Raw genomic sequence first — 112,352 nt, forward strand, 5'->3', positions numbered from 1 at the left:
TCCCGGCCGGTCCAGGCGGCGCAGCGTGTCGCGCCCGATCGCGGGCGGCACCTGGCCGAATCCGCGCACCATGTCTTCCACCCGCTGCCACGCGGCGCCGTGTGCCGCGCTACGCTCCCGCCACCGGTCGAAAGCGGTCCGGTCGGACGCGGACAGGGTTTCGGATTGGAAGCGCACCAGCCAACCGGCTGCCTCTTCGAGGATCGCGGGGTCGATCGCCGCGCTCATGCCGCGTGGGCCTGATAGGCGATCAGGCAGGCTGTCAGCGCTTTCTGCATGTGCCGCTTGACGGTCGCCAGCGACACCCGCTGCCTTGCGGCGATGTCGGCGTACGCCATGCCGTCGAACTGCGACATCAGGAAGACCTCGCGTGTTTTCGCGGGCAGCGTGCGCAACGTGGCATCGATGGCGTGCAGGGTTTCAAGGATCAGCGCCCGCACTTCCAGCGACGGCACCTCCGGCGCGGGCAACTGCGCAACCACGGCCAAGTAGGCGTCTTCCAATGCGCGCCGGCGCCAGTGGTCCACCACCAGCCCCTTTGCGATATGCGTCAGCAGCGCGCGCGGCTCGGCGCCCATGCCGTCCTTGCGTCGGCCGCTCATCACACGCACGAAGGTGTCGTGGGCCAGGTCCGCGGCATCGAACGAGTTGCCCAGCTTCTTGCGCAACCATATGGACAGCCAGCCGTGATGGTCACGATATAGCTTCGTGACGGTATCGGCGGGCAGCAAGTCGGACGGAGGCAAGGCGCACCTCTTGGTGGCGTGTAAATGGGAACGATTTCTATTTTATCTTATCCCGCCTTTCGTCCTTCCGTCCTGCCGGTCAGCCCTCTTGGTCAGCCCAATTACAGCTTGGGCGCGTAGCGCACCGTCAACATCACATTGCGCGGCTCGCCGTAGTAGTTGTTGCCCGACAGCGTGTTGTAGGACGGCACGTAGTACTTCTTGTCGAACACGTTGTTCAGGTTCAAGGCGAAGCTCAGCTCCGACGTGGCCTGATACCCCACGCGCGCATTCCAGACCGTGAACCCGGCCAGCTTGAACTCGCGGTCCGAACTGATCGTGTCGGTCTGCGTGTTGACGCCGGCGCCCACGCTGATGCGGTTCATCATGCCCGGCAGCTTGTAGTTGGCCCACAGGCGCAGCATGTGTTTGGGCGTCCAGGTGTTGAAGACCGCGCCCTGGTTGTCGGGGTCCGACAGATATTTGGTGGTGTTGTAGGTGTAGCCGGCGTACAGCTCCAGACCCTTGACCACTTCACCCGAGATCTCGGCCTCGACGCCCTGGCTGCGCACCTTGCCCGACGCGCGCGAGCAATACCAGCCGTCGCAGGCGAAGCCGGCGTCATAGTCGTTGACCGCGCGGTTCTTGTGGTCGTAGCGGAACACCGCCAGCGACGTATTGACGCGGCCGTCCATCAGCTCGCCCTTCACCCCCACTTCATAGTTGTTGCCCTCGATCGGCTTGAGCAGGCTGCCGTCCAGACTGCGCGCCGTTTGGGGTTCGAACACCGTGGTGTAGCTGGTGTAGGCGGACCAGTTGTCGGTCAGCGAATAGACTACGCCGACGTAGGGGATGAACTTGCCGGAAGTGGTCGAGGTGGTGGTGCTGCCTGCGCTGGAATAGCCGTAGTCGAACCAGCCCACGCGGCCGCCGCCGATCAGCGCCAGCGACTCGGTGGGTTTGACGCGCCACGTGCCGTAAATGCCTTTCTGGCGGATGTCGTAGCTGCTGCGCGCGTCATAGCCGCTTGCCGCGGCGATGCTGTCGATGTCCTGCCACGGGCGATGGTGATCGATGTCGAACACATTGCCGCCGGACTCCCAGGCGCGCGTGAAACGATCGGCCGTCGTCAGCTTGGAGTAGGCGGCGCCCACCACCACCTCCTGCTCCATGCCCAGCGCGGTGAAGTTGCCGCTGACCGACATGTCCAGCCCGCGTTGCTTGCTCTTGAAGTCCACGCCGAAATTGCCGTAGTCCAGCCCGCTTCCGTCCGGCAGGATCGGGCCCACCACACGTTGGTGCACCGTGGTGTTCTTCTCGTTCATGGCAACACCCGCCAGCCGGAATCGCCACGCGTCATTAAAGCGGTGGGTCACGTCGGCATTGAAGATGGTCTGGTCGTTCTTCGCCCGATTCCACGTGGACCCGGTAAACGTCGAGCGCGGCAGATCGATGTCGCCGCCGTCCTCGTAGCGGGGATAGCCCACGAACATCGGCCGCGAACGGCTGTAGCGGTTGCTGATGCCGATGCCCACCGTGGTGTTCTCCGTGACGTCGTAGTCCAGGGCGGCATACAAATTGCGCGTCTTGTCCCACACGTAGTCGATGGCGGAATGGCTCTGGTCTTCATCCACCACCACGCGGCCGCGCAAGGTGCCCGCCGCGTTCAAGGGGCCGCCCGCATCCAGCTGCAGGCCATAGTGGTCCCACGACCCGGCCTTACCGGTGATGACCACCGACGGCTCCGCCCCGCCGCGCTTGCGCACCAGGTTGATCGCGCCGCCCGGGCTGCCCGCCCCTTGCAGCAGCCCGGCCGCCCCGCGCAGGATTTCCACGCGGTCGTAGAACACCAGCGAATCCTGCTCCCAGTTGCCCAGGCTGTAGCTGTTGCGCAGCAGGGCCACGCCGTCGTATTGCAGCAGGTCCACGGGGAACCCGCGGGCATTGATCGCCACGCCCGCCCCCACGCCCTGCACGCCCACCATGCCGGCCGTGTTGTTGATGGCGTCGGGCAAGCTGGTCATGTCCTGGTCATCCATGCGCTGGCGGGTCAGCACGGTAATGGACTGCGGAATGTCTTTCAGGGCTTGGGTGGTCTTGCCGATGGTGACGGCGGAAGACGTGTACGACGCCGTGCCATCCGTGGTGGCGTTGTAGCTGCCCGTCACGGTCACCGGCGCAAGCGTGGTGGCCTGTCCCGGTGCGGCGGCCTGGCGCAAGCGGAAACCGCCCTCGGGCCGTGCCACCGCCTGCAAGCCGGTGCCCGCCAGCAAGCGCTCAAGCGCGGCATCCACCGGATACGTGCCCGCCACGCCATCGGTGCGAGCGCTGGCCGTCAACGCGGGATCGGATGCCACCATGACGCCGGCCTGCCCCCCAAACGCCCCCAGCGCCGCGCTCAGCGGGCCTGCCGGAATGCTGAACGCCACCGCCCGCTGGCCGGTCGTCGCCTGGGCATATACGGCCGAGGGCCACGGCGCGGCAAGCAGGACGGCGGGCAGCGCAAGGCGCAGCGCGGCGCTCAACCGGGTACGAGGCAAAGTGACGCGGGCAAGGACGGCGGCGCGGGCAGGACGAGAAGACATGAAGGGATTCCCTGGCTCTTGAAGGATGGCGCAGCCCGGGGGGGATCTTCCGGGCTGCTTTCCTTACATGAAGCGCGAGGTCGGGATTTACGCCGTTGCAGTTACAAATTAAATGAGGAGCGTTCCGGCGCCCCGCTCAGGCCAGTCCCACCGTGACCCAATAACGGGTGTAGTGGCGCACCCGAACGGGCAGCACTTCCTGCAGCATGGCCAGTACCTTGTCGCTATCGGCCAGCGGGAACGCGCCCACTACCCGCAGGGCGCCCGCCGCATCGGAACAGCTCAAGTGGCCGGGACGATAGCGTCCCAGTTCGTGCAGGAACTTCGACAGGGACAGTTCATCGGCGATCAGCATCCCGGTCAGCCAGGCGGACGTCGCAGGTTCCAGCGGACCGGCAACAAAGCCGCCCCCGACCGAATAGTCGGCCTGTTCGCCGGCCGCCACGCGGCGGGGCGCATCGGCGGGGTCCAGGCCCCGCACATCCACCGCGCCCTCCAGGACGGCCACCCGCAAGCTCCTGCCCTCATCCAGGTCGCGCACCAGAAAGCGCGTGCCCACCGGCGTCAGCACGCCGCTGCGCGTGCGCACCGTGAAGGGCCGGCCTTGCTGGTCCTGCGCGGTGGTCACCAGGATCTCGCCTTCCCGCAGCACCACTTCCCGCTGGCTGGCGGTATAGCGCAAGTCGACGGCGCTGCCGGTGTTCAGTTCCAGCAGCGTGCCGTCCGGCAGCGTCAGCGCCCGCCGTTCGCCGGTGCCAGTGCGCAGGTCGGCGGTCAGGCGGCGGATCGCGCCGCGTTCGCCCACCGCCCACGCCCCCAGGCCCAGCCCCGCGGCCGACACCATCCAGCGGATCGCGTTGCGCCGCGACTGGATCAGCGGCGCCTGGCGCAAGGTGCGCCCGGCCACGCCGTTGCCGGCCTCGGCCACGCCCAGGGCGACGTCTCGCGTCAGCGCGCTCATGCGCTGCCAGGCCAGTTCATGCGCAGGCTGCGCCTGACGCCAGCGTTCGAAGCCCGCGCGGTCGGCATCCGTCGCGTCCTCGCGCAGGCGCGCCCACCAGTCGGCGGCCTGGCGAATGACCTTGGGGTCGATCCGCCCGGCGTCCGGCGCATGCGGGCGCAGCAGTTTGGCGCTATCCATCAGGCCGCGGCTCACCCGTAGACAGCCGTATAGCAATGCACCAGCGCGCGGGCCAACGACTTCTGCACCGCGTTGGGCGTCAGGCCCAGTTGCTGGCCGATCTCGGCGTAGGACAGGCCGTCGATCTGCGCCATCAGGAAGATGCGTCGGCTGGCCATGGGCAGGCTGTCCAGCAATTCGCAAACCTGTTCCAGCGCTTCCAGGATCAAGGCGCGCGCCTCCACCGACGGCTCCATCGCCACCGGCTGCAACGCCAACGATTCCGCGTAGGCCGTCTCCAGCGCCGCCCGCCGCGCTCGGCCGATCAGCAGCCGCGTGGCGATCGTGCGCAGGTAAGCGCGCGGTTCGCTCAGCGGCTCGCGCACATTGGCCCGGATCAGTCGTTCAAAGGTGTCGTGCGCCACGTCGGCCGCATCGGACGCATTGCCCAGCTTGCGCTGCAGCATGCCCCGCAACCATTGGTGGTGGGCCAGATAGACGGTTTGCACCTCGGCGCGAGGGGCGAATGAAGAGGAAGGCATGACGTTGCGCCCCGGCGTCGCCGCCAGATGCCCATACAAAATGAAAATGATTCGCAATTATAATTATCTTCGAATCCTTTACAAGGCGGAAAACTCCTCCCCCGGTGACGCATGCCGGGGAACCCGGCCCGAACGCCGTTTGCGCGGGCCGGCGGCGCGGGATGCGCCGGGCACACGCAGGCATGACGCCTTAGAACTTCGCAGTCAGGTTCACGAACACGCTTCTGGGTTCGCCGTAATACACCTGGTTGGCGACACCGCCCAGGTAGTACTTCTTGTCGAACAGGTTGTTCAGGTTCAACTGCGCGGACAAGTTCGAATTGAAGTCGTAACGCGCCATCAGGTTGTAGATGGCGTAGGCCTTTTGCTTGGCGGTGACGGTGTCGTTGCCGGCGCTGACCTCGCTATAGGTCGAGATCTGCCAATTGACGCCGCCGCCCACGGTCAGCTTGCTGAAGTCGCCCGGCAAGCGGTACGTCGTGAACAGCTTGGCCATGGCGCGCGGACGTTCCGGGTTGACGGACACGCCTTGCGCATCGCGGCTGGTGTAGTAGGTGCCCCCGGCATAGGCGTTCCAGCCCGGCGCCAATTGGCCGCTGACTTCAAGTTCGACGCCCTTGGTGGTGACGCCGTCGGCGGTGGTGTAGGCCTGCTCGAAAGACCCCGGCACCCGCGCGTCGCCATCCAGCACGGCGACCTTGCTTTGCTTGACCTTGAACAGCGCGATGGACGTATTCAGCCTGCCGTCCAGGTACTCGCCCTTCACCCCCACTTCGTAGTTCTTGCCCTGCACGGGATCCAGGTAATTGCCGTTGCGGTCGCGGTTGTCTTGCGGCTGGAAGATATCGGTGTAGCTGACGTAGGCCGAATACGTGTCGTTGATGTCATAGACCACCCCCGCGTACGGGATGAACTGGGAATCTTTCTGGTCGCGCGTGTCCGACTTGGATTTCCACGTCGCATAGCGGCCGCCCGTGATGGCGGTCAGGCCGTCGGCCAACGACCAGCGGACGGCGCCGTACGCGCCTTCCTGGTGGGTGACGGTCGCGCGCAGGCTGGCGTCGGTCCAGGTGGGCTGGGCGAACGATCCGTCCCATTGGTAGAAGTTGCCGGTGCTGGCCAGCGAACCGCTGTCAAAACCGTAGCGGTAGAAGTCCTCGCCGTAGCGGCTGCGCATCGCGCCCACCACCACCTCGTGCTTGCGGCCCAGCAGCGTGAACGGCCCCTTCGCCTGCACGTCCAGCGACGTCTGCTGCGCGTAGGAATTCCAGTAGCCCGGCAACGCGCGCAGGCCCGTGCCGGATTCGCGGTCCAGCGCGCCGTACAGGTACAGCAGCTTGGCGTCGTATTTGCTCTTGCGCTGCGACCAGTCCGCGCGGACTTCCCAGTCGTTCGCGAAGTGGTGTTCCAGCGTGGCGAACATCGTCTGGTTGGTCGTGTGCCAATACGTCCAGTCCGCCGCCGTCGTCTTGGACCGGCGCCAATCGGTGGCCGTGCCGTCGCTGAACACCACGGGCAGGCTGCCCCAGGTGGAGCCGCGCGGCCGCTTGTCCTGATAGTCCGCCCCCACGCTCAGCCGCGTATTCGGCGTCAGGTCGGCGTCGATCACGCCGTAGAACACCTTCTTGTTGGCGTGGTAGAGGTCAATGTAGGAATCTCGGCCCTGATACAGCGCCACCATGCGCGCGCGCACGGTGCCTTCCTCGTTCAACGGGGTGGACAGGTCCACGGCGCCACGGTACTGGTTCCACGAACCGAAGCCCGCGCTGACCGATCCCGTGAACGTCTTGCTGTTGGCGTGCTTGCGGACCAGGTTGATCGACGCGCCGGGGTTGCCCGCGCCCGTCATCAGGCCCGTCGCTCCGCGCACCACTTCAATCCGGTCGTAGATGAACGAATCGTTGTCGGATTCGCCATACATGGACAAGCCGATGGTGGTCGGCACGCCGTCGTACTGCAGGCTGTCGATATAGAACCCGCGCGACCAGAAGTCGGTGCGGTCCGTGTCCTCGCTGACCACCTGCACGCCCACGACATTGCCCATCACCTCGTCCAGCGAACGCAGGTTCTGGTCTTCGATGCGCTGCCGCGTCACCACGCTGACGGACTGCGGCGTCTCGCGCAGCGACAAGGTCAGGCCCGTGGCGGCGGACGTGGCCGGCGTCGTGTACGACCCGGTGCCTTCGGTGATGGCCGGATCCGAACTGCCCGTCACCGTCACCGGCGCCAGGCTGGTCACCCCGCCGTCACGCGACAGGATGATGCTGTCGCCCTGCCAGCGGTAGGCCACGCCGGTGCCTTGCAACAGGCTGCGCAACGCTTCTTCCGGCGGCAGGCTGCCCCGCAGGCCGCGGGCATTCAGGCCCGCCACCACGTCAGGCGCATAGAACACGCGCACCTGGGTCTGGGCCGCCCAATGCATCAACGCGTCGCCCAGCGGCTGTGCGGCAATGTCGACCGACACGGCCGCGGCCTGGGCGCACACGGCATCCGGTGCGCCGGCAAGCGCCAGGCCCAGCGCCAGCATCAGGGAGGAAAGCATGAAGCGCGGTGCCGCGCCTGCGCGGCGCGTCGCCGCGATGGATTGACTGCTTGCGGGAATGGTCACGAATACCTGCTGTTTCGGTTCGACGGAGGGGATTTCGCGCCCGGCGACGGGCGTGCGGCGCATGCGCCTTCCTTCGTAGAACGCCTCAACCGCAGATAAACCTGAATCTCATTCCCATTTATTTTGTAACACCGCCAGGCGGCGCTCAGTTCGCGTTGATGTCGATGGGCCCGCCGGGCCGTGGCGTCAAGCGCACCGGGGCCACCGCCGGCAAGGCGTCCACCAGCGCCTCGGGGCGGTCCAGCGAGAACGACGCCGACACCCGCAGGCGACCCGCCTTGTCATCCGCCAACCGCAACGGCGTGGCCAGATAGCGGTTCATTTCGCGCACCACCTCGGAGAGCGGCGCGTTCTTGAACACCACCCGCCCATCGCGCCAGGCGGTGGCCGTCTGCACATCGGCGGGCGCTGGCACGCCGATCGCTCCGCTGCCTGGCACCCGGATGCCGTGGCCCGCGCGCAGCACGGCACGGCCCAGGTTCCACCAGTGCCCGCCCGATACCTGCACCGTGCCGGACTCCACCAGCACGGCCACCTGATCCGCATCGCGGCGCACGTCGAACACCGTGCCCGTCACGCGTATCACGCCGCTACCGGCGTCCACGATGAACGGGCGCGCGGGGTCGGCGCTGACGGTGAAATTGATTTCCCCGCTTTCCAGCTCGACGTCGCGGCGCCCGGCGTACAACTTCACCTGGGCGCGGGTGCCGCCGTTGATTTCAAGGACCGAACCATCCGGCAAGGTCATTTGGCGGCGCTCGCCGCGTTCCGTGTTGACCATCGAGGTGAACGACGGCGCTTCCACGGGCAGGCTCCACCACACGCCCAGGGCCACAGCAGCCACCCCCGCACAGGCCATCGCCACGCGCAGCACGAACCCGCGCTCGCGGCGCAGCCGCGGGCGCGCAGGCACTGCGCCGCCCAACAGGCCCTGCACCTGGTCCCGCGACAATCCGGCGGCCGCCGCCCCCAATTGCTGCATGCGGTCGAATTCGCGCGCGGCATCGGGATGGGCGCGCCGCCAACGGGTGAACTCGCGCCGGTCGCGCCGCGTCAGCTCGCCCGAGTGCCAGCGTGCGAACCACCACGCGGCGGTGGCCGGCTCGCGCTGATCATCGCGGTCGTTCGGAATGGGCAGGGTCATGGATTGTGTTCGCGCAGCCGGTCGCGCACATGTTCAATGGCGCGCATGACATAGCGCTCGATCATATTCTTGGACAGGCCCATATGCGCCGCCACCTCGGCCTGCGTCCAGCCCTCGATGCGGTTCAGCACGAAGGCCTCACGGCACTTGGGGGGCAATTCTGCCAGGACGTTGGCCAGATCGTCCGCCAGCCGCGCCGCGCGCACGGGCGCGTCGGGGTCATCCTGCACCAGCTGGTCGGCCTCGTCCAGGTCGTCCAACGGGATGTGTTCCGCGCGGCCCTGCCTGCGCCACCGGTCGATCAACCGATGCCCCGCCACCTGGAACAGGTAGCCGCGCGCCTTCAGGGCAACACTGGCATCCGCTTTCAGCAGGCGCTCGATGGCGTCATGCGCCGCGTCTTCCGCGTCGTGGCGGTTGCCCGTGCGCCGGCTCCATACCCCCACCAGCTCGTCGTAATAGGCGAGCCAACCGGTGCGGGGCGAGGAAGGGCGGGACATGGACCAATCGGGTGGCGGATGACGGCAAGGCTGCGAATTTTACAAATAATTCTCATTATCGCAACTACATCGTCGCGCGCCCGCCACATCCCGTGGGGTCCGCTAGTAATCCATGGGGATATGGCTTTGCGCCGCCCGGATCTCCTGTATGTGGCGTTCGGCCTCTTCTTTCTCGGCGCCGGGCGGCAAAGGCCGCCATCCCACCATGTTGCCGGGTGTCTTCACCGGCATCCAACCCAGCACGCTGTACGGCGTGATGGCAGTGCGTCCCGTATCGAACCGTGTTTCGTAATAGCCCTGTCGATCCGGCGCGGTATCGCCGGACGTCCAATCCAACTGAGACATCCATGTCTCCTTATTGAAGCTTATTGGCTGGTGCGCCTACGCCGCGAAACGGGCGAGCAACCGCTTGATCGTATAGCGCTCCGTCAAGCCTGTACTGCTACCTTGCGCCCGCTTTGCATTTCTTGACAGAGGGGAATCCCTAGGATTTCGTGGCATATCGATTGCTAAACCGGGAAAACAGCGGCTAGGATGTAGCAAAATATTCTTACAAACACGGAGCCTGGCGCTTGTGCGTCTGCGCGGGCCCCTTGGGCAGACCTCCATGCCGAAATCGATCTTGCCTCGCAATCCAAAAGATCGGCTGGCCTCCCTGGCAAGCGCCAGCGCATTGCGCGCCATACGCGAAGGCCTGCTCTGGACCTTGCCGTGCCTGCTGGTCACCGCCCTGCTTCTTGTCCTGTCGGTCATGGCCCGCCAATTGGGCATGCCCGCTGCGGTGGTCGAGCTCCTGACCGGCGCGCACGACAAGCTGGAGGGCATCATGCCGATCCTGGTTGGCACGTCCATCGGCTACATGCTGTCGTTCCGGCATCGCCTGCCCCATCTGCCCACCGCGTTCCTGTGCCTGTCGTACGTGGTGATGGCCAGCGGCCTGATGGCGCCCTATCCCCAGGCCGCGGCCACACTGGTGCTCTTTGTCGCCATCGTTTCGCCATTGCTGGCCGTGCCGTTGATGGCGTGGCTGCACCAGCGCCCCTGGACACGGCTGGCGCCCGACGGGCTGATCAGCGAAAACGTGCGCGATACGCTGAACATGGTGGTGCCCGGCCTGCTGACCGCAGGCGTGGTCCTGGTGACGTTGTCCGCCGCGCTGCGCATTCCAGGCTTGGCGCAGTTCAACGTCCCGTTGACCTTCGCCTCGCTGGACAATCCATTCACCTCTGGCGCGCTGATCGCCGGCCTGGATTCCCTGCTGTGGTTCTTCGGCATCCATGGCTACCACGCGATGGCGCCCGTCATGGACGTGATGAACCAGGCCGCCATGCTCAACGCGGTGACCCGGGCCGCTGGCTATGAAGGCATGTATGCATTGAACAGCACGCTGCTGGGCGCCTTCGTGTTCATCGGCGGATCGGGCGCGACGATGTCGCTGGTGATCGCCATCCTGGTGTTCTCCCGCAACGAATCGCTGCGGGTGCTGGCTCTGGCCAGCCTGCCGGTGTCGCTATTGAACGTGAACGAGATCCTCCTGTTCGGACTGCCCCTGATCCTGAATCCGCGCCTGCTCATTCCATTCGTGCTGACGCCCGTGAGCAATGCGATCATCGCGCTGGCTGTCGTCCAGTTGGGCTGGTTGCCGATCGCCTCCACCGAACTGCCCCTGACATCGCCCGTGCTGTTCAACGCCTATATCGCCGCAGGCGGCAGCCTGGCCGGCGTGGCGCTGCAGATCATCCTGGTAGGGATCGGCATGTGCCTGTACGCCCCCTTTGTCCTCGCGCAGGAGCGCCAGCGCCAGGAAAGCGCGACGGTCTACTTCAAATCCCTGGATACGACCTTCCCCCGGCTACAGGAGGAATCACTGCTGTATGCGCACGATCCCATTGTGAAGATCTACGCCGACCGCGCGCACCGGGCCACCGAGAACGCCCGCATCCGCGAGATCAGCCAATACGATTTCTATCTGCAGTTCCAGCCGCAGGTGTCCATGCGCAGCGGGTTGTGCACCGGCTGCGAAGCCTTGCTGCGGGCCACCGGCCCGCAAGGCACGCAACAGGCGCCGATTGAATTCCTGCGATGGCTGGCGCAAGCCGACCTGATGCGCGAAGTGGACTTGTGGGTGGCAAGGCAGGCGGTGCTGCAATGCCTGCAATGGCGCAAGCGCGATTTCGTGCTGCCGATGACCATCAACGTCACACCGGGCACGCTGACGTCCGAGGAATACCGGGAGAAACTGATCAAGGTGCTCGCGCAAGCCGGCGGGCAGATCTCGGTAGAGTTGACGGAAGACGCGCTGGTCGAAGACGCGCAGGCGCTGCATGCCGCATTCGACCGCCTGCACGCGATCGGCGCCCGGGTGTACATCGACGATTTCGGCACCGGCTATTCCGCCCTGAGCTACTTGCACCAGTTCCAGATCGACGCGGTCAAGATCGACCGCAGCTTCGTCATCGCGCAAGGCTCCGACCGAGGCGCGCTGGTCATGAGCGGCCTGCTGCGCTTTTGCGAAGCCTTGAACCTGCAGATCATCGTGGAAGGCGTGGAGACGGACCAGCAGCTGATGGCGCTGGATTCCCCTGCCGAGATCATCGTGCAGGGGTGGTACTACAGCAAGGCTTTGTCGGGCGACAACCTTGTGGATTTCGCGCGCAGGCGGCAGGCGACCCCGCCCATGCCCGCGCACCCATGCACGTCGGCGCCTACTTGATGCCGATGAACGGCAAGGCGGCGCCCGGCACTTGCGTGGACGGCAGCACGCCATCCCATTTTTCAACAGCGTTCAGGCTCACCAGGTTGGTGTTGGCGGCCAGCGCCTCGGCCTTGGCGCGGATGGATGCCGCTTCGGCGTCACCACGCATGCGGATGCCGTCGGCTTCGGCGGTGAACTGCTGACGGCGCGCGTCGGCTTCAGCCTTGGCCTTGACCACCTGGATTTCGGCGTTGATCATCGCCGTTTCCTTCTGCTGGCGCGTCGTCTCGATCTGCACCTGGGCCAGCATGCGCTGTTCGATGGAATGCTCATAGGCTTGCGAGAAGCCCACTTCCTCGATCTGCACGCCCACCACCTGCACAGGAGCGCCTTCCATCGTCTTCAGCACGGCGTTGTTCACGTCCAGGCCCAGCTTCTGGCGTTCCTGGATGGCGCGCACCGCGGTGTACTGGCCGAACACGTTTTTCACGGCGTCGGGTGTCTTGCGCTCCAGCACGCGCATCTGCAAATTGCTGATGGTGCCGTATTCGGAATACAGCTCGGCCACATGCTCGGGCGGTACGCGATAGGTGACGGACACACGCAGGTGGGCCGGCTGCTGGTCGTAGCTGTAGGCCTCCAGCTTCTCGAACACGAAGGTGTGGTCGCGCACCGACACCGTCATCACGTTGTCGATAAACGGCGTCTTGAAGTCCAGGCCCGGTTCGGACACCCGCACCAGCTTGCCGTTGCGCAGCACGACGCCGCGTTCACCCTGGTCCACCTGGAACCACGAGCCGAACGCCAGGAACAGGATCAGCAGGAACAGGATCCCCGTGCCGATAGCGACCTTGATGCTGCGCGGCTTGACCGCGCCGATCGTCTTGACCATCTGAATATCTGTCGGCTTCACTTGGAGTCCCTATCTGTTTTTGAACGTTTACGGTCCGAGAGCACGGCCGCGATGCCGCGCGCCAGCAAGTAGGCGACCACTGCTGCGCCAACCAAGATCAGGAAATACCTCATCGAGCGTCCCCCCCGGGAAAGAAGCATCGGATTCTATCCCGAGGCGGGGACGGATGGACCCTCCCGAGCGGCATGAGTGTTGCCAGACTTTGCAGAACGTTGCCGGGCATGCCGCCTCTGCTACCTAAGACAGATTCAAGGCTGAAGGTTCGCCCCGTATACCTGCAACCCCAAGCGGGACAACCGGTCGGGATATTCCCAGAACGCGTGGTCCAGCGCCTCCAGTTCTTCTTGTTCGGCGTCGGTCATCGCGCCGTAGATGTCGTTCAGCTCCACGACCTCGGGCGAGGCCTCGAAGCGGTCGATCAGCCCGCGCATGCGCGACAGCACTGCCAGCATGTGCGTGGCGCCCACCTTGCGCAAGGCCTGCAGGGCCAACTGGCACGTCGGGTCGCCCCAGTTGCACAGGAACTGCATGAAGCCCCCGTTGTTGATGTCGGCTTCCATCCGCCATAGCGCCACCAGTTCCTGATCGACCCGCGACAGGCGGTCCAGCTTCCATTCGGCTGCGGCTAATTTCGCCATGGCCTGCTCGTAGCGTTGGTCCCACAACAGGTCGTGCACGTTCAGCATGCCCTCGGCCGAGGGTTCCAGCAGCGCGGGCCAGACCACGCCAAAGCCGTCGTCTACCAACTGCCACTGTGTGCGCTGCGCGGGCGTTGCGTTCTCCAGCCGGATATAACGCTTGATCGGCTCGGGCAGCTCGTGACCATTAGCCAACGTCAGCAACAGATGCGTATCGGTCAAGGCGATGGATTGGATGCGGTAGGGATTCAATGACATGTCAAAGGCGGAAAATTCAGGACCGGGCAACCTTACCGGGCAGGCGCCCCCATGTCGAGCCGCCATCGCGTAGGCAGCGCTCGCATCAGGCCGCACACTGTTACGTCCGCGCGCCGGGGCCATCTGCTACCGTAGTTCTGCCTGCACCGCGCCATTGGCCCGGCGCCACGACAGAGACCGACTATGCCACGTCCTTCCGAGTCCTCCCCCTTGATCGGCGTGGTCCCGCCCTATGTGCTGGACCGCCTGGCGCAGCATACTGACACCCGCGTCAGCATGCCGGCCGTCAAGACGCTGATCATCGACCAGCAACAACGCAGCTTGCGCGAGATGGCGGAACAGCCGCCACGCGCCACGCTGGCCCCTACCCGCCACGCCGCGCCCGGCGGCACGCCGCAACGTGCCGTGCACGACGCCGACAACACCACCACCCTGCCCGGCACGCTGGCGCGCGCCGAAGGCCGGCCAGCCAGCGGCGATGCCGCCGTGGACGAAGCCTACGCACATCTGGGCGCCACCTACAAACTGTTCTGGGACATCTACAAGCGCCACTCCATCGACGGCCACGGCCTGCCGCTGGTCGGCACCGTGCACTACGGCGAAGACTATGAGAACGCCTTCTGGAACGGCGCGCAGATGGTGTTCGGCGACGGCGACGGCGAAGTCTTCAACCGCTTCACGATCGCGGTGGACATCATCGGCCACGAACTGACGCACGGGGTCATCGACACCGAGGCGAACCTGCTCTACCAGGGCCAGCCCGGTGCGCTGAACGAATCGCTGTGCGACGTCTTCGGCGCGCTGGTCAAGCAGTACGCGCTGGGCCAGACCGCCAGGCAGGCGGACTGGCTGGTGGGCGCCGGACTGTTCACCGAGAAGGTGAACGCCCGCGCGCTGCGCTCCATGGCGGAGCCCGGCAGCGCCTATGACGACCCGCTGCTGGGCAAGGATCCCCAGCCTGCGCACATGCGCGACTACGCCGACACGCCGCGCGACAACGGCGGCGTACACATCAATTCCGGCATCCCCAACCGCGCCTTCTTCCTGGCCGCCACCACCCTGGACGGTCCCGCATGGAAAGGCGCGGGACAAGTCTGGTACGACACCTTGTGCGACAAGCGGCTGCGCCACGATGCGGACTTCAAGACCTTCGCCGCCCTGACGGTGACGGTCGCCGCCGAACGCCAGGGCGCGGCCGTGCAACAAGCCGTCGCGCAGGCGTGGGCGGCCGTGGGAGTCCTGTCATGATCGAATTGCCTCCGCTGGACCTTGTGCTGCTGGTGCGGTTAAGCCGCGAAGGCGGCCTGGCGTACCTGCCCGGCCTGTCGCAGCCCCGCAGCATCAACCTGTCGACTTGCCCGCCCAGCGTGCGCCAGGACGTGGGCGACGCCCTGCAACGCGCCGCGCCGAAAGCCGTGCCCGAATGCGGGCAGGCGGGTGGCGACCAGCGCTACTTCCACATCGAAATGGTGATGGACCGGGACGACCAGACCGCCGTCAGTTTCGACGTGCCGGAAGCGGATGCGCCCGACACGCTGGTGCGCCTGTGGAAAGCCCACGCCGACCCGGCGTGACCGTCCGGCCAGCGCTCATTGCGCAACCGTCGCGACGTGCGCCGCATGCTCGCGGAATCCGCCGATCTGCATCGCGCGGCCGGCATACAGGCCGATGACCGCCATCGCCACGCAGAGCGCGGCGCAGGCGCCCAGCGCCACGCTCCAGCTATCGAGCCTGTCGTGCAGCGCACCCACCACGGCCGGCCCCGTCGCCGCGAACAGATAGCCTACGCACTGCGCCATGCCGGACAACGCCGCGGCCTGCTGCGCATGGCTGGCCCGCAAGCCCACGAACGCCAGGCCCAGGATGATGCCGCCGCCCGTGCCCAGACCCAGCAGCACGATCCACAGCGTGGCCCAGGACGGGGCCGCGATCAGGCCGGCCAGCGCGACGAACGACGCCGCCGCCGAGCAGAACGCCGCGCCGCGCTGGTCCTTCAAGCGGCGCACCACCGGCGCCAGGAACAAGGCGGGCCCGGCCGACATCAGTTGCAACAGCCCGTGCAGCGAACCGGCGCGCTCCGCCGAATAGCCGGCATCTTGCAGGATGGCGGGCAGCCAGCTCACGGCGACGTAGAACACGAAGGAATTGATGCCCAGGTAGAGCGTGACCTGCCACGCCAGGGGCGAACGCCACAGGCGGCCGCCATGCGGCGCATGCGTCGTCGTCGCGGCCGGCGCGATGTGATGGGACAACTGCGGCAGCCACAGCAGCAGACCGAGGGCGGGCACCACCAACAGGCATAGCGTCGAAAAGCGCCAACCGCCCGCCGATAGTCCGGCCAGCGGAATGGCGATGGCGGAGGCCACGCCAGCGGCGATACTCATGGTCAGCACGTAGGCCGACGTCAGACCCGCCACGCGCTGCGGAAAGTCGCGCTTGACCAGGCTCGGCAGCAGCACGTTGCCGATCGCGATGCCCGAGCCGATGATGGCCGTGCCTGCATACAACCCCCACGCCGCGCCCTGCGTGCGTGCGACGATGCCGAACGCGATCAGCAGCAACGCGCCGAACAGCGTGCGCTCCAGCCCAAAGCGGCGCGCCAGCCCTGCCGAGAACAGCGAGACCATCGCGAACGCCAGCAGCGGCAACGTGATCAGCATGCCGGCCGCGGTCGACGACAAGCCCAGTTGTTCGCGGATCATGCCGATCAATGGCGCCACGCCGGTCACCGGCGCACGCAAAGCCATGGCGATGCAAAGCATGCCTGCGATCAACAGCGCCGGACGGCTGCCGGGACGGACAAGGGAAGGAATATGAATCATGACGGCAATCTGTGAAATCCAAAGCCAATGCGGAAATACCGCATTTCAGAGGACCTAGCTTACGCGCGAGGTGCTTTACCGAATTTCGAGACAATGACAAACTATCCTTAAATTCTGCCAATCTGCCCCTCACGGCGTCGCCGCCATGCCTCACGCCCATTCCCCCCCGCCGGCCTTCGATCCCAACACCGCCGCACAGTGGACTTTCGCCATGCGTGTCCATGCGGCGGAGCAGGATAGCGAATCGCCCACCCATGATCACCCCATGGGCCAATTGGTGCTGGCACTGCGCGGGGGGGTGACCTGCTCGGTCCCCCAGGGGCTGTGGATGGTGCCGCCGCAATGCGGCGTGTGGATTCCGGGCGGCGTGCCGCACAGCAATCGCGTCACCGCAAACGGACGCGTCTGCTTTCTGTTCGTTCCGGCCGGCACGCCCGGCCTGCCTTCCACCTGCTGCACCCTGGCGATCTCACCCCTGGTGCGGGAACTGATCGTGCACCTGGCCCACCTGCCGCCCTCGGACACGACAACCGCCGCCAACCGCAAGTTGGCGGCGGTGCTGGTGGAGCAGCTATCGCGCATGCCAACCGAGCATCTGCACCTGCCGCTCTCCGATCACCCCCGCCTGCGCCAGATAGCCAGCGCGCTGGATGCCGATCCCGCCGATCGCAGCACGGTGGCGCAATGGGGCAAGCGGGTCGCCATGAGCGAACGCACGCTGGCCCGCCTGGTGCAGCAGGAAGTCGGCATGAGCTTCGGCCGCTGGCGCCGGCAACTGCATGTCATCCTGGCCTTGCAGCGCTTGTCCTCGGGCGTGTCCGTGCAACGCACCGCTGAAGACCTGGGGTATGAATCGGTCAGCGCGTTCATCACGATGTTCAAGAAAACGCTGGGCAAAACGCCCGCCCGTTACTTCGCGGAAAAATCGGACGCGACGGGCGGGTAGTCCAATTCGCCAGACTTCATCACGCCGCGGGCTCGGGCCTCGTGCAGCTCGGCCTGCACCTGTTCGCGGGTCTTGCCGGTGGAGGCGGGAACGTCGGGCGGGTAGTCCAGTTCGCCGAAGGTCACCATGCCCGCAGCGCGGGCAACCGCCAATTCGTCGCGGACCTGGCTTGCGGTCTTCGTGCGGGTGGCCGGCACGTCGACGGGATACTGCTGTTCGCCGTATGTGACCAGGCCCGCGGCCTTGGCTTCCATCAATTCTGCGCGCACCTGTTCGCGGGTCTTGCCTTCGGCGTGAGCGGCGCCGCCCACGAGGGTCAGGCACAGGGCTAGCGTGGATAGTCGGAACGTATTCATGGAAATCCTTTGCGGTTAACGAGTGCCGCCATGGTCGTCCGAACGCCCGCCACAATAAATCCCCCGCAGCGCAATCCAGCGTTGTCCTGCACGCAAACCCTTGCCCCTGCGGGAGGCCCCAGCCTTGCACGCCGCGCAAGCCTGCATTGCGCCCCGCCCGGTGTTTCGCAAGGACGCATCTCCCTAGACTGAATGGCTCCTGTCATCCAAGGCGCTATTCCCATGCAGTCTCCTTCATCGGCCTTCGGCCCGCGCATCCTGACCGGCCTGTCCGGCGTGCTGCTGGCCGTCATCCTGGCCGGCCTCAACGAGAACGTCACCAAGATGGCGCTTCCCGACATCCGCGGGGCGCTGGGCATCAGCTACGACCAGGGCACCTGGTTCGTCGCGGTGTATGCCGCCGCCTCGGTCTGCGCCATGGCATTTGCGCCGTGGTGTTCGGTCACGTTTTCGCTGCGGCGGTTCACCGTGGCGGCGCTCGCCGCCTTCGCGGTGTTCGGCGCGCTCTGCCCCTTCGCGCCCAACCTGCCCGTGCTGCTGTTGTTGCGCACGTTGCAGGGCCTGGCCGGCGGCGCCTTGCCGCCGATGCTGATGACCGTGGCGCTGCGCTTTCTTCCGGCCAACATCAAACTTTACGGTCTGGGCGGCTATGCCCTGACCGCCACGTTCGCGCCCAGCCTCGGCATTCCGCTGGCGGCCTTCTGCACCGAGGTGCTGGGCTGGCGCTGGGCGTTCTGGCTGGCCGCCGGCCCCGCCTTGCTGGCCATGGCCGCAATCTGGAAAGGCCTGCCGCAAGACCCGCTCAAGCTGGAACGGTTCCGCCTGTTCGACTGGCGCGGCGTATTGCTGGGCGCACCGGCGCTCGCCATGCTGGTCATCGGTCTGCTCCAGGGCGACCGCCTGGACTGGCTGAATTCGCCTTTGATCGCCTGCCTGCTGGGCGCCGGCGGACTGCTGATGGTGCTCTTCATGATCAACGAATGGTCCCACCCGCTGCCGTTCTTCAAGATCCAGCTCTTGCGCAACCGCAACCTGAGCCATGCCCTCGTGACCCTGGGTGGCGTTCTGATCGTGCTATTGGGCGTGATTCTGATACCCGCCAGTTTCCTGGCGCAACTGCGGGGTTATCGACCACTGGAAACCGCGCCCGTCCTGTTGACGATGGGCCTGCCTCAACTGATCGCACTGCCGCTGGTGGCCGCGCTATGCAATCTGCGCGCCGTGGACTGCCGCTGGGTACTGGCAGCCGGGCTTGCGCTGCTGGCCGCATCCTGCGCACTCGGCTCGCAACTGACGCCCGTGTGGTCGCGCGAGCAGTTCTATCTGCTGGAGGCCGTGCAGATCTTCGCGCAGCCCATGGCCGTCATCCCCTTGCTGATGCTGGCGACCGGCGGCCTCGCGCCCTCGGACGGCCCGTACGCGTCCGCCTGGTTCAACACCATCAAGGGGTTTGCCGCCGTCGCCGCGACCGGCCTGCTGGATGCATTGACGACCTGGCGCCGCAACACGCACTCCAGCCAACTGGCCGACCAGTTGGGGAACTTTCCCTTGAGCATCGGCGGCGAAAGCGCGACGGCGCTGTCCCGGCGCGTGCAGGAGCAGGCCGCCGTCATGACCTCCGCCGATCTCTATCTGTGCATGGCCGCCGTGGCTGTGCTGCTGATCCTCCTGATCCCCTTTGTCGCGACCCGGATCTATCCGCCTCGCGCCGCAACCTGACATCGAGTCCCTTATGAAGACACCCTCCTTACGTACTTTCCTTCCCCTTACCGCAGCGCTGGCGGCGCTGGGCCTGCTCGCCTACGGCGGATGGTCGTGGTCCGCCTCGACCGCCACCGAATCGACGGACGACGCCACCATCACCGCCGACCACACCATCGTCGCGCCGCAAGTCTCGGGTTTCATCGAAGCCGTGCTGGTGGACGACAACCAGGACGTCAAGCAAGGCCAGTTGTTGGCCCTCATCGACGACCGCGACTACCAGGCGGCATTGGCCGCCGCGGGCGCCGAGCTGGCCGTGGCCGCCGCGCAACTGTCCAATGCCACCGCCACGCTGGAACGCCAGCAGGCCGTGATCGACCAGGCCCACGCCGTCACCCGCGCCGACCTGGCCGACATCCGTTTCGCCGAAAGCGAACTCCAGCGCCATCGCCGCCTGGCCAGCGAAGGGGCGGGCACGCAACAGGTGTTTGAACAAGCGAAAAGCCGGCTGGAGATGGCGCAGGCGCGGCAGGCCGAGCACCTGGCCACCTTGCAGGCCTCGCGCAAGCAACAAGAAGTACTGGTGGCGCAGCGCGACGCCGCCCGCGCGGGATTGCAACGCGCCCAGGCCCTGAAAGACCGCGCCGACCTGAATCTGTCGTACACGCGGATCACCTCGCCCATCGACGGCACGATCGGCCGCCGCGCGCTGCGCGTGGGTGCCTATGTCAGCCCCGGAACGGCGATCCTTGCCGTCGTGCCATTGCAGCACGCCTATGTGGTGGCAAACTTCCGCGAACGGCAACTGACGCATATGCGCCCCGGCCAGATCGCGACGGTCACTGTCGACGCCTACCCTGATGTGCCGCTGCATGGCCGGGTCCAAAGCATTGCGCCCGGAACCGGGCTGAGCTTTTCCCCCGTGGCGCCCAGCAACGCCACGGGCAATTTCACCAAGGTGGCGCAGCGCCTGCCGGTCAAGATCGTGCTGGACGCCCTGCCCGACAACGCGCCGCGGCTGCGCGCCGGCATGTCGGTGGAGGCCGTGGTCGACACCGCCGCCACGCTGCAGGGGGCCGCGCAATGACACACCGCCTGATCTCGCGTGCGCTGCTCTTGTCCTCGCTGCTGGGCATCGGCGGTTGCGCGGTCGGACCCGACTTCGTCGCGCCACAGGCGCAACTGCCCGCGCAATGGCGTGAATCCACGGGTGCGCCCGCGCCTAGCGCCCCCGTGCAGGAGGCCCTGAACCCATCGTGGTGGGACAGTTTCGGCGATCCAACCCTGACCGCGTTGATCATCGAAGCCACCGCGGCCAATGTGGACATACGCATCGCCCACGAGCACCTGCTGCAAAGCCGGGCCGCCATGGGCATCACGGAAGCGGGCGGCCTGCCCCGGGTTGGCGCCGGCGCCAGCTACCAGCGCGGGCAGAACAGCGAGGCCGGTCTGGCCGATCCAACAGGCCGAAACGGCCGTTCGTCCTTCAATCTTTGGCAGACGGGCGTGGACGCCAGTTGGGAACTGGACCTGTGGGGCCGTGTCCGGCGCGAAGTTGAGCAGTCGGGCGCGCAGTCGCAAGCGGCGTTGGAAGCACAACGCGGCGTGGTCCTGTCGATCCGCGCCGAGACCGCGCGCAACTACATCCTGCTGCGTGGGACGCAGAACCAGCTGGCGGTGTTGAACAAGACGCTGGACAACGCCAATCGCAACCTGGCGCTGACCCGCTTGCGCCAGCGCGAAGGCGTCGCCACCGAGCTGGACGTGTCGCAGGCCGATGCGCAGGCGGCGGCCATCGAAGCGGCGATCCCGCCGCTGGCCCTGCGGGTGGATCAATTGATGAACGCGCTGGCGCGACTCCTCGATCAGCCCCCCCACGCGCTGCACGAACGGCTGGCGGCGGTGGCGCCGATCCCGGGTGGTCCCGTGCGGGTGCCGGCAGGCGTACCCAGTGAACTGGCCGAACGCCGGCCCGACATCCGCCGCGCACAGGCCACGCTGCATGCGGCGGTGGCCGCCATCGGCGTGGCCGAGGGCGACTTCTATCCGCGCATCACGCTGTCGGGAAACCTGGGGTTGCAGGCCCTGCAGCTACATGAGCTGGACACGGACAATGCCGGTATTTTCGGCGTCGGTCCGGCCCTGCGCATTCCGCTATTCGAGGGCGGCCGGCTTCGCGGCCGGCTGCGTCTGCGCGAATCGCAAGCGCAGGAAGCCGCGTTGCTGTTCCAGAAGACCGTGCTTGCCGCGTGGCATGAGGTCGACAACGCGATGACCGCTTATCAGGCCCAGCAGCAGGCGCACGCCAGCCTGGAACGCGCCTCGGCCAGCGCGCGCCGCGCCCTGGCCAACGCGCAGCGCCAATACGCCGCCGGCGCGTCGGACTTCGTCAATGTGCTCAGCGCGCAGAATGCCGTGCTGACCAGCGACCAGGCCCGCGTATCCACGCAGGCCGCGGTGTCGCTGGCGCTGGTGGACCTGTACCGGTCGCTGGGTGGCGGCTGGCAATAGCGGCACGCGTGAAAAAGCCCCGCCTCGCGCCCCTATGCCTGTTTCGGCCCCGCCACGATGAACAGCCGGGGGAACGGCAACAGCACGGTGCCGTCGGCAAGCGCAGGATAGGCCTCGGCGATCAGCGCCTGATAACGTGCCAGGAAACTGGCCTGCTCGGCGGCGTCCAGCTTGTCCAGATAGGGGCGCAAGGCCGTGCCCTTGAACCACTCCACCACCGCGACGGCGCCCGCCAGCGGGTGGTGATAAGTGGTGCGCCACACGTCCAGCACGCCGCAATGCGGCTTCAACAGTTCGTAGTACCAGGCGGCACTGTGGCGCGGCGGATGCTTCACGCCGCCGGTCTTGGCGGCCCACGGCGCTTCACCGGCTACCTGGCGCGCCAGGCGGTGCGCGGGTTCTTCCATATTGTCGGGCGTCTGCACCGCCAGGGTGCCACCCGGGGCCAGCTTGCCGACCAGACGCGGGTACAGCGTGGCGTGGTCGGGCACCCACTGCAGCGCCGCGTTCGCCAGGATCACGTCGTACTGCTGCGGCGGATTCCACGTGGCGATGTCGGCCAGTTCGAAGTCCAGCGAAGGCAGGCGCTTGCGGGCGGCCTGGACCATGTCTTGCGAACTGTCCATGCCGGTGACCTTCGCATCGGGGTAGCGGCTGGCCAGCACCTCCGTGGAATTGCCCGGGCCGCAACCCAAATCCACGGCCAGCCCGACGGACGGGTTCGGCAAGGCCGCCACCAGATCGCGTACCGGCCGTGTGCGTTCATTTTCAAAAGCGGAATACTGCTTGGCGGACCAACTGTTATTGCTCATGACGGCTCCTTGCCGGACGACGGTGTACGGTCGGACTCTACGCTTCGCCTATCCATATTACAAATATAGAAATAATTGTCTAATCATATTCATTGGATATGACTAATTCAGGATGAAAAAAACCCGCCGGGACCAGCCGGCGGGTTTTCCACTGCCATGACGCGGCGGCGCCAACTGCGCCTTCACTCGCCCCAACGTCCTTTACTGCGCCTTCAATTCGCCCGACCGGGTTTTCCACAGCGAGAACAGCACGCCGCCCAGGATCAGGCTGAATGTCACGCCCAGCGAAATCGCGGCGGGCACCTTGCCGATAAAGCCGACCAGGAAGATCTTCGTGCCGATGAACACCAGGACCAGCGCCAACGCGTACTTCAGATAATGAAAGCGGTGGATCATCGCGGCCAGCGCGAAGTACAGCGCACGCAGGCCCAGAATGGCGAAGATGTTGCTGGTGTAGACGATGAACGGGTCGGTCGTGATGGCGAAGATTGCCGGCACAGAGTCCACCGCGAATACCAGGTCCACGAATTCAATCAGCACCAGGGCCAGCAGCAGCGGCGTCGCGAAACGCACTTTCTTCGACGTGGCCGGATCCTTTTCGGTCACCACGAACGCATTGCCGCGCAAGCCTTCCGTGACACGCATGTGGCGCTTCAGGAACTTCAGAATCGGATTGGTGGCGATGTCCGGCGTCTGGTCGGCGATCATCCACATCTTGATACCCGTGAACACCAGGAACGCGCCGAACAAGTACAGCAGCCAACCGAAATTACTGACCAGCGCGGCGCCCAGCCCGATCATGATGGCGCGCAGCACGATCACGCCCAGGATGCCCCAGAACAGCACGCGATGTTGATATTGGCGCGGAATCGCGAAGAAACTGAAAATCAGCGCGATCACGAAGACGTTGTCCATCGACAGCGACTTTTCGATCATGAAGCCGGTGTAGTAGGCCATGCCGCTGGCAGCGCCCAATTGCCACCAGACCCACCCGCCGAACAGCAGTGCGGCGCTGATATAGCCGGCCGACAGCAACAGGCTTTCACGTACGCCAATCTCGCGGTCTTCCTTGTGCAGCACGCCCAAGTCGAAGACCAGCAAGCTGACGACGATGCCGATGAATAGCAGCCAACTCCAGGTCGGTGTCCCCAGAAAATCGGCCATGAAGAAGGTGATCAAAGTGTCCATGAATGCCCCGCTGTGTTCGAAGGTGCCCATCATCCGGATCCCGACCAAATGGAGAAATCAGCCTGAAAGTGAGTTAAGGTTCGAAAAAACCGAAGTGAGCCCGCCATGCTGAACTACCGTCACCTGTACTATTTCTGGATGGTCGCCAAGGAAGGCGGCTTTTCCCGCGCCGCCGAACGGCTGGACATGGCCATTCAGACCATCAGCGCCCAAGTGCGCGAGCTGGAGAAAAACCTGGGCCACCAGCTGCTCAAGCCCGCAGGTCGCGGCGTGACACTGACCGACGCCGGCAAGGCCGCGTTCGCCCGGGCCGAAGAGATCTTCCAGATCGGCCACATGCTGCCCCAGGAAGTGCGCGCCGCCGCCACCAAACCCGTCATCCGGCTGTCCGTGGGCTTGTCCGACGGCATCTCCAAGCTGGCTGCGCACGCCCTGCTTGGCCCTGTGCTGGACACCCCGGACCTGCGCCTGACCTGCCACGAGGGCGAGGTCGAGGAATTGCTTGGCGAATTGGCCCAGCACCACCTTGACCTCGTGCTGGCCGGCCAGGGCGCGCCCGCCAACCCCAACCTGCGGCTGACCAGCGACCGCCTGGTGTCCTCTCCCGTGGACTGGTACGGCCCCGCCCGGCTGGTGCGCAAGTCCGATACGCTGGACTTTCCCCATTGCCTGGAGCGCCTGCCCGTCCTGTTGCCGACGGGCCACTCCGTGCTGCGCCAGACGCTGGACCGCTGGTTCAGCGAACAAGGGTTGTTCCCCAATGTGGTGGGCGAATTCGAAGACAGCGCGCTGATGTCGGTGTTTGCCGCCCGGGGCCTGGGTGTTTTCCCGCTCAGCCGGCTGGGCGGCGACGACATCGGGCTGCTGCGCGGCCTGCGCCCCCTGGCGCGCTGCGACGATGTGCAAGAAGAGATCCATGCCATCCGCAACCGCCGCGGCCAGCACCACCCGCTGGTCCAGGCGGTGCTGGCACACGCCAAGACTTCGGTTTTTTCTTAATGTTTGTCACATCATCGCTGGTTTTTCAGAAATAGAATCGGCTCTATCCTGGCGGTTCTTTTGAAATCGGAGTACCACTGCAATGAAAAAATTCATCTGGCTCGCTTTTGCCGTGCTTGCCGCACTCTGGACCGGGCTGGTGGCGCTGACCTTGCAACTGACCGACTGGGTCCTGGCGACGATCGCCACGGCACAGGTGCCCGGGGCCGCGCTGGACACCTCGCAATGGGTCGCGCCCGCCTGGGCCGCCGGGTGGGTCGATCCTGCCTGGCTGCAGTCGCTGCAAGGCGGCCTGGTCTGGGCCGCCCAGGGCCTGAACCAGATCCTGCCCGTGGCCGGCAGCCTGGGCACGCTGATTTCGGTGCTGGGCTGGATTGTCTGGGGCTTCATCATCGGCTGCCTGCTGGTCGTGGCGCTGATCCTGAGCTGGCTGGCGGGCAAACGCCAGCAGGCGGCCGAGGCTCCGGGACGCCAAGTGGTGTAATAAGGCTGGCAACGCGCCACCCGGCACGCTGCCTCCCTCAAGGAGCGTGCCGTGCCCACCCGATCTGCCCCCGCCCTGATGTTGTCCCTGGCGGCCCTGCTCTGCCCAGGCGCCACGGCCTCTGCACAAGCCTCTCCCAGCCCCTCCGGCGTGGAAGTCTGCACGGTGACGGGCACCTCGGGGCAATACAGCGTGCGGGTGCGCAATACCGGTACGACACCGCTGACGCGCGTGGACGTCACCGGCGTCCGGCTGGATGGCGGCGGCCAGGTCACAGCGCCTCTGACCGTCAGCCTGGCCGACATCCCCCCTGGCAAATACAAGACCGCCATCCTGGCGCGCTACGAAGAATCGGCCGCGCTGGACAGCATCGTCACCTACACGGCCGTGGACGGCGTGGAAGCACCCCAGCAGGAACTGTTCGCGGGCAAGGTCGCGCACGTATCGCCCGGCTCCGCCCTGCAATACACGCTGGCGCCGCTGGCCGTGCGCGGCTGGACGGTGGCCTATGGCTCCGCGACCTCGCCCAGGCTGGAAGCCGGTAGCGCTGTTCTGTTGTCTTATCCCGTGCGCAGCGGCAAAAAGCCCGCGACGCGGCCCGAAGCTGGCCGCACGCCGTCGGCCGTCGTGCCCCTGGCGCCCTGCCGCGACCCCGGCCAGAAATCCTGATCAGGTGCCGCTCAGCAGATCGCGCTCGTTCAGCAGCGCATAGACGATCTCGGGCTTGCTGTCGAAACCGCGCCGGATCGCGGCGGGCAGCGCGGTGCGCGTCTTGCGGCAGAGGCCGGGCGCATCGTCCAGCTGGATCGAAATGCCCCGCGACGTACGCACTTCGTTGTCGCTGGGCGTGATGCGGATCACGATGCCCAACTGCGCCTGGATGCGCCCTTGCATGGCGCGCAGGTCGTCCAGGCTGGCGATGTTCTCCAGCCGCGCCACCAGCCGCTTTTCCTCTTCTTTCGTCAATCGCAGGATGCGGACGTCCGCGGCCGGATCGGCCAGCAGCCTGTCGCGGTCGCACACGCAGGCGCCCGGCGGACATTCTTGGCGGATGGGAAACGGAAGGTTCATGGACGGTGGCGCTACGGCGGCAACGCGCGCAATGCGCATCCGCAATTCTACTCAGGATGACGGGCCGCCCGCGGCCGCGCACTACTCGTTTTCCCGCAATCTACTGGGGTATATTGCCCCACTCGATTCGACGCTTGGGAGACGCGCGTGAAACGGATGCTGCTTGCGGGCGCGATAACGGCACTGACGTTGCAGGGGCAAGGCGTACAGGCGCAAGCCGCCCCGCGCGCCTACCCCTACCCCATCAAGGCCGGGCTGTCGGGCTTAGTGAAGATCAGCGGCGGTGACGCCCAGCGCGTGACCGTGCGCGTGGGCAACGGACCCGAGCAGCAACTAGGCCGCTTCGACGACGAGGAAGTCGACCAGATGGCATCCGTGGACATTGACCACGACGGCTACCGCGACCTGGTGCTGGGGCAAAGCGGCGGCGGCACGCAGCTCATCACCCGCCTGTTCCTGTACCGGCCCGCCAGCGGCGCCTTCCAGGAAATCCAGCACCCCGACAAGACGAGTCCCTGCCGGGCCTTCGTCAATCCGGTGTTCGACGACAAGCAAGCGCGGATCAGCGTGGGCTGCCGCTACGGCGCCGCCAGCAACGGCGCCGAAGAATACGTGCTGCGCCCCGACGGCACCGTGCACGCCACGTCGTGGTCCACGCAGGCGTTGTTCGGCCTGGACGACGCGCCGGCCGAACTAACCTACCACTTCCGCGAAGACGGCTCGACGGCACGCATCGACATCGAAGGCGAAGGATCCCCGCTGGAAGACGGCACCGTGCCGGTCAGCAAGCTGGACCTCTACGACACGCCCGACGTGAACGCCAGGCCGGCAATGACCGCCGCCGAAGGCGAGCACCTGGACGTGGTGGCGATCCGCCCGCAAGATTGGCTGCAGGTGCGCTACGCGAGCAAGACGGCGGGCAACGTCCTCAAATGGGTGCGCTATGGCGATCTGCGCGTGGACAAGCATCACCTGCCGGCGCATCCGCCACAAGGCGGCCTGGAGCTGGAGCTCGCCGACACCCTGGCAGACTGGAGCGGCGAGGACGGCGGCACCTTCCTCCTCAGCGTAGCCAACCGCGGCGAGGCGCCCGTCCAATTGAAGGCGCCGCGCGTCTGGCTGTTGCTGACCAACGCGCAAGGCGACCGCATTGTGCACCCGCTGTACTCGCGCGAGGGCGACACCCTGCACCCGGCCAACCCGCTGGGCTTTGCCCGCGACGCCGTGGTCTGGCGTCCGGACGAAGACGGCAAGCCGGCCTACATGGTGAACGACAACGGCTACGGCAGCGTCCCCTTCCTGCCCGCGCTCGCGCCGGGCAAGTACCGAGCCGCCGCCGTCGTCACCGACCCGGGCAATCTCGCCCAGCCCATCGTCTCGAACGCAATCGGGTTCGACTACCCGCTGCCGAAGCGGCCGCCCGCGCCGCAGTAAGCGCAGTCGCATTCAAAGACCCCCCGCATGCAATCCCCAGCCCGCCCCGTTCGATCCCGCCCCGTCCGCCGCCTGGCCTTCCTGCTCTTTGCGCTGCTGCTCGCTGCCGCCGCATTGGTGGCCACGGGGCTGCTGACCGGCGCCCGCCCCGCCGATGTGGCGGTCGTGCTGGGCAACACCGTGCAAGCCGACGGACGGCCATCGCCCCGGCTGGCCGCGCGCCTCGATCGCGCCCACGATTGCTATGCCGCATCGCAATGCCGCATCCTGTTCGTCAGTGGCGGCGTGGACTCCGCTGGCGCCGACGAGGCCGCCATCATGCGTGATTACCTGCTGGCGCGCGGCGTGCCCGTCGACCGCATCGTGACCGACAGCGCGGGCGTGGACTCCTGGTCCACCGCGCGGCATGCCAGCGCCTATATGCACGAACACGGCTATACCCGCGCGCTGGCCGTCACCCAGTATTTCCATGTGCCGCGCACGATTCTGGCCCTGCGGCGCCAGGGCGTGCCGGACGTCAGCGGCGGCTATCCGCGCTTCTTCGAATGGCGCGACCTGTACTCCGTCTTTCGCGAGCTGCCCGCCGTAGCGTGGTATGCGTTCCGCCCGCTATAGTGGCGCTCTTGCCGTCAATCAGAATGCGTTGAACAACCCAAGGACCCCGACGCCGTGCAGATCTTCCACAATCCCGTCCATGACAAGCATGCAGGCCGCCAGGAAATGTTCCGCGGCAAGCTCGTGCCCTGCCACGAAACGCCGGCGCGGCTGGAATACGTGCTGGACGCGTTGCGCCAACGCGGCATCGGGGATCTGCTCGCCCCGTCCGCGCCCGACCTGGCCCTGATCAAGCGCGTGCACACGCCACGCTATGTGGACTTCCTGGCCAGCGCCTGGCAAGACTGGGTGGCGCTGGATCCGGCGAACGCGGACATCGACATCCTGCCCTCGGTCTGGCCCGTGCGCGGCTTCCGCCACGATATCGAGCCCACCAATTTCGCCGCGCGCGTCGGCCTGTTCTCGTTCGATAGCGGCTGCCCGCTCACGGCCGGCACCTGGGAAGCCGCCACCGCCGGCGCGGCCTGCGCCATCGACGCCGCACGCGCCGTCACGACCCCGGGCGGCCCGCGCGCCGCCATGGCGTTGACGCGTCCGCCCGGCCACCATGCCGGCGCCGACTTCTTCGGCGGCTACTGCTTCCTGAACAACGCCGCGCTGGCGGCGCAAGCGCTGCGCGATGCGGGAGCCGGACGCGTGGCGGTCCTTGACGTGGACTATCACCACGGCAACGGCACGCAAAGCATCTTCTACGAACGCGGCGACGTGCTGACGGTGTCGATCCATGGCGACCCCACCACCGAATACCCCTTCTTCCTGGGCTATGCCGACGAGCATGGCCAAGGCGCGGGCCTGGGCGCCAACCTGAACTTGCCGCTGCCCGCCGGCACCGACTTCGCCACCTGGACGCAAGCACTGCAACAGGGGCTGTCCGCCATTCAGGCATTCAAGGCCGACGCCATCGTGATCGCGCTGGGCGTGGATACCTATGAAGGCGACCCGATCTCCAAGTTCAAGCTGAAAAGCGTCGACTACCTTGAAGTGGGCCGCAAGCTGGCCAGCCTGGGCCTGCCGGCCGTCTTCACGATGGAAGGCGGCTATGCCGTGGCGGATGTAGGCATCAATGTGGCGAACGTACTGGAAGGCTACGGCCGCTGACGCGGCCATCGCTCACGACCTGGCTGCCGTCGATGCTCAGTCGCGCGTTTCCAGCACCTTGTTGATGCGCAGCGCCACCAGGGTGCATGCCGCGCCCGACAGCAGATACACACTGACGGCCACCAGCCCGAAGCGCGCCGACAAACCCAACGCGACCAGCGGCGCGAAAGCAGCGCCAATCAGCCACGCCATGTCGGACGTGAGGGCAGCGCCCGTGTAGCGGAAGCGGCGCGTGAAGTTGGCGGTGACCGTGCCCGATGCCTGCCCATACGACAGGCCCAGCAGCGCGAAGCCCACCAGGATGAACGCGTCCTGTCCCATTGGCCCGCCGCCCAGCAGCCACGGCGTGAACAATGCGAACACGGCGATCAGCACGGCCAGCAAGCCCAATGTGGTGCGCCGGCCGATGCGATCGGCCAGCCAGCCCGACATGACCGTGCCCAGGATGCCGATCACCGCGCCGATGATCTGCACGATCAGCACGTCCGTGATCTGCTGCGTGGCGCTGACGGCGATCCACGACAACGGAAACACCGTGACCAGGTGGAACAGCGCGTAGCTGGCCAACGCCGCGAAGGCGCCGATGAACAGGTTGTAGCCTTGCGAGCGCACCATCTCGGCGATGCTGATGGGTTCAAGCTCTCCCTCTTCGAGCAACTGCGTGTATTCCTCGGTGACCACCAGGCGCAGCCGCGCGAACAGCGCCACCACGTTGATCGCGAAGGCGACGAAGAACGGATAGCGCCAGCCCCACTCAAGAAAGTCCGCCTGGGTCAGCGTGACGTGCAGGTACAGGAACAGCGCGCTGGCCACCATGAAGCCGACCGGCGCGCCCAACTGGCCCATCATCGAATACCAGCCACGGCGGTTGGGCGGCGCATTCAGCGCCAGCAACGACGGCAGCCCGTCCCATGACCCGCCGAACGCCAGCCCTTGCAGGCACCGGAACACCGCCAGCAACGTGATGGCGTGCGCGCCGATGGTGTTGTAGCTGGGCAGGAACGCCATGCCCACCGTGGCCGTGCCCAGCAGGAACAGTGCGACCGTCAGCTTTGTAGCGCGGCCCCAACGCCGCTGGATCGCCATCGACAACGCCGTGCCGATGGGACGCATGATGAACGCGAAGGAGAAGATGACGAAGGCCCAGAGCGTGCCTTCCAACTGTGGTTCGAAGGGGAAGAAGACCTTCGGAAAAACCAGCACGCAGGCAATGCCGAATACGAAGAAATCGAAGTATTCGGAGGCGCGTCCCACGACCACGCCGACGGCGATTTCGCCCGGAGCCACCTTGGCGTGGCTGGCCCCGCCGGCCGTTGGCCCCGGGCCGGGAACAGCGGGGGCATGACCGGGATACTGCGAGGTGGTCGACATGGGTTTGCTCACTGTAGGAGGTCCGAAATACGCCACTGCCCTGCACACTTTTGTTCTTTTTACCCTAGATTTTTCGCGGCTTCCAGCGTAGTGTTGCGTTTACCTCCCACGGTTACGTTTCGAGGTATGGCTATGCCGTCCTTCACAAGGCTCCGCGGATTGATCCTGATTGCCGCCCTGCCATTGCTCGCCGGATGCAATGCGGTGCTGCTGTCGCCATCAGGCGATGTCGCGCTTCAACAGCGTAATCTGATCATCATCTCCACCGGCTTGATGCTGCTGATCATCGTGCCGGTGATCTTCCTGACCTTCCTGTTCGCGTGGCGCTATCGGGCCAGCAACAAAGAGGCCCACTACGACCCGGAATGGAACCACTCCACGATGCTGGAGCTTCTGATCTGGGCAGCGCCCCTGCTCATCATCATTGCCCTGGGCGCGCTGACCTGGGTCAGCACGCACCAGCTCGATCCCTACCGGCCGCTTGCGCGCCTGTCCGAAGGCCGCGAGGTCCCGGCGGGCACCAAACCGCTTGTCGTCGAAGTCGTGGCGCTGGACTGGAAATGGCTGTTCCTTTATCCCGAACAAGGCATCGCCACGGTCAATGAAATGGCCGCCCCGGTCGACCGCCCCATCCAATTCAAGATCACGTCGTCGACGGTGATGAATTCGTTCTTCGTGCCCGCGCTGGCGGGCCAGATCTACGCCATGCCCGGCATGCAGACGACGCTGCACGCGGTGATCAACCACCCCGGCGAATACGAAGGCCTGTCCGCCAACTACAGCGGATCGGGCTTCTCGGGCATGCGCTTCAAGTTCCATGGCCTGGACCAGCAGGGCTTCGACAAGTGGGTGGCCGACGCCCGCGCGTCCACCGGCAAGCTCAGCCGCGACACCTACCTGAAACTTGAACAGCCCAGCGAACGCAACCCGGTGCAGCACTACGCCACCTTCGCGCCAGGCCTGTTCGACGCCATCGTGAATCGCTGCGTCGAAGGCAACCGCATGTGCATGAAGGACGCCATGGCCATCGACTCGCAAGGCGGCATGGGCATCCCGGGCGCGCTCAACGTCACCACGCTGGACAAGGAAACGCGCGAACGCCTGGGCCTGACCGGCACGCCGCCGCGCAAGTATGTAGGCGCCATGTGCACGTCCACCGAAGGGCTCGTGTTGTAGCGGCTTGCCGCGAGTCCGTCGCGACACGGGCCGGCCGATGCAGGGGCTTCATGAAATTGTGGTCTTTACGCTGGAATCGAGATGCCTGATCAACCAGACCTCATCAAGCTGATCTTCGGTCGACTGACCTGGGACGCCATCCCCTTTCACGAACCCATCCTGCTGGCCACCTTCTTCATGGTGGCGGTCGGCGGCATCGTCGTGCTGGGCTCTATCACGTACTACAAGAAATGGGGCTACTTGTGGCACGAATGGTTTACCAGCATCGACCACAAGAAGATCGGGATCATGTACGTGATCCTGGGCATCGTGATGCTGCTGCGGGGTTTCGCCGACGCCATCATGATGCGCTTGCAGCAGGCCGTGGCATTCGGCGACTCGACCGGCTACCTGCCGCCGCACCACTATGACCAGATCTTCACCGCGCATGGCGTGATCATGATCTTCTTCGTGGCCATGCCGCTGGTCACGGGGCTGATGAACTACATCGTGCCGCTGCAGATCGGCGCACGCGACGTGGCCTTCCCCTTCCTGAACAACTTCAGTTTCTGGATGACGACGGGCGGCGTCGTGCTGGTGATGATGTCGCTGTTCGTCGGCGAGTTCGCGCGCACGGGCTGGCTGGCGTATCCCCCCTTATCGGGGATCATGCAGAGTCCGGACGTGGGGGTCGACTACTACATCTGGGCCTTGCAGATAGCGGGGGTGGGAACCCTGCTATCCGGCGTCAATCTGCTGGTCACCATCGTGAAGATGCGCGCGCCCGGCATGACCATGATGCGCATGCCCATCTTCACGTGGACCGCGCTGTGCACCAACGTGCTGATCGTGGCCGCCTTCCCCGTGCTGACCGCCGTGCTGGCCCTGCTGTCCATGGACCGCTACGTCGGCACCAACTTCTTCACGGCGGATTTCGGCGGCAACGCCATGATGTACGTGAACCTGATCTGGATCTGGGGCCACCCCGAGGTCTACATCCTGATCCTGCCCGCCTTCGGCATCTTCTCGGAAGTGGTGTCCACCTTCTGCAGCAAGCGCCTGTTCGGCTATGCGTCCATGGTGTACGCCACCGTCGTGATCACAGTGCTGTCGTACCTGGTCTGGCTGCACCACTTCTTCACCATGGGGTCCGGGGCCAGCGTGAACTCGTTCTTCGGGATCACGACGATGATCATCTCGATCCCGACCGGCGCCAAGATCTTCAACTGGCTGTTCACGATGTACCGCGGCCGCATCCGCTTCGAAGTGCCGATGCTGTGGACGATGGGTTTCATGGTCACGTTCGTGATCGGCGGCATGACCGGCGTGCTGCTGGCCGTGCCCCCCGCCGACTTCGCCCTGCACAACAGCCTGTTCCTGATCGCGCACTTCCACAACGTCATCATCGGCGGCGTGCTGTTCGGGCTGATGGCCGGCATCACGTATTGGTTCCCCAAGGCGTTCGGCTACAAGCTCGACCCGTTCTGGGGCAAGTGCTCGTTCTGGTTCTGGCTGGTGGGCTTCTACGTGGCGTTCATGCCGCTGTACGTGCTGGGGTTGATGGGCGTGACGCGCCGCGTGAACCACTTCGAAGACATGTCGCTGCAGATCTGGTTCCAGGTGGCGGCCTTCGGCGCGCTGCTGATCGCCTGCGGCATCGCCAGCTTCATCATCCAGCTGGTGGTCAGCTATCGCCGTCGCGACCAATTGCGCGACAACACGGGCGATCCCTGGGGCGGCCGCACGCTGGAATGGTCCACGTCGTCGCCCCCGCCCAACTACAACTTCGCGTTCACGCCGCGCGTGCATGACCTGGACGCCTGGTGGCAGATGAAGCAGCACGGCTACCAACGGCCCCAACAGGGCTTCATCCCCATCCACATGCCGAAGAACACGTGGGCCGGCATCGTGTTGGCAGCGATCAGCGTGGTGATGGGCTTTGCGCTGATCTGGCACATGTGGCCGCTGGCGGTGCTGTCGTTCGCGGCGCTGATCCTGGTGTCCATCGTCCATACCTTCAACTACAAGCGCGACTACTACGTGCCGGCCGACGAGGTCGTGCGCGAAGAAGAGACCCGCACACGACTGTTGGCGAAACATGTCTGATACCTTGGCCCCCACCCTGCCCGGCGGCACCACGCCGCCCCCGGAGCCCGTGTTCTACGTCGCGGGCGAACACCATCCCAAGAACGGCACCCTGCTGGGGTTCTGGGTCTACCTGATGAGCGACTGCCTCATCTTCGCCTGCCTGTTCGCGACCTACGGCGTACTGGGCCGCAACTACGCCGCGGGTCCGTCCGGGGCAGACCTGTTCGACTTGCCGCTGGTGGCGGTGAACACGTCCCTGCTGCTGCTGTCGTCCATCACCTACGGCTTTGCGATGCTGGAGATGCGGCGCAACCGCATTGGCGCCACCCAGTTGTGGCTGGCGGTCACCGGCATTCTCGGCCTGGGCTTCCTGTCGCTGGAACTGTACGAGTTCGCGCACCTGATCCACCAGGGCGCGGGCCCGCAGCGCAGCGCCTTCCTGTCATCGTTCTTCACGCTGGTCGGCACGCACGGCCTGCACGTCACGTTCGGCATCGTCTGGCTGGTGACGATGATGATCCAGGTGCAGATGCACGGCCTGATCCCTGAAAACCGGCGCCGCCTGATGTGCCTGTCGATGTTCTGGCACTTCCTGGACCTGATCTGGGTGGGCGTGTTCACCTTCGTGTACCTGATGGGAGTGCTGCCATGAGCTCGCACATGGAAAACCTGGCTGATCACGGGCATGGCGGCCACGGCGGCGGCCACGACCACCACGACGATGATGACGGCGCCGGCCACGGCACGCTCAAGAGCTACTTCACGGGCTTTGTCCTGGCGGCCATCTTGACCGCCATTCCGTTCTGGCTGGTAATGGACCGGGTCTTCGCCAATTCGCGCACGACCGCCCTGGTGATCCTGGCTTTCGCCGTCGTGCAGATCGTGGTGCATATCGTGTACTTCCTGCACATGGACGCCAAGTCTGAAAGCGGGTGGAACATGTTGGCGTTAATATTCACGCTGGTGCTGGTCGTAATCACGCTCAGCGGGTCAATCTGGATCATGTATCACTTGAACTCCAATATGATGCCCATGTCCACACACGACATGCGGAATATGCCCTGATGGCAGCAGTAAAAGACACTCATACCGGCGACACCCCCCGTAATCCGCGCAGCAAAACCACCCTGGTCATCCTGGGGGTGGTTGCTGTCGCGCTGTTCGCGGGCCTATGCGCACTGGGCACCTGGCAGGTGCACCGCCTGGCCTGGAAGCGCGACCTGATCGCGCAGGTTAATCAGCGCGCCCATGCGCCCACCACGCCGGCACCGGGCAAGCACGATTGGCGAGCCTTGTCGTTCAACAATGCCGAATACCGCCACGTGGCCGCTTCGGGCACGTACCAGCACGACCGCCAGACGCTGGTGCAAGCCGCCACCGAACTGGGCAGCGGCTACTGGGTCATGACGCCGCTGCAGTTGGCCGACGGCGACACGGTGCTGGTCAACCGCGGCTTCGTGCTGCCGGAATGGCGCAAAAGCGCGGCCAACGCCGCCCAGCCCCCGGCCGAAGGCAGCGTCACGGGCCTGCTGCGCATGGGCGAACCCGGCAGCGGTTTCCTGCGCAACAACGATCCAGCGGCCAACCTCTGGTATTCGCGCGACCTGCCGGCCATCGCCACGGCGCGTGGCCTGACCGACGTGGCGCCCTACTTCATCGATGCCGACGCGGCGTCCAGCCCCAGCCGGGATCCCGCGAAAGCGCCCGTCGGCGGCCTGACGGTGCTGACCTTCCCGAACAACCACCTGGTCTACGCCATCACCTGGTATGCGCTGGCGCTGATGATCGTGGTGGGCGTGGTGATCTTCGTGCGCGAAGAAAAAAAGGCGCGCGGCAAGGCCTGAAGCCCTGTACGAAAAAAGCTCCCTCGGGAGCTTTTTTTACGGCCGCGTCGTGGAATGGTCCTGGCGCGGCATCACCCGGCCAGGCCGAGCATTCAGCGTCCCGTCCAATCAATGCTGCCCGGCGCCGGGCACACCCACGATCCTTGCAGCCGATCCCGGATCTGGGCCAGGCTCTGCTCGACCAGCAGGCTGCCGTCGCGGAACACCGGCACCAGCGCGCCGCCTTCGGCCTGCTCAGGTGTCTGCTGGTCATGCAGCACATAGCCCGTCGCCGTTTCATCCACGCGCAACAGGCCTTTGGCCGAGCGCTTCACGCCCGAATCCGTGACCGGATCCTTCACCAGTTCTTGGGGCTCGCCGTCGACTTCGGCATACGTCGCCTTCAACGCCCATCCGAAGGTGTCGCGCGTCAGGTACTGATAGGTATAGGACCCGATGCCCAGCACGACGTTGCCGGAGGCGAAGCCCTTCTTTTCCAGCCGAACCAGAATGTCGCGGCCGCGGGCCAGCGTGATGGAATCGCCATAGATCAGGCCCACGTGCGGGTCCAGCAGCTTGTATCCACGGTCCGTCACCACGCCGCCGAAGATGTCCCACAGGCACTGCACCGCGCCCTTGACTTCCGCGTCGCGCAGCGCCTGGCTGGCGCGCGCGTTTTCGTCCAGCAGCCAGTAGGCGCCCGTGGCCACGTCGCGCACGGCCTCAAAACCGTCGCGGCCAGCGTTGGCCAATGCCGCGGCGTCCTCCACCGTTTCCACGTCCGTGCAGAAGTACCCGGTCAGGATCTTCACGGGATCGCCCGAATCGGGGCGGAACACGACCTTGGCATTGCCGAAGGCGTCGGGTTGGCGCGCCAGGATCTCGGGCTTCAAGGCGGCGGCGAAGTCCGTCACCACCTGCCAGAAGTCCCAAGTGTCCGAGACCACCGACACGATGCCTGCGGGGTAGACCTGCGTGACCAGGCGGCGGATGGTCACGATCTCGCCTTCCTTGCTGCCCAGGCACATGACCGAGTGCTCGGTCGCCGGAACCGAGCCGCCGATCAACTCGCGGTCGGAGTCGGCGCCGTAAAGGTCCTCCAGGTAGTCGATGGCCGGGATCGTGTCGGTGCCGGTGAACGACAGCAGGTGCCCCGCGCCGCATTTGCGGGCGTCGTGCAAACCGGCCATGCCGCGCATCGAGAAGTCGTGCCCCTGCCAGTTCACGAAGTCCATCGGGCTGCCCGTCAAGCGGGCGAAGTAGGTCAACAGCTTGCGGTATTCGAAGGCGATGGTCGCAACCGTCGACGCTTTCCAGGACTCGCAGCTGAACAACGTCTCGATATAGGTCACCAGCCATGCGAATGCCGGATGCGTATTGACGAAGGTCACCGGCGGCACGCGGATATCCACGCGTGCGCCCTCGGGCACCGAACGGATCTCCAACGGCAGATAGCCCAGTTCATACAGCGCCTGCAAGTGGTCCACGGTGACCGCGCCCTTGCCCAGCGCGTTGTCCACGCGGCGTTGGTACTGGCGCACGGCCACGCCTGCCGGCTTGCCGAAGAATTCGCGGTCGAACAGGTCTATCAGGATTTCCTTGATGAAGCCTTGCAGGCCGAACCAGACGATCTTGCCGTCGAACAGTTCGGGCAGCACCGGGGCCAGCCGGGCGGAACGCGGCGTGAAGTTGGCCAGAATCTTGTTGGTGCCTTTGGGATACTGGAACGGGTGGCCCGTCTTGTAGAAGTCGGCTTGCAGAAAGGGGTTGATGCCATTCTTGACGGTCAGGTCGTCGCGGGTGTTCATAGCTGGGTTTCCTTCTTAGTTGACAAGCACCGGGGCGCCAGCGCCTTCGGTGCCGGTCCAGTCGTAAGCGGTGAAGATGCCGGCGTAGCGGGCGTTCAGCTCGCTTAAGCCCTTGCTGAAGATGCCGTGCGTGACATACAGGTAGAGCGGCTGCCGGGTCGTGTCGCGCAAGGCGGCCGCCAGCTCCAGAAAGGTGCGGCCGCCGTCGCAGATGTCGTCCACCACCAGCACCGGTTGCGCAGGGATGTCGCCGGGCACGCGGGTTTCGGTGATGCGCCCGGTTTGCGGGTCGCGCACCTTTTCAGCGAACCGCACGTCGGCCACGCCCAGCTTCTTGGCCAGGGCCTGCACGCGCTTTCGGGCGCCGGCGTCCGGCGCCATCAGCGTCACGCCCTGGGCAAAGGCCGATGCGGCCAGCACGCGCGCCAGGAAGGCGGTGGCATCGACGACGCGGACGCGTTGCAGCAGCGCAGGCGTCACGTCGCTGTGGGGTTCGACAACCGTCACCGTGGCGTACTGCTGATCGTTGATCAGCTTGCAGAACACGGCGGCCCCCAGTGCCTCGCCCGGGTTGCACACCCGGTCCTGCCGCGCATAAGGCACGTAAGGCATGTCCAAGTGCACCGGCACGGCAGGGTTCAGGCGGCGCAGTGCGTCCGTCAGCATCAGCAGCTGCATGACGTCGTCGGCCGACTTCAACAGAGCGTGGATCCGGAACTCGCTGGCCGCGTCAGCGTGGGCCTGCAACCCCGCAGGCACCGTGACCTGGCTTTCGCCCCCGGGGAACACGAACGCGGCCGGCATATCGCTCTGGCGTTGTCCTTCTACTACTGCAGTGATGGTGAACATGATCAGCCCTTAGTGGCACTTTAAAACTAAGTGGGGCCAGTATAAGCCCACTTATTGTTGATTTGCAACTATGTGAATTCAAGGACGGCCTGCCCCTTAGCCGACGCTGCGGTCGAACAAGGCAAAGTCCTTCAGGCGGTACAAACGAGCGGGACGCTGGGCGCCCACCGCGTACGCCTCGGTGGCTTCCAGCACCCCCCAGGCTTCCATCTTCCGGCGGAAATTCGATTTCTCCAGCCGGGTTTGCAGGATGGCTTCGTAGGTGTGTTGCAGCTCGGTCAGCGTGAAGCGTTCCGGCAGCAGAAAGAACGGCAAGGTCGAATAGCTGGACTTGCCGCGCAAGCGGGCCACGGCCGCCGCCACAATGTCCGCGTGGTCGAACGCCAGGGGAGGCAGCGCGTCCACGCTGACGAAGCGGAACCCGGCCTGGGTCGCGGCCTCCAGTTCGGCCGCCGGCACCAGCGCCACATAAGACACCGACAGCGACCACTTGCGCGGATCCCGGCCCGGCCCGGAAAACACCTGTAGTTGTTCAAGATAGCGCGGCTCGAACCCGGTCTTGTCCCGCAGCACGCGGCGCACGGCGGCGTCTGTGCTGGCGTCTTCGTCCACATGCACCACCCCGCCCGGCAACGCCATGGCGTCTTTGAAGGGCGCGCGGTCGCGCGGGTGCAGGGCGATTTCCAGGACGCCTGCCCGCAAGGTGAGCAGGACGGCATCGACGGTGACAAGCGGCAGTGGATAGTCCACGAGAGGTTCCGTAAGTAACGTAGGCAGGGCTTCGGGGCAAGATGCCACTATGGCGCCGAACCGTCAAATGCCGCGCGGCCAAACAAGGCATCGAAGCGGGCGGTACTGGGCGACATAATCCAGGCGCGCGCCTTTCGTCATGCCCCCCGGAATTAGACGAAATAGCCGGAAAATTCGATGCAATAGGCAGAAAATAACGCAGATGTTTTACACTGCGGTCTGGGAACACCCGCTGGGCGCTATGCCGAGCGTGCTGTTCCCTTTGTTTTTTCCCACCCTTTCCAACCCGTACCCCAGGAGATCCCCGGATGAAAAAGACGCTGCTCGCCGCTGCGATGCTGACCGCTTTTACAGGCATCGCGCAGGCAGAACCGTCAGTCACCCTCTATGGTGTCATCGACACCGGCATCGGCTACAACAAGATCAAAGGCGACGGCTACAGTGGTAGCAAGCTCGGCATGATTAACGGCATCCAGGCCGGCTCCCGCTGGGGCCTGCGCGGATCCGAAGATCTGGGCGATGGCCTGCGCGCCGTCTTCAAGCTGGAAAGCGGTTTTGATTCCGCCAACGGCCAGCGCGGGCAATCCGGCCGCCTGTTCGGCCGCCAAGCCACCATCGGCCTGGCCAACGACGCCTGGGGCCAGCTGGATTTCGGCCGCCAAGCCACGATCGGCTCGAACTACCTGGCCGACATCGACCCCTTCTACACCAGCTACACCCAATCCAACCTGGGCCTGGGTTTCAGCGCAGCCAACACCATGCGCTGGGACAACATGGTCATGTACCGCACCCCGTCGGTGAACGGCTTTGAATTCGGCATCGGCTACTCGTTCAACGCGGACGACACGACGGCTGACCAGACGGGCTTTCGCACCGCCGACAACACGCGCGGCATCACTGCCGGCCTGCGCTATGTGCAAGGCCCGCTGAACGTCGCGCTGACGTATGACCAGTTGAACGGTTCCAACCGCAGCGCCACCATCGACAGCGACGCCACGCCGCGCCAGTACGCGCTGGGTGTGTCGTATGACCTGGAAGTCGTGAAGCTGGCGGCCGCCTACGGCCGCACCACCGACGGCTGGTTCGTCGGCCAGGACCTGCCGGCCGGCACGCCCTTCAGCGACGAATTCGGCACCAACCGCTTCGTGAATGGCTTCAAGGCCAACTCGTACATGCTGGGCGCGACGCTGCCTGTCGGCGGCGCCAGCAGCGTGTTCGCGTCGTGGCAGCACGTCGCGCCGTCCAACGACAAGTTGACGGGCGGCGACGCCAACATGAACGTCTACAGCGTCGGCTATACCTACGACCTGTCCAAGCGCACCAATCTGTACGCCTACGGTTCGTACGGCACGGATTACGCGTTCATCGACGGGCTGAAGAGCACCGCCGCCGGCGTGGGCATTCGTCACCAGTTCTAAGCCTCGCACCGCGTCCAAAAACGCCGGCCTCTTTTACGGGGCCGGCGTTTTTTTTCGTCGGGGCCATTTGCTCGGCGTGGGGATCATCTCTTTCGCCCTGGCGATTCGCCGTAGATGCGGCGGTACATGGCGATGAACGCGCTGTCACTGCCATACCCGACGGCGTGCGCGACCGCAGTGACCGACATGCCTTCGGCCAACCGCGCCCGGGCGGCCAGCAATCGGGATTGCGTACGCCAACGGGCAAAAGACAGCCCCGTTTCCGCCTGGAACAGCCGTTCCAGGGTGCGGCTGCTTGCCCCCACGCGGCCAGCCCAATCCTCAAGGGATAGCGGGCAAGCCGGGTTGGCCAGCAATTCGCTGGCAATGGGCGCAAGCCGCCGGTCCCGCGGCATGGGCAGATGCATCGGGGCGGCAGGCGCGGCCGCCAGTTCGTCCAGCAAGGTTTCCACGATGCGCGTCTGGGCCAAGCTCAGGACGGCGTCGGCCGACCAGTCCGTCACGCGCAGGATCAACGCTCGCAACAACGGGTTGACGTCCAGGATCAGCGGTTCGGCCGGCAATCCCGGATAAGCCTGCACGTCGAAATACAGGCTGCGGTAGGCAAACTTGCCATGCATGGCCGTACGGTGCGTGCAGCCGGCGGGCAGCCATGCGGCCTGCAGCGGCGCCAGTTGCCCCACGCGGTCCGACAGGAACAGCGTGACGCCGCCTTCCGCCTGATAAAGCAATTGGGTGCGGCGGTGCGCATGCCAGTCCGAGGCGTGGGCGCGGGTATCGATCGCCAGCCCCACGATGGGACAACTGGCGCTATCGGGATCCAGCACGGATTCAGGCGAGTAATGCGGCATGTCGGATATGCGATGTTTTATGGCGAAACATCGTGATTTTGCTGTTTTCGGAATGGGTACGCTAGGCCCTTTTTCACGGACCCATGAAACACCCTTCCCGAGACGGCCTGCCGCCACGCGGCCTGATCCTTGCCCTGCTGGCGCTGCCGCAGATCGCCGAGACCATTCTTGCCCCGGCCCTGCCGGACTTGGCGCGGCATTGGCGGCTGGACGCCGGCGCAGCGCAATCCGTCATGGGGATCTTCTTCCTGGGTTTCGCGCTGGGCGTCCTGCTATGGGGGCATCTTGCGGATGCCTGGGGCCGCCGCCCCGCCTTGCTCGCCGGCCTGGCGACGGGCCTGGCCGGAACCCTGTGTGCGCTGATCGCGCCCAGCTTCGAAGGCTTGCTGCTTGGCCGTTTTATCCAGGCGGCAGGACTGGCGACCTGTTCCGTCACGACGCAGACATTGTTGCGCGACCGCCTCTCGGGCGACACCTTGACACGCTATTTCGTGACCTTGGGCGCGGTGCTGGCATGGTCCCCCGCCGTCGGGCCGCTGGTCGGCCAACTGGTCTCGGATCGCCTGGGCTACCAGGGTGTACTGCTGGCCATTGCACTGGTCATTTTCCTGCTGCTGGCCCAGAGCGGCCGGCAACTGCCTGAAACGCGCGGCGCCGCCACGGCTGCCGTGCCGCTGCGGGCCCTTGCCCATCGCATGCTGGCGGACGCCCCGTTGCGGCGCGCCGCCGTGCTGGTCGCGGGCCTGAACTTCCTGGTGTTCTCTTTCTACTCCGCCGGCCCATTCATGACCGGCCCTCTGTCCGGCCTGGGATTCGGCTGGGTCGGCCTGGCCGTGGCCGCCGCCGGCTGCCTGGGTGCCGCCAGCAACCGGCGCCTGCCGGCGCAAGCCGCCCCCGCGCAACGGGTGCGCTACGGATTACGGTGCATCCTGGCCGGTGTGCTGGCGCAAGGCGCCATCGTCTTGGTGAACCCGCAGCCCGGGCCGATGTGGGCGATTGCGGCGCTGCCGATCTTCGCTGGCTACGGGCTGGCGATTCCGAATCTGCTCGGCCCCGCACTAAGGCAGTACGGCCATAGCCTGGGCCGGGCGGGCGCCTTGTTCGGCCTTGCCTACTACGCCATGCTGGGCACAGGCCTGGCGGCCAGTTCGTGGCTGCCCTTTCATTCCGCCTTGCCGCTGTCGGGCACCTGGCTCGTTGTCTGCGCCCTTCTGCTGCACACACACCGGCGCGATCAACCGCGCGCGCCGGCACGTTCCAGCAATTGAACCGTTTCGCGCTGCCCGCGTTGGCGGGCATGCGCGAGCGGCGTGCGGCCATCGGCGTCGGCCAGGTTCACGTCCGCGCCACCGGCGATCAGCAACGCGACGATCGCCTGGTGGCTCGGGCCGCCGTCGCTCAGGATGATGGCTTCCAGCAAGCCTGTCCAGCCCAGCCGGTTCACGTGATTGGGGTCTACGCCCGCTTGCAGCAGCGTCTTCACCACTTCCACATGGCCCCGTTCGCACGCCGGGATCAACGCGGTGCCGCCGTAACGGTTGGTGCTTTTCAGGTCTGCGCCATGGCGCAGCGTCAGGTCCAGGATGTCGCGATAGCCCTGCGCGCCCGCCAGCAGATACGCGCTGTCCTGCATCTGGTTCTGCGCGTTCACGTCGGCGCCCGCTTCGATCAAGACGCGCGCGGCCGCTAGATGGTTGCCTTGGGTCGCGCGCAGCAAGGGCGTATTGCCCTGCGCATCCCGCGCTTCCAACGGCGCGCCGCGTGCCAGCAGTTCGCGCACGCGCGCCGTCTCGCCTTGCGCAGCGGCCGACAGCAGTTGCGCGGCCGGCGCTTCCGCCGCCGCAGCGCCCGCGCCCACCGCACCCAGAAATGCGACGAAACAAGCCCGCCAGAATTTGATAATCGCCATTGCCGGTATCCTTCTCGTGAATCCAAACTGGATTATGGACAAAGCCACCGGCATTGGGAATTTCCCTTATCCGCCGGCAGTGCAATACACGGGACATACGAGCCAGTCATCATCGGGCACTTTTCGATCGCAGCCTCTGCCGGCCAATGACACAGACCCCTTTCCCCTCGCGCCCCGCCCTTCCCCACCGCCCCCTCCTGCGCCTGCTGGCCGTGGCCTTGCTGCCGCTGGCCCTGGCCGCCTGCAATGGCGGCAGCGATGGCGACGATGACGACGACACGCCCGTCGTCGCGCCCCCGCCCGTGGTCGTCGACCCGACGCCGGAAGTCGAAACGCCCACGCGCAACACCGCCTATCTGAAGGCCAAGGCCGGCGACGTCATCCAGGTCCGTATCGAAGAGCTGAACCCCACTCAAGCCGCCATCGGCTACGACCAGATCTACTACAAGCTGGGACGCTGGCAAGGCGACTTCAATCGGTCTACCTGGGCGGCTGATGCGGCCTTGCAGCTGGACTATCTGGACCGTACTGTCGGCAAAAAATTCGACGACTACTGCGAAGACATAGGCGGCGCCGAACGCGCGCAGAAGTTCGCGGACATTGCCGCGGCCCGCGCCGCGCGGCTGGACCAGCCCGCCACCTTCGCCTGCAAGGACGCACCGGGCACGCATACTGAAAACCTGAAGACCGTGGTCGTCGGCTGGGACGGCAACCTGTACCTGACCGACGGCCACCACACGTTCTCGTCCTTGCGCACGATCTTCGACGGCGGCCCCAAGCTGCCGGTCTGGGTGAAGGTCGACGCCAACTACAGCGACCTGCCCACCGCCGCCGCATTCTGGCAACGCATGGTCGACGAGCGTCGCGCCTGGTTGCGCGACGGCCAGAACCAGCCCATCACCGTGGACCAGTTGCCCACCCGCCTGGGCATGGCCAACGCCGACGAGGCTGGTGGCATGCAGGAGGACCGCTACCGCTCGCTGGTCTATTACACCCGCGACGTGGCCTACAAGAACGGCAGCCTGCCGGAATTCGCGGAATTCCTGTGGGGCGACTGGCTGCGCCGCCAGGCCGCGGCGGGCCAGTTGCCCGCGCTTGACCAGTACAAGATGCAGGCGCCCGCCACGCCTGCGCAGATTCTGGCGGGCAGCTCGTTCAATGCAGCGCTGGCGCCCGGCGGCGCGAACGACAGCTACGCCGCCGCCGTGCGGGACGCGTCCTTGAAGATGGGTGCGCTGGCCGCCACCGACATCGTGTTCGACGATCGTACGGCGGCCAGCCTTGGCGGGATTCCGCTGGTCGCGAACGTCGCAGCCGGTGTTTCCATCAAGGGCTCGCGCGACACGCTGGACGAACTGACCCGCAACGACGTCAAGAGCGACAACACCCCGCGCAACGCCGGCAAGCTGTGGTTCGCCGTCAACTACCGCGCTTGCGGCAAGCCCGCGGCAGGCACCTGCTGGGGCTGGTAAGAGAGATCGCTGCCTTACACGGCGATCTGCATGGCCGGCCGGGCATTGATCCGGTCGCACCATGCCCGCACATGCGGGTGGTTCTGCACCGCCCCCAGGAAGGCGCTGTACCCGACCACCGCTCCGACGATCAGGTCGGCCAGCGAGTACGCCGCGCCCAGGATCCAGGGTTGCCTGGACAGATGGCCGTCCAGCACGGCCAGCAGCGCATTCATGTCCTCCAGGCCGGCCTCGGCCTGCCTGGCATCACGGCGCGACGCTTCTCCGTGGGTCGCGTGGTACACCCGCGAGAGCACCGCGCCATACGACACATAGCTCCACGCGCACCAAGACATGGCCAGCAGGCGCTCCGGCGTGTTCGGCGCCGGCCAGAGTCCCGCGTCAACGCCATAGCGTTCCCCCAGCCACAGTTGGATCGCCAGGGATTCGAACAGCGGCGCGCCGTCCACTGTCAGCGTCGGCACCTTGCCGTTGGGATTGAGCGCCAGGAACTCCGGACGCCGCTGCTCGCCTGCCTCGATGTCGACCACAACGCGCTCGTGGGGCACGCCGAGTTCGGTCAAGGCGCAGGCAATCGGAAGCGCGCTGGACCTGGGGTGCCAGTAAAGGACGATGGACATGGGCAAATCTCCTATTCATCTGCAGGATGCTTCGTCCGGGGCGGAATGCCTCGGTCAGCAGGCGCCACTGTAAAAGCCATTGCGGACAGATTCCGCCCTCGATTCGCGCTATCGTTGAAGGATGCTTACCGCCAGCAATCGCCTGCTACGCCTGCTCTCGCTGCTGCAAACCCGCCGCCATTGGGCTGGCGCCGACCTTGCCGAGACCCTGGACATCCACCCGCGCACCCTGCGACGAGACATCGATCGGTTGCGCGAACTGGGCTACCCCATCCAGGCCAGCAGCGGGGTCGCCGGCGGCTATGCCTTCCGCGCTGGCCACGCATTGCCGCCGCTGTTGCTGGACAACGACGAAGCGCTGGCGGTGGCCATCACGCTGCGCACGGCGGCCACGGGATCGGTGGGAGGCATCGAAGAGTCCGCGCTGCGCGCGCTGGTAAAGCTCGAACAGGTCATGCCGGTGCGCCTGCGGCGCCGGGTAGAGGCATTGAAAGCGGTCATCGTGCCGATAGACCGGGGCGGCCCTACCGTCGATGCGGGCTTGCTCGCCACGCTGGCCGCCGCCTGCCGCGACCAGCTTGTGATCGAGTTCGGCTACACCGACATCCGCGGCAAGGCCAGCCGCCGGCATGTCGAACCCCAAGGCATGGCACACACGGCGCAACGCTGGTATCTGGTGGCATGGGACCCGGCACGCGACGATTGGCGCACGTTCCGCATCGACCGCATTACCGGCACACCGCGCGTCGGCAGCCATTTCACGCCGCGCCCGCCGCCTGAAGGCGGAGATCTGCGGGCGTTCGTCTCCCGGTCGATCCATGTAGCGCCCTATGCGGAACAGGCGCAGATCCTCCTGCACGCGCCGCTGGCCGTCATGGCACAGCAACTGGCCGAATCCGCCAGCCAGCTTCAGCCCGTGGACGACGCGCACTGCCTGCTGCAATGCGGCGCCGATTCGCTGGATTCCCTGGCGTACTGGTTGATGACGCTGGATGTCGATTTCCAGGTGCTCGCGCCAGAAGCGTTGCGGGACCGCCTGAAAGCCGCGGCGCAACGCCTGGCTCGCAGCGTGCAGGCCTAGCCCGTATTCAAAGGACCTTTTCGGTATTGTCGACCTTGGTCAGTTGCTGCATGGCCAGCGAGAGCTTGGCGGCAATCGCCAGCCGCTCGTCGGCAGACATCGCGTCGTACTCCTTCTTTGAGATACCCAGCGAAGCCAGCGCGGCATAGAACATTTTTTCTTCCACCGACATGGACGCGTAGTCCATGAACTCCTGCTCGGCGCTGGACGGCGCCGATACCGTGCTGCCCGACACCCCGCCCGCCATCGCCGATTGGTTGCGTTCGGCGGCGTTCAAGAAGGCGGTGCGGAATGCGCCATCCGCGCCGGCGGAGGACGTGGCGGCGGACGGCGCGCCGGATGCCCTGGCGCCCAAGGCGTTCGCGATGCTCGTGGTGTTCATGTCTGTCATCCAGAAGGCGGGATATCCCGCAGCCTGACACGGTAGCGCCGGCAAGCCGGCAGGGATGGGGCGGTCTGACGCCTGATTCTGCCGTTTTTCCCGCTATTGCCGTTTGTGTATTTTTCGCATGCTTCGGGTATCTTGTGGCTCTTTCCCGCCCTTTCCGAGACCCGAACAATGCGCATCGATTCCCTCCCCGTCCAGGACAAGCACGCCGCACCCGGCGCGGACGCCTTTCTGCAATTCCTGGTCAACCTGGTGAACAACGGAAGCCAGATCGAAAGCATCGGCGTGACGTTGCAGATGGGCGGCATGATGGTGTCCGGCTCGATCGTTTCAGGCGCGGAGTACTTCGATCGCTTCGCCGCCAGCTTCACGAATTCGCTTAGCACGATCGACACGGAAACCCGCGCCAGCGTGCATGCGTCATTGGCAGAATTGGGCGACGTATTCCGCGTGCCGCAGCCCGCCGATCCGCTGCCCAACTACATCCACCTTGCCGATGCCCTGTTCTTCGCGGCCGACGGGTCGCCTGTCGCCGGGCAGCCCACGCTGTGGCGCGGCCGCACCAGTGCGGTGGACGGCTTCATTCTGGGGCGCATGCAGTCCGACACGGCAAGCTGAAGCGCCGCTGGCGACAACGCCATGGCCGCCGGGATCCAGGTCCCGGCGCGCCCCTGCCCTTGCGTCAACCGGCAAAACGCGTGGTACAGGCGAGGAATGACCGCCATGCACCGCTATCGGCTTGCAACCAGGCATCCAGGCATTCGGGGCTGAGCGGCGCCGACATGGCGGCGCCCCGAAACAGCAGGCTGCTATGCAGCCGCATCCAGGCGAAATCGCGAATATCGTCGACACCGCTTGCGACCACTTGCAGGTTGGCGCTCCAGGCGCGCTCCATCAGCGTGAAGAACCGCCCCTGCAGGGGACGGTCTTTGTACAAGCCTGGAGGAATTTGCACTTGCAGCCCTTCGGCGCGCAACAGTCCATACGGGGATGCGACGCCATGGGTGACGCAGGGCACCAGGCGCACGCGCAAGCGGGGAAGAAAGTCCGGATAGCGCGCCAGGACGTCGGCGCGCCTGGACAGCCTGCCGTGAATCGGCACCGCGAACGTGACGCGCGACGCCGCCATCGTCATGGGCGGGATATCGTCATGGCAGGCCTGCTTGTTGACCCATATCCCTTCGTTGACCAGCCCGATGCCTAAGTCGACGCACAGGCGTTCTGCCAGGCATCCGGCGGCATTCACGTTCAGCGCATGTTCGACCGACAGTTCGATCGGGGCATTGAACCTTTTGAAAAACGCCACGCCGGCCCGTAGCTCGGCACCGTCCCCTGAAGACAGCTGGCCGCTCCAGAGAGAGGGCCGGCGGCGTCCCAATACGGCATATTCGTGGACTTGGCCCTGCACCGTGAAGACAGGCTGAAAGCGCAGTAGAACGGATGCTTCCTGTGGCGCCCAGGAACGGGCGTCATCCATCATGGGTAAAAATCATTCTGTTCTCGATTAACGTCTGGCCGCAGCGCAATGGCGACGGCACAGCACGTGAACCGGCCGCGTTGCAGCATCGTGGAGGAATCCGGGGCAGGAGTTCCCTATCCGGCCAATACTGCCCACGCCTGCTCACAAAATGAACAAGAATGTTCTTAAAGCAGGCAGCGAGACGATCCATATCAAACCAAAGCCCGCCTGCGCATGCGCGTCAATTCGCCCCCCTAAAAATCCGATTCACTTTGAGATTCTTCTTATTCCCCTGGTAAGCAGGTGTTTCTATCATGGGAGCAATGCTGGTAGAAGACCGCGGCGCTCTCGCCCTTGAACCTCAGGCCGCGCCCCGCGCGGCTTCCTTGCTGCTGCATTTTCTTGCGGTGGCCTTGCTCATGTGCATCGCGGCGGGCGCCACGCTCTACCTGTACTGGGCCTTCAACAACGTCGTGTCCACCTACCGCCGCCACATGAACGCGGCCGCCTATGCTGCGCAGCAGTTCTTCGACCAGCGCGAAGCGCTGCTCCGGTCCATTTCGGCGTCCGCCGTACGTGACAACGGCACCTCGACCATGGACGAAGCGCTCGACCACGCGGGTGCGGCCCCGCAAGTCGACGTCCTGCCACTGCGTTCGACGCCCGGCGCTTACGATTGGGCGCTGGTGCTGACCCACCGCGATCTGCAACGCGTGGCGCTGGCCGGCACCAAGGTGGTCTACAGTTCGCCTCGCAACGCCAGCGCGCTGCGCCTGTCTACCCGCGATCCGCTTGCGCTGGCCCCCGTCTCCGCCCATATCCAGGAATGGCTGACGCGCACCCTGGCCGATATCGATATCCGCCCGGCTTCCCATGGGCAACCGCGGATCGTCTGGCTGCATCCGCCGCAGGACACGGCCAAACGACTCTTCCTGTTCACGCCACTGGACCCCGTCGACCCCGAGGCAGGCTGGATCGGCCTGGAAGTCCAGGGCGTCGAATCCGCCGTGAATATGCCGCGGGCGGGCGCAGGCAACTATGTGCTGTTCGACGAGCGTAGCCGTCCCGTGCTGCATAGCCCCAACGCCGATGCCGCCGACCGCGCGCTGGCCCACACCTCGCGCGAAGATGCCTTCGGCCTGCAAGGCGAAGGGTGGGTTCCCGACTATCTGGTGCTGAGCAAATCGGTGGGCGAAGACGGCTGGCGGCTGGTGTATTACACGCCGCTCCTGCGCGTGCTGCAGGACAACGCCGTTGCCTTGCAGACGGCGGCCGTCGCGTCCCTGCTGCTGACCCTCGCCGTGGTCCTACAGATGCGCTACATCCGCCGCCAGCTCGTCCTGCCCGCGTTGCGCCAGTACGAAGCGTTGGCCGATAGCGTGTCGCTCAACCAGAAGCTGGTCGAAGTGGCGCCGGTGGGCCTTTGCCTGCTGCGCCGCGCGGACGGCGCCATCGTGCTATCCAACGACATGGCGCGACGCTGGTTCCGGGACGCGCCGGGCTGGCGGGCCGACATCCTGTCCCGCGACGGCAACGAGGTCACCCGCGAACACAAGCTAAGCGACGGCCGCAGCGCTTACCTGACCTTCGCCCCGACCACCTATCGGGGCGAAGCCGTGGTGCTTTGCGGCATCAGCGATATCTCGCCGCTAAAGCGCGTGGAGCAATCGCTGCTGCAGGCCAAGCGCGACGCAGAAGCCGCGAACGAGGCCAAGACCCTCTTTCTCACCACGATGAGCCACGAGATCCGGACGCCGCTCTATGGCATTCTCGGCACGCTCGAGTTGTTCTCGTTGACCCCTGTCAGCGGCCAGCAGGCGCAGTACCTCGAGACCATCCAGCAGTCATCGGCGACCCTGCTTCGCACCATCAACGACACGTTGGACATTTCCCGCATCGAAGCCGGCCATACGGCATTGCAATGCGCCCCATTCTCGCCGGTCGAGCTGTTGAACAACGTCGTCGCCAGTTTTGCCGCGCGCGCACACGCCAAGGGCTTGCGCGCCTATGCCATCGCCGACCCCCAAGCGCCGGCCGCTGTCATCGGCGACGCGACGCGGATCCGCCAGATCCTCGACAATCTTGTCAGCAACGCCATCAAGTTCACGGATTCCGGCCAAATCGTATTGCGCCTGAAGCTTGACGGCAGCGATCACGACGGCGCAGACCTGTGTTTCCAGGTGGCGGACACCGGCCCCGGCATCGCGCCCGCGCACCAAAGCCGATTATTCGACCCCTATTATCAGATTGCGGCGGACACGCCGGTGGCATTGCCCGGGACCGGGTTGGGACTATCGATCTGCCGCCGGCTTGCGGACACCATGGACGGCCAGCTCAACGCCATCAGCGAATCCGGCCTTGGCACGAGCATCACGTTCGAAATCCGGCTGCCGTATGCGACGGACGCGCCCGAAGCCGCCGGCCCGGCCCTGGAGGGCACTGCGGTCTATGTCCAAGGCGCGGTGCCCGAAATCGTCAACAACCTTTGCGAGTGGCTGCGCCGCTGGGGCGCGGTGGCCTTGCCCTATCCCGCAGGCAACCTCGTTCCAGCCTATCCCGCCGTGCTGGTGCAAGCCTGGCCGCACGCGAAACGGCGCGTCCAATGGCGCGAGCCCCAAGTCGTCATTCACCCGCCAGGCCTGCCGACACCGGTCGAAGACAGCCCCAACACCTGGTTCGCCAACGCGTACAGCCTGGCCAGCATCCGGCATGCGGTCCACCTGGCGCAAAGCGGTTCGGCACGCAGCCAGCCGCGGGATGCCAAGACACCGCCAGACACCTTGAATCTGCGGCTGCTGGTCACCGAAGACAACCCCATCAGCCAATTGATCCTGCGCGAACAACTCGAGCACCTGGGCTGCGCCGTCGTCCTGGCGGGCAATGGCGAAGAAGCGCTGAACCTGCCCGACCTGATGCGCTTTGACGCCGTGCTGACCGACCTGAACATGCCCCGGCTGGACGGCTACGAATTCACGCGGCGTTTGCGCCAGCGTGGCTATGCCGGCCCTATCCTGGGCATCACCGCCAACGCCTTTCCCGATGAGCAGCGGCGCGGCTTGGATGCCGGAATGACTGGTCTGCTGGTCAAGCCCTTGGCGCTGGACGCATTGCGCCAAACCCTGCAATCCATCAAGGCCCGTCCGAGCTGACCATGCCTTCTGCTTGCAACGCGACGTGCGGGCGGCGCCACATACGCGGCATCGCCTGCGAGGCCCCCTGTCCATGGTAAAAATGACCGCGCTATCGACGGGCCTTGGGCTTGTTGACCTGGTATATGAACTTCGGAAGTTCCTGGTTCAAGTGTGACTCATGGGGGAGAATGGTTCCGATGTTCCACCCGTCCATTTCACCGAGTCCTCGAATGGAACGACTCAGAATAGTCCTTGCCGATGACCATCCGCTGGTGCTGATGGCCATGCACAATCTGCTCGAAAAGGAACTCGGCTTTGAGATCGCCGCGACGCTGGCCAGCCCCACGGCGCTGATCGAGCATCTACGCCGCGACCTGCCGGACGTGGTCATCACCGACTATTCGATGCCGGGCGACGAGACCTATGGCGACGGCATCCGTCTGGTCAAGTACCTGACCCGGCACTTTCCCCGCGCGCGGATCGTCGTGCTGACGATGGTATCCAACCCCATGATCATTTCGGCGCTGTACGACGCAGGCGTGTCCGCCGTGGTGCTCAAGAGCGACAATCTGGCCGAAATCGTCACGGCCCTGCAGACGCTGCGCGCCAACCGCACATACTATCCGCCAGGCCTGCAACGTGAAGGCGCCGTGGATTCGCACACCCGGTTCATCGGCGAACGCATCAACAGCCTGTCGCCCAAGGAATTCGAGGTGCTGCGCCATTTCATCCAGGGCGAATCCATGATGCAAGTGGCCGAAACGCTCCAGCGCAGCGTCAAGACCGTCAGTGGACAGAAGATATCCGCCATGCGCAAGTTGAACGTCCGGACCGACCAGGAGCTGGTGGCGTTCTGCGTCGAAAGCGGCATTTTCCAATAGCCCTTTCCGCACATGGCATCCCGTCGCGGATGGGATGAAGAAGACTTGCAACGTCGGACGGGCAGACAAGACCGTATCGAAATGGATGACATTCGGCAAGTGACGAAAACAGCCCTCCAGGGCTTGGTATCCTGGAGTCCGATCCGGCGCGCGCGGAGCATTCCGGCCCCGCCCCGGCACATCGAACCGAGACCACAAGCATGACGCAAGACGCAATTGAAACCGTGACCGACCTTGAGTTGGACCGCAAGGCGATGGAGGCCTTGATTGAACGCGCGGCGGGCCGTCCGCTGTCCTTCCAGGACTGTGATTTCCAGGATGCCGACTTTTCGCGGCTGGATCTGCGCGGCGCGCAGTTCACGGCCTGCGCCATCGCAGGCGCCTCGTTCCAAGGCGCCACGCTTGCCGACACGTCCTGGGTGCGCTGCCGTGGCGGTCAGGCCAACTTCGCATCGGCTGACGCCAGCGACGCCGTGTTCCAGAACTGCGACCTGAACAACGCCAACTGGCGCCGGGCCCGGTTGGCGGCCGTCACGTTCCAAGGCTGCAAATTGACCGGTTCCGATTTCGACGGCGTCGCCTGCCTGGGCTGGACCGTGGAGGAATGCCTGCTGGTGGGCGCGCTGCTGCGCGGCGTATCGTTCCGCAAATCGAACATCATGCAGCTGGACTTCTCGGACGCCGATCTGGCGGGCAGCGATTTCCGCGACACCGTGTTTCATGGCGGCAGCCTGCGCAACGCGAATCTGAAGAACGTGCGCTTTGAAGGCGCAGACCTGCGCGAAGTGGACTTGAGCGGCATCGACCTGACCGTTGCCGCGCGCCTGGCCGGCGCCACGATCTCCAAAGCCCAGGCCGCGGTGCTGCTGGCCGAGTTGCGCATCAGCGTGATTTGAGGCGCCCCGACGCGAGCGGCCGCCCGAAGGCGGCCTCGTGCACTGTCCCGGGTTCGATTCGGGGTTCGATTCCTAAGGGGCCCGCCCTCTACACGCCCGCCCCCATCGCCGGATCGCTCACGGTGTGCTTGCCCGTCTCGACCCGTCCCGCGAAGCGGCGGTAATAGGCCGGGTCGCTTGCGCAAGTGACGGCGAAGTCGTACCACTGCCCGCTGCCTTCCAGCGACCAGTGCAACGATGCCGTCGCGCGGCCCGCCACCGCCTGGCGCCAAGGGCCGTCCTGGCGGTAGGCCATGGCGGTCACCGTGAAATCGGCGGTCTTCGCTCCGGCGTTCATAAGCTCGGCGTAGACGTCGCCATTGGCGATGTCGTAGCAGACGCGGATCTCGGGCGCCACGTCCGTATCCGCGATGCGGCTGGTGTCGCCTTTGAAGTGGCGGTGCAAGCCATTGGGGCCCAGCACCCACAGGTCGTAGCGGCCCAGATTGTCCTGGAACACATTCCAGGTGTCCGACAGCGACTTCTCTGCCTCCACGACATAGCGCCGCGGGATGCGCGCCAGATTCAGGCGATCATAGACGTGGAAGACCGCCGCCTGTTTACCCGTGTTCGAGAACAGCAGTTCGACCGTGCCTTCGCCGTTGCAACGCGCGCTGACGTGCAGTTCGTAGGGTAGCGCGCGCGAGGGGCGCGTGCCGCTGGCCTGGATGGGCAGCTGCATGTCGGTCGGCAAGGGCATGGCGGGCAAGGCCTCCTGCGCGCTGCGCAACTGGTCGGCGGCGTTGCGGGTCGTGCGCCCTGCCAGGGTCGGCAGCGCTTCCGTGTTCGGCGTTTGGAAGTTGAAGGCGCTGGTCAAATCACCACAGACCGCGCGGCGGTACGGGCTGATGTTGGGCTCTTTGACCCCGAAACGGGCCTCCAGGAAGCGCAGCACCGACGTGTGGTCGAATACCTGCGAATTGACCCAGCCTCCGCGGCTCCACGGTGAAATCACGAACATGGGCACGCGCGGTCCGGGGCCATAGACACGGCCGTCCGGCGCGGGTTGGCTGCGGCTGCCCGCCGGCGCCGGATGCGAGAAATACTCGAATGCCATGTCGGTGTCGCTCATGGTCGACTTGCCCGCCTTGGCCAGGCCGGAATCGGGCGACGGCGCCGACGGAGACGGCACGTGGTCGAAGTAGCCATCGTTCTCGTCGAAGTTCACCAGCACCACCGTCTTGCTCCAGACTTCGGGCACGGCGGTCAAAGCGTCCAGGACTTCCTGCAGGAACCACGCGCCCTGCACCGGGCTGGACGGGCCGGGGTGCTCGCAATAGATCGAGGGCGCATTCATCCAGCTGACCTGCGGCAGCTTGCCTTCGCGGATGTCGCGCTTGAACGCGTCCAGATAGTTCTCGGGCGCCGTGCCGGGCAAGGTATTGGCGATGCCCTTGTAAAGCGGATGGTGGGCATTGTCGGTCGCCGCGTCGTAAGCATGATAGGGCAGCGCCTGGCCGGTGTTGGCATACGGCACGCCCGGTTCACCGCCGCTGGATACGGGGAAGCCCGACGCGATGTTCGCGCGGCGGAACGCCTGGAACGCGCCGAGCATGTTGTCGCCCCATTCGTCCGGCATGTTCTGGTACGAGATCCAGCTGACGCCCGCCTCTTCCAGCCGTTCGGCGTAGGTCTTCCAGGTGTAGCCCCGGTTCTGTGTCGCGGCCTGCCCGTCGATCCAATCCCATTCGTTGTTGACGAACGACGCGCCACCGGCCGTGGCGCCGTTCGTGCCGGTCAAGTGGAAGGACCGGTTGGCGTCGGTGCCGGTATGCATCGAGCAGTGATAGGCGTCGCACAACGTGAAAGCGTTGGCCAGCGCAAACTGGAACGGGATTTCGCGCTCTTTGAAATAGCCCATCGAAATATCCGTTTTCTGCGCCGGCCACTGCGTCATGCGGCCATGGTCCCAGGCGGCCTGGCTGTCCACCCAGGTATGGTGGGCGCCGTCGGCGCGCTGTGCATTGTTGGCGCTGCCGTCCAGATGATAGGGCGTAAGCACGGCGCCGTTGGCGCGCTCCTGCTGCCAGACGTTGCGCCCGTTGGCCAGCGGGATCGTGAAGCGGTCGCCAAAGCCGCGCACGCCCTTGAGCGTGCCGAAGTAATGGTCGAACGACCGGTTCTCCTGCATCAGGATGATGACGTGCTCGACGTCGTTGATGGTGCCGGTGGCATTGTTGGCCGGGATGGCCAGCGCGCGGCGGATGCTGGGCGGGAACGCGGCCAGCGCGGCCGCGGCAAAGCCTGCGCCCGTGCTGGTCTGTAGGAAGTTGCGGCGGGAAGTCATGGTCGGGAATCAGAGTCGTTGGGAGCGGGGCAGGACGGGTCGGGCCCGGGTGGCGTGGTTCAAGGCGCGCAGCGCAGCAACGGCGCTGGCGGCTTGGGCTGCTCCGTAACGGGAGGGTCGGGATCGACCGTGGACGGCTCATCGCTGTCGTCGCCGCCACAGGCGGACAGGGCGGCGGCCGCAAGCAGCGTGGCCACAAGCATTCTTGCTAGGCGTTTGGAGGGCATGGGGAAATTCGGATCGGATAGGGGGAGCAGGCTTTCACGCCGCTGTCAGCCGGCATGACCCCGGGAGTCTAGGAACGCGACGTGACATCCCCGTGAATAGCCGGCGCGCTTGGCTTCGGCGATGTATCGGCGTGTTTCCGTAACGCCTATTGCCAACCGGCTGGCGTGCCCATGCAGGTCCAATTTCCCCGCACGCCGTCGGGCTCAGCAGTGGCGCAAAAAACGCTGCTCGACGACGACGCTGCCCCACTGGCGGCCTTCCGATTCCTCCGTCAGGACAAACCCCGCCGCCTCGTACAGGTGACGGGCCGCGTCCAGCCCTTTGAACGTCCACAGGTAGGTCTCGTCGTAATGGGCGTCGGCAAACGCCAGCGCGCGTTCAAGCAGCGCGCGGCCTACGCCCATGCCGCGCAGCGACTCGTCCACGATGAACCAGCGCAGATGCGCCTGACGGCTGGCGAGGTCGCCATCGATCACGATGGAGGCCAGCACCCTGCCCCCATCCACGTACAGCCACATGCCTTTGCCCTGCGCGGGCAAGCCTTCGGCGAAGGCGCCCAGTTCACTGGCCACCTTGCGTTCGAAGTACACGCCGAACCCCGAGGCCTGCGCGTAGTAACGCGCATGCAGGCTGGCGACGTCGCCGATGCAGCCCGGCAAATAACCTTCGTGGATCTGATCAGCGATGCCGGCCGCCGTCCCTGGCGACACGTTGGGGTTCTCACGCGCCAGCGCGTCGGCGTACAGCGACATGAAGCGGATCAGCGATTGCTGGTCGTCCGGCGCCAGTTGGCGCAACGCGCGCGACACCTGATCGGTGGCGAACTGGTCGATCCGCGCTCGCAGCGCGAGCCCGGCGTCGGTCAGGGCCAGACGGGAAGACCGCGCGTCATCGGTGTCGGTTTCGCGCGTGACCAGCCCAGCGGATTCCAGTTTGGCCAACTGGCGGCTGGTATTGGATTTGTCCAGCCTGAGGATGGCCGCCAGATCGCGGGCCTGGATACCCGGCTGCAAGCCGATCTCGATGATGGCGTGCACGGCCGACGGTGCCAGATCGCTGCCCGCCAGGGAGGTCCGCATGAAGCCCAGTTCACGCACAAGCTTGCGGGAGAACTCCCGCAGGTCCCGGATGGTCTGTTCGCGGGACTGGGAGGGAAAATCGATGAGATCCATGGCGGCCCCAATAAGTTGCGGTTCGCAACCAATATACTTGCGACACGCAACCAAATCAAGCACCACCGTGCGCGGGCAGCGTTACGCCGGCGCGGGCCGTTTAAAGGCGGCCCGGGCGGCGTCGATAGCCGCCCGGCAAGCGCAACCGTTCATGTGGTCGTTTACCATGCCCACCGCCTGCATGAAGGCATACATCGTCGTGGGTCCCACGAACGTCCAACCGCGCTTTTTCAACGCGCGCGACAGCGCGACGGATGCCGGCGAGGTCGGGTTCCGGTTCCAGTAATCCAGATCCACCACCGTCGGCCGGTCGGTGGCGGGCGGCTCATGGCGCCATAACCAATCGGATAGCGAGCCCGACTCCTCGGCCAGCACCAGCGCCCGGCGCGCGTTGTTGATGGTGGACACGATCTTGGCGCGGTTACGCACGATGGCGGGGTTGCCCATCAGGCGGTCGACGTCCTGGTCCGTATAGCGCGCGACCCGCTCAAAGTCGAAGTCGTCGAAGGCCTCGCGGAACGCCTCGCGCTTGCGCAGGATGGTGATCCACGCCATGCCGGCCTGGAAGCCTTCCAGGCAGATCTTTTCATACAGCCGGCGGTCATCCCCGACCGGCCGGCCCCATTCATGATCGTGATAATCCGGCATGGACGGTTGCCAAAAACAGCGCGACGCGCCTTGCGCATCCACGATCAGGCCGCCCTTGCCGGCGGCGTCCGCAGCGTCCGCCCCGGTCATTGCTTGCCAGGCACGGGGCAACTCATGTCGCCTTCCTCGCATTTGAGGTAGGCGCGCAATTCCTTGGTACGTGTTTGCGTCAGCGTGTCCAGGCATTGGCTCAGGACCATCGGATAGGCGCTGCCGCCGGTGGTGCCGCCAGACGAAAAGGCGCATTCCGCATCACGAAAGAACAGCCACGCCTTCTGTGCCGATTGCAGCTTGGCCAACGTTGCCTGATCGTCTTTCAGGCGTTGGGTCACGGTCTTGTAGGCGGCGTTCAAGTCGGCGTCCGACTTCCGGTAGGCCTGGTCGGCGCACAGGTTCAGATCGGTCTGGGTGCTGGCATTGCCGCATTTGATCAATTGCGGCTGCGTTTGCGATTTCGGCTGCGCGTGCGCGCTGGCCGCCAGAACCAGCGCGGCCGCCAAGGCCGTCACGATGCGCATAAACGTTCCTCCGGGTAGTGAAAGGGGAAAGGCTGATGGGAAAGTGTCGCACGGATAGGGGTTACCGCGCATGTCGCCCTGTCGCCTAAGATATCGGGCATGAAGATCCAATTGCTCTCCGACCTGCATCTAGAATCCGACCCGACTTTCCTGGCGCGGCCCGCGCCGGGCGCCGACCTGCTGGTGCTGGCCGGAGACATCGGCTCGTATCAGCGGGGGTCGAAGCTGAATGGCACCGACTTCGGCCTGGGCAGCTACGCGCCGCGCAACGGCTGGCCCACGCCCGTCGTGTTCGTGCCCGGCAACCACGAATACGACAACCTGGATTTCGACGAGACGCACGACCGCCTGCGCGACCTGTGCCACGCGCTGGACATCCAGTGGCTGGAGCGCGAAACCTGCGTCATCGACGGCGTGCGGCTGGTCGGCACCACGCTATGGACAGACTTCGACGCGCTGGCCGCCGACAGCGACACCCTCGGCGCCGCGCTGACCAAGCGCGCCAAAGCCTTCCGCGCAGCCGACTTCTATCTGGAAAAGGCCGCGATGCACCGCCACGGCGCCCCCTTCATGGCCGAGCAGATGCGCGAGCAGGGCCTGGCCTGTCAGCAATGGCTGGATGCGGCGCTGCGCGTGCCGTTCGACGGCCCGACCTTGGCCATCACCCACTTCGCGCCCACGCTGGCCAGCGCCGATCCGCGCTACGGCGTCACGCCCGGCACCGCGGGTTTCTGCAATGCGCTGGACGCCCTGCTGCCGCTGGCGCACACGTGGATGCACGGCCATCTGCACTGCGCGCAGGATTACATGAAAGACGGCTGCCGCATCGTGGCCAACCCGTTGGGCTATGCCAAAAAGGGCGAACAGGCGGATTTCGCGCCTGATCGCCTGTGGGAAGTGAACGCCTAGAACTTGACGCTGGCGCTCAGGCCGTAGGTTCGCGGGTCGACCGCAGACTGTGCGTGCGCCCCGACCGGAAAAACCATGCCCAACGCCAGGGCAAGAACTGAAGGCGTAACAGCAGACCGTGCAAGCTTGCGCGCACGGCTCTTCCGAGTGGAAGTCGGACGAAAGCCCCGCCTAAGGCTCCAGTCCCGCGACCGGCAGCGCGAAGAGCACCACCGCCGGGTTCGCCACCACAAACCCTGTTCCGGCCAGGAATGTGACCGGCGACAACAGCTTCATCATGTCGGCGCTGCCTTGCGAATCCTGCACCGTCACGCGATACGACTGGTCGAGCGACGCCGATATCGCCCCGGCCGCCTGCGCGGCACTGGGGGTGCCCGGCCGGGCGAGGTAGCGCTTGCCCTTGATGTGATGGGTGTAATAGACCAGCCCTTCCTTCGTGGTCTGGAAGTGCATGGCCAACGCCTCTTGCCGGTCCCGCGGCGAGGCGTCACCCGTCAGTTGCAAGCGCACGAAGCCCCACGTAAAGCCGTCAGCTCCCACGTGAAAATCGCGCAGCACCACGGCAGTCAGCCGCGTCCGGAAGCCGGACGCCATCGCCTGCGACATCGCGGACGGCATGTCGAACAGATAGTGATACCTCGGCCCCAACACCGCAAAGGTCTTGCTGTCCGACGACACCATCAACGTGGAGACGTCTTCGGTATAGACCTTGGTCGATGCGCAGCCTGCCGCCATGAGGACAAGCGCGGACAGCAGCAGGGTCGTCAGGATGCGTCGCATGGACCGTGGCAAGGTGGCGAGATGGCTCGCGGCGGGAGCCGGATCAGGGCGCCGGATTCGGATGCCGCGTGTGGATCGCGTCGATCGCCTTCAGCAGTTCCGGCGACAACGTCACATCAACGCTGTCGATATTCTCCTTCAGCTGGGCAAGCGTCGTGGCACCGATCAGGTTGCTGGTGACGAACGGGCGCTGGTTCACCCAGGCCAGGGCCAGATGGGTGGGCGACATGCCGTGCTCGCGCGCCAGCGCGACGTACTCGGCGGTAGCGGCTTCGGCCTGCGGGTTGCTATAGCGGGTGAAACGCGTATAGCGGGTCAAGCGCGCGCCTTCGGGACGCGCGCCATTCAGGTACTTGCCGCAAAGCATGCCCATCGCCAGCGGCGAATACGCCAGCAAGCCCACCCCTTCATGATGGGTGAATTCGGACAAGCCAATTTCGAACACGCGGTTCAAGAGGCTGTACGCGTTCTGGATCGACACGATGCGCGGCAGCGCCTGGTTGTCGGCGTGGCGCAGGAACTGGCCAACGCCCCAAGGCGTTTCGTTGGAGACGCCCACGTGGCGCACCTTGCCGGCGCGGACGAAGTCCTGCAGGACCGACAACGTTTCCTCGATCGGCACGGTGTGTTCGTCTTGCACCCAGGGATAGTTCAGTTGGCCGAACGTGGCCGTAGTGCGGTCGGGCCAGTGCAACTGATACAGGTCCAGGTAATCCGTCTGCAGCCGCTTCAGGCTGGCGTCCAACGCCGCCGTCAGGTTCTTGCGGTCCAGGAAGGTCTTGCCGTCGCGGATGTGGCCGGGGCGTTTGGGGTCGCGCACCGGACCGGCCACCTTGCTGGCCAGCACGATGTCCTGGCGGCGCTTGGTGCGCGCCAGCCAGGTACCGATATAGGTTTCGGTCAAGCCCTGGGTTTCGGGCTTGGGCGGTACCGGATACATCTCGGCCACGTCGACCAGGTTGACGCCGCGCGACCGCGCGTAGTCCAGTTGTTGATGCGCTTCGGCCTCGGTGTTCTGTTCGCCCCAGGTCATGGTGCCCAATCCAATCAGGCTGACATCCAGGTCGGTACGGCCGAGTTTGCGGGTTTTCAAGTTCTGCTCCGTGCGGGGGTCTTAGTCGGGAATCGACACCTTACTCCAAGATGTTGGCGTTTCGCTGACAAGCCCCCGGAGATCCGGCAGCTTGCCTCCCCGCCCCAATCCGCATACGCTGGCGTGTCCGCGAAGGAGGCGCCATGCTCAGGAATTTCGACGAATCCTATCTTTTCTTCATCGGCGTCATCGTCTTCCTGGGCATCATCGAGCTCTGCTTCCGGCTGGGCCGCCGGCAGCGCAGGCCGGCCGACGAGTCCCACCGCACGCATATCACCGCCCTGCAGACCGCCCTGCTCGGCCTGCTGGCCTTGCTGCTGGGCTTTACCTTCGCCATGTCGGTCACGCGATTCGAAGCGCGCAAGAACCTGGTGCTGGAAGAGGCCAACGCCATCGGCAACGCGTATTGGCGTTCGCAGTTGATCGCCCCGACCGCGCGGGCGCAGGTACCGCGCTTGCTGCTGGAATACACGAAAGCGGGGCTGGAACTGCACGACGCGGAAAACGACATTCCCCGCTTCGACGCCGCCAGCGCCACGTCGCGCCGCATCGAACGCCAGATCCGCACCTTGGCCGCCGACACCGCCGACAACCCGCCGGCAATCTCGACGATCATGTTCATCCAGGCCATCAACGAAATGGCGCAAGTCAACGAGAAGCGCCGCGTGGCGCTGGAGAACCACGTCCCCGAGCCGGTGTTCTACCTGCTGTTCATCGTCAGCGCGGGCGCCGTGGCCTATATCGCCTACGGCACCGGCCTGCACGGGCGCAGGCGGCTGACGTCGACCGGCCTCTTTGCGGCGCTGATCTCGCTGGTGCTGACGTTCATCGTCGACATCGATCAGCCGGGCACCGGCGTGATCCAGGTCAACCAGGAAAGCATGGAGCGGATGCAAAGGACGCTGGAACAAGAGCTGTAGCGCGACGGCACAGCCTTTCCGTGCAGGGACGCGGCTCGACGCACGCGGTTTAAAACAGGTACTCCAGCAATTCGTCGCCCGCCGCGTCGATCGTGCCCGTCGACCGCCATCCCAGATGGCGATAGAACCCGTAAGACCGCACCGCCGGATCGGTGGCGCAGCCCAGGTATAAGCGCGCAAAGCCGCGCTGGCGCAAGAGATCGGCCGTCATGTGCAGCACCGACTTGCCCACGCCCTGGCCTTCGTACTCCGGCAATAGCGCAAGCACGACGATTTCTCCCGTGTCGCGGTGTCCGAAGCAGTAACCAGCCAGCTTGCCGTCGTCGACCGCGACCACGCCCGGATACAAGCCGGATTCGATTCCCGCGCCCCAGGTTTCTTGCGTGATCCCGGCGTCGGCCAGTTCCGCTTCGGTCACGGCATTTTCTCGGGTCAGGCCGCGCAACACGATGCAGGCAGCGGCGTCTTCAGGAAGGGCAGAACGATAGGTAAGGCTCATCGGGATTCTTAAAAAAGTTTTTGGAGAAATGGCGCCGTCACTCCGACGCCCGCCGCGCTGACCGCCTGCGGCGTGCCTTCGGCGACGATGCGGCCGCCCTCTTCGCCCGCGCCCGGGCCGACGTCGATCATCCAATCGCTGCCCGCGACCACGCGCAGGTCGTGCTCGACGACGACGACGGTGTTGCCGGCGTCCACCAGGCCATGCAACTGGGCCATCAGCTTGTCCACATCCGCCGCATGCAGGCCGGTGGTGGGCTCGTCCAGCACGTAGAGCGTGTTGCCGCGCTGGCTGCGCTGCAATTCGGTGGCCAGCTTGATCCGCTGCGCTTCGCCGCCGGACAGTTCCGTGGCGGGTTGGCCCAGCCGCAGGTAGCCCAGGCCGATCTCGTGCAGCAGTGCCAAGGGGCGTTGCACTACCGGTTCATCCTGGAAAAAGTCCCGGGCCTCGTCGACCGTCATCGCCAGAACTTGCGCGATGTTGCGGCCGTTCCATTCGATCTCCAGCGTCTTGGCGTTGTACCGGCTGCCATGGCAGGCCGGACAAGGCGCATAGACGCTGGGCATGAACAGCAACTCGATACTGACAAAGCCCTCGCCCTCGCAGGTTTCGCATCGCCCCTGGGCGACATTGAACGAAAAACGGCCGGCGCCGTAGCGGCGCGACTTGGCCACGCGGGTGCCGGCGAACAGCTTGCGGACGTGGTCGAACAGGCCCGTGTAGGTCGCCAGATTGGAGCGGGGCGTGCGGCCGATGGGTTTCTGGTCCACGTTGACCAGCCGCTTGATGGCGTCGGCGCCGGCGTCGATGCGGCCCGTCGTGCGCGGCAGGCCGCCGGGCGGCGGCAGATCGCCTTCGGGTTCTTCAACCGCAGGCTCGTGGCCCAGATGCTCGCCGATCAATTCCACCAGCGCCTGGCTGACCAGGCTGGATTTCCCCGACCCTGACACCCCGGTCACCGCCGTGAACGCGCCCAAGGGAAAACGGGCACTCAGGCCATGCAGGTTATTGCGGTGGATATCCCGCAACGATAACCACCCCGATGGTTTCCGGGCTGGCCGGCCAGGCGCGGCCGCGCGGTCGAACAGATACCGCGCGGTAAGCGATGCGCGCACTTTTCGCAGCCCCTCCGGCGGGCCGCTGTACAACACCTGTCCGCCATGCTGGCCCGCGCCGGGCCCGACATCCACCAACCAGTCGGCACGCCGCAGCGTGTCCAGGTCGTGCTCCACGACAAACAGCGTGTTGCCGGCTGCCTTCAACTGGTCCAGCGCGCGGTGCAGCGCCTGCCCGTCCGCCGGGTGCAGGCCGGCGGATGGTTCGTCCAGCACATAGACGACGCCGAACAGGTTGGACCGGATCTGGGTCGCCAGCCGCAGCCGCTGCAATTCGCCGGGCGACAGGGTAGGCGTGGACCGGTCCATCGCCAGATAGCCCAGGCCCAGCGCCTGCAAGGTTCCGATGCGCTCGATCAGATCGTGGGCGATGCGCTGGGCCGCGACGTGGCGTGCGCCGTCGGCCGCCGCCCCGTCGGCGTGGCCGCTGGCGGCGGGGGCCAGTATCTGTGCGATGCGGGCAAGCGGCAATCGCGACAGCGTGCCGATGTCCAGCCCCGCGAACGTGACCGACAGCGCTTCGCGCTTGAGCCGCCGGCCGTCGCACACCGGGCATGGCGCCCCGGTCATGAAGCGCGCCACGCGCTTTTTCATCATGGCACTTTGGGTGGTGGCGAACGTATGCATCACGTAGCGCCGCGCGCCCGTGTAGGTGCCCATGTAGCTGGGTTCTTGCTTGCGGCGCAACGCGGCGCGGGTTTCGGCCGGCGTGAAGCCCGCGTAGACCGGCGCTGTCGGCTGCTCGTCGGTGTACAGGATCCAGTCGCGCTCTTTCTTGGGCAGGTCGCGCCAGGGTTTATCCACGTCGTAGCCCAGCGTGACCAGGATGTCGCGCAGGTTCTGCCCATGCCAGGCGGGAGGCCAGGATGCGATGGCGCGTTCCCGTATGGTCAGCGACGGGTCGGGCACCATGGATTGCTCGGTCACGTCGTAGACGTAGCCCAGGCCGTGGCAATTCGGGCAGGCGCCCTGCGGCGTGTTGGGCGAAAAGTCTTCGGCATACAGCATCGGCTGACGCGCGGGGTAGGTGCCGGCCCGCGAATACAGCATGCGCAACATGCTGGACAAGGTGGTGACGCTACCGACCGTGGAACGCACGTTGGGGGTGCCGCGCTGCTGTTGCAGCGCGACCGCCGGCGGCAGGCCGTCAATGGCGTCCACGTCGGGCACGCCGACCTGGTCGATCAGGCGCCGGGCATAGGGCGAAAGCGATTCCAGGTATCGCCGTTGCGCTTCGGCGTACAGGGTGCCGAAGGCCAGCGACGACTTTCCCGAGCCCGACACGCCGGAAAACACCACCAGCGCATCCCGCGGGATATCCACATCCACGTTCTTCAGATTGTGCTCGCGCGCGCCGCGGACGCGGATGCAGGCGTCGGCGCGCGGCTTGGCGGAGTTCTTTCGCTGGCTCATGCCAGGAATAGTAATGGACGCCGCGAACCGCGGCGATTCACCCCTGCTGCAACGCCGCCACCGACCGCGCCAGATCGTGATACCTGCGGCGCAGGATCGCCTCGGCCTGATCGCGAGGCTGCCGGCTATCGGCCTCCTGAACGTCCAGCTGCGCGGCGCGCAGCATTGGCAGCAGGTCGTGCTTGACGGTATCGACGGTGGGGATGACGGTGTACTCGACCCGCTCCCCGCCCACGAACTTGGACACCTGCATGGACAGGTTGCGCGACTGCGTCACCGACGCCGACGCCAACCCGCCGCGCTCATACGCCAGGTCGGTCCGGCTATGGGTGGAATCCTTGACCTGGTAGTAGAGATAATTCTGCGACGACTTGTCCGACGTCAGCATCAGGGACTCGTGCGCCGACAGCGGCTGATGGAAGCTGGCGTCAAGCGCGGACCGCTGCTCCTGCGTCATGGCCAGGTTGGAGCCGGCCCGGCCCGTGACCTTGCTGCTCTGCGACACGCGCAACGAGAAGCCGTCGATTTCCTCCGGACGCCGCGGGTTGACGCGCTTCGATTCCTGCGTGATCGACGCGGAATAGTCCGCCAGGCCAGACAGCAGGGCGCGATGGGACTCGGACGCCGGCACGCGGACGACCGTGCCGGCCGGCTGCGACCGTTCGGTTTGCACGGCGCCATAACTGCTGTGCACCGCGGAGAAGGCGTTCTTGAACATGGCCATCAGCGCTTCATCGCCGTCGCCGCGGCGTCGCGCGCTGTCGAACTGCAGCATGGCCTTGTCGATCGCCGCCGCCTGCTGCTCGGCCGTGCCGAAGGTTGCCGGTTTGCTCAGGTCGGCATTGACGCTGACCTCGCCGGCGGGGCCCGAGTACTTGATCGACCGCTGCCCGCTGTCGGCCTGGAATTCGATGGTCTGCACCGCCACGCCATTAGCCCGCGTCACGGCGCGCAGGTTCACCGACGACAGGATGGACGGGTCCACATCCGCCAAGCCGGCGACATTCAGCCGCGGCGGCACCTGGGCCAGCCCGTCCAGCGCATCCTCGAAGGCGCCAGACAAGGCCGCGATCGCATTGCGCTCGTCCTCGGTCAGCGTGCCCTCGGTCACGTCGATCTGCACCGCCATGCCTTCCTGGCCGCGAGCCAGGGAAATCTCGACCTTGGCGCCGCTGGTGGTGGCGATGCTTAACGACACGGTGTTGTCGCCCTGCAGGCGCAGCCGCGATTGCAGCGCGCTGTCCGAGGACGTCTGCGCCGGCGCGCCGGGCGCCCGCAGCGATTGGACAGCGTTGCCGCCTTCGGTCCGGAAGCGGCCCAGCAGCGCCGCGCCCACGTCCTGGAACGGGTTGGCCGCACGCATGTTGCGGGACATCAGCGCCGACAGGGGATCGGTGAACGCGCCCGCCTGCGTATACACGGTGGCATTGGTGGCCGACGCCGGCTGGCCCAGCGCAACCCGGGTCGAGGCGGACGCGGCGGCCGCCAGCGCGGCGTCGGGCGTACGCACGGCGGCATGGGCGGTGGGAAACGGGATGGCGCTCTGCAGCGCGCCTGACGAACTGATGGCAGTCATTGTGGCGGTGTGATCCCAGCGCGTGGGCAAGGCCTGCCCAGGTTTATCCGGATTTCTCCTTATCCTAACGGCAGGATCTCCGGAAAATTAAGCCGGCGCCGCTGGGCGTCAGATGCCCGGCTGGCCCAGGAATCCGCGTACCGCGTCCAGCACGGTCTCCTCGCGCTCGCGGTGGGGCACATGGCCGCAGCCGGGCATCGGCAGCATCGACGACGGTCCGCCCGCCAGGGCGACCAGCTTTTCGGGATGGCGCATGGATCCGTACTCGTCGTTTTCGCCGTGGATGGCCAGGAGCGGCACCGTCACGCGGGGCAAGACCGCGTCCAGATTCCAATCGGCGAATTCGGCCGATTGCCAGGTCTTGACCCAGGCGTCCAGCACCCATTGCGCCTTCTCGCCGTGATAGCGCTTCAGGCGGTCCAACTGGGCCGGGTCCTTGAATTGCTCTCCCGCCACGCGGATGCCTTCCAGGGTGCGGTCTTCCACGAACGCCTGGGCGGATTCGGTCATGACGCCGACGCAGCGCTGCGGAAACGCCGCAGCGGCCGATACCGCCATTCCCCCCCCGACGCTATGGCCGAAGACGACGAAACGGGCCAGCTTGAAATGGTCCACCAGCGCGGCGAAGGCACCTCGCGCTTCGTCGGCAACGAAGTCCGGCAGAAGACAGCCGGGGTGCGGGTCGGACTGGCCAAAACCCAGCCGGTCGTAGGCGATCACGGCGCGACCCGTGGCCTGGGCCAGTTTGGCAGGAAAGTCGCGCCACAGGTCCACGCATCCCAGCGAGTCGTGCAGCAGGATGACCGGCGCGCCGCCCGCTCCGGCGGCCCCGCCCGGCCACACCCGGGCGTGGATCCGTCCCAGCGTGGTCGGGATCAGGCAACTTGCTGGAACGGGCGCGACGCGGTCAACCATCATTCATCCTCTGTTCAGTCCTCGGGCTGTGCTGATTCTGCGTCCAACCGGGCTGACAGGCAACTGCCGCCCGCTTGTCCTGCAGGCGGCGACGGGACCCGTGGCTGGCTCAATAGGCCGGCGAGGCCTGCGGCAGGGCCAGCATTCGGGACGCCGAATCATGGCTTTGGTCGCGCAGCTTGAAGCGCGCCACCGTGTCGGCCAGCACCCGCGCCTGGTCGCTGAGCATGGCGGATGCGGCGGCCGACTCTTCCACCAGGGCGGCATTCTGCTGCGTCGCCTGATCCATGTCTGCCACGCTGCGGTCGATCTGGCTGATGCCGACGCTTTGCTCTGTCATCGCGCCGTGGATCTCGGTCACCAGCCGCTGCACGCGCGAAATGCCTTCGACGATCTCGCCCATCGTGGAGCCGGCGGCCTGCACGCGTTCGGTGCCGCTCTTGACGTTCTCGACCGACGCCTGGATGAGGGTGCGGATCTCTTGCGCCGACGCCGCGCTGCGTTGCGCCAGGGTACGGACTTCGCCCGCCACCACGGCGAAGCCGCGGCCTTGCTCGCCGGCGCGCGCCGCTTCGACAGCCGCGTTCAGCGCCAGGATGTTGGTCTGGAAGGCGATGCCGTCGATCACGCTGATGATTTCGGTGATGCGCTGCGACGATTGCGAAATCGCGCTCATCGTCGTCACCGCGTCCGTGACGACCTGGCCGCCGCGTTCCGCGGCCGAGCTGGCTTCCGTGGCGAGACGCGTGGCGTGCTGCGCGGCCTCTTCCGTCTGGCGGACGCTGGAGGTCAGCTGCGTCAGCGCCGACGAGGTTTCCTGCAAGGAGCCCGCCGAGGTCTCGGTGCGCTGCGACAGGTCGCGGTTACCCATGTCGATTTCGCTGGTGGCGGCGGACATCGAATGCACGCCCGTACGCACGTCCAGCATCACAGTGCTGATTTTGTCGACAAACGCGTTGAACGACGAGGAGATCTGCGCCACCTCGTCGTGGCCCACGACGTCCAGGCGGTGCGTCATGTCGCCGTCGCCGGACCCGATGGTGTCCATCGCGTCGCGCACGGCCGACAGGCGCTTGAACGCGCGGGACGTCACCACGCTGGCGATCGCGACAGCCACCAGCGTCAGCACCACCAGCGAGATCAGCGTGGCGTTCAGCACCTGCGTCAAGCCGGCGGTGGCCTCGGCGCTGTCCAGCGCGATGACCAGCGACCAATCCGTGCCCGGGATGCGACGGACCTTCAGCAACTTCGGCACGCCGTCCAGATTGACCGTCAGGGGCTCGGCGCCGTCTCGCAACATGGCAGACAGCGCGGCAGCGGTCAATTCCGGCGCCACGTCGGTGGAGGGTTTAAGCGCCAGCTTGTCGTTCACGTGCGCAATGACCTGCCCGTCGGTCGCCACCACGAAGGCCAGGCTGGACGGCGTGGGGCGGATGGCGCGGATGATGTTCTGGATGCCGTCCAACGGGACGGCGCCGCTCAGCACGCCCGTGGTCTGGCCGCCGCGGATCATCGGCGTGGTGAACGCCACATAGAGTTTGCCCGTGCCCGAATCGCCATACGGCTTGGTGACCGTCAGCTTGCCCGCTGCCACTGCGCTCTTGTACCAGGGGCGCGCAGTCGGGTCGTAGTCGGCCGCCACCTGCGTGGTCGAGAAAAAGGTCTTGTCGGACCAGCCGATGGTGGAAATGGGAAAACCGTTGGTTTCGCCCATCAATTTGGTGAGGCCGCGCGGGTCGCCCTTTTCCACCACCGCGGCGGTGGCGACAACGGCCTGGGCCTTGTCCTCGGACCAGCGTTCAATGGCGCTGGCATTGCCGGCGGCAATGGCGTCCAGATTGCCGGAGATCGTCGCCATCATGTTGCTGCGGACGATCTGGTAGGTCGTGATCCCGGACAGGACCAGGGCACCGACAACGGTAAAGCAAGTAATCAACAGGATCCGGTTGCGCAACGAGGTAATTTTCATGCTTGCCTTATTTCAGCCACTGCCCATATCGGAGGACACGGGTCCGCGGCCTGCCGGTGAAAACCGGTAGCCACGATGGACTTACGGCATGCCGGGCCGGGACTTTAGGGTAAACCCTTGAGTTTTCGGCAATTACCTGTTTCCAGGGATAGCCACCGTGCCCACGCCCTCCTCACAATTAGAATCGGGCGATCCTGCCTTTCCTGCCCTCCCCCTTATGTCCGACACCCTGCAAGCCCCCGAACTCACCCTGCCGGCGCCGGTGCTGCTGGTGGAAGACGAACCCCTGGTCTGCCGCCGGCTGGAAGGACTGCTGCTGCAACTTGGGTATCAGCCCGACGCCCTGGTCTACGCCGGGTCGCTGGCCGAGGCGCGGGCCTGCCTGGCCAACCAGCCGGTCGCGCTGGCGCTGGTGGACCTGGGCCTGCCGGACGGCAGCGGCATCGACCTGATCGCCGAGATGCACGCGGCCGACCCCGGCCTGGCCATCCTGGTCATTTCGGCCTGGTGCACGGAAGACGCGATCCTGGCCGCGCTGCGGGCCGGCGCCACGGGCTATGTGCTGAAAGAACGGGACGACATCGAGGTCGCGCTGTCCTTGCGCAGCGTGTTGCGGGGCGGCGCCCCGATCGACCCGTTTGTCGCCCGCCGCATCATCGAAGAACTGCGCCCTCGGCCCACGGAACCCCCCGGCTTGGCAAGCGGTGAGATACTTAGCCCCCGCGAAAGCCAGATCCTTCGCCTGGTGGCCGAAGGGCTTGCCAACCGCGAAATCGCCGAACAGCTGTTCCTGTCGCGCTACACCGTCGAATGCCACATCAAGCACATCTACCGCAAACTGGCAGTCTCCTCGCGCACGCGGGCGGTGCATGCCGCGCGCGCGCGGGGCTTGCTGGACTGAGATGGCTGTCCGCGTGCTGGCTGGCACTGTGCGCCCTTCTGGCCCCGGCCCTTGCCGGAGCCGCGCCCGCCTCGCCTGCGGCCTGCACGGTCCAGGTACTGTCCATCGCCGCCGCCCAGGGCGCGGCCGACGGCAGCCGGCCTGACGCCGCGCCCTGGCTGCCGGTCACGCTGCCCGACGACTGGACGAAGCGGTGGCCGGACTACAGCGGCACGGTCTGGTACCGCATCGACTGGCAGCGCCAATGCCCCGGCGCGCCCGCCGGACCGGTCGGCCTGACGCTCGAATCCGTGGTCATGGCCGGCGAGATCTTCATCAACGATGAACTGATCTGGCGCGATCCGCACCTGACGGAGCCGCTATCGCGCAGCTGGAACATGCCGCGCTACTGGCGCCTGCCCGAAGCCTTGCTGCACGACGGCGTGAACACGCTGTGGGTGCGCGTGGTCGGCCTTTGGCAACAGACGCCGGGCTTGGGCCCGGTCCACCTGGGCGGATCGCGGGCCATGCAGGCCCTGCAGGAAGACCTGTGGTGGACGAACCGCACCCTGTACGTGCTGAACCTGATCGTCTCCGGCGTTCTGGGCGCGCTGTTCTTCTGCATCTGGATCGTCCGCCGCGAACAGACTACCTATGGCTGGTACGCGCTGATGGCGCTGTTCTGGGTGCTGTTCGTCGCCAACGTGCTGGCGACGGACCCCTGGCCGTTCGCCAGCACCCTGGCGGCGGCCCGCGCCAACGCCATGGCCCTGGTGCTGTATGCGGCCTGCTTCTGCCTCTTCATCTGGCGCTTCGGCGAACAATCGCTGCCTCGCGCCGAACGCGCGCTGTGGGTCGCCTCGGCCGCGATGCTGGCCATGTTGGCGTTCACGCCAGATACCGCGCTGCCTCAAGCGTTGACCGCGGGCGTGTTGGGAAGCGCCGCCATTTTCCTGGGCAACTGCCTGCAGTTCTCCTGGCATGCATGGCGCACGCGGCGACCGGAACACCGCATACTGGCGGCCTGCCTGCTGATCATCTTCGCCGTCATCATTCACGACTTGCTGCTGATGATGAAACTGATCAGCCCCGGGCCGACCTACACCTCGGTTTCCAGCATCGTCGTCACCCTCTGCATGTCCGCCATCCTGGGCATGCGTCATGCGCGCAACGTGCGGCGCATCGAACGCTTCAACCACGAACTGGCGGACGGCATCGCGCAGGCGCGCACTGAACTGGCCGACACCCTGGAGCGCGAGCACGCGCTGGCCATGAGCAACACCCGCCTGCAGGAACGGTTGCAAATCGCGCATGACCTGCATGACGGGCTGGGCGGATCGCTGGTCCGCATGATGGCCATGGTGGAACAAGCCAAGGCGCCGCTGCAGGGCCAGCAATTTCTGTCCATGCTGAAACTGCTGCGTGACGACCTGCGCCAAACGATCGACAGCGGCTCCAGCGCCGGCGTAAAGGTCCCTGCGACCCCTCCGGAATGGGCCGCCCCGCTACGGCACCGCTTCGTGCAGTTGTTCGACGAACTGGACCTGGATTCCAGCTGGCAGTTTCCGCCACAATGGACCACGCCGCCCTCCCCCCTGCAATGCCTGGCGCTGACCCGGCTGGTGGAGGAAGCCCTGACCAATGTGGTCAAGCACAGCCGCGCGCGCCGCGTGCAGCTGCAACTGCAACAGCCGGAACCGAACCTGCTGCGCCTGCGGATCGAAGACGACGGCGCTGGCTTCGACGTAGCGGCGGTGCGGCATGCCGGCGTCAGCGTCGGCATGCGCAGCATGCACGCCCGCATCGCCCGCGTGCAAGGGACGCTCGACATCTCGTCCGCGCCGGGCAAGACCGTGTTGACCGCTGTGCTGCAATTGCGCCCTGCCGCAGCGCAATCGGTCTAAAATCCGTCCACGTTCCGAACCGGGGAGTCTCCCCGCCCAGGCCCATCCCGCGCGAAGCCCTCTCAGACCCGTGCAGCCCTCTATCGGCCCGTCTCCCTCCGCTCTCCCGCCCGCCTCACGCCACGCTGCCCGCATCCCCCCAGCGCAGGCATTGCGTGAACGCGTGACAGACATGCTGCCTGAGTCCGCCGCTTCCCCCCCTGACGGAGACGCCAAATGAAGGCCGTACTGCTGGTCGACGATCACGCCATGTTCCGCGAAGCCCTTGCCATGGCGCTGGCGCACGCCATGCCGGCATTGACGGTGCACCCCGCCGCCAGCGGCCGGCAGGCGCTGGACGTGCTGGAGCGCCATAGCGGCATCGGCAACGTCATCATGGATTACTACCTGCCCGACATGGCCGGGACGGAACTTCTCAAGCGCTTGCGCCAGCGGCGCTCGCAATTGCGCGTGCTCGTGCTGTCGGCCTCGCAGGACCCCGAAGACGAGCGCCGCGCGATCGAAGCCGGCGCGCAGGGATTTCTGAATAAATCGGCCAGTTGCCAGGAGCTGGCTGCGGCGCTGGAAGCGGTCAACGCGGCGGCGGCCCCACACGGCGCATCCACGACCGGCGCGCCAGCCGGATCACAGGATGAAGCCGTGCTGCTTCGCACCCTGACACCGCGCCAGAGCGAAGTGCTGCGGCTGATGTGCGACGGCCTGCGCAACAAGGAAATATCCGAACGCCTCAACATGACGGAAAAGACCGTCAAGACGCATGTGTCGGCCATCCTGGGCTCGCTGGGCGTGCTTAATCGTACGCAGGCGACACTTGTGGCTCGGCGCGGCGGCGTGTTCGGGAAGCCCGCTTAGGATCGCCGCTGTCGGCGGCGACCTTGCCGCCCACGAGCGCGATCTCTCGCCCCGCCGCGGCGATGGTGTCCGGCCGATGCGCCACGATCACCCGCGTCATGTCCAGGCGGGCGATGGCCAGGTTGACCACCCTTTCCCGCGTGATGTCCAGATGGCTCGTCGCCTCGTCCAGAAACAGCAGCGCGGGTTGCTTGTACAGCGCGCGCGCCAGCAGCACCCGTTGCTTCTGCCCGCCCGACAATACCGTTCCCATATCGCCGACCAGCGTGTTGTAGCCCATGGGCATCGCGCAGATGTCGTCGTGGATAGCCGCGATCCCGGCGCATTCCGCGGCACGGTCGGGATCGTATTGTGGGTCAAAGAAGCTGATGTTTTCGGCGATGGATCCGGCAAACAGCACATCGTCCTGCAGCACGGTGCCCGCCATCCGGCGCAGGGTGGACGCGCCCATCCCGCGCACCGGCACGCCGTCGACGAGCACTTCGCCTTCGGTGGGCGTCAAGATGCCCAGCAGGATATTGATGAGCGTCGTCTTGCCGCCGCCGGACGGGCCGGTGATGGCAACCGATTCGCCCGGTTCGATGCGGAAGGTGATGTCGTCCAGCACGTAGGGCTCTTGCGGGCTGTAGCGAAAGCGCAGGTTGCGCACCTCGATGGCCGGCGACCGCGCCACGGCGCCATCCGCGCGCGGCATCTCGTCGGCAGGTTCCGGCGTTTCACGGACGATGTCGGCCAGGCGCTCGCCTTGCAGCCGCAGCATCTTCACGTCGACAAACTTGTCCAGCAACGCCGCCACCCGCTTGTCGAACAACGTCTTGTAGACCATGAAGGCCAGCAAGGCGCCGACGGTGAACTGGCCGTCCAGCACCAGCCTTGCGCCCAGCCACAAGATCGCGATCGACGACAGGCCGAACAGCAGTCCGTTGAAGGTGCGAAAGAACAGCGCCCATTTCTGCACGCGCAGGTCCGCATTGATCTCGTTGACCAACAGCGCCAGCCAGCGCGAACGCCGGTCATTCTGATGCTGGAAGAGCTTGATCGCCTTGACCCCGCGCACGGTTTCGAGGAAGTGCGATTGTTCTTTCGCGGCGTGGATGATGTGTTCTTCGGTGGCATACCGCAGCGACGCATAGCCCGACCATCGCGCCAGCCCGTACAGTGTCATCGCGCCCACGGCGATCCACGCCAGCGGCGGGCTGTACAGGAACATCAGCACCAGCGTGATCACCATGACGATGCCGTCCAGCACCGCCTCCAGGAACGACGTGGTGACGGTGCGCTGGATGGTGTCGATGGCGCCGAAGCGCGACACGATGTCGCCCAGATGCCGCTTTTCGAAGTAGCCGACCGGCAGCCGCAACAGGTGCGTGAAGACGTTGCTGCGCCATTGCAGGTTCAACGTCGTGCCCATGAACATCAGCATCCAGCTGCGCGCCACCGACGTCAGCTGCAGCATCACCATCAGCAGGCCGAACGCCAGCGCCAGCGTGGTGAGAAGATCGCGGTCGCCCGTGTTCAGCACATGGTCCACCACCCATTGCAGGAAAAAGGGCTGAACCACCGTCAGCACTTCCAGCGCCAGCGCCAGCAGCATCACCTGCGAAAACGCCGCCCCCAGGCCCGAGACGCGCCCGGTCAGTTCGCGCAGCCGGACCGACTGGTTCTCGTTGGCCGTCTGGAAATCCGGCGTTGGCCAAAGCTCCAGCGCCACGCCCGTGTACGACGCGGACAGCTCGCTGATGCTGCATTTCCGGACGCCCGAGGCGGGATCGATCAACGTGGCCGACCGCGCATTGATGTCGGTCAGCACCACGAAGTGATTGAATTCCCAATGCAGAATGCAGGGCAGCTTCAGTTTGCCGATGGCCCCCAGGCCTGCCTTGACTGGCCGGGACGCCAGCCCCAACTGGCCGGCCACATGGATCAGCGTCGCCAGCGTGGCGCCTTTGAGCGACACCGGAAATCGGCCGCGCAGGCTGGCCAGGCTTTGGTGGTGGCCGTGGAACCCCGCGACCATGCCCACGCAAGCCAGGCCGCATTCGGCGGCCTCGGTCTGCAGGAGCCTGGGCACCCGCCGTTTGACGCCCAGCGTCAGGCGATCAAGCATCGTCACAGTTTCCCCGACAATCGGTAGGCGGGATCGAACGCCCATTGATACAAGCGGCGCGTCTGCTGTAGCAAGTCCGCGTCCAGCCGCATCCCGGGCCGCAACGCCAGCGCCTGCCCCTGGGGCCCGTGCGCCGGCGTGTCCAGCGACACCGTGATCCGGTACATCGATTCCTTATCGCCCTGGCCCGCGGCGCCATCGATCATTTGCCATTCCGGCAGCGCGCTGCGCGTCACGGTCTGGACCACGCCGCGCTGCTGCCCGAAGGTCTGGTACGGGTAGGCCTCCAAACGGATCAGCACCGCATCGCCCGGCGCCACGAAGCCCACGGCGCGGCTGGGCGCGTACAGTTCGGCCAGCAACTTGGCGCCATCGGGCACGATCGTGGCCAGCGGGCGACGAGTATCCACCGCCTGCCCCACCCCCGCCGTCATGGCGGTCAGCACGCCGGCCTGCGGCGCCGTCACGACGATGCGGCGCTTGGCTTCGCTCTGGGTCAGGTCCACCGCCACGCCTGCCAGGTCGCGGTCCAGCAGCGCCAGCTGATTCTGCTGACGCAGGGTCAGGTCGGCCAGCGAAGATTTCCGGTTGGCAAGGTCCATGGCGATGCCGATGCGGTCGCGCAGCAAGGCCTGCAACTGGTTGCGCTGCTCTAACAGTTCGGCGCGCTTCTGGTCGGATTCTTCGGGCGACAGGTAGCCCTTTTCCATCAGGTTGCGATAGCGCTGCGCGCTGTCCTCGGCCAATTTGATGCGGCTGCGCTGGCCCTCGATCTGGCGGTCGATCGCCGCTAACTGCAAGGTCAGGCCCGCCACGCCAGCGGCCAGGTTGCCCTGCTCGCCCTGCTGCAGCAGCACGGTCTTCTGGCGCGCCTGGCGCAGGCTGTCTTCACGCTGCCGGATTTGCCCGCTAATGGCTTGCTGCGTGTCGCCCAGTGCGCTTTGCTGGTCCCCCGACACGACATACAACACGTCGCCTGCATTGACATGCTGGCCCTCGCTGGCCAGACGCTCCAGCACCACGCCCGCCTGCGGCACGTAGAGTTTGAGCAGGCCGGCGTCAGGCGCAAGCTGGCCGCTGACCGTCGCGCGCTTGGTATAGGTGCCGAACGCCAGGAACAGGCAAACCGCCAGCACAAAGCATCCCAACACCGCGGTGACCAACGCAAACGACACCGGCCGGATCAGGACGATGTCGCCCAGTCCGACGGAACGTTGCGCGGCAAGCGCCTGTTTTCGATAAAGCGACATAGGCTAGCCCTGGGACATATTGCCTGGACCTCTACTCCCGGCAGAAGCGCCAGCGCGACCCGCTTGATCGGGCCGCCAGACTACGGAATCGGATTGCGGGTTGGCGCCTTGCCTGCCGGCGCCACCCAATCACTTTTCGAAATAAAACGATCTTCCGTTGGCCAAGGGTCCGCTGGATTTAGGCACGAGCACGCCCGTGCGGCTCTGGCCCTGGCCGCCACTGATTTGCCCGATTTCTTCCTCGGTCAAGGGTTGGACTTCCCATTCCGGCATCTTGTCCGTCGGATTCGGTTGGTGGGCTTTCTGCATGAAGTTCTCCTGCTTGCTGACAAAGGAAGGCCGCGCCAGCGCCGGCCAAGCGGTCGCAGACGCCAAGCCCCCCTGCCCCATTGCGACGCTCAGAGGATAGGAGGGCTAAGCCGCCGGACTGCTCCTGGCGGACGGTATCAGCCCACCGGTGCAGGCGCATCGGTCTTTAGTCGTAGAGATCGGGTCCTGCCATCCGTCACCAAGCACATGGCGCGCGCCCCCCTTGCCCGGGTATATTCCCATTCGACAGAACGTTTCAAAATCTAAAATTTCGTACGAACATGATCGTCGGCATCGACCTGGGCACGACCAACAGCCTCATTGCGTACTGGAAAGATGGCGCCGCCCATCTGGTCCCCAATTCGCTGGGCGACACCCTGACCCCCTCCTGCGTCAGCCTGGACGAGGACGGCACCATCCTGGTCGGCCAGGCCGCCCGGCAACGGCTGCAGAGCCACCCGGGGCAGACCGCCTCGCTGTTCAAACGCCACATGGGCAGCAACAAGGAATTCCGCCTGGGCAAGCAGCGCTTCCGCCCGGAAGAACTGTCGTCGCTGATTCTGCGGGCGTTGAAAGAAGACGCCGAGGCGCACACTGGCGAAGCGGTCACCGAAGCTGTCATTTCGGTTCCGGCGTATTTTTCGGACGGGCAGCGCAAGGCCACCCGGGCCGCCGCCCAGCTGGCTGGCCTGCATGTGGAGCGCCTGATCAACGAACCGACCGCCGCCGCGCTGGCCTACGGCCTGCACCAGCGCGGCGGAGAGTCCCAATTCCTGGTGTTCGACCTGGGCGGCGGCACGTTCGACGTGTCATTGCTGGACATGTTCGACGGCGTCATGGAGGTCCGGTCCACCGCCGGCGACAATTTCCTGGGCGGCGAGGACTTTGCCGAAGCCATCACGCGGTGGTTCTTCGACGCCTCGGGCATTCCATCCAAGGCACGCGACGACGCGCAATTCATGGAACTCGTCGCCGCCCGCGCCGAAGCCGTCAAGCGCCGGCTCAGCGACGAAGCGTCGGCCGAGCTGGCCGTGGAATGGCGCGGCAAGCCCTACGCGCTGACGCTGTCCGACAGCCGCTACCAGGAACTGGTCGAACCCCTGCTGGCGCGCTTGCGGGCCCCGCTTGAACGCACGATGCGCGACGCGGGCGTGCGCGCGGCGGACATCGACGAAGTCGTGCTGGCCGGCGGCGCCACCCGCGCGCCGATGATCCGCACGCTTGTCACCCGCATGTTCGGGCGCTTCCCCTCGGTGGCCTTCAACCCGGACGAAGTCGTGGCGCTGGGGGCCGCGGTCATGGCCGGGCTGAAGGCGCGCGACGAGGATCTGCGCGAAGTCGTCATGACCGACGTCTGCCCGTATTCCCTGGGTGTCGAGGTGGTGCAGCAGCTGGCCGGCGGTGGCATGAGCGAAGGCCATTTTTCCCCCATCATCGAGCGCAACACCGTCATCCCCGCCAGCCGCGTCGCCAGCTATGCCCCCACGCAGGACCGCCAGAAGGCACTGCTGCTCAAGGTCTACCAGGGCGAATCCCGTCTGGTCCGAGACAACATCAAACTGGGCGAACTGCACATTCCACTGGAAGGCGGCACGCGCGAGGACGGCGCATTCGACGTGCGCTTCACCTACGACGTCAACGGCATCCTGGAAGTCGAAGCCACCCGGACCCTGACCCAGCAGATGTACCGGTTGATCATCCGCGGCAACGAAGACGCTCTGGACGACGACCAGATCGCGGCGCGCTTCGCGGCGCTGGCGCAACTGAAGATCCATCCCCGTGACCTGCTGGAGAACCGGACGCTGCTGGCCGAGGCCGAACGCGTCTACACCTTCCTGCGCGACATCGAACGCGAGCAGATGGCCGCGGAAATCAGGGGATTCGAAGCCGCGCTGGAACGTCAGGATGATCGGACGACGGCACAGGCGCGCACGCGCCTGCGTGAAGTCATCACCTACTTCGAACGCGCCAAGGTGTTCTTTCCCGAGACGGATCCCAGCTGAGGGGTGTTCATGTTCGACGTACTGGGCATTGCGCCGACCAGCGACGCGAAGGCGATCCGTCGCGCTTATGCGGCCGCGCTGAAGCAGATAGACCAGCAGACGCAACAGGCGGCGTTCGAGCAACTTCGCACCGCTTACGAGCGCGCGCTGGCTTGGGCGCGCCACCATCACGATCAACGGCCCCCCGGCGGCTCCGTCCAAGACCGGCCCGAGGCCGAAACCGACGCCGCAACGGAAGCGGAGGCCAAGGCTGAAGCCCGAAAAGCCGTAGGATCAGACGCCGGACCGTCCGCGGCCGCGCCCGTCGACTTCCGGATGAACCAGCCCCAGGTGAAGGTCCACGTACAAACGCACGCTGACGGCCCGGAAAACACGCGGCGGATGGCGCGCCAGCGGACCCGCGCGATCGAACGATGGGTGCAGGCGCTGATGCAGGCGGACGCGACGCAGCTGGAGGACGTGTGGCGGCAGATCCAGGCGGATCCCGCGCTGCTGCACCTGGACGCGGCCGACGAGATGTCCGCCGCGCTGCTGCATGCCTTGGCGCAACGTCCTGAGGGACGCATGCAGCTTTATCGGGAGGCCAGTTCCCGCTTTGGTTGGAACGAAGCGACCTTCCAGCTGCCCGGCCGCCCCGGCGTGCCCGCACTGGTGGAACAGGTCGAACATGACCGGGCCTTATGGCGCCGCCATACGCGCGCCTATCGCAAAGCGCACGAACGCGTCATCAAGCTGCTGCAGAACAAGCCCGGCCCATCCTGGCGTCAGGCGCGGCGGGTTGCGGGTCACGTTCACCGCATGCGCAACCAGGTTCCGCTTTGGTTCACGCTGCAAGTTCCGCCGGGCCGGCAAGAGGCCTACCTTGAGGCCGCGATGCGCGTGCCGCGCTACGCGTGGGTACTCGATACGATCATCACGTTTGTGCGCAACTGGTGGTGGCTCGCGCTCATCCTGATGGTGGTGCTCAATGGTATGTCCCAGGATGGCGGACTCAAAGGGCTATACCAGCAAGCCACCCCGGAACAGAAGGCGCAAGCCACCGGCATGAAGCTGTCCGCGACGGCGCCGGATCGAAAGATCGACTCCCGGATCAAGATGTCCCTGGAGACCATCCGGCCCAACGGAGACCATGTCTTCCTGATTTCGGACACCGTGGCGCCGAAGAACCGGAACTTTGCGCCCAAACTGATCGTGCCGCCCGTCAGGTATCCCTTTTCGTCCCGATTCAGAGACACGGAGGGCCAGGTCGTGCTCGGCCTGCAGCTGTCGGCCGCCGGTGTCTCCGACGCCTGGATCGTCCAGTCTTCAGGCGTCGGGGAACTGGATCAGGGTGCGCTCTGGACGCTGCGGGGCGCACGGACCGAAGGCGACTTCCCGCCGGGAGGCTTCATGGCTGAATTCACCGTCACGTTCACGCCGCCGAAGAAGCCGTAGTCGTCGGCTGCGATGCCTGCGCCGGGGCGTGCGATGCCAGCGCTTCCAGCCGTTCCGCCGACGGCACGAAGAACAGGCTGCCCGTCACGGCGCGGCTGTAGTCCAGCAGGCGATCGTAGTTGCCCGCCGGGCGGCCCACGAACATGTTCTCGAGCATTTGCTCGATCGGCGCGGGCGAACGCGCGTAGCCGATGAAATACGTGCCGAACTCGCCCACGCCCGGGCGGCCGAACGGCATGTTGTCACGCAGGATCTTCACTTCCTGGCCGTTCTCTTCCAGTGTCGTCAGGGCACTGTGCGAAGACGCCGGCTTGATGTCGTCGTCCAGTTCCACGTTCGACTGCTTGTGGCGGCCAATGATGCCTTCCTGGTTCTCGACCGTCAGCGCATTCCACCCCGCCATGTCGTGCAGATACTTCTGCACCAGGACGTAGCTGCCGCCTGCGAATTCCGAGTCCTCGTCGCCGATCACGGTGAAATCGACGGCCTCGCGGCCTTCTGGGTTTTCGGTGCCGTCGACAAAGCCGATGATGGCGCGCCGGTCGAAGTAGCGAAAGCCATGCACCTCGTCGACCACGGTCACGGCATCGCCCAGCCCGTTGACCAGCAGCGTCGCAAGTTCAAAGCAAATGTCCATGGCGTCCGCGCGGATGTGCAGCAGCAGATCGCCAGGCGTCGACACCGCGACCCGCGCGCCGTCGCCGAACACGCGGAACGGGTGCAGGGACGCCGGCCGCGGCTGGCCGAACAGCGCGTCCCAGGCGTCAGACCCGAACGCACAGACACAGGACAGGTTCTGCTGGGGCGCACGCGTCCTGACGGTGCGCGTCAAGGTGGCCACGTCGGCGCACCAGCCGCGGACGGTTTCGGCGGCGGCGGCCCCCGGATTCAGCGTGGCGACGATGAATATCGCGTGACGCGTCGTGGGGCTATGGACGGCTTGAGGCTCGGGCGGAAAGTCAGGCATGGAATCGGATGCTCAGGACGGGGGAATGGAGTTTCTGGCAGAAATTGTATCTGTTCGTCCAGGGATACCGTCCCCCTGCCTTGCATCCGCCATGCCGGCCGGTCAGAAGCGGTACGCCACGCCCACCGAGCCGAACACGTTGGTCTTGCGGTCCGTCAGCGGACTGTCGCGGGCGTCGCCCAGCAAAGTATTGACGCCGATCGTGGACACCGTGCTCCAGCTGGGATTGATGCGGTATATCCACGTGGAGTACAGGCCGACGTTCTTGAATCCCGATGACGGCGAGTACGTCGACAGGCCTTCGCGGCTGCGGGCCGATTGCGACGACGTGACGCCGTACCAAGTCTGCATATAGTCGCTGTTGGCCCATTCGGTGCGAATGCCGACCTGCACCGTGTTCTTCTCGGTCATCAGCGCCGCGTAGGACGCGCGCAGCTCCAACGTGCCGCCGTAGCCGCTGCGGGCCGCCTGCTTGTAGCCCGCGCCCAGCGAATACCGGCCTGGGCGCCATTCCACATAGGCACCATACGCGCCATGGAACTTGATATCGTCCAGCCCCTTGGTGAGGTCGGCGTCGTCGGCCTTGCGCCCCAGGGCCATCCCCACAAAGACGCCCGCGTCCAGGTCGGACGCCAATGAAGCCTTCAGTCCCATTGCCGGCAGCCCCATACGCGGCGTGATGAAGAAATTGCCCGATTGATAGTTGATCAGCGGAACCGGCAGCGCCCGATACTCACTGGAACCTTCATAGACGGGAACCGCTCCGACCCCCAAACCGATGAAGTTTGTGCTTTGCGCGTAGACGGCGCCAGCCCCGGTGAACATCACGCCTGCCAGCGCGCCTCTTGCTAATATACCCATCCGCATCAGGGCTTCCTTCAGTGTTATTACAGTGGCCGTGGGCGACCGCCCCCGGGTTTGGCCTGCATTGTCCTGAGCAACTTTTAATAATTCTTTAAGGCTTCGGCGGAACGCGCCGAAGACGGCTCTGGAGCTTGCTTGCGTATCCTGCTGGTAGAAGACGACCCCATGCTGGGCGATGCCTTGCGCGCGGGCCTGATTCAAGACGGCGCCACCGTGGACTGGGTGCGCGACATGCCCGAAGCGCACCTGGCGCTGGTGGACCACGGCTATCAAGCCGTCCTGCTGGATCTGGGGTTGCCGGATGGCAGCGGCTTGACGGTGCTGAAGGCGTTGCGCGCCCGCTTCGACACGACGCCGGTCCTGATCATCACCGCCCGCGACCGCCTGAGCGAGCGCATCCAGGGCCTGGACGCCGGGGCCGACGACTATCTGGTGAAGCCTTTCCAGCTGGATGAACTCCTGGCCCGGATGCGCGCCGTGCTCCGCCGCAGCAGCAACAGCGTGGTGTCCGCCTTGCGCTGCCGCGACGTGGTGCTGGAGCCCGCGCGCCGCACGGTGACGCAGGGCGGCAGCGAAGTCAGCTTGAGCGCGCATGAATATCACACGCTGCTGGCCCTGATGCAACGCATGGGCAACACCGTCAGCCGCGATCAATTGGAAGTGGCCGTCTACGGCAGCAGCGGCACCATCGAAAGCAACACGGTGGCCGTGTACATCCATCAATTGCGCCGCAAGCTGGGCGACGGGCTGATCGAAACCCAGCACGGCCTGGGCTACCGCATCGTGCCGGACGTGTCGCTATGAAGACACTGCGCAAGCAAGTCGCGGTCACGCTGTTCCTGGCGATGGTCGCTACGTGGGTGACCGTCTTTTCCCTGATCTACCTGGAGCAGACCCGCGCCGAAACCGGCATGTCGGACCAGAACCTGCGCGATGGCGCGCAGAAGGCGCTGCTGTCGATGCCCACCAGCCTGCTGCAGGCCACGTCGGCAGGCGAAGACCGGTTCGAACTGCCGGGCGCCGCCCGCTTCGGCGGCGAGTCCATCAACTTCCAGGTCTGGTCGTTGGCCGACAAGCGACTGCTGGTGCAATCGCCCTGGGCGCCCGACGAACCCCTGGTGCAGGACTTCAGCAACGGCTTCCATGACGTTGTGCTGCGCGGCGAGCCCTGGCGCGCCTACGCCGTGTCGGACGCCGATGGCCGCATTCAGGCGCAGTTCGCCAAGTCGAGCGCGCAATTGCGCAAGGAAACGACGCGCCGCATGTGGAGCGGCCTGGCGTTCCTGAGCGTGCTCTTTCTAATACTGACCGGCCTGACTTGGCTGGTCATACGCCGCGCGTTCCGCCCCGTGGACCGCGCGCGCGACGCCATCCTGGGCCGCGCCGGCATGGACCTGACGCCGCTGCCCACCGCTGGCATGCCCGGTGAACTGCAGCCGTTCATCCGGTCCATCAATGACCTGCTTGAACGCCTGTCGGCCTCGCTGGACCGCGAACGCCGCTTCCTGGCCGACGCCGCGCACGAACTGCGCACGCCGCTGGCCGCCCTGAGCGCCTACGCGGAACTGGCGGTCCGCAGCGACACGCCGCAGGCGCGCGCACAAGCGGTCGACAAACTACGCGACGTCGCCACCCGCACCACCCGCCTGGCCGAGCAACTGCTGGACCAGGCCCGCACCGAGGCCCAGAACGAAGGCCCGGCGGAACCCGTGGCGCTAGACCGGTTGGCGGAAATGATCGTGCGCGACAGCGAGGCGCTTGCCAATCGCAAGAACCAGCGAATCAGCCTGGATGCCAAGACCGTGGAAGTCAGCGGCGGCGTCGACGCCCTGGGAGTGTTGCTGCGCAACCTGCTGGACAACGCCTTGCGCTACACGCCCGAGGGCGGCCGCGTGGCGGTATGCTGCGGCCCCTTGCCCGACGGCGGCGCCCAACTGTCAGTCGCGGACAATGGGCCGGGCATCGCCGCTGCGGAGCGCGAACGCGTGTTCGACCGCTTCTACCGCAAGGCCGGCACGGTTGAGCGCGGCAGCGGCATCGGCCTGTCGCTGGTGGCGCAGGTCGCCGCCAGGCACAACGCGCGGATCGAGTGGGGGCCGGGCCTGGACGATTGCGGCGTTGGCATCACCGTCACGTTTCCCCCCGGCGGCGCCTAGTACGGGCACTTGCCCTGCCGCGGCTTCGGCGCGCTGACTCAATCCTCGGCGGCAACGCGTTGCCCCACCGTCGGACAAGCGCTGATTTCCGCGGTAAAACCGGCCCACCCTTCGGGTATAGTCTGAAACTCTTCGCGCCCTCAGGAAACCTGCGCCACCATGACCAGCGCCCGCGACCTTGTCTACGGGGAACTCCGCCGACGGCTGATGTCCGGCGTGTTCCTGCCCGGCGAGCGCCTGCGCGAAGAGCACATCGCGGCCGAGCTTTCCGTCAGCCGCACGCCGGTGCGCAGCGCGATCGAACGGTTGATCACCGATGGCCTGGTCAAGCGCGAAGGCCGCCGCGGCGCGGTGGTGCTGGGCTGGGTGGACCGCGACATCAACGAGGCGTTCGAACTGCGCCTGCTGCTTGAGCCTTACGCCGCGCGTAGCGCCGCGCAACGCGCCACGCCCGAACAGATCGACCACCTTGAGCAGATCAACCAGCGCATGCTGGCCGCCATTCTTTCCGACGACACCGACCGCGTGGCGCGGGTCCAGCACTGCAATAACCTCTTCCACCACGCATTGCTGGATGCGGCGCAATCCGCGCGGGTGCGAACGATGGTGGAGAACCTGCTGGACATGCCGATCATCATCGGCTCGTTCTACTTCTACACGCACGACGACATGCTGCGCAGCGTGGAGCACCATCGCCAAATCATCGCCGCCTTGCGCGCCCGCGATCCGGGATGCGCCGACATCGCCATGCGCTTTCACCTGACCACGACGCACCTGCTTTTCCGCAGCCAGCGCAAGCCGCCGGCCGACACGTCAGCCGCGTGACGCCGGCCGCGCCTTTCCGCCTTCCCCTTTATCCGCTTTCATGTATTCGCCCCAGATCCTTGTCGCCCTTTTCGTCCTGCTGCTGGCCGTTGTCATTCCGCTGGTCACGGTAGCCGTGCACCTGGCTCAGCTGTTGCGCTGGTCATTGCACGCCGACCCGGCGACGCGGGGCGAGCGTCCGCATTTCACGGGGCCCGTGCTGGCGCTGCTGTTCAGCGTGCTGGCCGCCAGCGACTTCACGTCTTATGAGCCGATGCGGACCATCGCGGAACTGAATCCGGTGCCGATGGCCGCGCGCGCCTACTTCACGGTGGCCATGCTGGTGCTGGCGGTGCTGTCATGGGCGTATGGCGGCGCAGTCAAGGACCGGCTCCTGCGCCGCCTGGGAATTGCCAACGGCTGACGGGCGGGCCTTGGCGCCGCTTGCTCAGGGCTTCCAGCCCTGCGCCTTCAGCCGGGCGTCGATCCACGAGGTGTCCAGCGTGCCGGCGGCGATCTGCGCCAGCATCTGCTCTTCGACCGCGTGCTTGGCCGACGCGGCGTCATACAGCGCGGACACCTGGTCGTACGGCAAGGACAGCAGGCCGTCGTCGTCGCCCAGGATCAGGTCACCCGGTTCGATTGTCATGCCGTCCAGCGCGATGACGGCATTGATCTCGCCCGGGCCATCCTTGTAGGGCCCTCGGTGCGTCACGCCGGCCGCATACACCGGGAACGCGCCGCGCCGGATGGTGCCGCTGTCGCGGATCGCGCCGTTGATCACGATGCCGGCCAGGCCGCGCGTCTGCGCATAGGTCGTCATGATCTCGCCGATGATGGCATTGGTGAGGTCGCCACCGGCGTCCACCACCACCACATCGCCCGGCTGCGCCAGTTCCAGCGCCTTGTGCACCAACAGGTTGTCGCCCGGGCGCGTGCGCACCGTCAGCGCGGGGCCGGCCATCGGAGAGCCATCGTGCATGGGCCGCAGGCGCGCGCCGCCAGCCGTCATGCGCGACATGCAGTCGCTGATGTTGGCGACGGGGATGCGGAGAAACTTCTCGACGTACTCGCTCGCGACCGCGCGCTTGCGCGGGTGGATCTCAAAACCGGTCATTAGGGGCCTCCTGGTGCTTTGTCTGTCGGTGTCGCAAGATCATTGTTTCGGGATGCCGGCTTCCTGCACGACCTTGCCGAAGATGTCGTGGTCGGCGCGATGGCGCTTGCCCAGGTCCGCCGGCGTGCCCGCCATGACGCTGTAGCCGGAGTCTTCAAGCTTCTTCACCACGTCCGGCTGCGCCTGCGATTTGTTCAGCGCCTGGTTCAGCGTGGCGATCACGTCGTCCGGCGTCTTTCCGGGCGCCATGAGGCCCCACCAGATCGTCTGGTTGATGGTCTTGAATCCGCTTTCCGAAAAGGTCGGCACATCGGGCAAGGCAGGCGAACGCTCGTCCGCCACCACCGCCAGCGCGCGGACCTTGCCGCCGCGGATCTGCGGCAGCAGCGACGCGACGGATCCCGTGTAGAGGTCGATGCGGCCGCTGGCCAGGTCCGGGAAGGCCTGCGACCAGCCCCGGTACGGCACGTGCATCAGTTCCATGCCCGCCGCCTTGCGCCACAGGTGACCGATCAGGTCGCCGCTGCCGCCAATGCCGGGAATGCCCAGCGACACCTGGCCCGGGCGCGCCTTGGCTGCCTTGACCACGTCGTCCAGCGTCTTGTAGGGGGATTCCGGTACCACCACGAACACGCTTGGCGACGAGGCCACCAGGCCCACCGGCTTGAAGTCCTTGAAGGTGTCGTAGCTGAGCTTGTTGTACAGCCACGGGTTCAGCACGATGTTGTCCGTCTGCGCCATGACCAGCGTATGGCCGTCGGGCTTGGCGCGCGCCGTGGCGTCAAGCGCCAGGTTGCCGCCCGCGCCCGGCTTGTTCTCGACCACGATGTTCCAGCCCGTGTCCTGCGCGATAGCCGACCCGATCATGCGGGTCAAGGTGTCGGTTCCGCCACCCGGCGGAAACGGGGAGATCAGCGTGATGGGGGCCGAGCCCATATCGGCCGCGCCGGCCGCGGCCGAGGTCGCCAGCAGCGTCGCCGCCAGCAGAGTCTTTACGAATGTCATTGTCTTCCTCACTGATGTTTGGGAATGCCGCGGCCCTCTGCGGGGCCGCTTTGCGCGATTCAGGATTGGCGGGCCAGCGGCGTCAGCCATGCCAGCCGCTCGGCGACGGAGTCGGGCACATGGAAAGAACCGTTCTCGCGCGCCGCCTCGATGCCCTTGGCCGTCCGGGCGAAGAGCCGTTCGACGCCGTCCAGCACCAGCGGCTGCAAGCCGGCCTCGACCAATTGCTCGCGCGCTTCGCGCACCTCGGCCAGGCGGCGCGGCGCATGCAGCACGTGCGAACGCACGAACGAATCGACGAATGTCGTCAACGGCGTCCGGTCCATGTCGGACAGGACTTCGTACAGCGACGTTCGCAGACCCATGCTCTCCGCCGCGACCAGACACTCGACGGCCAGGCTTTCCATGCCCTTGGTCAGGATGCTGCGCAAGAGCTTGAGGCGGACGGCATCGCCGGCCTGGCCGTCTATGGCCTGCGCCGGTGCGCCGCAAGCCAGCGTGAATGCCGCCACGCCCGGCGCGCCCGTGCCGGCGCACAACAGCGGGGTGCGCGCACCCAGCAAGGCAATGGCGCCCATGATGGCGACGTCGGTAAAGGGCACGCCGCGTTGCGCAGCGATGTCGGCGGCGGCGCGCATGTCAGCGGCGCTTGCAGTCGTGAAGTCGGCGTAGGACGCGTCGTCGCGCAAGTGCGGCAGCGCCTGCGTGGCGACCTTCAGCGCCGCATGGCCGAAGACGGCCGACACGACGATGTCGGCCTGAGCCAGCCACGGGCCGGGCTCGGCATGCAACGCGCTGCCATAGGAGGCCGCGCGCGCCTGCATCCCGGCGTCCTGGCGCAGCTCGCAGATGCCCACGATCGAATGGCCGCCGGCCACCCACGCCGCCGCATAGCAGTCACCCACTTCACCACAACCAATCAGTGCAATTTTCATGTTCATAAATACAAAAAAAATACAAACATGGTTATAGCCTGACTGAAAGCCCCCTAATCACTAGTAATAACCCGAGTATTTCAGGGGAACGTAGAACATAAAAAGTACATTTTTGGAACATTGGGTGCCTCGACCGCCCGGCGCCGAGCTATCCGCCGGGCGGCGGTGCGTGCCTTATTTCACGCTGGCGACCGCATCCAGGATGACCCGGGCCACGTCGGCGGGGCGCGATTGCTGCGGCACATGGCTGGACGGCAGAGCCGTGACTTTCGCGCCGATCTGCGCCGCCATCGTGCGCTGCAAGGCAGGCAGGATCATGCGGTCGTTCTCGGCCACGACGAACCACGACGGTTTCGTCTTCCAGGACGCGGATGACACCGCTTCGCCGAACGCCGTCGCCTTGATCGGGCCTTGGGTGGCCGCCATCACACGGGCCTGGGCGGCCGGCACGTCTTGCGCGAAGTCACGCGCGATGCCCTGCGGCGGCAGGCTCAGCCAGCCATGGCTGTCGGCGACGATGGCGTCCGTGCCCGGCGCCTTGGGCTGGTCTTTCGTCATCGACGCGACCGACTGGCCCGCATCGGGCGCGAACGCGGCCACATAGACCAGGTTGGCGACCTTGTCGTGCTTGCCGGCTTCGGTGATCACCACGCCGCCCCACGAATGGCCGACCAGCACGACTTTGCCGGGCTGGTTATCGATGGCGCGATTGGCCGCGGCCACATCGCCAGCCAGCGAATCCAGCGGGTTCTGCACCGCTTGCACCTGCACGCCCTTGTCTTGCAACAGCGCGACCACCTTCGCCCAATCCGAGCCGTCGGCGAAGGCGCCGTGCACGATCACGACCGAGGGCTGGGCCGAAAAAGCCTGTGAAACCGGGCCGGCGAAGAGGCCGGCTGCCAACAACGAGGCTGCGATAATATGGCGTTTCATGCTGAATTTCCTTTAGGTTGGGTGCCAAGCGACGGTGTCGTGCTTGCTGGGTTCCAGTGTCGTCATCCGCCCGCCAGGCCGGTATCGGTTGATTAACCGATAAGGCCGCGATCAGCCCCCCAATCAGCCCTTCCCGCCCCCTTTGACCGCCCGCCCCCGATGACCACCGCCAGTACGATGGAACTCACCGATGCCGTGCTGGCCATGGCCTTCGTCGGCGATCTGAGCATGGGACGCGCCACCGACCACTCGCGCCGCACGGCGTGCCTGGCCGGCAAGCTTGCCGAGGCCCATGGTGCGAGCGAGGCCGCCCAGAACCACGCCCGTGCGGTGGCGCTGCTGCGCTGGTCGGGCTGCACGGCCAACGCCAGCGGCTTCGCGGACCTGCTGGGCGACGACGTCGCCTCGCGCGAGGCCATGATGGCGCAGACGCTGCCCCCGCTTGATCCGCGCACGCAATCGCTGATCGTGCCGCTGGCGCTGATCCACTGCGAAATCTCGGGCGATGTGGCCGTCAACCTGGGCATGCCTGACGATGTGGTGGCCGGCCTGCGCCACGCCTTCGAACGGCATGACGGCAAGGGCATGCCGCAGGGCGTGCCGGGGGACGCCGTCCCCGGCGTGGTGTTCTACGTGAACGTGGCAAGCGACCTGGAAATCCTCAGCCGCGCGCACGGCCGCGACAGCGCGATGGACTACCTGCGCGCGCAGGCCGACGCCAAGTATCCCGCCCCCGTCGCGCAACTGGCGGTCCGGCATGGCCAGGCCTGGCTTGACGATATCGACGCCCATCCGCCCACCGGCGCCGAATGGGCGTTGGCCGGAACGCGCGCCGATGCGCCCCCTGCCGGCTTGACGCTGCTGGCCGACGTCGCCGAACTCAAGCTGCCCTGGCTGGCGGGCTATTCCCGCCGCGTCGCCCAACTGGCCACCCGTTGCGGCGCGCTGCTGGGCATGGGCCCGGCGGCGCTGGAATCGTTGCAGGCCGCCGCGCTGGTGCACGGCATCGGCCGCGCCGCATTGCCGAACCGCTTATGGAATACGGCAGGCAAGCTGTCCGCCGACCAATGGGAACAGGTCCGGCTCATGCCCTATTGGACCGCCCGCGCCGCCCGTCAGATACCGGGCTTGAGCGACGCGGCGGAGCTGGCCTCGTACGCCTACGAACGCCTGGACGGCAGCGGCTATTTCCGCGGCGCGTCCGGGCCTGCGCTGGGCCTGGCGGCGCGCGTGCTGTCCACGGCGGTCGCGCTGCAAGCGCTGCAGGAAGACCGCCCCTGGCGCCCCGCCTATCCCTTGCACGACGCCGCCCGCATCTTGCGTGAGGAAGCCGCCGCCGGCCGCTTCGACGCCGAGGTGGCCGCCGCCGCCATCACTGCCGCCTCGGGCGGCGCCGCCGCCCCGCGCCGCGCGACCAGCACGCTGTCGCAGCGCGAGATCGACGTACTGCGGCAGATCAGCCTGGGCGCCAGCAACAAAGAGGCCGCCCGCGCACTGAATATCAGCCCCAGCACGGTACGCACCCACGTCGAAAGCGTGTTCCGCAAACTGGATTGCTCGACCCGTGTCGCCGCCACCTTGAAGGCCCTGACCGCGGGGATCCTGTAAGCCGCCATCCTGTCGCCGATTGCTGGTAGTCTTGGGCCTGCCGCGCGGGGTTCGCCCCGCGCCCGCCTCACCCATTTCGCGAGCCCCCTCATGACCAGCCCTATGTACGACGCTTCCGTCCCTGTCATCAAGCAAATGCTGTCCGCCCTGTCGGACGTGCTGAAAAAGGCCGAAGCCCACGCCACCGCCAAGAACATCGACCCGTCCGCCTACCTGGGCGCGCGCCTGTTCCCGGACATGTTCCCGTTGTCGCGCCAAGTGCAGATCGCCGCCGACTTCGCCAAGGGCATCACGTCCCGCCTGGCAGGCGCGGAAGTCCCGTCCTGGCCTGACGGCGAACCCTCGTTCGCCGAGCTGCAGGCCCTGATCGCCAAGACCCTGGCGCACGTCGGTTCGTTCAAGCCCGAACAGTTCGCGCAAAGCGCGTCCCTGGAAATCGTGCTGCGCCCGGGCACGCCGAAAGAAAAGAAGCTGACGGGCAGCGCCTACCTGCTGCACTACGGCCTGCCGCAGTTCTTCTTCCACGTGACGACCGCTTACGCGATCCTGCGCCACAACGGCATCGAAGTCGGCAAGCGCGACTACATGGGCGCGTATTGATGCCACATCCGTGCGTGCGGGCCTGAGCCCGCATCATTGAACAAGGCCGCGGCGTGCATCCCGCGGCCTTTTTCATTGCGCCGGCATCTGGTATGCCTACACCGGTCTTCCGGTCCCTCAGCCATGCGACGGGCGCCGGAACCGTTGACGGCGGCCTCCCGCCTGCTCTAATTTCGCCAGACGCGAACCGCGTGACGCAAGCCCCCCGCCGATGACCACCCCGCTCAGGGAGATCCATGATGATCGCGACAACCGTTCTGGTCGTAGGCGCGGGCCCCGCCGGCCTGCTCACCGCCGTGGAGCTGGTTCGGCGCGGCGTCCAATGCTTGCTGATCGACGCGCACGAGCAGCCCATGGATTGGGACCGTGCCACCGTCGTGCATCCGCGATCAATCGAAATACTGGACGCACTGGGCATCGCCGACCGGCTCTTGCGCCTGGGCGTGAAACAGCGCCATGCCCGCATTCATGCCGAGGGGGCCGTGCTGGGCGACATTGACCTGTCGCTGTGCGGCAGCCGGTATCCATTCAATATCGGCATCTCGGAAGAAGTCACCGAATCCATCCTCCACGACCATCTCGCCGCGCACGGCGGTGCGGTCACCCGCGCCACCACACTTGTGGGCTTGGTGGCACAACCCGATGGCGTGACCGCCACGATCGATCGGCGGGGCGCGCGGGCACAGGTCCACGCGCAATGGGTCGTCGGATGCGACGGACACCACAGTACCGTCCGCACGTTGATGGGTATCGAGCAAGACGGCCACGACATCCACCAGCCTTGGGCCGTGTTCGATGCGGCCATCCCGGCATGGCCGGAATCCTTTGAAGCCAACTACGCCTATCTGGATCCGACGCCGGTCATTCTGACGGCCCTGCCGGACCGCCGATGGCGCGTGTATCCGCGGCCCCGTTCCGCGCAATCCGATCTGGTCGCCGACGCGCTGGCCACCTTGCAACGCTACCTGCCCGACGCGCGCTTTGACCAGATTTCGCATCCCACGCGCTTCGATTGCCACACCAAGGTTGCCCGAAAATTCCGATCGGGCCGCGTGTTGCTGGCCGGTGACGCCGCGCACACCTGCAGCCCGGCAGAAGGGCATGGCATGAACACCGGGCTGCAAGATGCCTACAACCTGGGCTGGAAGCTTGCGCTGGTTTGCCAGGGGCATTGTTCCGAAGCGCTGCTGGACAGCTATCACGCCGAACGGCGCCCCGTGGCCGATCAGGTGATGGCCTCGGGCGATGCCGCCGAACGCGCACAGCAGGTCAAAGGGGAACGCGCCCGCCGCGCGCGGGATGCGGCGATCCGGACGGCCTTTGCCGATCCTGGCACGCGGCACCACGAAGCGGTGGCCGAGGCGGAGCTTGATATCGACTACGCCGGATCCCCCATCGTCATGGGCGATCCGCACGACGCCCTTTGGCCGGGCCAGCGTCTGCCTGATCAGATTCCCCTGGCGTTCACGTCTGGCGGCGTCGGCCACCTGCATGCCTGCACTCGCCGCCAGGGCCACACCGCCCTGCTGATCGGCTGCGCCGCGACGCCCGAGGACGCCCTGGAGCAAGTGCGCCGCGCCATGGAGCCTCTGGCTGACGGCGCCATCATCGAACAGGTGATCGTCCTGACCGCGAATGCGGGGGTGCCCGGGGCGCATGCTTACCTGGCGCCCGACATCGCCCACGCGCTGGGCGTGCGCGGCATTGTGCTGGTGGTCGTCCGAGCCGATGGCCACGTCGGCCTGCGTGCCGAACAAGGGCATGCCCAAGCGTTGGCGGCGTATATCGGACGGTTACAGAATTAGGGGTTTCCACTAACTCCGGCCATGTCGATTTCGTTGTCCTCTGAACGTCGTATGAGTACGACCCTCTCATTCCAAGGCGGACACACCATGACTACCGGAACCGTTACCCTCCATCGCGTCCTGCGCGCCTCCCCCGAGCGCGTCTACCGCGCTTTCCTTGAAGCCGACGCCATTGCGAAATGGCTGCCCCCCTACGGGTTCACTTGCCAGGTCCACCAGTTGGACGCCAAGGTAGGCGGCCGCCACAAGATGTCGTTCCGCAATTTCTCGACCGGCAGCAACACCGGCTTTGGCGGCGAATACCTGGAACTGGTTCCGTCGGAGAAGATCCGCTACACGGACGAGTTCGACGACGCGAACCTGCCCGGCAGGATGCAGACGACGATCACCTTGCGCAAGGTCGCTTGCGGCACGGACATCAGCATCAAGCAGGAAGGCATCCCTGAGGTCATCCCGCCCGAGATGTGCTACCTGGGCTGGCAGGAATCCCTGGCGCAGCTGGCGAAACTGGTCGAACCGGAAATTCCCGACTGAGCGGAATCGATGGGGAAAAAAGGCGGATTTGAATCGCACTGTATCCGCCCCCAGGGCCCATACATTCGGACACCCGGCCCGCCTGCCGGGCCTCTATAAATCGTTCGCAGCAAGTCCCAACCCCGCGAACCTTTTATGGAGCCTCCCCCATGACGGACCCCATCGACACCCAACGTCGCCGCCTGCTCGCCACGACCTCAACCCTGGCGGGCGTCAGCCTGCTGACCCTTGGCGTGAGCGGCACGGCGCTGGCCACGCCCAGCCCGGCGCAATCCGCCAACACGGCAACCCGGCGCAGCCCGACGCCGTTGGGCGACATCCGCCAGATCCATGCCGGCGCGCTGGATGTGGGTTATGTGGACACGGGCCCGCGCAGCGGCCCCGTCGCCATCCTGCTGCACGGATGGCCTTACGACATCCACGCTTTCGCCGACGTGGCGCCGCGCCTTACCGCCGCCGGCTACCGCGTGATCATCCCCTACCTGCGTGGCTACGGTTCGACGCGCTTCCTGTCGGCGGACACGCCCCGCAATGGCGAACAGGCGGTCGTCGCCGTCGACATCATCGCGCTGATGGATGCGCTGAAGATCGAACGCGCGATCATCGCCGGCTTCGATTGGGGCGCGCGCACCGCCAACATCCTGGCCGCGCTGTGGCCCGAACGCTGCCAGGCGCTGGTCTCCGTCAGCGGCTACCTCATCGGCAGCCAGGAAGCCAACCGCAAGCCGCTGCCGCCGCAGGCGGAATTCCAATGGTGGTATCAGTTCTACTTCGCCACCGAACGGGGCGCGGCAGGCTACGCCGCCGACCGCGACGGCTTCAACAAGCTGATCTGGCAACTGGCGTCGCCTCAGTGGAAGTTCGACGACGCGACCTATCTGCGTTCGGCGCGGTCATTCGATAATCCCGATCATGTGGCGGTCGTGGTGCACAACTACCGTTGGCGCCTGGCGCTGGCCGAAGGCGAACCGCAGTACGACGACCTGGAAAAACGCCTGGCGGCGGCACCGAAGATCACCGTGCCGACGATCACCCTGGAAGGCGACGCCAACGGCGCCCCGCATCCGCCCCCCGCCAGCTACGCGAAACAGTTCACCGGCAAATACCAGCACCGCGACATCACGGGTGGCATCGGCCACAACCTGCCGCAAGAGGCCCCGCAGGCGTTTGCAGAGGCGGTGCTGGCTGTGGTGCGGCTTTGAGCGGCGGCGCTCTCGAGTATGCCTGAAGGAACTTCTGCCTTCCGGGCGACGCTCATGCATAGACACTCGTTCTGGGCTAGGAATGGGTGGCCCTCTCCTGCGGCCTTGACGATCAGGTCAGACGTAAACGCGGTGGACTTATCGACGACCGGCTTGGCATCGGCAGCATCCGCGCCCGGCATCAGTACTTTTGGCTGAAAATCGGAAATGCCGGAGGTGAGATAGGCGCTGACTAGATGCTCGAACAGTTCGATGCTTGCCCCGCTCGTGAGCAACTCAGAAAGCCGACGGAAAAATGTCGCCAATATCGTGCTTTTATTAGCCTCAAGGACGCCGCCCCGCCTCCACCTGGATCTTCAACTCGACTTCTGGCTTGAACCCCATGTCCAGGCCGAAGTTCAGCCCGAAGTCTTTACGGTTGAACTTCGTCGACACATCGGCGCCGCAGAATTCGCGCTTTTCCATGGGATGCTGGATGCACTTGAAGTCGTCGATCTCCATCTTGACCGGCCGGGTGACACCGCGCAGGGTCAGGTCGCCGGTAGCTTCTTCGGGGCGGTCGCCATCGAACTTGGTGAATTTCCCCTTGAAGGTGGCAGTGGGATAGCGGGCGGCGTCGAAGATGTCGGGCGCGACCGCGTGCTGGTTCATTTCGTCATGGCCGAAGTCCACGGAATTGATGTCCACCGTGACCTCGACCGTGCCCGTGCGCGCCTCGCGGTCCAGCACCACCACGCCCTTGGACTTGTTGAACTTGCCGCGCCACGTGGACAGGCCGCCCATGTGATCGGCTTCAAAGCTGGGATAGGTGTGCGACGGATCCAGATCGTAGGTCACCGGTGCGGCGGCGGCCGGCAGGGTCAACATCAGCGCGGCGGCGCCCAACAGAGACTGAATCGACTTCATCAGAGTTCCTTATGACGGAGAAGGCGCCCGCGCGCCCAAGGCGCGCTGGCACAGATTGGAACCCAAACCATATCATTCAGTTCCATGTCAGCATTGCGAATCCGCCTGAAACGGCCTGTCAGCATTCCTCACGCATTAAAAATAGGAATATTCCTATTCACGCAATAATGCGCCGGTCATATGCCGCAACCACAGGAACGAAAATGAAAAACGTGTTTGCTTTGCTTGTTGCCGTCGCCTTGCCGGTGGCTGCCTATGCGCAGCCCGACCTCGAGCCCTTGACGCTGAACCCGGACAGCAAGCTTCTCTGCAACCCCCAGGCCGATTGGTGCGTCGGGATCAAGACGGACGGGTCGTTCGAGACGAACGGCCCATTCGCCACCAGCCGCACGCTGCGCGCAGACCGGTCATTCTGGGACCTGCCCGACATCCCCGATTTTTCCAAGTTCACCGTGTGGCCGCAATTGATCCGCATGAGCGAAGACCGCGCACTGGTCGGCGTGGTGGGCCCCGCCGAACCCGACTACAAGCTGGAAACTCAGTTCTCCGGCGGCAGTTTCAGCCGCAAGGACCTTTACCTGTTTGAAGTCGGCCTTGGCGAGCAAACCGCCAGCAATCTGGTGTTCATCATGCCGATGTCCACCGAGGCGACGATCCGGTCCTGCTTCAATGAAGCGGACCAGAAAAAACGCGATGGCCATTGCATCGACGCCTACCGGTTCAAGGCCGATTTAAAGGCCTTGGCCGGAACGAAAACGGCCTCGGGGGTCGAATATCCGGACTTGCAAGTGACCACCCAGGCCACCCGCGCCCCCGCGAACGCCAGCCGATACGCCGACTCCAGCGCGCAGCCGGCGCCGACCCAGGCCCAGGTCACGCCCGCTGCCGACAAGCAATGCAGCTATCAGGTGACCTACAAATGGAAATCCGAGGATTCGGTATACGCGCCCGCTGCGCCGCTGCCGGATTGTGCGGAGTTCCTGCAAGCCGCGCCCACGGCGAAGCCATAAGGCCAGCGATCCCGGCACAAGGTTGACGCGCAAGCCAACCAAGGGCGCCGCCTGCGTCGCTTACTCCGCGTAGCCCGGGTTCTTCCTGTCCAGCCGACGCAGCAGGCCCGGCCAAGCCAGGGCGGCCTTGTGCGCCCGGTCAGCCGGGGACTCCACCGCCGCGCGCGCCAGGACCTCCGGCGGGATGAAGATCAGTTCACCGCCGCCCGCCTGCGCGCGCACCTGCGCCATGCAGGCGGCTTCCAGGCGATGCATGGCCTGGAACGCTTCGGCCATCGTCTGCCCCACCGTCAGCAGGCCGTGATTTCGCAGGATCAGGTAGTGGTTGCTGCCCAGGTCGCGCACCAGGCGCGGCTGCTCTTCCGGATTCAGCGCCAAGCCTTCGTAGTCGTGATAGCTCAGCGAACGCAGCGCGATGAACGCAAATTGCGACAGCGGCAGCAAGCCCGCCTTCTGCGCCGACACCGCCACCCCATTGATGGAATGCGTGTGCAGCACGCACATCGCGTCCTTGCGGGCCGCGTGGATACAGCTGTGGATGGTGAAGCCGGCAGGATTGATGTCGTAGTCCGACGCCATGACCTTCTTGCCGTCCAGGTCGATCTTGACCAAGCTGGACGCCGTGATTTCGTCGAACATCATCCCGTAGGGATTGATCAGGAAATGCTCGGTGCCGGGCACCTTGGCGGTAATGTGCGTGAAAATCAGGTCGTCCCACCCGAACAGCGCCACCAGCCGGTACAGGGCGGCCAAATCGGTGCGGACTTGCCATTCCGTCGCGCTGACCTGTTCGCGCACGCTGGCGCCCTGCTTGCTAATCGTATCCATCCCGTCTCCAGTCTTGGTATCCAGACTTCGTGTTGTCCCAAGGCGACCTTGCCTTCGGCTTATCGGACACTGTATTAGTTTTGCAGCGATCCGGCATCGCGGGAACGGCCGCCGTCCGTCAGGTGGAAACAATTGTCCTGCCGCCGGTTTTCCCCAAGGCCGGCTTCCGCTTGCATAATAATGGTCGACCGAATCAGGAGACCCCGCCATGTCGCTTGCGCTCTACGGCCATCCCTTTTCCTCTTACACGCAAAAAGTGCTGATCGCGCTGTACGAGAACGGCACGCCCTTCGAATTCCGCGGCATCGGGCCCGACACGCCGCAGCACGCGGTCAATGGCGCGCTGACGGGCGACGACGCCATGCGCCGGGAAGGCCTGGCGTTTGCCACGGACCGGGACTGACAGGACGATGCCCTTGCCACAAGGCCCCGCCCGCCGCCTGCCCACATGGTTTCGATCCCACCTGGAATCGCTGTCCGGCGTCGGCCTGCTGCTGGGGACGCTGTTCTTCGCAGCCTCGCTTACGCCCACGCTGGTGCCCCGCACCTTTGTGACCCAAGGAGTGCTGGCCGGCGCGTGTCTGGCCGCCGGTTACGGGCTGGGCGTGCTGTGGCATTGGCTATGGGCCTACCTGGAACTGCCGGAGCCGCGTGCCCGCGCGGCACGCGTCACCAATGCGCTGATCACCGTGCTGTGCCTGTCCGTGCTGATCCTGTTCCTGTGGCGCGCCGCGGACTGGCAGAACACGATCCGGGCTTTGATGCAGATGGCGCCCGTGACCAGCGCGCACCCCTTCAAGGTCAGCGCAACGGCGCTGGCCACGTTTTCCGTGCTGCTGGCGCTGGGCCGGCTGTTCAAGTGGATGGCCCGCGCCGTGTCGGCGCAAGTGCGCCGCGTGGTGCCGCGGCGCGTCGCCAACGTGGCGGGCGCGGCGATTGCGATCCTGATTTTCTGGTCGTTGGCCAACAACGTGTTCTTCCGCGCGGCGCTGCATGTGCTGGACGCGTCGTTCCGCGAGTACGACGCGCTGATCGAACCGGAACGCCCGCAACCTGCCGACCCCGCCAAGACGGGTAGCCCGGCCTCGCTGATCGCGTGGAAACAGTTGGGCCGCGCGGGCCGGGAATACATTGCGTCCGGCCCCAGCGCAGCCGAGATCCGCGCCCAGACGGGGCGCGACGCGCAGGAACCCATTCGCGTGTACGTCGGCCTGCCCGGCGCCGACACGGCGCAGGCCCGGGCCAGGCTGGCGCTGGACGAAATGAAGCGCGTGGGCGCGTTCCAGCGGTCTGCGCTGGTGGTGGTGACGCCCACGGGCACGGGATGGATTGATCCAGCGGCGATGGACACCGTCGAATACCTGCTGCATGGCGATGTGGCCAGCGTCGCCATCCAGTATTCCTACCTGTCCAGCCCCCTGTCCCTGCTGGCCCAGCCCGAGTATGGCGCGCAGGCCGCACGCGCGCTGTTCACCGAGATCTACCACTACTGGACCGCGCTGCCCAAGGACAAACGGCCCAAGCTATACCTGCATGGCCTGAGCCTGGGCGCCATGAACTCCGCCCGGTCCACCGAACTCTTCGAAATGATCGGAGACCCCATCCAGGGCGCGCTCTGGAGCGGTCCGCCGTTTGAAAGCCGGGTCTGGCGCGCGATCACCGACGCCCGCAATCCGGACTCCCCCGCCTGGCGGCCCGAACTGCGCGAGGGCGCCTTTGTGCGCTTCATGAACCAGGACGGGTCGCCGGTGCCCGCTGACGCCCCGTGGGGGCCGATGCGCATCGTCTACCTGCAATACGCCAGCGACGCCGTCACGTTCTTCGACTACCGCGACCTGTACCGGCGCCCCGCCTGGATGGATCCCCCCTACGGCCCCGACGTCTCGCCCGACCTGCGCTGGGTGCCGGTCGTGTCCATGCTGCAGCTTGCGCTGGACATGTCCGTCAGCACGCACACGCCGATCGGCTATGGCCATGTCTACGCGCCGCAGCACTACGCGGACGCCTGGCTGGCCGTGACCGGCGCGGCGGACTGGCCGGCCGAGGCCTTGGCGGGCCTGAAGCGGCACCTGAAAGAACGCATGCGCGCGGCGATGGACGACGGCGACGGCAAAGAGGCCGCATACGACAACCGGGGCGGATGATCAATTCGTCTGGACGTCGGCGCTATCGATGATGCGCTTCCAGCGCTCGGTCTCTTCGCCGGACAGCTTGGCCAGGTCCGCGCTGGAGCCGGGGAACGGCACCGCGCCCTGCTCGGCCAGATGGGCGACCATGACCGGGTCCCTGGCCAGATCGACGACCGTGTCCTGCAGTTTGCGGATGATGTCGGCCGGCGTGCCGGCGGGCGCCATGACGCCATACCAGGATTCGACGACCGCATCCTTCACGCCGGCCTCCGCCAACGTCGGAACATCGGGAATCGCGGCGCTGCGTTGTTCGCTCGCCACCGCCAGGACGCGCACCTTGCCCGGCTTGATGTACGCCAGCACATTCGGCAGATTCGCGAACAACACCTGCACCTGGCCCGACAGCAGGTCCGCCGTGGCGGGCCCCGCGCCGCGGTAAGGCACGTGCTCGAACCTGGCGCCCGAGCGGTACATGAACAGTTCGCCCGTCAGATGGTTGACGGACCCCATACCCGCCGAAGCCATGTTCAGCTTGCCGGGATTCTGCTTGGCGTATGCGACCAGTTCCGCCACGTTCCTGGCCGGCAGGTCGGCCGATACCGCCAACACGTTCGGCACCGTGGAAAACAGCGCGACGGGTGCGAAGTCCTTGATGGCGTCGTACGGCAGGTTCTTGGTCAGCAAGGGCTGGATGGACTGCTGCCCCATCGTCGCCAGCAACAAGGTGTAGCCGTCGGCCGGCGCCTTGGCGACGAAGTTTGCGCCGATGCTTCCGCCACCGCCTGGCTTGTTTTCCACAATGACGGGCTGGCCCAGCGCTTCCGACATCCGGTTGGCCAGCAGGCGACCCATCAGGTTCACCGTCCCGCCCGGGGCGAACGGCACGACCATCGTGATCGGCTTGGATGGATAGGCCGGCGCTTGGGCTTGGGCTTGGGCTTGGGCTTGGGCGCCGACGCCGATCCCGATGGCGACGGCCGCCGCGGCAAATTTCAGCATGATTGAATTCCCCTTGATGGAATGTGGCCGGTCAGGCTTGCTGGACGGAAAGCTCTGCCGACTTGGATGAAACCAACGTTTGCACGCGTTGCCGCAGCAAGTCCTGCGCGTCGGCCCCGCGCTGAAGCGTTTTGGCGATGTGGCCGCGCTTGCCGGCAATCAACGCCTTCTGCTCTTCGATATGGCCGAGCACCAGGCCCGGCGCCGGCCCGCCGAACGATTGGCGCGCCGCCACATTGCGGACAGGATCCAGGCAAGGGCCGATATCGGCCTCGCACAATGCCACCTGCCGCCCAAGCTGCTGGGCTGCCGCGGTGTTGACCATCTCTGGCGTAATGTCCTTGGCGGGGATTCCCGCTTCCAGTGCCTGCCGGACCACGGCGCCGATGATGTGATGCGCGTCGCGGAACGACGCGTCCGCCTTGCGCACCAGCAAGTCGGCCAGGTCCGTGACGGTTGAAAAATCCTCTGCCGCGCGCGACGCCATGCGCGCGCGGTTCGGCTCGACCCGCTCGACCAGCAGCTTGATCAGCGCCAGCGATCGCAGCGCTTCTTCGCAGGCTTCCCAGCATGTGCGCGTGCTTTCGCGGCTGCTGTCGCCCGAATGCGTGAAGTGGGTGGACTTCACGGTCGCGAATGCGGCCGACGTCAGCCCGATCACGTGGCCGGTCTTGCCCCGCAAGTACTCCAGTACCGCCGGGTTCTTCTTTTGCGGCATGATGCTGGAGGTGCTGGCGATGCTGTCCGGGAAAGACAGATAACCGAATTCAGGCGTCGACCAGATATAGAAGTCCTGCACCATCCGGCTGCTGGTGATCATCATGATCGACAGCGCTGCGCTCAGCTCCAGCGCAAAATCCCGCGAGGCGACGCTATCCAGCGAACTCGCCAGCGGCCGGCTGAAACCCAGCATCGCGCTGGTAGCGTCGCGGTCGATCGGGAACGACGTGCCCGCCAGCGCGCAAGCGCCCAGCGGAGACGCGTCCGCGGTGTCCAGTGCATGCAGCAGGCGGTCGGCGTCGCGCAACCACGCGTCGACCAGCGCCGACAGGTAATAGCCATAGGTGATCGGTTGGGCAGCCTGCATGTGCGTGTAGCCGGGCATCACGCAGTCGGCGTATCTGCCCGCCTGCAGCAGCGCCGCATCGGCGACGTCCATCAAGGCCGCCGCGATCCGCACGATGAAATCCCGCGCGCGGAGGCGGTCGATGGTGGCGCCGATGTCGTTGCGGCTGCGGGCGGTATGCAGGCGCCCGCCCAGCTCTTGCCCGACCAGCTTGATCAAGTGCGCTTCGTAGTTGAAGTAGGCCTCTTCCCGCGCCGGGTCCAGTTCCACGCCGTCAGGCCCGTCGGACTGCATTTTCAGCAACGCCTGCGCCAACCGGACCGACGCGTCGCGGTCCAGGATGCCCTGCTCGTGCAGCATCACCAGATGCGCAAGGTTGATCTGATTCAGCATCTCGAAATTGGCGAAGAACTCGCGATTCAAGCGTGGAAGGAAAATAGTTTGAAGCACTTCCGGGGCAAGCGGTTGCTTCAGGCGGCTGCTGACTTTGGATTCCATTTCAGTCCGGTGTGAACAGGAAAACGGTAGTCTCCGTCTGCGCCAACTTATGCGTCAAATCAAACATTTACGGCTTCAAATACAAAATTGATATGATTATTCCTGCCACGTTTTGGGACTGACCGATGAACTTCAAGCAAGTCGAAGCCTTCCGTGCCGTGATGATGACGCGCTCGATGACCACGGCGGCCGGCCTGCTGCATACGTCGCAGCCGAACGTCAGCCGCTGGATTGCGCTGCTTGAAGGCACGCTGGGCTTCGTGCTGTTCAAACGCGTCGGCACCCGGTTGATCCCGACCCCCGAAGCCGACGCGTTCTACGCCGACGTCGAACGCGCGTTCATCGGCCTGGAATCGTTGAACGACAGCGCCAGCACCATCCGCCGGCGGGGCACAGGCCTGCTGCGCGTGGGCGCCGTGGGCTCCATCACGCAGTGCGTGCTGCCCGACGCCATCCGGCTGTTCAGGGAAAAGGTCTCGGACATTCCCGTCGTGGTCAGCACGGGCGGTTCGGACGTGGTCGCGAAATGGATGGCTACCGGCTTTTGCGACATCGGTTTCTCGTCCATCCAGGCGGACGTTCCTGGCTTGCACTTCGCGCGAATCAACGCTGCGCGCGGCGTGGCGATCGTGCCGGCCGCGCACCGGCTGGCCCGCAAGAGAATGCTGAACCCCGCCGACTTCAATGACGAGAATTTCATCTCGCTGCCGGCCGGCAGCTTCAACCGCGCAGCGGTCGACCGGCATTTTCCCGATGACGCCAGGATCCTGTCCATCGAAACGCCCTACGCGACGACCATCTGTTCGATGGTCGGCCGGGGGCTGGGCGTCTCGATCATCAACCCCGTCGTATCGCGCGCGTTGAACATGCCTGATTTGCGCGAGATCCCCTTCTCGGAAAAAATCGAATTCCCCAGCTATGCGGTCACGTCCGATCACTTCCCGGTCGGCACGCTGGCCGCAAAGATGACGGAATGCGTGCGCGACGTGTTTGCGTCGCTGAACCCGGCCAGGGCGACGAAATGATCCAAGCGTCCCTGACCTCGTACTTCTGGAGCGGCGACGCCCTGCGCAGCCGCAGCGTCGGCGGCAACATGCTGTCGGGCAAAGTCGAGGTGCCTTCGCCGCCTCCGCGCCTGGTCGCCGACTGGAACCGCGAGATCGCCCAGCGCTTGTTCCTGGAACCCGGCGACGTCGAACAGATGCCGTTGGCGCGTACGCAAGTGCGCTGGCCCGACTACGATCGCTGCGTGCGGGCCATGGCCGACTGGACGCGCGCGCAGGGGCTTGGAGATGTGCTGGCGGGCAGCGATATCGCGCTGATGGCATGCCGTGGCGCCAGGTATCACCACGACGGCGAACAATACGGCGGCGCGGCATTCTGCAACCTGTTCCTTAGCGAAGACAAAGGGCTGGATGTGCACTTTCCGTCTTCCGGCCACCGCATCCCCCTGGTCCGGGGCACCGCCATCGTCTTCGACACATGCCAGCCGCACGCCGTGATCCGGCGCGGCGCAAGTGGGTTCGATGCCGCCGACTTTCCAACCGACGAGAACCTCTCGCAACTGTTCCTGACCTGGGAATTGCCCGTCGAAGCGTCGTGCGTCGCACGGGCGCTTGGCGTGGAGTTCGACGTGGACATGGCGGGGGCCACGCGCCTGGCGCAAGAGCAGGTGTGGAAAGACGGGGCGCGGGCGCAGGTGGATCCAGCGTCCGGGCAGTGGGGGCCGGCGGACTAGGCGCGCAGGTGAAAAATAAAAGTGACGGACCACGGCTTCGCGAAAGCCGCCATTGCAGTCTGACACCCTATCCAACACTCTGTTCCGGTTCCCTCGACGCCCCGCAACACCCGCCCGCTATACTCGTTGGACCAAAAACACACTGCCGCGCCGCGCCTTTTAAGCGACGCCTATCTATGCCAGCTTTGATGGCCTTTATGCGCCCCGTCTGCCGGGCGCTATTCTGCGCAGTCACCCTTTTCGTCTCCGCTTCGGCGTTGGCCGCCCCGCCCACGCTCGAACAATGCCACGGCATCAAGGATCTCGCCTTCGTTGCCCATATGGACGACGACTTGCTGTTCATGAACCCGGACATCGCCTCGAATATCGAGGCCGGCGGCTGCGTGCGGGTGGTCTACCTGACCGCCAGCGACGCCGGAGAAGGCGACGGCTACATGCTGGGCCGCGAGCGGGGCATCCGCGCCGCCTACGCCTACATGGCGCACAAGCCCGACCAGTGGAAAGAGGATGCCGGCACGGCAGGCGGGCGCGCCATTGCGCGCTTTACCCTGCAGGACAATCCGCGCGTGCAGCTGTGGCACATGCGCCTGAAAGACCCGTGGCTGGGCAAGGGTTGGGGCAGCCTGACGCCGCTTAGCCGCACCGAATCCGAGCCCGGGCAAAGCGCCGACACGCTCGGCCCCTACCCCCAGGTCTACACGCGCGAACAGCTGATCGACACCCTGGCGGACCTGATCCGCCAGTACCAGCCGACCACGGTGCGCCACCTGGACGACACGATGGTCGTACCCTATACGCAACTGTGCTGGCGTTGCGCCGGCCATGGGCATCCTGACCACATCGCCAGCGCCCGGCTGGTCCGCGAAGCCATGCTGCGCGTGCCGGGCAACTATGCCGAAACCGGCTATATCGACTATCCGAGCCAGGAACGGGCCACTAACCTGGCGGATACGGAAATCGCCAGCAAGTCGGTGATCTTCCAGCACTACGCCTGGAACGACTACCACTATTGCGCCGGCCCGACCGGCTGCAAAGAGCCCGCCGGTCCCGCCGCGGCGTGGGTGCAGCGCGCCTATTACGTATCGCGCCAGGACATCGCACCGCAGCTGTACCCCGACGGACGGGGTGGCCTTGTGGTGTTCGCCGCCGGAGAAACCAATGCCGCGGTCAACCGCTGGGACTCCAGCCAGCGCCGCTGGCAGAGCCTGGGCGGCCGCACCAGCGGTCCGCTGGTCTCGTTCACCCACGCCGACGGCACCGCTGGCCTGATGGCGCGCGATCCGTTGGGCGGCGTATGGGCGAACAAGCAACGCCACGACGGCACCTGGCAAGGCTGGCAAGCGCTGGGCGGCCTGCGGGTCACGCAGATCCCGGCGGTCGCGCCGCGCGGCGAGGCCGCCGCCGTGGCACTGGGCTATGACGGCGTGCTGCATTGGATCACCCCCTCCGGCATCGACGGCAGCTGGAGCACGTGGCAGAACCTGCCACCGCTGGACGGCGCCACGGGGGCCCCGGCCGCCGCGCGTGGCGCCGACGGGCGCTATGTCATTTTTGCGTCGGCCGGCGCAGGCCAGCTCTTCTACACGCGCCAATTGCCGGCCGCCAAAGGCCAGCGCCCCGAATGGCAGGGCTGGCGCCGCGTCCCGGCGCCCGAGGCCGCGGGCGGCCTGGCCGCGATCCGCAACCACGAGAACCGCGTCGAACTCTACTTTCGCCAACGCGGCAACAACCACCTGGTCAAGCTGGTCGAAGCCGGCGACACCACCGACCTCGACATGGACTGGAGCGCGGCCGCCGATATGGGCGTGCCCTACCTCGGACGCCCGGCCATCAGCGCCGATGCCCAAGGCAATGTCGTCCTGGCGCTACTGGAACGCGCGGGCGGACCGCTGTGGCTGGTCGAGCACGGCATACCCGCCAAGCTTGACGCCCTGGCCGCCTCGCCGCCCGCGATCAACATCATCGACGGCACGCTTTACGTGGTGGCGCGCACCGCTGGCGGCCCGCAGCAATACCAAGTGCTGTCGCGCCACAACGGCCAGTGGGCCGGCGCCCTGACGCTGGACGGCGTGCCGTCGACCGGCGGCGGCCCCTTCGCGACCGTGGCCGCCCGCCCGGTGGATCTGCCCAACCTGGGCGCCAACAGCACCAACAACGCCGTGGTGGTGCGCCCCTCGCCCAGCGAGCCCGGCACGCTGACGCGCGAACGCATGCCCACCCAGTCCTCACGCGCGGCCACGCCCACCACGGTGCAGTAAGCCTGCACGGATGCAGGCCGCGACGCCTGGGCACCGGCCCGTCAGGAACCCGGCAGCGCCACGCCCATGGCGGCGAACAAGCCGCCGCACACTTTGTTGAAGCGCCGCCCGGCGCGTTCCAGCCAAGGGCGCACCCGATGCGCCAGCCGCGCCAGCACGTACTCGACCAGGAATTCGATGACGGCGAAGGTGCCCGCCATGATCACGAACTGCGTGACCAAGCTGCGCGCCGGATCGATGAATTGCGGCAGAAAGGCCCCGTAGAAAAGCAGCGCCTTGGGATTGGAAATCGCGGACAACAGGCCTTGGCCGAACATGCGGGTCCGGCGCGCGCGGGGCATGTCGGGCGGCGGCGTCAGTTGCACGCCCGGCGAGCGCCACAATTGGATGCCCAGCCAGATCAGATACGCCCCGCCTGCCCACTTCAGCACCGTCAACGCCGGCCCCCAGGCCTTCAGCAGCGCGCTGATGCCGAGCATCGACAAGGCGATCAAGGCAATGAAGCCCACCGCGCCGCCGGCAATGGTGCACAGGGCCTTGCGGTGCCCGTGCAACGCGCCATGGGTCAGCGCCAGCAACGTATTGGGACCGGGAGTGATCGACAGGCCGATGACGGCGACCAGGTAAATGAGCCAGCTGTGAAGGGCCATAGTGGCGTGCAGGCGGATGACGGGGCAGTCAGTCTAGCGCTGGTGGCATGTACCGGGCAAATCGTCAACCGCGTTCCGTTTTGATATTCTCTGCGTCGCTCGTTTCGTCCTACCCTCACGCCTCTATCTGGATACGCCATGCGTTTTAGCGGAACCATTGCCCTTCTGCCAATCCTGCTTACGGCATGCGTGACGGCGCCTATCCCTTCCCGCACCGCCGGCATCCTGGACGAAAAAGTGGTTTCCGAATGCCGCCGGCAGATCGACGGGAAGATGTACGCTACCGTCCAGAAGGCCTGCGCACCGGTCAAACGCTATACGGCTGTCGATCCCGTAGCGACTCTCGACATTCGCCTTCTGGAGCACGATTTCGACATATTGATGCGCCGACCGGAGATCAAGCAGTACCTTGTGGATCAGGCGGAGAAGCAGGATCCGACAGACGTGGTCAAGCTTGCGCCGATGTATCTCGATCTCGGTTTCAGCCAACTACGCTTCATGAATGCCCCCGAAGCCGCGATTCCGCCGCTGGAGCGCGCACTGAGCTATCCCCCGGCCGCACTGGATCAGAAACTACGCTACGAAGGCGTCCGGTCGCTATTGACCGCCTATACCCGCGCCGGGCGTTACGACGATGCCATTGCCCTTACCGAAAGCTATCAGCCGCCTTCCGGGCAGCTCGGCATGGCGACGTTGGCCTCGGATATCTGGTGGCAACGGATAAGAGCGGCGCAGGATGCGGGTCTGTCACCCGACCCTTCCTGGGTCGCCAGGCGCTGGGCGATTCTGCGCAAGCAGGCGGTGTCGGGGGAGGCCACCGAATTGCGCCGCACCGGCTTGCACTGCATCATGCCGTTGCACGAAGTGAAAAAAATGTTCCGCAACGAAGGTCAGGCCCTGGTGGAAGTCTTCGTCGGACCGAGCATGTCTCCGGGAGCGGCAGCGACCATTGCGCAGTCTTCCGGCTACGCAAGGCTGGATGAGACCGCGCTGGCGATGGCCCAGCGGATCCAATGCGCGCCAGAGCAGACTCCAGCCCGCTTCAGAATGCCCTTCCTTTTGAAAGTCTCGGCGCCTTAGGCGCCCACAGGCCTCAGGGCGCCGCGCGGCGAGCCCGCTGGTACGCCGCGCAAGTGCATGGCGGGTGACCGGATCGGGTAGAATTCTCGCCACCGAGCCATCTCGCTCCCGCCGGCCAGGACGACCTGCCGGCGCGTGTCTTCACCGGGGACGACCCCGCTTCTCTTTCATGGAAAGAACAGCGATGCGCGTCAATGGCATTCCCAAAACAACCTGGTTCAAGCTCGGCTGGGCCTGGCTCGTCGTCATCGCCTTTACGGTCTACGGCGGCACATGGCTTGCCGAACCGCTTACCCCGACCGCCGCGGTCGCCTGCTTCGCGGTCCTTTTCTTCACCATCGTCGCCGCCTCGTTCGGCGTGGTCCACGAAGCGGACCTTCTGGCTCACAAGCTGGGCGAACCCTACGGCACGCTGATCCTCACGCTTTCCATCGTTTCGATCGAGGTGATCCTCATCGCGTCGGTGCTGCTAGCCCCGGGCGAATTTCCCACCATCGGCCGGGACTCGATCTTCGCCGTGATGATGATCATCGTGAACCTCGTCATGGGAATCTGCCTGGTCGCCGGCGGTCTGAAGCATGGCGAGCAAGCGTTCAATGCCCAAGGCGCCAACGCGTATCTGTCAATGATCGCGCTGCTGACGGGCACGGCCCTTGTCCTGCCCAACTATCTGTCGGGCGCGGGCGAGTTCGCACCGCTGCAAGCCTGGACGATCGCGGCGGTCACCGCCGCGCTGTATGCGGTGTTCCTGCTGCTTCAGATGCGCAGCGAAAGCCGGCTGTTCATCCAGCCCGGCCCTGGCATGATGGCCGTTCCCCCGCAACCCAAGGCGCCCCGGAACGCCCCGCAGGGTAGGTCCGCCGGCGCGGGCGACCGGGCCGCCATCGTAACCAGCAGCCTCTTGCTGCTCGGCATGATCATCCCGATCGTCCTGCTGGCGCACCACCTTGCCATCGTCATCGACTACGGCGTGGCGACCGCCGGCGCGCCGGTGGCCGTCAGCGGCGTGCTGATCGCCATCATCGTGTTCACGCCGGAATCCCTAACCGCCGTCAGGGCCGCCCTGAACAATGAAATGCAGCGCGCCATCAACCTCTGCCTGGGCGCGTTCGTCTCTACCGTCGGCCTGACCGTCCCCGCCGTGCTGATCATCGGACTGATGACAGGCAAGCAGGTCGTCATGGGGATATCGCCGCTGGAAACCGTGCTGCTGGCGCTGACGGTGTTGCTTGGCATGCTGTCGTTCAACGGTCAACGCACATCGGTCATGCAAGGCGCCATGCATCTTGCACTGTTCATCACGTATGGCTTTCTGTTGTTCTATCCCTGACGCGAAAAGCTGCCGACCTGGCGTGGACGGCCGAAAAAGTGGTCTGCCGGATGAGTGAAATGTGGCATGAATAGCTATGCCACTCCAATCCTACACTTCCGTTTTTTCCCCAGGCCGGCGCCCGGTCGCCGGCCTTCTTCGACCCCACGCATCCACCATGACGAACCTTGCACCATCCGACGGCCCGCTGCCCGTCGTCAGCGCCCTTGCCTTGCCCCAGGCCGACCGCGACATCTGGGCGGCCATCGATGCGGAACGGCACCGGCAGATGCATTGCATCGAACTCATCGCGTCGGAGAACTTCGCCAGCCGCGCGGTGCTCGACACCCAGGGGTCGGTGCTGACGAACAAGTACGCCGAAGGCTATCCGGGCCGCCGCTATTACGGCGGCTGCATGAACGTGGACATTGCGGAAGACATCGCGATCACGCGGGCCAAGTTGCTTTTCGGCGCGGCGCACGTCAACGTGCAGCCCCATTCGGGCAGCCAGGCCAACCAGGCCGTCTATCTGGCGCTGCTGACGCCCGGCGACAAGATCCTGGGCCTGGACCTGAAGGCAGGCGGGCACCTGACCCACGGCGCCAAGGTCAATATGTCGGGCCGGTGGTTCCAGACCTTGAGCTACAGCGTCGACCCCGCGACGCAACGCGTGGACATGGACGAGGTGGCGCGCATCGCCAGACGCGAGCGGCCCAAGCTGATTGTTGCAGGCGGCTCGGCCTATTCCCGGACGCTGGACTTTGCACGATTCCGCGCCATCGCCGACGACGTGGGTGCCATCTTCATGGCCGACATGGCGCACTTCGCCGGGCTGGTCGCGGGCGGAGTCTATCCGTCGCCGGTGCCGCATGCCCACGTCACGACGACAACGACGCACAAGACGCTACGCGGACCGCGCGGCGGGATGATTCTTTGCAACGACGGCGAGATCGCAAAGAAGATCGATTCCGCCGTCTTCCCGGGGCTGCAGGGCGGCCCGCTCATGCACATCGTCGCGGCCAAGGCCGTCGCGCTCGGCGAGGCCCTGCAACCGTCGTTCCGAACCTATGTCCAGGCCGTGGTCCGCAATGCGCAAACGTTGTGCGACCGGCTCGCGGCGGGCGGGCTATCGATCGTGTCAGGCGGCACGGACTGCCATCTGGGCGTGGTCGACCTGCGGCCCTGGGGATTAGCGGGCAATGCGGCGGAACAGGTCCTGGAACAGGTCGGCATCACCCTGAACAAGAATGCCGTGCCCTTCGATGACGCCAAGCCGACAGTGACCTCCGGCATCCGCGTGGGTAGCGCCGCCTGCACGTCCCGTGGCATGGGGACCGATGCGTTCAACAAGATCGGCGACATGATCCTGGCGGTGCTGGGCGACGTGCGCGCGGGCACCTTCGACCATCGCACGGAAACCGCCATCCGCGCAGGGGTGGCCGATCTGACCCGGCGCTTCCCGCTTCCTTACTAGGCCGCCCGGCAATCCTCCTGGCGCCAGCCGGGGTTCAATGGCGGTGACGGCCGTTTGAGCGGTGGTGGCCCCGGTAACGGTCGTGGTCCCGATAGCCCGCGCGCCGATATGAATGGTCTCGCCCGCGGTCACGGTCCCACTCGTGGCGGCGCCTTCCCCGGTCGTCGTCGCCGGTGATGACGTGGCCCAACAGGCCGCCGGCGGCGGCGCCGCCCACGGTGGCCCAGGGATCCCCTTCCGACAGCAATGCGCCGGCTACGCCGCCCAACCCGGCGCCGATGACGGTATTGCGGGTCTGCTTGTCGGCCTGCGCCGTCATGCTGAAACCCAATGCCAGGACACCCGCAAGAACGGCTTGGACAATTCGCTTCGTAATGGCCATTTTTTATTCTCCTGTCGCCGGCCGCCCCTGCGATGCGGCCGTGCCTGACGGCTTGAACCCGAAATCATTTGACTGGAAATCAAGTTATCACTTCAGGTGTGTGTCAGTCCTGCAGCCTGGGATACGGTGTGTATAAGCGGTTTCAATCGCTTTCTGCGCCAGGCCTCATCGGCTGGGAAAAAGCGCTTCTTGTCCGGGCATGGCGACCCGCGCGCCGGTCGCGCCTAAGGTGCCTGCGTCCTTGGAAGCAGGCCGGCGGCTTCCAGGCGCCAGCGCGGGATCTGGTATTCATACGAGGCGGCTTCCAGCGTCTCGTATTGCTTGAACCACGAGACGACATGCTTGTCGATATCGCCCGGAAGCGTCGCCAGCCACGTTTCCAGCGCTTCCTGGGAGGCGATGGCCAGCGACGCGCCGCTGGCAAAGGTGGGCTCGTCGGCCAGGCCTTGGCCGGGCACCAGATAGGCCCGGCGGTAGAGGCGTCCCTTGTCCCAGATATCGGTGGGCACATACACTGGCCACTCCCGTTCGCAGGGCACCGACACATACATGCCTAACGACACCCATTGCCGGTTCTCGGACGACGCCTTGTAGCGGATCAACTCGACGCCTTGCTCTACGTCGCCAATCGCACGCCACAAGCCACGCTTGCGCCGCTTCTTCCAGCCCGCGAATGCGGACTGCGACCGCAACGTCTCCATGAGACCTTTTTCGATCAGATCGAAATCTATGGGCATATCTGGCTCCGGGTCCTTGCTGCGCGATGCGGCGCGCGGATCAGGACGGATTTAAGCACAGGCCTGCGCCGGTCAACTCCCGATACAATTGCGACACGCGTGAACGGCGCGCATGCCCTAGGATGCGGCTTCCCACGGCCCGGCCAGAAACAGAAACGCTGCAGTACGTGGCATTGAACCCCATGAAAAAAATACTTTTGGTTGACGACCAGCCGATGCTCGT

General features: G+C 65.8%; 104 protein-coding genes and 1 pseudogene (1 of these 105 running past the window's edge). 52 read left to right on the plus strand and 53 right to left on the minus strand.

The genetic code is table 11. From position 1 onward, the window contains the following. The 9 genes from HG262_RS11125 to HG262_RS11165 all read right to left on the minus strand — a co-directional run. Positions 1-228, minus strand: a 228-nt coding sequence (locus HG262_RS11125) for a FecR/PupR family sigma factor regulator (RefSeq protein ID WP_169271074.1), incomplete at its 3' end; no start/stop codon positions are given. After that, positions 225-746, minus strand: coding sequence for a sigma-70 family RNA polymerase sigma factor (locus HG262_RS11130; protein WP_169271075.1), 522 nt, complete (start codon positions 744-746; stop codon positions 225-227). The genes HG262_RS11125 and HG262_RS11130, both read right to left, overlap by 4 nt. Positions 747-847: 101 nt before the next feature. Continuing rightward, entirely contained in the window at positions 848-3,310 is a 2,463-nt protein-coding gene (locus HG262_RS11135; RefSeq protein WP_169271076.1) for a TonB-dependent siderophore receptor, read from the minus strand. A gap of 136 nt (positions 3,311-3,446) precedes the next feature. Then, positions 3,447-4,451: a FecR domain-containing protein gene (locus HG262_RS11140; protein ID WP_169271077.1), complete on the minus strand. Its 1,005-nt coding sequence runs from the start codon at positions 4,449-4,451 to the stop codon at positions 3,447-3,449. Between the two features lie 11 nt (positions 4,452-4,462). After that, positions 4,463-4,972, minus strand: a complete 510-nt coding sequence (locus tag HG262_RS11145; RefSeq protein WP_169271078.1) for a sigma-70 family RNA polymerase sigma factor — start codon at positions 4,970-4,972, stop codon at positions 4,463-4,465. 190 nt (positions 4,973-5,162) lie between these two features. Further along, positions 5,163-7,643, minus strand: a complete 2,481-nt coding sequence (gene fhuE, locus HG262_RS11150; RefSeq protein ID WP_248293328.1) for a ferric-rhodotorulic acid/ferric-coprogen receptor FhuE — start codon at positions 7,641-7,643, stop codon at positions 5,163-5,165. An 82-nt stretch (positions 7,644-7,725) separates the two neighbouring features. After that, positions 7,726-8,724, minus strand: a complete 999-nt coding sequence (locus HG262_RS11155) for a FecR family protein (RefSeq protein ID WP_169271079.1) — start codon at positions 8,722-8,724, stop codon at positions 7,726-7,728. Then, positions 8,721-9,224 carry a sigma-70 family RNA polymerase sigma factor gene (locus tag HG262_RS11160; RefSeq protein ID WP_169271080.1) on the minus strand — a complete coding sequence of 168 codons (504 nt, stop codon included), beginning with the start codon at positions 9,222-9,224 and terminating at the stop codon, positions 8,721-8,723. The genes HG262_RS11155 and HG262_RS11160 overlap by 4 nt, the downstream gene beginning before the upstream one ends. A gap of 102 nt (positions 9,225-9,326) precedes the next feature. Continuing rightward, positions 9,327-9,569: a hypothetical protein gene (locus HG262_RS11165; protein WP_169271081.1), complete on the minus strand. Its 243-nt coding sequence runs from the start codon at positions 9,567-9,569 to the stop codon at positions 9,327-9,329. 262 nt (positions 9,570-9,831) lie between these two features. Here HG262_RS11165 and HG262_RS11170 point away from each other — a divergent pair, with 262 nt between their 5' ends. Beyond that, the gene (locus HG262_RS11170; protein ID WP_169271082.1) at positions 9,832-11,937 is read left to right on the plus strand and encodes an EAL domain-containing protein; all 2,106 of its coding nucleotides are present in this window, start codon (positions 9,832-9,834) and stop codon (positions 11,935-11,937) included. On the opposite strand, the gene HG262_RS11175 is transcribed toward HG262_RS11170, so the two are convergent. After that, positions 11,930-12,811, minus strand: a complete 882-nt coding sequence (locus HG262_RS11175; RefSeq protein ID WP_211187188.1) for a prohibitin family protein — start codon at positions 12,809-12,811, stop codon at positions 11,930-11,932. The genes HG262_RS11170 and HG262_RS11175 overlap by 8 nt on opposite strands. Before the next feature lie 269 nt (positions 12,812-13,080). Then, the gene (locus HG262_RS11180) at positions 13,081-13,728 is read right to left on the minus strand and encodes a DUF4375 domain-containing protein (protein WP_169271084.1); all 648 of its coding nucleotides are present in this window, start codon (positions 13,726-13,728) and stop codon (positions 13,081-13,083) included. Between the two features lie 183 nt (positions 13,729-13,911). Between HG262_RS11180 and HG262_RS11185 the strand changes: the two genes are divergently transcribed. Then, on the plus strand, positions 13,912-14,976 hold the full coding sequence (locus HG262_RS11185) for a M4 family metallopeptidase (RefSeq protein ID WP_169271085.1): 1,065 nt from the start codon (positions 13,912-13,914) through the stop codon (positions 14,974-14,976). Beyond that, positions 14,973-15,302 carry a protealysin inhibitor emfourin gene (locus HG262_RS11190; RefSeq protein WP_169271086.1) on the plus strand — a complete coding sequence of 110 codons (330 nt, stop codon included), beginning with the start codon at positions 14,973-14,975 and terminating at the stop codon, positions 15,300-15,302. The genes HG262_RS11185 and HG262_RS11190 overlap by 4 nt, the downstream gene beginning before the upstream one ends. A 15-nt stretch (positions 15,303-15,317) precedes the next feature. On the opposite strand, the gene HG262_RS11195 is transcribed toward HG262_RS11190, so the two are convergent. Beyond that, positions 15,318-16,550, minus strand: coding sequence for an MFS transporter (locus tag HG262_RS11195; RefSeq protein WP_169271087.1), 1,233 nt, complete (start codon positions 16,548-16,550; stop codon positions 15,318-15,320). Positions 16,551-16,695: 145 nt separating this feature from the next. On the opposite strand from HG262_RS11195, the gene HG262_RS11200 reads away from it, so the two are divergent. Further along, positions 16,696-17,496, plus strand: a complete 801-nt coding sequence (locus HG262_RS11200) for a helix-turn-helix transcriptional regulator (RefSeq protein WP_169271088.1) — start codon at positions 16,696-16,698, stop codon at positions 17,494-17,496. Here HG262_RS11200 and HG262_RS11205 read toward each other — a convergent pair. After that, on the minus strand, positions 17,460-17,852 hold the full coding sequence (locus HG262_RS11205) for a DUF4148 domain-containing protein (RefSeq protein WP_169271089.1): 393 nt from the start codon (positions 17,850-17,852) through the stop codon (positions 17,460-17,462). The genes HG262_RS11200 and HG262_RS11205 overlap by 37 nt on opposite strands. A gap of 222 nt (positions 17,853-18,074) precedes the next feature. Between HG262_RS11205 and HG262_RS11210 the strand changes: the two genes are divergently transcribed. Genes HG262_RS11210 through HG262_RS11220 form a run of 3 tightly spaced genes read left to right on the plus strand, consistent with a single transcriptional unit; the run spans position 18,075 to position 22,064 of the window. Continuing rightward, positions 18,075-19,571 (plus strand): MFS transporter, encoded by a 1,497-nt coding sequence (locus HG262_RS11210; RefSeq protein WP_169271090.1) that lies wholly within the window; start codon positions 18,075-18,077, stop codon positions 19,569-19,571. Between the two features lie 13 nt (positions 19,572-19,584). Further along, complete coding sequence (locus HG262_RS11215; RefSeq protein ID WP_169271091.1) at positions 19,585-20,640, plus strand: HlyD family secretion protein; 1,056 nt, start codon at positions 19,585-19,587, stop codon at positions 20,638-20,640. Next, positions 20,637-22,064, plus strand: a complete 1,428-nt coding sequence (locus tag HG262_RS11220) for an efflux transporter outer membrane subunit (RefSeq protein ID WP_169271092.1) — start codon at positions 20,637-20,639, stop codon at positions 22,062-22,064. Before HG262_RS11215 ends, HG262_RS11220 begins: the two co-directional genes overlap by 4 nt. Positions 22,065-22,096: 32 nt before the next feature. Here HG262_RS11220 and tam read toward each other — a convergent pair whose 3' ends face one another. Beyond that, positions 22,097-22,876, minus strand: coding sequence for a trans-aconitate 2-methyltransferase (gene tam, locus HG262_RS11225; RefSeq protein WP_169271093.1), 780 nt, complete (start codon positions 22,874-22,876; stop codon positions 22,097-22,099). Positions 22,877-23,077: 201 nt separating this feature from the next. Then, positions 23,078-24,064, minus strand: a complete 987-nt coding sequence (locus HG262_RS11230) for a TerC family protein (protein ID WP_169271094.1) — start codon at positions 24,062-24,064, stop codon at positions 23,078-23,080. Positions 24,065-24,169: 105 nt separating this feature from the next. Here HG262_RS11230 and HG262_RS11235 point away from each other — a divergent pair, with 105 nt between their 5' ends. The 3 genes from HG262_RS11235 (at position 24,170) to HG262_RS11245 (ending at position 26,216) form a co-directional block, all read left to right on the plus strand. Beyond that, a complete protein-coding gene (locus HG262_RS11235) occupies positions 24,170-25,063 on the plus strand; it encodes a LysR family transcriptional regulator (protein ID WP_169271095.1) in 894 nt (297 codons plus the stop codon). Positions 25,064-25,145: 82 nt separating this feature from the next. After that, the gene (locus tag HG262_RS11240) at positions 25,146-25,547 is read left to right on the plus strand and encodes a hypothetical protein (RefSeq protein ID WP_169271096.1); all 402 of its coding nucleotides are present in this window, start codon (positions 25,146-25,148) and stop codon (positions 25,545-25,547) included. A 51-nt stretch (positions 25,548-25,598) separates the two neighbouring features. Beyond that, positions 25,599-26,216 (plus strand): hypothetical protein, encoded by a 618-nt coding sequence (locus tag HG262_RS11245; RefSeq protein WP_169271097.1) that lies wholly within the window; start codon positions 25,599-25,601, stop codon positions 26,214-26,216. On the opposite strand, the gene HG262_RS11250 is transcribed toward HG262_RS11245, so the two are convergent. Continuing rightward, positions 26,217-26,618: a hypothetical protein gene (locus HG262_RS11250; protein ID WP_169271098.1), complete on the minus strand. Its 402-nt coding sequence runs from the start codon at positions 26,616-26,618 to the stop codon at positions 26,217-26,219. A gap of 156 nt (positions 26,619-26,774) precedes the next feature. Between HG262_RS11250 and HG262_RS11255 the strand changes: the two genes are divergently transcribed. Genes HG262_RS11255 through HG262_RS11265 form a run of 3 tightly spaced genes read left to right on the plus strand, consistent with a single transcriptional unit; the run spans position 26,775 to position 29,765 of the window. Further along, positions 26,775-28,052 (plus strand): DUF4141 domain-containing protein, encoded by a 1,278-nt coding sequence (locus tag HG262_RS11255; RefSeq protein ID WP_248293332.1) that lies wholly within the window; start codon positions 26,775-26,777, stop codon positions 28,050-28,052. 27 nt (positions 28,053-28,079) lie between these two features. Beyond that, a complete protein-coding gene (locus HG262_RS11260) occupies positions 28,080-28,667 on the plus strand; it encodes a YdcF family protein (protein ID WP_169271099.1) in 588 nt (195 codons plus the stop codon). Positions 28,668-28,721: 54 nt separating this feature from the next. Further along, positions 28,722-29,765 carry a histone deacetylase family protein gene (locus HG262_RS11265; RefSeq protein ID WP_169271100.1) on the plus strand — a complete coding sequence of 348 codons (1,044 nt, stop codon included), beginning with the start codon at positions 28,722-28,724 and terminating at the stop codon, positions 29,763-29,765. A 36-nt stretch (positions 29,766-29,801) separates the two neighbouring features. Here HG262_RS11265 and HG262_RS11270 read toward each other — a convergent pair whose 3' ends face one another. Next, on the minus strand, positions 29,802-31,136 hold the full coding sequence (locus tag HG262_RS11270; protein ID WP_169271101.1) for an MFS transporter: 1,335 nt from the start codon (positions 31,134-31,136) through the stop codon (positions 29,802-29,804). 132 nt (positions 31,137-31,268) lie between these two features. Here HG262_RS11270 and cyoA point away from each other — a divergent pair, with 132 nt between their 5' ends. From cyoA to HG262_RS11295, 5 genes are all read left to right on the plus strand, one after another. Further along, positions 31,269-32,312 (plus strand): ubiquinol oxidase subunit II, encoded by a 1,044-nt coding sequence (gene cyoA / locus HG262_RS11275; protein ID WP_169271102.1) that lies wholly within the window; start codon positions 31,269-31,271, stop codon positions 32,310-32,312. A gap of 81 nt (positions 32,313-32,393) precedes the next feature. Further along, on the plus strand, positions 32,394-34,397 hold the full coding sequence (cyoB, locus tag HG262_RS11280; RefSeq protein ID WP_169271103.1) for a cytochrome o ubiquinol oxidase subunit I: 2,004 nt from the start codon (positions 32,394-32,396) through the stop codon (positions 34,395-34,397). Then, positions 34,390-35,031, plus strand: coding sequence for a cytochrome o ubiquinol oxidase subunit III (gene cyoC, locus HG262_RS11285; RefSeq protein WP_006226498.1), 642 nt, complete (start codon positions 34,390-34,392; stop codon positions 35,029-35,031). The genes cyoB and cyoC overlap by 8 nt, the downstream gene beginning before the upstream one ends. Then, on the plus strand, positions 35,028-35,444 hold the full coding sequence (gene cyoD / locus HG262_RS11290; RefSeq protein WP_169271104.1) for a cytochrome o ubiquinol oxidase subunit IV: 417 nt from the start codon (positions 35,028-35,030) through the stop codon (positions 35,442-35,444). Before cyoC ends, cyoD begins: the two co-directional genes overlap by 4 nt. Next, on the plus strand, positions 35,444-36,223 hold the full coding sequence (locus HG262_RS11295; RefSeq protein WP_169271105.1) for an SURF1 family protein: 780 nt from the start codon (positions 35,444-35,446) through the stop codon (positions 36,221-36,223). Before cyoD ends, HG262_RS11295 begins: the two co-directional genes overlap by 1 nt. 92 nt (positions 36,224-36,315) lie before the next feature. Here HG262_RS11295 and HG262_RS11300 read toward each other — a convergent pair whose 3' ends face one another. The 3 genes from HG262_RS11300 to HG262_RS11310 form a co-directional block, all read right to left on the minus strand. After that, entirely contained in the window at positions 36,316-38,010 is a 1,695-nt protein-coding gene (locus tag HG262_RS11300; RefSeq protein WP_169271106.1) for a nicotinate phosphoribosyltransferase, read from the minus strand. 15 nt (positions 38,011-38,025) lie between these two features. Next, the gene (gene prs / locus HG262_RS11305) at positions 38,026-38,859 is read right to left on the minus strand and encodes a ribose-phosphate diphosphokinase (RefSeq protein WP_169271107.1); all 834 of its coding nucleotides are present in this window, start codon (positions 38,857-38,859) and stop codon (positions 38,026-38,028) included. A gap of 96 nt (positions 38,860-38,955) precedes the next feature. After that, a complete protein-coding gene (locus tag HG262_RS11310; protein WP_169271108.1) occupies positions 38,956-39,609 on the minus strand; it encodes an NUDIX domain-containing protein in 654 nt (217 codons plus the stop codon). Between the two features lie 308 nt (positions 39,610-39,917). On the opposite strand from HG262_RS11310, the gene HG262_RS11315 reads away from it, so the two are divergent. After that, positions 39,918-41,027 (plus strand): porin, encoded by a 1,110-nt coding sequence (locus tag HG262_RS11315; protein WP_169271109.1) that lies wholly within the window; start codon positions 39,918-39,920, stop codon positions 41,025-41,027. Between the two features lie 83 nt (positions 41,028-41,110). Here the strand turns inward: HG262_RS11315 and HG262_RS11320 are convergent, their stop codons facing one another. Then, on the minus strand, positions 41,111-41,878 hold the full coding sequence (locus HG262_RS11320) for a helix-turn-helix transcriptional regulator (protein ID WP_169271110.1): 768 nt from the start codon (positions 41,876-41,878) through the stop codon (positions 41,111-41,113). A gap of 83 nt (positions 41,879-41,961) precedes the next feature. On the opposite strand from HG262_RS11320, the gene HG262_RS11325 reads away from it, so the two are divergent. Further along, on the plus strand, positions 41,962-43,146 hold the full coding sequence (locus tag HG262_RS11325; protein ID WP_169271111.1) for a multidrug effflux MFS transporter: 1,185 nt from the start codon (positions 41,962-41,964) through the stop codon (positions 43,144-43,146). Here the strand turns inward: HG262_RS11325 and HG262_RS11330 are convergent. After that, positions 43,113-43,787, minus strand: coding sequence for an ankyrin repeat domain-containing protein (locus HG262_RS11330; protein WP_169271112.1), 675 nt, complete (start codon positions 43,785-43,787; stop codon positions 43,113-43,115). The two genes, HG262_RS11325 and HG262_RS11330, sit on opposite strands and share 34 nt — an antisense overlap. Before the next feature lie 146 nt (positions 43,788-43,933). On the opposite strand from HG262_RS11330, the gene HG262_RS11335 reads away from it, so the two are divergent. Next, complete coding sequence (locus HG262_RS11335; RefSeq protein WP_169271113.1) at positions 43,934-45,259, plus strand: ParB/Srx family N-terminal domain-containing protein; 1,326 nt, start codon at positions 43,934-43,936, stop codon at positions 45,257-45,259. A 14-nt stretch (positions 45,260-45,273) separates the two neighbouring features. On the opposite strand, the gene HG262_RS11340 is transcribed toward HG262_RS11335, so the two are convergent. Beyond that, positions 45,274-45,879 carry a glutathione S-transferase family protein gene (locus HG262_RS11340; protein ID WP_169271114.1) on the minus strand — a complete coding sequence of 202 codons (606 nt, stop codon included), beginning with the start codon at positions 45,877-45,879 and terminating at the stop codon, positions 45,274-45,276. 121 nt (positions 45,880-46,000) lie between these two features. On the opposite strand from HG262_RS11340, the gene HG262_RS11345 reads away from it, so the two are divergent. Further along, the gene (locus tag HG262_RS11345) at positions 46,001-46,960 is read left to right on the plus strand and encodes a YafY family protein (protein ID WP_169271115.1); all 960 of its coding nucleotides are present in this window, start codon (positions 46,001-46,003) and stop codon (positions 46,958-46,960) included. A gap of 7 nt (positions 46,961-46,967) precedes the next feature. On the opposite strand, the gene HG262_RS11350 is transcribed toward HG262_RS11345, so the two are convergent. Then, positions 46,968-47,342, minus strand: a complete 375-nt coding sequence (locus tag HG262_RS11350; RefSeq protein WP_248293329.1) for a hypothetical protein — start codon at positions 47,340-47,342, stop codon at positions 46,968-46,970. A 177-nt stretch (positions 47,343-47,519) separates the two neighbouring features. Here HG262_RS11350 and gvpU point away from each other — a divergent pair, with 177 nt between their 5' ends. Further along, entirely contained in the window at positions 47,520-47,966 is a 447-nt protein-coding gene (gene gvpU, locus HG262_RS30845) for a gas vesicle accessory protein GvpU (protein ID WP_211187190.1), read from the plus strand. 64 nt (positions 47,967-48,030) lie between these two features. On the opposite strand, the gene HG262_RS11360 is transcribed toward gvpU, so the two are convergent. Further along, on the minus strand, positions 48,031-48,828 hold the full coding sequence (locus HG262_RS11360; RefSeq protein WP_169271117.1) for a hypothetical protein: 798 nt from the start codon (positions 48,826-48,828) through the stop codon (positions 48,031-48,033). A 293-nt stretch (positions 48,829-49,121) separates the two neighbouring features. Here HG262_RS11360 and HG262_RS11365 point away from each other — a divergent pair, with 293 nt between their 5' ends. The 3 genes from HG262_RS11365 (at position 49,122) to HG262_RS11375 (ending at position 53,715) form a co-directional block, all read left to right on the plus strand. Further along, positions 49,122-51,956: an ATP-binding protein gene (locus HG262_RS11365; protein WP_348984381.1), complete on the plus strand. Its 2,835-nt coding sequence runs from the start codon at positions 49,122-49,124 to the stop codon at positions 51,954-51,956. Positions 51,957-52,168: 212 nt separating this feature from the next. Continuing rightward, on the plus strand, positions 52,169-52,819 hold the full coding sequence (locus HG262_RS11370; RefSeq protein WP_169271118.1) for a response regulator transcription factor: 651 nt from the start codon (positions 52,169-52,171) through the stop codon (positions 52,817-52,819). Positions 52,820-53,019: 200 nt separating this feature from the next. Further along, complete coding sequence (locus HG262_RS11375) at positions 53,020-53,715, plus strand: pentapeptide repeat-containing protein (protein ID WP_169271119.1); 696 nt, start codon at positions 53,020-53,022, stop codon at positions 53,713-53,715. A gap of 88 nt (positions 53,716-53,803) precedes the next feature. Here the strand turns inward: HG262_RS11375 and HG262_RS11380 are convergent, their stop codons facing one another. From HG262_RS11380 to HG262_RS11400, 5 genes are all read right to left on the minus strand, one after another. Then, complete coding sequence (locus HG262_RS11380; RefSeq protein WP_169271120.1) at positions 53,804-56,041, minus strand: phospholipase C, phosphocholine-specific; 2,238 nt, start codon at positions 56,039-56,041, stop codon at positions 53,804-53,806. 59 nt (positions 56,042-56,100) lie between these two features. Further along, entirely contained in the window at positions 56,101-56,268 is a 168-nt protein-coding gene (locus HG262_RS11385; protein ID WP_169271121.1) for a hypothetical protein, read from the minus strand. A gap of 204 nt (positions 56,269-56,472) precedes the next feature. Next, positions 56,473-57,441, minus strand: a complete 969-nt coding sequence (locus HG262_RS11390; protein ID WP_169271122.1) for a helix-turn-helix domain-containing GNAT family N-acetyltransferase — start codon at positions 57,439-57,441, stop codon at positions 56,473-56,475. An 81-nt stretch (positions 57,442-57,522) separates the two neighbouring features. After that, positions 57,523-58,179, minus strand: coding sequence for a DNA-3-methyladenine glycosylase I (locus HG262_RS11395; protein WP_169271181.1), 657 nt, complete (start codon positions 58,177-58,179; stop codon positions 57,523-57,525). After that, complete coding sequence (locus HG262_RS11400) at positions 58,176-58,607, minus strand: lysozyme inhibitor LprI family protein (RefSeq protein ID WP_169271123.1); 432 nt, start codon at positions 58,605-58,607, stop codon at positions 58,176-58,178. Before HG262_RS11400 ends, HG262_RS11395 begins: the two co-directional genes overlap by 4 nt. A 99-nt stretch (positions 58,608-58,706) precedes the next feature. Here HG262_RS11400 and HG262_RS11405 point away from each other — a divergent pair, with 99 nt between their 5' ends. After that, the gene (locus HG262_RS11405; RefSeq protein ID WP_169271124.1) at positions 58,707-59,516 is read left to right on the plus strand and encodes a metallophosphoesterase; all 810 of its coding nucleotides are present in this window, start codon (positions 58,707-58,709) and stop codon (positions 59,514-59,516) included. 171 nt (positions 59,517-59,687) lie between these two features. Here HG262_RS11405 and HG262_RS11410 read toward each other — a convergent pair whose 3' ends face one another. Both HG262_RS11410 and HG262_RS11415 read right to left on the minus strand, forming a co-directional pair. Further along, positions 59,688-60,296: a hypothetical protein gene (locus HG262_RS11410; protein WP_169271125.1), complete on the minus strand. Its 609-nt coding sequence runs from the start codon at positions 60,294-60,296 to the stop codon at positions 59,688-59,690. Between the two features lie 43 nt (positions 60,297-60,339). Then, positions 60,340-61,389, minus strand: coding sequence for an NADP(H)-dependent aldo-keto reductase (locus HG262_RS11415; protein WP_169271126.1), 1,050 nt, complete (start codon positions 61,387-61,389; stop codon positions 60,340-60,342). Positions 61,390-61,532: 143 nt separating this feature from the next. Here HG262_RS11415 and HG262_RS11420 point away from each other — a divergent pair, with 143 nt between their 5' ends. Further along, positions 61,533-62,309: a hypothetical protein gene (locus tag HG262_RS11420; protein WP_169271127.1), complete on the plus strand. Its 777-nt coding sequence runs from the start codon at positions 61,533-61,535 to the stop codon at positions 62,307-62,309. A gap of 49 nt (positions 62,310-62,358) precedes the next feature. Here HG262_RS11420 and HG262_RS11425 read toward each other — a convergent pair whose 3' ends face one another. The 5 genes from HG262_RS11425 to HG262_RS11445 all read right to left on the minus strand — a co-directional run bounded on the left by HG262_RS11425 (position 62,359) and on the right by HG262_RS11445 (position 69,796). Then, positions 62,359-62,808 (minus strand): GNAT family N-acetyltransferase, encoded by a 450-nt coding sequence (locus HG262_RS11425; RefSeq protein WP_169271128.1) that lies wholly within the window; start codon positions 62,806-62,808, stop codon positions 62,359-62,361. A gap of 8 nt (positions 62,809-62,816) precedes the next feature. Further along, the gene (gene uvrA / locus HG262_RS11430; RefSeq protein ID WP_169271129.1) at positions 62,817-65,336 is read right to left on the minus strand and encodes an excinuclease ABC subunit UvrA; all 2,520 of its coding nucleotides are present in this window, start codon (positions 65,334-65,336) and stop codon (positions 62,817-62,819) included. A gap of 37 nt (positions 65,337-65,373) precedes the next feature. Next, the gene (locus HG262_RS11435; RefSeq protein WP_169271130.1) at positions 65,374-66,912 is read right to left on the minus strand and encodes a hypothetical protein; all 1,539 of its coding nucleotides are present in this window, start codon (positions 66,910-66,912) and stop codon (positions 65,374-65,376) included. A 108-nt stretch (positions 66,913-67,020) separates the two neighbouring features. Beyond that, positions 67,021-67,830: an alpha/beta hydrolase gene (locus tag HG262_RS11440; protein ID WP_169271131.1), complete on the minus strand. Its 810-nt coding sequence runs from the start codon at positions 67,828-67,830 to the stop codon at positions 67,021-67,023. A gap of 106 nt (positions 67,831-67,936) precedes the next feature. Next, positions 67,937-69,796 carry a methyl-accepting chemotaxis protein gene (locus HG262_RS11445; protein ID WP_169271132.1) on the minus strand — a complete coding sequence of 620 codons (1,860 nt, stop codon included), beginning with the start codon at positions 69,794-69,796 and terminating at the stop codon, positions 67,937-67,939. 217 nt (positions 69,797-70,013) lie between these two features. On the opposite strand from HG262_RS11445, the gene HG262_RS11450 reads away from it, so the two are divergent. The 3 genes from HG262_RS11450 to HG262_RS11460 all read left to right on the plus strand — a co-directional run bounded on the left by HG262_RS11450 (position 70,014) and on the right by HG262_RS11460 (position 73,432). Then, positions 70,014-70,697 carry a response regulator transcription factor gene (locus tag HG262_RS11450; protein WP_169271133.1) on the plus strand — a complete coding sequence of 228 codons (684 nt, stop codon included), beginning with the start codon at positions 70,014-70,016 and terminating at the stop codon, positions 70,695-70,697. Then, a complete protein-coding gene (locus tag HG262_RS11455; RefSeq protein ID WP_169271134.1) occupies positions 70,607-72,580 on the plus strand; it encodes a 7TM diverse intracellular signaling domain-containing protein in 1,974 nt (657 codons plus the stop codon). The genes HG262_RS11450 and HG262_RS11455 overlap by 91 nt, the downstream gene beginning before the upstream one ends. 216 nt (positions 72,581-72,796) lie before the next feature. Then, on the plus strand, positions 72,797-73,432 hold the full coding sequence (locus HG262_RS11460) for a response regulator transcription factor (protein ID WP_169271135.1): 636 nt from the start codon (positions 72,797-72,799) through the stop codon (positions 73,430-73,432). Here HG262_RS11460 and HG262_RS11465 read toward each other — a convergent pair. The 3 genes from HG262_RS11465 to HG262_RS11475 form a co-directional block, all read right to left on the minus strand. Beyond that, positions 73,371-75,545: a peptidase domain-containing ABC transporter gene (locus HG262_RS11465; protein ID WP_169271136.1), complete on the minus strand. Its 2,175-nt coding sequence runs from the start codon at positions 75,543-75,545 to the stop codon at positions 73,371-73,373. The two genes, HG262_RS11460 and HG262_RS11465, sit on opposite strands and share 62 nt — an antisense overlap. Next, the gene (locus HG262_RS11470; RefSeq protein WP_169271137.1) at positions 75,542-76,789 is read right to left on the minus strand and encodes an HlyD family efflux transporter periplasmic adaptor subunit; all 1,248 of its coding nucleotides are present in this window, start codon (positions 76,787-76,789) and stop codon (positions 75,542-75,544) included. Before HG262_RS11470 ends, HG262_RS11465 begins: the two co-directional genes overlap by 4 nt. Positions 76,790-76,918: 129 nt before the next feature. Next, a complete protein-coding gene (locus HG262_RS11475; RefSeq protein ID WP_169271138.1) occupies positions 76,919-77,098 on the minus strand; it encodes a hypothetical protein in 180 nt (59 codons plus the stop codon). Positions 77,099-77,379: 281 nt separating this feature from the next. Here HG262_RS11475 and HG262_RS11480 point away from each other — a divergent pair, with 281 nt between their 5' ends. Then, positions 77,380-79,101 (plus strand): molecular chaperone HscC, encoded by a 1,722-nt coding sequence (locus tag HG262_RS11480; RefSeq protein ID WP_169271139.1) that lies wholly within the window; start codon positions 77,380-77,382, stop codon positions 79,099-79,101. 9 nt (positions 79,102-79,110) lie between these two features. Further along, complete coding sequence (locus HG262_RS11485) at positions 79,111-80,535, plus strand: TonB family protein (protein WP_169271140.1); 1,425 nt, start codon at positions 79,111-79,113, stop codon at positions 80,533-80,535. Here HG262_RS11485 and HG262_RS11490 read toward each other — a convergent pair. After that, on the minus strand, positions 80,513-81,502 hold the full coding sequence (locus tag HG262_RS11490) for a Dyp-type peroxidase (protein WP_169271141.1): 990 nt from the start codon (positions 81,500-81,502) through the stop codon (positions 80,513-80,515). The two genes, HG262_RS11485 and HG262_RS11490, sit on opposite strands and share 23 nt — an antisense overlap. Before the next feature lie 102 nt (positions 81,503-81,604). Then, positions 81,605-82,369 (minus strand): MipA/OmpV family protein, encoded by a 765-nt coding sequence (locus HG262_RS11495; RefSeq protein ID WP_169271142.1) that lies wholly within the window; start codon positions 82,367-82,369, stop codon positions 81,605-81,607. A 132-nt stretch (positions 82,370-82,501) separates the two neighbouring features. Between HG262_RS11495 and HG262_RS11500 the strand changes: the two genes are divergently transcribed. From HG262_RS11500 to HG262_RS11515, 4 genes are all read left to right on the plus strand, one after another. Then, entirely contained in the window at positions 82,502-83,170 is a 669-nt protein-coding gene (locus tag HG262_RS11500; protein ID WP_169271143.1) for a response regulator transcription factor, read from the plus strand. After that, complete coding sequence (locus HG262_RS11505) at positions 83,167-84,522, plus strand: ATP-binding protein (RefSeq protein ID WP_169271144.1); 1,356 nt, start codon at positions 83,167-83,169, stop codon at positions 84,520-84,522. Before HG262_RS11500 ends, HG262_RS11505 begins: the two co-directional genes overlap by 4 nt. A 159-nt stretch (positions 84,523-84,681) precedes the next feature. Continuing rightward, the gene (locus tag HG262_RS11510; RefSeq protein WP_169271145.1) at positions 84,682-85,347 is read left to right on the plus strand and encodes a GntR family transcriptional regulator; all 666 of its coding nucleotides are present in this window, start codon (positions 84,682-84,684) and stop codon (positions 85,345-85,347) included. Between the two features lie 40 nt (positions 85,348-85,387). After that, a complete protein-coding gene (locus HG262_RS11515; RefSeq protein WP_169271146.1) occupies positions 85,388-85,750 on the plus strand; it encodes a hypothetical protein in 363 nt (120 codons plus the stop codon). Between the two features lie 24 nt (positions 85,751-85,774). Here the strand turns inward: HG262_RS11515 and HG262_RS11520 are convergent, their stop codons facing one another. From HG262_RS11520 to HG262_RS11535, 4 genes are all read right to left on the minus strand, one after another. Continuing rightward, on the minus strand, positions 85,775-86,443 hold the full coding sequence (locus tag HG262_RS11520) for an RraA family protein (RefSeq protein ID WP_169271147.1): 669 nt from the start codon (positions 86,441-86,443) through the stop codon (positions 85,775-85,777). Positions 86,444-86,482: 39 nt separating this feature from the next. After that, a complete protein-coding gene (locus HG262_RS11525) occupies positions 86,483-87,448 on the minus strand; it encodes a tripartite tricarboxylate transporter substrate binding protein (protein WP_169271148.1) in 966 nt (321 codons plus the stop codon). Positions 87,449-87,507: 59 nt separating this feature from the next. After that, a complete protein-coding gene (locus tag HG262_RS11530; RefSeq protein ID WP_169271149.1) occupies positions 87,508-88,383 on the minus strand; it encodes an NAD(P)-dependent oxidoreductase in 876 nt (291 codons plus the stop codon). A gap of 174 nt (positions 88,384-88,557) precedes the next feature. Beyond that, on the minus strand, positions 88,558-89,316 hold the full coding sequence (locus tag HG262_RS11535; RefSeq protein ID WP_169271150.1) for an alpha/beta hydrolase: 759 nt from the start codon (positions 89,314-89,316) through the stop codon (positions 88,558-88,560). Between the two features lie 159 nt (positions 89,317-89,475). On the opposite strand from HG262_RS11535, the gene HG262_RS11540 reads away from it, so the two are divergent. The 5 genes from HG262_RS11540 to HG262_RS11560 all read left to right on the plus strand — a co-directional run bounded on the left by HG262_RS11540 (position 89,476) and on the right by HG262_RS11560 (position 95,065). Continuing rightward, positions 89,476-90,924: an HD domain-containing phosphohydrolase gene (locus tag HG262_RS11540; RefSeq protein ID WP_169271151.1), complete on the plus strand. Its 1,449-nt coding sequence runs from the start codon at positions 89,476-89,478 to the stop codon at positions 90,922-90,924. 90 nt (positions 90,925-91,014) lie between these two features. After that, positions 91,015-91,524, plus strand: a complete 510-nt coding sequence (locus HG262_RS11545; protein WP_169271152.1) for a DUF1993 domain-containing protein — start codon at positions 91,015-91,017, stop codon at positions 91,522-91,524. Positions 91,525-91,760: 236 nt separating this feature from the next. Then, complete coding sequence (locus tag HG262_RS11550; RefSeq protein WP_169271153.1) at positions 91,761-93,329, plus strand: FAD-dependent monooxygenase; 1,569 nt, start codon at positions 91,761-91,763, stop codon at positions 93,327-93,329. A gap of 87 nt (positions 93,330-93,416) precedes the next feature. Beyond that, positions 93,417-93,863 (plus strand): SRPBCC family protein, encoded by a 447-nt coding sequence (locus HG262_RS11555; RefSeq protein ID WP_169271154.1) that lies wholly within the window; start codon positions 93,417-93,419, stop codon positions 93,861-93,863. A gap of 149 nt (positions 93,864-94,012) precedes the next feature. Further along, positions 94,013-95,065, plus strand: coding sequence for an alpha/beta hydrolase (locus HG262_RS11560; protein ID WP_169271155.1), 1,053 nt, complete (start codon positions 94,013-94,015; stop codon positions 95,063-95,065). A 324-nt stretch (positions 95,066-95,389) separates the two neighbouring features. Here the strand turns inward: HG262_RS11560 and HG262_RS11565 are convergent, their stop codons facing one another. Then, positions 95,390-95,971: a YceI family protein gene (locus HG262_RS11565; protein ID WP_169271156.1), complete on the minus strand. Its 582-nt coding sequence runs from the start codon at positions 95,969-95,971 to the stop codon at positions 95,390-95,392. Positions 95,972-96,174: 203 nt separating this feature from the next. Between HG262_RS11565 and HG262_RS11570 the strand changes: the two genes are divergently transcribed. Next, the gene (locus tag HG262_RS11570) at positions 96,175-96,981 is read left to right on the plus strand and encodes a hypothetical protein (RefSeq protein WP_169271157.1); all 807 of its coding nucleotides are present in this window, start codon (positions 96,175-96,177) and stop codon (positions 96,979-96,981) included. 60 nt (positions 96,982-97,041) lie between these two features. Here the strand turns inward: HG262_RS11570 and HG262_RS11575 are convergent, their stop codons facing one another. After that, on the minus strand, positions 97,042-97,809 hold the full coding sequence (locus tag HG262_RS11575; RefSeq protein ID WP_169271158.1) for a class II aldolase/adducin family protein: 768 nt from the start codon (positions 97,807-97,809) through the stop codon (positions 97,042-97,044). A 208-nt stretch (positions 97,810-98,017) separates the two neighbouring features. Between HG262_RS11575 and HG262_RS11580 the strand changes: the two are divergent. Both HG262_RS11580 and HG262_RS11585 read left to right on the plus strand, forming a co-directional pair. Continuing rightward, positions 98,018-98,137, plus strand: a pseudogene (locus HG262_RS11580) (glutathione S-transferase N-terminal domain-containing protein); the annotation flags it as partial. Positions 98,138-98,219: 82 nt separating this feature from the next. Continuing rightward, positions 98,220-99,953, plus strand: a complete 1,734-nt coding sequence (locus tag HG262_RS11585; RefSeq protein ID WP_169271159.1) for an alpha/beta-hydrolase family protein — start codon at positions 98,220-98,222, stop codon at positions 99,951-99,953. On the opposite strand, the gene HG262_RS11590 is transcribed toward HG262_RS11585, so the two are convergent. Continuing rightward, positions 99,954-100,937 carry a tripartite tricarboxylate transporter substrate binding protein gene (locus HG262_RS11590; RefSeq protein WP_169271160.1) on the minus strand — a complete coding sequence of 328 codons (984 nt, stop codon included), beginning with the start codon at positions 100,935-100,937 and terminating at the stop codon, positions 99,954-99,956. 31 nt (positions 100,938-100,968) lie between these two features. Next, positions 100,969-102,501 carry an argininosuccinate lyase gene (gene argH, locus HG262_RS11595; protein ID WP_169271161.1) on the minus strand — a complete coding sequence of 511 codons (1,533 nt, stop codon included), beginning with the start codon at positions 102,499-102,501 and terminating at the stop codon, positions 100,969-100,971. Positions 102,502-102,626: 125 nt separating this feature from the next. Between argH and HG262_RS11600 the strand changes: the two genes are divergently transcribed. The 3 genes from HG262_RS11600 to HG262_RS11610 all read left to right on the plus strand — a co-directional run bounded on the left by HG262_RS11600 (position 102,627) and on the right by HG262_RS11610 (position 106,497). Further along, positions 102,627-103,526 carry a LysR substrate-binding domain-containing protein gene (locus HG262_RS11600; protein WP_169271162.1) on the plus strand — a complete coding sequence of 300 codons (900 nt, stop codon included), beginning with the start codon at positions 102,627-102,629 and terminating at the stop codon, positions 103,524-103,526. Beyond that, positions 103,523-104,239, plus strand: coding sequence for a hypothetical protein (locus HG262_RS11605; protein ID WP_169271163.1), 717 nt, complete (start codon positions 103,523-103,525; stop codon positions 104,237-104,239). Before HG262_RS11600 ends, HG262_RS11605 begins: the two co-directional genes overlap by 4 nt. 197 nt (positions 104,240-104,436) lie before the next feature. Continuing rightward, on the plus strand, positions 104,437-106,497 hold the full coding sequence (locus tag HG262_RS11610) for a PIG-L family deacetylase (RefSeq protein ID WP_248293330.1): 2,061 nt from the start codon (positions 104,437-104,439) through the stop codon (positions 106,495-106,497). Positions 106,498-106,538: 41 nt separating this feature from the next. Here HG262_RS11610 and HG262_RS11615 read toward each other — a convergent pair whose 3' ends face one another. Further along, a complete protein-coding gene (locus HG262_RS11615) occupies positions 106,539-107,147 on the minus strand; it encodes a LysE family translocator (RefSeq protein ID WP_169271165.1) in 609 nt (202 codons plus the stop codon). Between the two features lie 138 nt (positions 107,148-107,285). On the opposite strand from HG262_RS11615, the gene HG262_RS11620 reads away from it, so the two are divergent. The 3 genes from HG262_RS11620 to glyA all read left to right on the plus strand — a co-directional run bounded on the left by HG262_RS11620 (position 107,286) and on the right by glyA (position 111,010). After that, complete coding sequence (locus HG262_RS11620; protein ID WP_169271166.1) at positions 107,286-108,227, plus strand: energy transducer TonB; 942 nt, start codon at positions 107,286-107,288, stop codon at positions 108,225-108,227. A gap of 184 nt (positions 108,228-108,411) precedes the next feature. Beyond that, positions 108,412-109,557, plus strand: coding sequence for a calcium:proton antiporter (locus tag HG262_RS11625; RefSeq protein ID WP_169271167.1), 1,146 nt, complete (start codon positions 108,412-108,414; stop codon positions 109,555-109,557). A 157-nt stretch (positions 109,558-109,714) separates the two neighbouring features. After that, on the plus strand, positions 109,715-111,010 hold the full coding sequence (gene glyA, locus HG262_RS11630) for a serine hydroxymethyltransferase (protein ID WP_169271168.1): 1,296 nt from the start codon (positions 109,715-109,717) through the stop codon (positions 111,008-111,010). Between the two features lie 34 nt (positions 111,011-111,044). On the opposite strand, the gene HG262_RS11635 is transcribed toward glyA, so the two are convergent. Together HG262_RS11635 and HG262_RS11640 are read right to left on the minus strand one after the other, a co-directional pair. Next, on the minus strand, positions 111,045-111,392 hold the full coding sequence (locus HG262_RS11635; protein WP_169271169.1) for a glycine zipper 2TM domain-containing protein: 348 nt from the start codon (positions 111,390-111,392) through the stop codon (positions 111,045-111,047). Between the two features lie 224 nt (positions 111,393-111,616). Beyond that, positions 111,617-112,129, minus strand: coding sequence for a hypothetical protein (locus tag HG262_RS11640; protein WP_169271170.1), 513 nt, complete (start codon positions 112,127-112,129; stop codon positions 111,617-111,619). A 182-nt stretch (positions 112,130-112,311) separates the two neighbouring features. Between HG262_RS11640 and HG262_RS11645 the strand changes: the two genes are divergently transcribed. Continuing rightward, positions 112,312-112,352, plus strand: the 5' portion of a protein-coding gene (locus HG262_RS11645; protein WP_248293331.1) for a response regulator. Its footprint extends 394 nt past the window's final position; the window shows 41 of its 435 coding nt (coding positions 1-41); the start codon lies at positions 112,312-112,314; its stop codon lies beyond the right edge, outside the window.

The organism is Achromobacter sp. Bel (genome assembly GCF_012928505.1).
GTDB lineage: Bacteria > Pseudomonadota > Gammaproteobacteria > Burkholderiales > Burkholderiaceae_B > Achromobacter.

Excerpts from the sequence above, each read along its gene's own strand:
- HG262_RS11485 (WP_169271140.1), top strand. The coding sequence starts at position 79,111 with ATGTTCGACGTACTGGGCATTGCGCCGACCAGCGACGCGAAGGCGATC.
- HG262_RS11470 (WP_169271137.1), bottom strand. The coding sequence starts at position 76,789 with ATGTCGCTTTATCGAAAACAGGCGCTTGCCGCGCAACGTTCCGTCGGA.
- HG262_RS11220 (WP_169271092.1), top strand. The coding sequence starts at position 20,637 with ATGACACACCGCCTGATCTCGCGTGCGCTGCTCTTGTCCTCGCTGCTG.
- HG262_RS11495 (WP_169271142.1), bottom strand. The coding sequence starts at position 82,369 with ATGCGGATGGGTATATTAGCAAGAGGCGCGCTGGCAGGCGTGATGTTC.
- HG262_RS11555 (WP_169271154.1), top strand. The coding sequence starts at position 93,417 with ATGACTACCGGAACCGTTACCCTCCATCGCGTCCTGCGCGCCTCCCCC.
- HG262_RS11620 (WP_169271166.1), top strand. The coding sequence starts at position 107,286 with ATGCGTTTTAGCGGAACCATTGCCCTTCTGCCAATCCTGCTTACGGCA.
- HG262_RS11215 (WP_169271091.1), top strand. The coding sequence starts at position 19,585 with ATGAAGACACCCTCCTTACGTACTTTCCTTCCCCTTACCGCAGCGCTG.
- HG262_RS11135 (WP_169271076.1), bottom strand. The coding sequence starts at position 3,310 with ATGTCTTCTCGTCCTGCCCGCGCCGCCGTCCTTGCCCGCGTCACTTTG.
- HG262_RS11260 (WP_169271099.1), top strand. The coding sequence starts at position 28,080 with ATGCAATCCCCAGCCCGCCCCGTTCGATCCCGCCCCGTCCGCCGCCTG.
- HG262_RS11550 (WP_169271153.1), top strand. The coding sequence starts at position 91,761 with ATGATGATCGCGACAACCGTTCTGGTCGTAGGCGCGGGCCCCGCCGGC.
- HG262_RS11565 (WP_169271156.1), bottom strand. The coding sequence starts at position 95,971 with ATGAAGTCGATTCAGTCTCTGTTGGGCGCCGCCGCGCTGATGTTGACC.
- HG262_RS11420 (WP_169271127.1), top strand. The coding sequence starts at position 61,533 with ATGCTCAGGAATTTCGACGAATCCTATCTTTTCTTCATCGGCGTCATC.
- HG262_RS11535 (WP_169271150.1), bottom strand. The coding sequence starts at position 89,316 with ATGAAACGCCATATTATCGCAGCCTCGTTGTTGGCAGCCGGCCTCTTC.
- HG262_RS11205 (WP_169271089.1), bottom strand. The coding sequence starts at position 17,852 with ATGAATACGTTCCGACTATCCACGCTAGCCCTGTGCCTGACCCTCGTG.
- HG262_RS11165 (WP_169271081.1), bottom strand. The coding sequence starts at position 9,569 with ATGTCTCAGTTGGATTGGACGTCCGGCGATACCGCGCCGGATCGACAG.
- HG262_RS11180 (WP_169271084.1), bottom strand. The coding sequence starts at position 13,728 with ATGTCATTGAATCCCTACCGCATCCAATCCATCGCCTTGACCGATACG.
- HG262_RS11335 (WP_169271113.1), top strand. The coding sequence starts at position 43,934 with ATGACACAGACCCCTTTCCCCTCGCGCCCCGCCCTTCCCCACCGCCCC.
- HG262_RS11370 (WP_169271118.1), top strand. The coding sequence starts at position 52,169 with ATGGAACGACTCAGAATAGTCCTTGCCGATGACCATCCGCTGGTGCTG.
- cyoD (WP_169271104.1), top strand. The coding sequence starts at position 35,028 with ATGAGCTCGCACATGGAAAACCTGGCTGATCACGGGCATGGCGGCCAC.
- cyoC (WP_006226498.1), top strand. The coding sequence starts at position 34,390 with ATGTCTGATACCTTGGCCCCCACCCTGCCCGGCGGCACCACGCCGCCC.
- HG262_RS11240 (WP_169271096.1), top strand. The coding sequence starts at position 25,146 with ATGAAAAAATTCATCTGGCTCGCTTTTGCCGTGCTTGCCGCACTCTGG.
- HG262_RS11200 (WP_169271088.1), top strand. The coding sequence starts at position 16,696 with ATGCCTCACGCCCATTCCCCCCCGCCGGCCTTCGATCCCAACACCGCC.
- glyA (WP_169271168.1), top strand. The coding sequence starts at position 109,715 with ATGACGAACCTTGCACCATCCGACGGCCCGCTGCCCGTCGTCAGCGCC.
- HG262_RS11540 (WP_169271151.1), top strand. The coding sequence starts at position 89,476 with ATGACCACCGCCAGTACGATGGAACTCACCGATGCCGTGCTGGCCATG.
- cyoB (WP_169271103.1), top strand. The coding sequence starts at position 32,394 with ATGCCTGATCAACCAGACCTCATCAAGCTGATCTTCGGTCGACTGACC.
- HG262_RS11255 (WP_248293332.1), top strand. The coding sequence starts at position 26,775 with ATGCTGCTTGCGGGCGCGATAACGGCACTGACGTTGCAGGGGCAAGGC.
- HG262_RS11510 (WP_169271145.1), top strand. The coding sequence starts at position 84,682 with ATGACCAGCGCCCGCGACCTTGTCTACGGGGAACTCCGCCGACGGCTG.
- HG262_RS11490 (WP_169271141.1), bottom strand. The coding sequence starts at position 81,502 with ATGCCTGACTTTCCGCCCGAGCCTCAAGCCGTCCATAGCCCCACGACG.
- HG262_RS11435 (WP_169271130.1), bottom strand. The coding sequence starts at position 66,912 with ATGACTGCCATCAGTTCGTCAGGCGCGCTGCAGAGCGCCATCCCGTTT.
- HG262_RS11395 (WP_169271181.1), bottom strand. The coding sequence starts at position 58,179 with ATGACCGGGGCGGACGCTGCGGACGCCGCCGGCAAGGGCGGCCTGATC.
- HG262_RS11230 (WP_169271094.1), bottom strand. The coding sequence starts at position 24,064 with ATGGACACTTTGATCACCTTCTTCATGGCCGATTTTCTGGGGACACCG.
- fhuE (WP_248293328.1), bottom strand. The coding sequence starts at position 7,643 with ATGCGCCGCACGCCCGTCGCCGGGCGCGAAATCCCCTCCGTCGAACCG.
- HG262_RS11640 (WP_169271170.1), bottom strand. The coding sequence starts at position 112,129 with ATGCCCATAGATTTCGATCTGATCGAAAAAGGTCTCATGGAGACGTTG.
- HG262_RS11450 (WP_169271133.1), top strand. The coding sequence starts at position 70,014 with ATGTCCGACACCCTGCAAGCCCCCGAACTCACCCTGCCGGCGCCGGTG.
- HG262_RS11445 (WP_169271132.1), bottom strand. The coding sequence starts at position 69,796 with ATGAAAATTACCTCGTTGCGCAACCGGATCCTGTTGATTACTTGCTTT.
- HG262_RS11605 (WP_169271163.1), top strand. The coding sequence starts at position 103,523 with ATGATCCAAGCGTCCCTGACCTCGTACTTCTGGAGCGGCGACGCCCTG.
- argH (WP_169271161.1), bottom strand. The coding sequence starts at position 102,501 with ATGGAATCCAAAGTCAGCAGCCGCCTGAAGCAACCGCTTGCCCCGGAA.
- HG262_RS11390 (WP_169271122.1), bottom strand. The coding sequence starts at position 57,441 with ATGGATCTCATCGATTTTCCCTCCCAGTCCCGCGAACAGACCATCCGG.
- HG262_RS11360 (WP_169271117.1), bottom strand. The coding sequence starts at position 48,828 with ATGATGGATGACGCCCGTTCCTGGGCGCCACAGGAAGCATCCGTTCTA.
- HG262_RS11575 (WP_169271158.1), bottom strand. The coding sequence starts at position 97,809 with ATGGATACGATTAGCAAGCAGGGCGCCAGCGTGCGCGAACAGGTCAGC.
- HG262_RS11300 (WP_169271106.1), bottom strand. The coding sequence starts at position 38,010 with ATGAACACCCGCGACGACCTGACCGTCAAGAATGGCATCAACCCCTTT.
- HG262_RS11330 (WP_169271112.1), bottom strand. The coding sequence starts at position 43,787 with ATGGCGATTATCAAATTCTGGCGGGCTTGTTTCGTCGCATTTCTGGGT.
- HG262_RS11545 (WP_169271152.1), top strand. The coding sequence starts at position 91,015 with ATGACCAGCCCTATGTACGACGCTTCCGTCCCTGTCATCAAGCAAATG.
- HG262_RS11530 (WP_169271149.1), bottom strand. The coding sequence starts at position 88,383 with ATGAAAATTGCACTGATTGGTTGTGGTGAAGTGGGTGACTGCTATGCG.
- HG262_RS11140 (WP_169271077.1), bottom strand. The coding sequence starts at position 4,451 with ATGGATAGCGCCAAACTGCTGCGCCCGCATGCGCCGGACGCCGGGCGG.
- HG262_RS11590 (WP_169271160.1), bottom strand. The coding sequence starts at position 100,937 with ATGCTGAAATTTGCCGCGGCGGCCGTCGCCATCGGGATCGGCGTCGGC.
- HG262_RS11525 (WP_169271148.1), bottom strand. The coding sequence starts at position 87,448 with ATGACATTCGTAAAGACTCTGCTGGCGGCGACGCTGCTGGCGACCTCG.
- cyoA (WP_169271102.1), top strand. The coding sequence starts at position 31,269 with ATGCCGTCCTTCACAAGGCTCCGCGGATTGATCCTGATTGCCGCCCTG.
- HG262_RS11405 (WP_169271124.1), top strand. The coding sequence starts at position 58,707 with ATGAAGATCCAATTGCTCTCCGACCTGCATCTAGAATCCGACCCGACT.
- HG262_RS11570 (WP_169271157.1), top strand. The coding sequence starts at position 96,175 with ATGAAAAACGTGTTTGCTTTGCTTGTTGCCGTCGCCTTGCCGGTGGCT.
- HG262_RS11345 (WP_169271115.1), top strand. The coding sequence starts at position 46,001 with ATGCTTACCGCCAGCAATCGCCTGCTACGCCTGCTCTCGCTGCTGCAA.
- HG262_RS11440 (WP_169271131.1), bottom strand. The coding sequence starts at position 67,830 with ATGATGGTTGACCGCGTCGCGCCCGTTCCAGCAAGTTGCCTGATCCCG.
- HG262_RS11270 (WP_169271101.1), bottom strand. The coding sequence starts at position 31,136 with ATGTCGACCACCTCGCAGTATCCCGGTCATGCCCCCGCTGTTCCCGGC.
- HG262_RS11235 (WP_169271095.1), top strand. The coding sequence starts at position 24,170 with ATGCTGAACTACCGTCACCTGTACTATTTCTGGATGGTCGCCAAGGAA.
- uvrA (WP_169271129.1), bottom strand. The coding sequence starts at position 65,336 with ATGAGCCAGCGAAAGAACTCCGCCAAGCCGCGCGCCGACGCCTGCATC.
- HG262_RS11515 (WP_169271146.1), top strand. The coding sequence starts at position 85,388 with ATGTATTCGCCCCAGATCCTTGTCGCCCTTTTCGTCCTGCTGCTGGCC.
- HG262_RS11340 (WP_169271114.1), bottom strand. The coding sequence starts at position 45,879 with ATGTCCATCGTCCTTTACTGGCACCCCAGGTCCAGCGCGCTTCCGATT.
- HG262_RS11185 (WP_169271085.1), top strand. The coding sequence starts at position 13,912 with ATGCCACGTCCTTCCGAGTCCTCCCCCTTGATCGGCGTGGTCCCGCCC.
- HG262_RS11600 (WP_169271162.1), top strand. The coding sequence starts at position 102,627 with ATGAACTTCAAGCAAGTCGAAGCCTTCCGTGCCGTGATGATGACGCGC.
- HG262_RS11170 (WP_169271082.1), top strand. The coding sequence starts at position 9,832 with ATGCCGAAATCGATCTTGCCTCGCAATCCAAAAGATCGGCTGGCCTCC.
- HG262_RS11375 (WP_169271119.1), top strand. The coding sequence starts at position 53,020 with ATGACGCAAGACGCAATTGAAACCGTGACCGACCTTGAGTTGGACCGC.
- HG262_RS11155 (WP_169271079.1), bottom strand. The coding sequence starts at position 8,724 with ATGACCCTGCCCATTCCGAACGACCGCGATGATCAGCGCGAGCCGGCC.
- HG262_RS11145 (WP_169271078.1), bottom strand. The coding sequence starts at position 4,972 with ATGCCTTCCTCTTCATTCGCCCCTCGCGCCGAGGTGCAAACCGTCTAT.
- HG262_RS11460 (WP_169271135.1), top strand. The coding sequence starts at position 72,797 with ATGAAGGCCGTACTGCTGGTCGACGATCACGCCATGTTCCGCGAAGCC.
- HG262_RS11175 (WP_211187188.1), bottom strand. The coding sequence starts at position 12,811 with ATGGTCAAGACGATCGGCGCGGTCAAGCCGCGCAGCATCAAGGTCGCT.
- HG262_RS11560 (WP_169271155.1), top strand. The coding sequence starts at position 94,013 with ATGACGGACCCCATCGACACCCAACGTCGCCGCCTGCTCGCCACGACC.
- HG262_RS11325 (WP_169271111.1), top strand. The coding sequence starts at position 41,962 with ATGAAACACCCTTCCCGAGACGGCCTGCCGCCACGCGGCCTGATCCTT.
- HG262_RS11295 (WP_169271105.1), top strand. The coding sequence starts at position 35,444 with ATGGCAGCAGTAAAAGACACTCATACCGGCGACACCCCCCGTAATCCG.
- gvpU (WP_211187190.1), top strand. The coding sequence starts at position 47,520 with ATGCGCATCGATTCCCTCCCCGTCCAGGACAAGCACGCCGCACCCGGC.
- HG262_RS11625 (WP_169271167.1), top strand. The coding sequence starts at position 108,412 with ATGCGCGTCAATGGCATTCCCAAAACAACCTGGTTCAAGCTCGGCTGG.
- HG262_RS11615 (WP_169271165.1), bottom strand. The coding sequence starts at position 107,147 with ATGGCCCTTCACAGCTGGCTCATTTACCTGGTCGCCGTCATCGGCCTG.
- HG262_RS11160 (WP_169271080.1), bottom strand. The coding sequence starts at position 9,224 with ATGTCCCGCCCTTCCTCGCCCCGCACCGGTTGGCTCGCCTATTACGAC.
- HG262_RS11610 (WP_248293330.1), top strand. The coding sequence starts at position 104,437 with ATGCGCCCCGTCTGCCGGGCGCTATTCTGCGCAGTCACCCTTTTCGTC.
- HG262_RS11385 (WP_169271121.1), bottom strand. The coding sequence starts at position 56,268 with ATGCCCTCCAAACGCCTAGCAAGAATGCTTGTGGCCACGCTGCTTGCG.
- HG262_RS11520 (WP_169271147.1), bottom strand. The coding sequence starts at position 86,443 with ATGACCGGTTTTGAGATCCACCCGCGCAAGCGCGCGGTCGCGAGCGAG.
- HG262_RS11475 (WP_169271138.1), bottom strand. The coding sequence starts at position 77,098 with ATGCAGAAAGCCCACCAACCGAATCCGACGGACAAGATGCCGGAATGG.
- HG262_RS11380 (WP_169271120.1), bottom strand. The coding sequence starts at position 56,041 with ATGACTTCCCGCCGCAACTTCCTACAGACCAGCACGGGCGCAGGCTTT.
- HG262_RS11505 (WP_169271144.1), top strand. The coding sequence starts at position 83,167 with ATGAAGACACTGCGCAAGCAAGTCGCGGTCACGCTGTTCCTGGCGATG.
- HG262_RS11195 (WP_169271087.1), bottom strand. The coding sequence starts at position 16,550 with ATGATTCATATTCCTTCCCTTGTCCGTCCCGGCAGCCGTCCGGCGCTG.
- HG262_RS11635 (WP_169271169.1), bottom strand. The coding sequence starts at position 111,392 with ATGGCCATTACGAAGCGAATTGTCCAAGCCGTTCTTGCGGGTGTCCTG.
- HG262_RS11210 (WP_169271090.1), top strand. The coding sequence starts at position 18,075 with ATGCAGTCTCCTTCATCGGCCTTCGGCCCGCGCATCCTGACCGGCCTG.
- HG262_RS11455 (WP_169271134.1), top strand. The coding sequence starts at position 70,607 with ATGCCACATCAAGCACATCTACCGCAAACTGGCAGTCTCCTCGCGCAC.
- HG262_RS11480 (WP_169271139.1), top strand. The coding sequence starts at position 77,380 with ATGATCGTCGGCATCGACCTGGGCACGACCAACAGCCTCATTGCGTAC.
- HG262_RS11365 (WP_348984381.1), top strand. The coding sequence starts at position 49,122 with ATGGGAGCAATGCTGGTAGAAGACCGCGGCGCTCTCGCCCTTGAACCT.
- tam (WP_169271093.1), bottom strand. The coding sequence starts at position 22,876 with ATGAGCAATAACAGTTGGTCCGCCAAGCAGTATTCCGCTTTTGAAAAT.
- HG262_RS11410 (WP_169271125.1), bottom strand. The coding sequence starts at position 60,296 with ATGCGACGCATCCTGACGACCCTGCTGCTGTCCGCGCTTGTCCTCATG.
- HG262_RS11190 (WP_169271086.1), top strand. The coding sequence starts at position 14,973 with ATGATCGAATTGCCTCCGCTGGACCTTGTGCTGCTGGTGCGGTTAAGC.
- HG262_RS11315 (WP_169271109.1), top strand. The coding sequence starts at position 39,918 with ATGAAAAAGACGCTGCTCGCCGCTGCGATGCTGACCGCTTTTACAGGC.
- HG262_RS11585 (WP_169271159.1), top strand. The coding sequence starts at position 98,220 with ATGCCCTTGCCACAAGGCCCCGCCCGCCGCCTGCCCACATGGTTTCGA.
- HG262_RS11425 (WP_169271128.1), bottom strand. The coding sequence starts at position 62,808 with ATGAGCCTTACCTATCGTTCTGCCCTTCCTGAAGACGCCGCTGCCTGC.
- HG262_RS11350 (WP_248293329.1), bottom strand. The coding sequence starts at position 47,342 with ATGAACACCACGAGCATCGCGAACGCCTTGGGCGCCAGGGCATCCGGC.
- HG262_RS11250 (WP_169271098.1), bottom strand. The coding sequence starts at position 26,618 with ATGAACCTTCCGTTTCCCATCCGCCAAGAATGTCCGCCGGGCGCCTGC.
- HG262_RS11400 (WP_169271123.1), bottom strand. The coding sequence starts at position 58,607 with ATGCGCATCGTGACGGCCTTGGCGGCCGCGCTGGTTCTGGCGGCCAGC.
- prs (WP_169271107.1), bottom strand. The coding sequence starts at position 38,859 with ATGTTCACCATCACTGCAGTAGTAGAAGGACAACGCCAGAGCGATATG.
- HG262_RS11320 (WP_169271110.1), bottom strand. The coding sequence starts at position 41,878 with ATGCCGCATTACTCGCCTGAATCCGTGCTGGATCCCGATAGCGCCAGT.